The sequence below is a fragment of the Clostridium sp. AM43-3BH genome, from assembly GCF_003479985.1.
In the GTDB taxonomy this organism is placed as follows: domain Bacteria; phylum Bacillota; class Clostridia; order Lachnospirales; family Lachnospiraceae; genus Otoolea; species Otoolea fessa.
Window position 1 is genome coordinate 1 of the sequence record NZ_QUIH01000001.1, and the last position, 115,343, is coordinate 115,343.

At 45.9% G+C, this 115,343-nt stretch carries 91 protein-coding genes, 4 tRNA genes, 1 other RNA gene and 1 pseudogene (1 of these 97 running past the window's edge); 83 read left to right on the plus strand and 14 right to left on the minus strand.

What is annotated here, in order from left to right; translation table 11 throughout:
• Positions 1–172: 172 nt before the first annotated feature.
• From bla to DW931_RS00015, 3 genes and pseudogenes are all read right to left on the minus strand, one after another.
• Positions 173–1,066, minus strand: coding sequence for a class A beta-lactamase (gene bla / locus DW931_RS00005; protein WP_002575559.1), 894 nt, complete (start codon positions 1,064–1,066; stop codon positions 173–175).
• A gap of 1,357 nt (positions 1,067–2,423) precedes the next feature.
• Positions 2,424–4,220 (minus strand): BlaR1 family beta-lactam sensor/signal transducer, encoded by a 1,797-nt coding sequence (locus DW931_RS00010; protein ID WP_002575561.1) that lies wholly within the window; start codon positions 4,218–4,220, stop codon positions 2,424–2,426.
• 1 nt (position 4,221) lies between these two features.
• Positions 4,222–4,395 (minus strand): annotated as a pseudogene (locus DW931_RS00015) (BlaI/MecI/CopY family transcriptional regulator); the annotation flags it as partial.
• Positions 4,396–4,475: 80 nt separating this feature from the next.
• Between DW931_RS00015 and DW931_RS00020 the strand changes: the two are divergent.
• The gene (locus DW931_RS00020) at positions 4,476–5,717 is read left to right on the plus strand and encodes an IS256 family transposase (RefSeq protein ID WP_066548922.1); all 1,242 of its coding nucleotides are present in this window, start codon (positions 4,476–4,478) and stop codon (positions 5,715–5,717) included.
• A gap of 693 nt (positions 5,718–6,410) precedes the next feature.
• Here the strand turns inward: DW931_RS00020 and DW931_RS00025 are convergent.
• Positions 6,411–8,207, minus strand: a complete 1,797-nt coding sequence (locus DW931_RS00025) for a BlaR1 family beta-lactam sensor/signal transducer (protein WP_002593576.1) — start codon at positions 8,205–8,207, stop codon at positions 6,411–6,413.
• A gap of 1 nt (position 8,208) precedes the next feature.
• Positions 8,209–8,595 (minus strand): BlaI/MecI/CopY family transcriptional regulator, encoded by a 387-nt coding sequence (locus tag DW931_RS00030; protein WP_002593577.1) that lies wholly within the window; start codon positions 8,593–8,595, stop codon positions 8,209–8,211.
• Positions 8,596–8,745: 150 nt separating this feature from the next.
• Here DW931_RS00030 and DW931_RS00035 point away from each other — a divergent pair, with 150 nt between their 5' ends.
• Complete coding sequence (locus DW931_RS00035; protein WP_002593578.1) at positions 8,746–9,177, plus strand: winged helix-turn-helix domain-containing protein; 432 nt, start codon at positions 8,746–8,748, stop codon at positions 9,175–9,177.
• Between the two features lie 20 nt (positions 9,178–9,197).
• Here the strand turns inward: DW931_RS00035 and DW931_RS00040 are convergent, their stop codons facing one another.
• Entirely contained in the window at positions 9,198–9,455 is a 258-nt protein-coding gene (locus DW931_RS00040; protein WP_038292320.1) for a helix-turn-helix transcriptional regulator, read from the minus strand.
• 170 nt (positions 9,456–9,625) lie between these two features.
• Here DW931_RS00040 and DW931_RS00045 point away from each other — a divergent pair, with 170 nt between their 5' ends.
• On the plus strand, positions 9,626–9,961 hold the full coding sequence (locus DW931_RS00045; RefSeq protein ID WP_002593579.1) for a hypothetical protein: 336 nt from the start codon (positions 9,626–9,628) through the stop codon (positions 9,959–9,961).
• A 94-nt stretch (positions 9,962–10,055) separates the two neighbouring features.
• Here DW931_RS00045 and DW931_RS00050 read toward each other — a convergent pair whose 3' ends face one another.
• On the minus strand, positions 10,056–10,406 hold the full coding sequence (locus tag DW931_RS00050; RefSeq protein ID WP_002593580.1) for a helix-turn-helix transcriptional regulator: 351 nt from the start codon (positions 10,404–10,406) through the stop codon (positions 10,056–10,058).
• Positions 10,407–10,931: 525 nt separating this feature from the next.
• Here DW931_RS00050 and DW931_RS00055 point away from each other — a divergent pair.
• From DW931_RS00055 to DW931_RS00095, 10 genes are all read left to right on the plus strand, one after another.
• Entirely contained in the window at positions 10,932–11,372 is a 441-nt protein-coding gene (locus tag DW931_RS00055) for a sigma-70 family RNA polymerase sigma factor (RefSeq protein ID WP_002593581.1), read from the plus strand.
• Entirely contained in the window at positions 11,356–11,604 is a 249-nt protein-coding gene (locus tag DW931_RS00060; RefSeq protein ID WP_002593582.1) for a helix-turn-helix domain-containing protein, read from the plus strand. Before DW931_RS00055 ends, DW931_RS00060 begins: the two co-directional genes overlap by 17 nt.
• Before the next feature lie 436 nt (positions 11,605–12,040).
• Positions 12,041–12,214 (plus strand): hypothetical protein, encoded by a 174-nt coding sequence (locus DW931_RS16015; RefSeq protein WP_207664436.1) that lies wholly within the window; start codon positions 12,041–12,043, stop codon positions 12,212–12,214.
• A 47-nt stretch (positions 12,215–12,261) separates the two neighbouring features.
• Complete coding sequence (locus tag DW931_RS00065) at positions 12,262–13,923, plus strand: recombinase family protein (RefSeq protein ID WP_118482199.1); 1,662 nt, start codon at positions 12,262–12,264, stop codon at positions 13,921–13,923.
• Between the two features lie 401 nt (positions 13,924–14,324).
• Positions 14,325–15,140 (plus strand): ABC transporter substrate-binding protein, encoded by an 816-nt coding sequence (locus DW931_RS00070; protein WP_107001673.1) that lies wholly within the window; start codon positions 14,325–14,327, stop codon positions 15,138–15,140.
• Complete coding sequence (locus DW931_RS00075) at positions 15,124–17,331, plus strand: ATP-binding protein (protein WP_118482200.1); 2,208 nt, start codon at positions 15,124–15,126, stop codon at positions 17,329–17,331. Before DW931_RS00070 ends, DW931_RS00075 begins: the two co-directional genes overlap by 17 nt.
• Positions 17,309–19,159 carry an ABC transporter substrate-binding protein gene (locus DW931_RS00080; RefSeq protein ID WP_107001582.1) on the plus strand — a complete coding sequence of 617 codons (1,851 nt, stop codon included), beginning with the start codon at positions 17,309–17,311 and terminating at the stop codon, positions 19,157–19,159. Before DW931_RS00075 ends, DW931_RS00080 begins: the two co-directional genes overlap by 23 nt.
• 5 nt (positions 19,160–19,164) lie before the next feature.
• Positions 19,165–22,113, plus strand: a complete 2,949-nt coding sequence (locus DW931_RS00085) for a PAS domain-containing hybrid sensor histidine kinase/response regulator (RefSeq protein WP_107001581.1) — start codon at positions 19,165–19,167, stop codon at positions 22,111–22,113.
• A 173-nt stretch (positions 22,114–22,286) separates the two neighbouring features.
• A complete protein-coding gene (locus DW931_RS00090; protein ID WP_107001580.1) occupies positions 22,287–23,111 on the plus strand; it encodes a Cof-type HAD-IIB family hydrolase in 825 nt (274 codons plus the stop codon).
• A 168-nt stretch (positions 23,112–23,279) separates the two neighbouring features.
• Positions 23,280–23,594, plus strand: coding sequence for a YerC/YecD family TrpR-related protein (locus DW931_RS00095; RefSeq protein WP_022359748.1), 315 nt, complete (start codon positions 23,280–23,282; stop codon positions 23,592–23,594).
• 280 nt (positions 23,595–23,874) lie between these two features.
• Here the strand turns inward: DW931_RS00095 and DW931_RS00100 are convergent, their stop codons facing one another.
• The gene (locus DW931_RS00100) at positions 23,875–24,489 is read right to left on the minus strand and encodes a DUF1836 domain-containing protein (RefSeq protein ID WP_022359749.1); all 615 of its coding nucleotides are present in this window, start codon (positions 24,487–24,489) and stop codon (positions 23,875–23,877) included.
• A 245-nt stretch (positions 24,490–24,734) separates the two neighbouring features.
• On the opposite strand from DW931_RS00100, the gene DW931_RS00105 reads away from it, so the two are divergent.
• The 4 genes from DW931_RS00105 to DW931_RS00120 all read left to right on the plus strand — a co-directional run bounded on the left by DW931_RS00105 (position 24,735) and on the right by DW931_RS00120 (position 29,671).
• Positions 24,735–27,173 (plus strand): UvrD-helicase domain-containing protein, encoded by a 2,439-nt coding sequence (locus DW931_RS00105; protein ID WP_118626828.1) that lies wholly within the window; start codon positions 24,735–24,737, stop codon positions 27,171–27,173.
• 161 nt (positions 27,174–27,334) lie between these two features.
• On the plus strand, positions 27,335–27,628 hold the full coding sequence (locus DW931_RS00110; protein WP_022359751.1) for a hypothetical protein: 294 nt from the start codon (positions 27,335–27,337) through the stop codon (positions 27,626–27,628).
• A gap of 261 nt (positions 27,629–27,889) precedes the next feature.
• The gene (rlmD, locus tag DW931_RS00115) at positions 27,890–29,269 is read left to right on the plus strand and encodes a 23S rRNA (uracil(1939)-C(5))-methyltransferase RlmD (protein ID WP_107001578.1); all 1,380 of its coding nucleotides are present in this window, start codon (positions 27,890–27,892) and stop codon (positions 29,267–29,269) included.
• Between the two features lie 24 nt (positions 29,270–29,293).
• Positions 29,294–29,671 (plus strand): hypothetical protein, encoded by a 378-nt coding sequence (locus DW931_RS00120; RefSeq protein WP_107001672.1) that lies wholly within the window; start codon positions 29,294–29,296, stop codon positions 29,669–29,671.
• Here the strand turns inward: DW931_RS00120 and DW931_RS00125 are convergent.
• The gene (locus DW931_RS00125; protein ID WP_118482223.1) at positions 29,649–30,458 is read right to left on the minus strand and encodes a YihY/virulence factor BrkB family protein; all 810 of its coding nucleotides are present in this window, start codon (positions 30,456–30,458) and stop codon (positions 29,649–29,651) included. The genes DW931_RS00120 and DW931_RS00125 overlap by 23 nt on opposite strands.
• A gap of 290 nt (positions 30,459–30,748) precedes the next feature.
• On the opposite strand from DW931_RS00125, the gene DW931_RS00130 reads away from it, so the two are divergent.
• The 26 genes from DW931_RS00130 (at position 30,749) to DW931_RS00255 (ending at position 62,209) form a co-directional block, all read left to right on the plus strand.
• Positions 30,749–31,690, plus strand: a complete 942-nt coding sequence (locus DW931_RS00130) for a metallophosphoesterase (RefSeq protein ID WP_107001671.1) — start codon at positions 30,749–30,751, stop codon at positions 31,688–31,690.
• Positions 31,691–31,850: 160 nt separating this feature from the next.
• A complete protein-coding gene (locus DW931_RS00135) occupies positions 31,851–32,669 on the plus strand; it encodes a segregation/condensation protein A (protein WP_107001576.1) in 819 nt (272 codons plus the stop codon).
• Complete coding sequence (gene scpB, locus DW931_RS00140) at positions 32,653–33,261, plus strand: SMC-Scp complex subunit ScpB (RefSeq protein ID WP_118467432.1); 609 nt, start codon at positions 32,653–32,655, stop codon at positions 33,259–33,261. Before DW931_RS00135 ends, scpB begins: the two co-directional genes overlap by 17 nt.
• A 181-nt stretch (positions 33,262–33,442) precedes the next feature.
• Complete coding sequence (gene gltS / locus DW931_RS00145) at positions 33,443–34,624, plus strand: sodium/glutamate symporter (protein ID WP_107001574.1); 1,182 nt, start codon at positions 33,443–33,445, stop codon at positions 34,622–34,624.
• A 301-nt stretch (positions 34,625–34,925) separates the two neighbouring features.
• Positions 34,926–35,357 carry a dUTP diphosphatase gene (locus DW931_RS00150; protein WP_107001670.1) on the plus strand — a complete coding sequence of 144 codons (432 nt, stop codon included), beginning with the start codon at positions 34,926–34,928 and terminating at the stop codon, positions 35,355–35,357.
• An 18-nt stretch (positions 35,358–35,375) separates the two neighbouring features.
• Positions 35,376–36,185: a tetratricopeptide repeat protein gene (locus DW931_RS00155; RefSeq protein ID WP_107001573.1), complete on the plus strand. Its 810-nt coding sequence runs from the start codon at positions 35,376–35,378 to the stop codon at positions 36,183–36,185.
• Positions 36,186–36,199: 14 nt separating this feature from the next.
• Entirely contained in the window at positions 36,200–37,450 is a 1,251-nt protein-coding gene (hflX, locus tag DW931_RS00160) for a GTPase HflX (RefSeq protein WP_107001572.1), read from the plus strand.
• A gap of 394 nt (positions 37,451–37,844) precedes the next feature.
• Entirely contained in the window at positions 37,845–42,542 is a 4,698-nt protein-coding gene (locus tag DW931_RS00165; protein ID WP_107001571.1) for an acyl-CoA dehydratase activase, read from the plus strand.
• A gap of 58 nt (positions 42,543–42,600) precedes the next feature.
• On the plus strand, positions 42,601–43,893 hold the full coding sequence (gene eno, locus DW931_RS00170) for a phosphopyruvate hydratase (RefSeq protein WP_118293432.1): 1,293 nt from the start codon (positions 42,601–42,603) through the stop codon (positions 43,891–43,893).
• 441 nt (positions 43,894–44,334) lie between these two features.
• Positions 44,335–45,441 (plus strand): BMP family ABC transporter substrate-binding protein, encoded by a 1,107-nt coding sequence (locus tag DW931_RS00175; protein WP_107001569.1) that lies wholly within the window; start codon positions 44,335–44,337, stop codon positions 45,439–45,441.
• A gap of 139 nt (positions 45,442–45,580) precedes the next feature.
• A complete protein-coding gene (locus tag DW931_RS00180; RefSeq protein ID WP_107001568.1) occupies positions 45,581–47,119 on the plus strand; it encodes an ABC transporter ATP-binding protein in 1,539 nt (512 codons plus the stop codon).
• Positions 47,116–48,162: an ABC transporter permease gene (locus DW931_RS00185; protein WP_107001567.1), complete on the plus strand. Its 1,047-nt coding sequence runs from the start codon at positions 47,116–47,118 to the stop codon at positions 48,160–48,162. Before DW931_RS00180 ends, DW931_RS00185 begins: the two co-directional genes overlap by 4 nt.
• Positions 48,159–49,109, plus strand: a complete 951-nt coding sequence (locus DW931_RS00190) for an ABC transporter permease (protein WP_233430272.1) — start codon at positions 48,159–48,161, stop codon at positions 49,107–49,109. The genes DW931_RS00185 and DW931_RS00190 overlap by 4 nt, the downstream gene beginning before the upstream one ends.
• 41 nt (positions 49,110–49,150) lie before the next feature.
• Positions 49,151–50,089, plus strand: coding sequence for a nucleoside hydrolase (locus DW931_RS00195; protein ID WP_107001566.1), 939 nt, complete (start codon positions 49,151–49,153; stop codon positions 50,087–50,089).
• Positions 50,090–50,121: 32 nt separating this feature from the next.
• Positions 50,122–51,396, plus strand: coding sequence for an ArgE/DapE family deacylase (locus tag DW931_RS00200; RefSeq protein WP_117795130.1), 1,275 nt, complete (start codon positions 50,122–50,124; stop codon positions 51,394–51,396).
• 17 nt (positions 51,397–51,413) lie between these two features.
• Positions 51,414–52,160, plus strand: coding sequence for a glutamine amidotransferase (locus tag DW931_RS00205; protein WP_107001564.1), 747 nt, complete (start codon positions 51,414–51,416; stop codon positions 52,158–52,160).
• A gap of 25 nt (positions 52,161–52,185) precedes the next feature.
• A complete protein-coding gene (locus DW931_RS00210; protein ID WP_107001563.1) occupies positions 52,186–53,331 on the plus strand; it encodes a M20 family metallopeptidase in 1,146 nt (381 codons plus the stop codon).
• A complete protein-coding gene (locus DW931_RS00215) occupies positions 53,328–54,353 on the plus strand; it encodes a LacI family DNA-binding transcriptional regulator (RefSeq protein WP_117795132.1) in 1,026 nt (341 codons plus the stop codon). Before DW931_RS00210 ends, DW931_RS00215 begins: the two co-directional genes overlap by 4 nt.
• 60 nt (positions 54,354–54,413) lie before the next feature.
• On the plus strand, positions 54,414–55,310 hold the full coding sequence (locus DW931_RS00220) for a ribokinase (protein WP_107001561.1): 897 nt from the start codon (positions 54,414–54,416) through the stop codon (positions 55,308–55,310).
• Positions 55,311–55,479: 169 nt separating this feature from the next.
• Positions 55,480–56,850 carry a sodium-dependent transporter gene (locus tag DW931_RS00225; protein ID WP_107001560.1) on the plus strand — a complete coding sequence of 457 codons (1,371 nt, stop codon included), beginning with the start codon at positions 55,480–55,482 and terminating at the stop codon, positions 56,848–56,850.
• Positions 56,851–57,225: 375 nt separating this feature from the next.
• Positions 57,226–58,551 (plus strand): electron transport complex subunit RsxC, encoded by a 1,326-nt coding sequence (rsxC, locus tag DW931_RS00230; protein WP_107001559.1) that lies wholly within the window; start codon positions 57,226–57,228, stop codon positions 58,549–58,551.
• A 13-nt stretch (positions 58,552–58,564) separates the two neighbouring features.
• Complete coding sequence (locus tag DW931_RS00235) at positions 58,565–59,506, plus strand: RnfABCDGE type electron transport complex subunit D (protein WP_107001558.1); 942 nt, start codon at positions 58,565–58,567, stop codon at positions 59,504–59,506.
• The gene (locus DW931_RS00240) at positions 59,506–60,114 is read left to right on the plus strand and encodes an RnfABCDGE type electron transport complex subunit G (RefSeq protein WP_118482201.1); all 609 of its coding nucleotides are present in this window, start codon (positions 59,506–59,508) and stop codon (positions 60,112–60,114) included. Before DW931_RS00235 ends, DW931_RS00240 begins: the two co-directional genes overlap by 1 nt.
• Before the next feature lie 14 nt (positions 60,115–60,128).
• Positions 60,129–60,827 carry an electron transport complex subunit E gene (locus DW931_RS00245; RefSeq protein ID WP_118482202.1) on the plus strand — a complete coding sequence of 233 codons (699 nt, stop codon included), beginning with the start codon at positions 60,129–60,131 and terminating at the stop codon, positions 60,825–60,827.
• The gene (locus DW931_RS00250) at positions 60,827–61,402 is read left to right on the plus strand and encodes an RnfABCDGE type electron transport complex subunit A (protein ID WP_118482203.1); all 576 of its coding nucleotides are present in this window, start codon (positions 60,827–60,829) and stop codon (positions 61,400–61,402) included. The genes DW931_RS00245 and DW931_RS00250 overlap by 1 nt, the downstream gene beginning before the upstream one ends.
• Positions 61,403–61,417: 15 nt before the next feature.
• On the plus strand, positions 61,418–62,209 hold the full coding sequence (locus tag DW931_RS00255; protein WP_118482204.1) for an RnfABCDGE type electron transport complex subunit B: 792 nt from the start codon (positions 61,418–61,420) through the stop codon (positions 62,207–62,209).
• A gap of 150 nt (positions 62,210–62,359) precedes the next feature.
• On the opposite strand, the gene DW931_RS00260 is transcribed toward DW931_RS00255, so the two are convergent.
• On the minus strand, positions 62,360–62,803 hold the full coding sequence (locus DW931_RS00260) for a hypothetical protein (protein ID WP_117795137.1): 444 nt from the start codon (positions 62,801–62,803) through the stop codon (positions 62,360–62,362).
• A gap of 293 nt (positions 62,804–63,096) precedes the next feature.
• Between DW931_RS00260 and DW931_RS00265 the strand changes: the two genes are divergently transcribed.
• Together DW931_RS00265 and DW931_RS00270 are read left to right on the plus strand one after the other, a co-directional pair.
• The gene (locus DW931_RS00265) at positions 63,097–63,318 is read left to right on the plus strand and encodes a peptidase M50 (RefSeq protein ID WP_107001555.1); all 222 of its coding nucleotides are present in this window, start codon (positions 63,097–63,099) and stop codon (positions 63,316–63,318) included.
• Between the two features lie 56 nt (positions 63,319–63,374).
• Positions 63,375–63,986, plus strand: a complete 612-nt coding sequence (locus DW931_RS00270; RefSeq protein ID WP_118482205.1) for a class I SAM-dependent methyltransferase — start codon at positions 63,375–63,377, stop codon at positions 63,984–63,986.
• Between the two features lie 373 nt (positions 63,987–64,359).
• On the opposite strand, the gene ychF is transcribed toward DW931_RS00270, so the two are convergent.
• Positions 64,360–65,457 carry a redox-regulated ATPase YchF gene (gene ychF, locus DW931_RS00275; RefSeq protein WP_117795141.1) on the minus strand — a complete coding sequence of 366 codons (1,098 nt, stop codon included), beginning with the start codon at positions 65,455–65,457 and terminating at the stop codon, positions 64,360–64,362.
• Positions 65,458–65,944: 487 nt separating this feature from the next.
• On the opposite strand from ychF, the gene DW931_RS00280 reads away from it, so the two are divergent.
• The 14 genes from DW931_RS00280 to DW931_RS00345 all read left to right on the plus strand — a co-directional run bounded on the left by DW931_RS00280 (position 65,945) and on the right by DW931_RS00345 (position 79,912).
• Positions 65,945–66,028: transfer RNA gene (locus tag DW931_RS00280), tRNA-Leu, on the plus strand.
• Between the two features lie 4 nt (positions 66,029–66,032).
• Positions 66,033–66,116: transfer RNA gene (locus DW931_RS00285), tRNA-Leu, on the plus strand.
• A gap of 166 nt (positions 66,117–66,282) precedes the next feature.
• A tRNA-Leu gene (locus DW931_RS00290) sits at positions 66,283–66,366 on the plus strand.
• A 4-nt stretch (positions 66,367–66,370) separates the two neighbouring features.
• Positions 66,371–66,454: transfer RNA gene (locus DW931_RS00295), tRNA-Leu, on the plus strand.
• Positions 66,455–66,553: 99 nt separating this feature from the next.
• Positions 66,554–68,311, plus strand: a complete 1,758-nt coding sequence (locus tag DW931_RS00300; RefSeq protein WP_118482206.1) for a S8 family peptidase — start codon at positions 66,554–66,556, stop codon at positions 68,309–68,311.
• Positions 68,312–68,573: 262 nt separating this feature from the next.
• The gene (locus tag DW931_RS00305) at positions 68,574–70,256 is read left to right on the plus strand and encodes a carbon starvation protein A (RefSeq protein ID WP_022359691.1); all 1,683 of its coding nucleotides are present in this window, start codon (positions 68,574–68,576) and stop codon (positions 70,254–70,256) included.
• A 324-nt stretch (positions 70,257–70,580) separates the two neighbouring features.
• Positions 70,581–71,588 (plus strand): deoxyguanosinetriphosphate triphosphohydrolase, encoded by a 1,008-nt coding sequence (locus tag DW931_RS00310; protein ID WP_118482207.1) that lies wholly within the window; start codon positions 70,581–70,583, stop codon positions 71,586–71,588.
• 10 nt (positions 71,589–71,598) lie between these two features.
• Positions 71,599–73,512, plus strand: coding sequence for a DNA primase (gene dnaG, locus DW931_RS00315; RefSeq protein WP_118482208.1), 1,914 nt, complete (start codon positions 71,599–71,601; stop codon positions 73,510–73,512).
• 101 nt (positions 73,513–73,613) lie between these two features.
• Positions 73,614–74,729 carry an RNA polymerase sigma factor RpoD gene (gene rpoD / locus DW931_RS00320; RefSeq protein ID WP_118626829.1) on the plus strand — a complete coding sequence of 372 codons (1,116 nt, stop codon included), beginning with the start codon at positions 73,614–73,616 and terminating at the stop codon, positions 74,727–74,729.
• A 43-nt stretch (positions 74,730–74,772) separates the two neighbouring features.
• Entirely contained in the window at positions 74,773–75,540 is a 768-nt protein-coding gene (locus DW931_RS00325) for a class I SAM-dependent methyltransferase (RefSeq protein ID WP_117795149.1), read from the plus strand.
• Positions 75,527–76,327 (plus strand): Nif3-like dinuclear metal center hexameric protein, encoded by an 801-nt coding sequence (locus DW931_RS00330; RefSeq protein ID WP_118482209.1) that lies wholly within the window; start codon positions 75,527–75,529, stop codon positions 76,325–76,327. The genes DW931_RS00325 and DW931_RS00330 overlap by 14 nt, the downstream gene beginning before the upstream one ends.
• 12 nt (positions 76,328–76,339) lie before the next feature.
• A complete protein-coding gene (locus DW931_RS00335) occupies positions 76,340–77,992 on the plus strand; it encodes a nucleoside kinase (RefSeq protein ID WP_118482210.1) in 1,653 nt (550 codons plus the stop codon).
• Positions 77,993–78,036: 44 nt separating this feature from the next.
• Positions 78,037–78,384: RNase P RNA component class A (rnpB, locus tag DW931_RS00340), an RNA gene on the plus strand.
• Positions 78,385–78,484: 100 nt separating this feature from the next.
• Positions 78,485–79,912: an alanine/glycine:cation symporter family protein gene (locus DW931_RS00345; RefSeq protein ID WP_118482211.1), complete on the plus strand. Its 1,428-nt coding sequence runs from the start codon at positions 78,485–78,487 to the stop codon at positions 79,910–79,912.
• A gap of 136 nt (positions 79,913–80,048) precedes the next feature.
• Here DW931_RS00345 and DW931_RS00350 read toward each other — a convergent pair whose 3' ends face one another.
• A complete protein-coding gene (locus tag DW931_RS00350; protein ID WP_022359701.1) occupies positions 80,049–80,474 on the minus strand; it encodes an aspartate carbamoyltransferase regulatory subunit in 426 nt (141 codons plus the stop codon).
• Positions 80,468–81,391 carry an aspartate carbamoyltransferase gene (pyrB, locus tag DW931_RS00355; protein ID WP_107001544.1) on the minus strand — a complete coding sequence of 308 codons (924 nt, stop codon included), beginning with the start codon at positions 81,389–81,391 and terminating at the stop codon, positions 80,468–80,470. Before pyrB ends, DW931_RS00350 begins: the two co-directional genes overlap by 7 nt.
• Positions 81,392–81,810: 419 nt before the next feature.
• Here pyrB and DW931_RS00360 point away from each other — a divergent pair, with 419 nt between their 5' ends.
• From DW931_RS00360 to DW931_RS00465, 22 genes are all read left to right on the plus strand, one after another.
• Positions 81,811–82,575, plus strand: a complete 765-nt coding sequence (locus tag DW931_RS00360; RefSeq protein WP_118482212.1) for an ABC transporter ATP-binding protein — start codon at positions 81,811–81,813, stop codon at positions 82,573–82,575.
• A gap of 77 nt (positions 82,576–82,652) precedes the next feature.
• Positions 82,653–84,641 (plus strand): CARDB domain-containing protein, encoded by a 1,989-nt coding sequence (locus DW931_RS00365; RefSeq protein WP_243015313.1) that lies wholly within the window; start codon positions 82,653–82,655, stop codon positions 84,639–84,641.
• A 15-nt stretch (positions 84,642–84,656) separates the two neighbouring features.
• Entirely contained in the window at positions 84,657–86,018 is a 1,362-nt protein-coding gene (locus DW931_RS00370) for an ABC transporter permease (RefSeq protein ID WP_118482213.1), read from the plus strand.
• 464 nt (positions 86,019–86,482) lie between these two features.
• Positions 86,483–87,022 carry a transcription termination/antitermination NusG family protein gene (locus tag DW931_RS00375; protein ID WP_118492142.1) on the plus strand — a complete coding sequence of 180 codons (540 nt, stop codon included), beginning with the start codon at positions 86,483–86,485 and terminating at the stop codon, positions 87,020–87,022.
• The gene (locus DW931_RS00380; RefSeq protein ID WP_118482215.1) at positions 87,019–88,362 is read left to right on the plus strand and encodes a sugar transferase; all 1,344 of its coding nucleotides are present in this window, start codon (positions 87,019–87,021) and stop codon (positions 88,360–88,362) included. The genes DW931_RS00375 and DW931_RS00380 overlap by 4 nt, the downstream gene beginning before the upstream one ends.
• Positions 88,352–89,161, plus strand: coding sequence for a glycosyltransferase family 2 protein (locus DW931_RS00385; RefSeq protein WP_118482216.1), 810 nt, complete (start codon positions 88,352–88,354; stop codon positions 89,159–89,161). Before DW931_RS00380 ends, DW931_RS00385 begins: the two co-directional genes overlap by 11 nt.
• Positions 89,158–89,955: a glycosyltransferase family A protein gene (locus DW931_RS00390; RefSeq protein WP_118482217.1), complete on the plus strand. Its 798-nt coding sequence runs from the start codon at positions 89,158–89,160 to the stop codon at positions 89,953–89,955. Before DW931_RS00385 ends, DW931_RS00390 begins: the two co-directional genes overlap by 4 nt.
• The gene (locus tag DW931_RS00395) at positions 89,942–91,123 is read left to right on the plus strand and encodes a CDP-glycerol glycerophosphotransferase family protein (RefSeq protein ID WP_118523580.1); all 1,182 of its coding nucleotides are present in this window, start codon (positions 89,942–89,944) and stop codon (positions 91,121–91,123) included. Before DW931_RS00390 ends, DW931_RS00395 begins: the two co-directional genes overlap by 14 nt.
• Positions 91,107–91,916, plus strand: coding sequence for an ABC transporter permease (locus DW931_RS00400; protein ID WP_347559409.1), 810 nt, complete (start codon positions 91,107–91,109; stop codon positions 91,914–91,916). The genes DW931_RS00395 and DW931_RS00400 overlap by 17 nt, the downstream gene beginning before the upstream one ends.
• 81 nt (positions 91,917–91,997) lie before the next feature.
• The gene (locus tag DW931_RS00405; protein WP_347559410.1) at positions 91,998–92,645 is read left to right on the plus strand and encodes an ABC transporter ATP-binding protein; all 648 of its coding nucleotides are present in this window, start codon (positions 91,998–92,000) and stop codon (positions 92,643–92,645) included.
• 22 nt (positions 92,646–92,667) lie between these two features.
• The gene (locus DW931_RS00410; protein WP_118482220.1) at positions 92,668–93,372 is read left to right on the plus strand and encodes an IspD/TarI family cytidylyltransferase; all 705 of its coding nucleotides are present in this window, start codon (positions 92,668–92,670) and stop codon (positions 93,370–93,372) included.
• 18 nt (positions 93,373–93,390) lie between these two features.
• Positions 93,391–96,450 carry a CDP-glycerol glycerophosphotransferase family protein gene (locus DW931_RS00415; protein ID WP_118482221.1) on the plus strand — a complete coding sequence of 1,020 codons (3,060 nt, stop codon included), beginning with the start codon at positions 93,391–93,393 and terminating at the stop codon, positions 96,448–96,450.
• Between the two features lie 3 nt (positions 96,451–96,453).
• The gene (locus DW931_RS00420; RefSeq protein ID WP_118482222.1) at positions 96,454–97,509 is read left to right on the plus strand and encodes an NAD-dependent epimerase/dehydratase family protein; all 1,056 of its coding nucleotides are present in this window, start codon (positions 96,454–96,456) and stop codon (positions 97,507–97,509) included.
• 25 nt (positions 97,510–97,534) lie between these two features.
• Positions 97,535–99,544, plus strand: coding sequence for a DUF6020 family protein (locus tag DW931_RS00425; protein ID WP_118626830.1), 2,010 nt, complete (start codon positions 97,535–97,537; stop codon positions 99,542–99,544).
• A 16-nt stretch (positions 99,545–99,560) separates the two neighbouring features.
• Positions 99,561–100,496: a glycosyltransferase family 2 protein gene (locus DW931_RS00430; protein WP_118481718.1), complete on the plus strand. Its 936-nt coding sequence runs from the start codon at positions 99,561–99,563 to the stop codon at positions 100,494–100,496.
• Between the two features lie 109 nt (positions 100,497–100,605).
• Positions 100,606–102,306: an AAA family ATPase gene (locus DW931_RS00435; RefSeq protein WP_118481719.1), complete on the plus strand. Its 1,701-nt coding sequence runs from the start codon at positions 100,606–100,608 to the stop codon at positions 102,304–102,306.
• 244 nt (positions 102,307–102,550) lie between these two features.
• A complete protein-coding gene (locus DW931_RS00440; RefSeq protein WP_118481720.1) occupies positions 102,551–103,060 on the plus strand; it encodes an SEC-C metal-binding domain-containing protein in 510 nt (169 codons plus the stop codon).
• Between the two features lie 143 nt (positions 103,061–103,203).
• Positions 103,204–106,281, plus strand: a complete 3,078-nt coding sequence (locus tag DW931_RS00445) for an insulinase family protein (protein WP_182430014.1) — start codon at positions 103,204–103,206, stop codon at positions 106,279–106,281.
• Between the two features lie 31 nt (positions 106,282–106,312).
• Entirely contained in the window at positions 106,313–107,998 is a 1,686-nt protein-coding gene (locus DW931_RS00450) for a GspE/PulE family protein (RefSeq protein ID WP_118481723.1), read from the plus strand.
• Positions 107,999–108,030: 32 nt separating this feature from the next.
• Positions 108,031–109,092, plus strand: a complete 1,062-nt coding sequence (locus DW931_RS00455; protein WP_118467476.1) for a type IV pilus twitching motility protein PilT — start codon at positions 108,031–108,033, stop codon at positions 109,090–109,092.
• 148 nt (positions 109,093–109,240) lie between these two features.
• Entirely contained in the window at positions 109,241–110,347 is a 1,107-nt protein-coding gene (locus DW931_RS00460) for a stage V sporulation protein AD (protein WP_118626832.1), read from the plus strand.
• Between the two features lie 38 nt (positions 110,348–110,385).
• The gene (locus tag DW931_RS00465; RefSeq protein WP_022359528.1) at positions 110,386–110,742 is read left to right on the plus strand and encodes a SpoVA/SpoVAEb family sporulation membrane protein; all 357 of its coding nucleotides are present in this window, start codon (positions 110,386–110,388) and stop codon (positions 110,740–110,742) included.
• 136 nt (positions 110,743–110,878) lie between these two features.
• On the opposite strand, the gene DW931_RS00470 is transcribed toward DW931_RS00465, so the two are convergent.
• The gene (locus tag DW931_RS00470; protein WP_107001537.1) at positions 110,879–113,590 is read right to left on the minus strand and encodes a transglycosylase domain-containing protein; all 2,712 of its coding nucleotides are present in this window, start codon (positions 113,588–113,590) and stop codon (positions 110,879–110,881) included.
• Between the two features lie 287 nt (positions 113,591–113,877).
• On the opposite strand from DW931_RS00470, the gene DW931_RS00475 reads away from it, so the two are divergent.
• Together DW931_RS00475 and typA are read left to right on the plus strand one after the other, a co-directional pair.
• Positions 113,878–114,528 (plus strand): YigZ family protein, encoded by a 651-nt coding sequence (locus DW931_RS00475; protein WP_107001536.1) that lies wholly within the window; start codon positions 113,878–113,880, stop codon positions 114,526–114,528.
• 165 nt (positions 114,529–114,693) lie between these two features.
• Positions 114,694–115,343 carry the beginning of a translational GTPase TypA gene (gene typA / locus DW931_RS00480; RefSeq protein ID WP_107001535.1) on the plus strand. The gene runs 1,189 nt beyond the window's last position, so only the first 650 of its 1,839 coding nucleotides appear in the window; the start codon lies at positions 114,694–114,696; the stop codon falls past the right edge of the window.

The following is a 115,343-nucleotide window of genomic DNA, read 5'->3' on the forward strand; positions in this document are numbered from 1 at the left end:
GAAAAGCGGTTCCAACAATAGCAAAACCCTGCAAAAGCAGGGCTTTGTCTACAGTCTGTTCACCTATATCGTCATAGAAGAATCTTATCTATGGTTCTTTTTGAGAGTTTCTAAGATAAAACTTTTGTAATTGTATTTTGGTATATTAATTTATTTTTGAGTGAATCAATTTTTATGATATTAAATCAAAGATGATTTTTGTGGCATCTGCTATCAGTTTATTGTCATATTCTGCATCTTGTTCTGCTTTTTTTGAAAGTACAGCTACAAATATAGGTTTTTTATTTGGGGGTGTTACAATAGCGATATCATTTCGTGTTCCGTAAGAACCAGCACCACTTTTATCTGCCACAATCCAATCACTTGGTACACCAGCGCGAATTAATTCATCACCAGTTGCATTATTTGACATCCAATCTATAAAAATCTCTTTTTTATCATCTGACAATATATCTCCAGTTGCATATTCTTTTAAATTTAAAGCCAATTGTTTAGGAGTACTAGTATCTCTTATATCGCCAGGTACAGCATCATTCAATTCAGTTTCTATTCTAGAAGGCTCACTTACAGTATCACCAATTTTACTTAATGATTGTTTAAAACCATTAGGTCCATCAAGAAGAGTAAATTGTAGATTTCCAGCAGTATTATCGCTTTGTCTAACTGCAGCATCACATATTTCTCTAATAGTCATTCCAGTATCTACTTTATCTTTTGCAACTGGTGCATAAGATAAAACATCTTCTTCTTCAAAATATATTACATTATCAAGTTCTTCAATAGAGTATTTTTCTAAAATGGCACCGGCAGCTAAAGCTTTATATGTTGAACAGTATGCAAATCTTTCATCTGCATTATAAGAAATTTCTTTATTAGTTTCTGTATCAAGTGCATAAATTCCTAATGTAGCATCATATTTTTCTTCCAGTTCTTGAAATAGAAAATCATAATCTGCATTAACATTTTCATTGCCATCAGAAATGTTTTCTTGATTATTACTACATCCAACAGATAATAATATGACAAAGATCATTAAAATACTTATGGTAATTTTGTTGTGTTTCATAACTTTATCCTCCTAAAATATAGATTATACATAGAATTTTGAATTTTTGAAGCATTTATATCATTTCATATAGTTAACTTATGCATTTGTAATATATTATCTCCACCTTTCAAGTTTTTCATTGCAAATCCATAATAAAATAGTAGTATTTACATTTTAAAGGATATGAGAGTTGTATTTGTCACAATATATAATTCTTTATTTAGGTTAAATTTAGTAAACCATTCATTTTAGTTGTGCTTACGAACTATAATCCAACATAGTTTATCTTTTCTCAACATATTTGTATTAAGATTTTGAAAATGTTTTGTCACCTCTCTTTATAAATAAAATGAATTCTATATGTATTTGTCAATATAAAATTTTAGTTGAGAAAATATAGCAATAAGTCTATTGTGTGAAGCACGCTTTAAATATTACAATAGTAATATTTAAAAGTCAAGCAAAATTTAAAATAATTTTTCCTATTGTATCTGAGCATAAAAAGTGAACTGAACCAATAAAAACGGACAATGACAAAAAGCCCCCTTATTTAAAATAATAGAATCACATAAGGAGCCTGTGGTTTCAACAAAAAACACTTGATTATATGAGCAGGTTTTGTTATAGCAAAAAGTAAATACACGCATATCAAATAATTGAACCAAAGCTGATTGCTATGTGTAAAGTAGGAAAAACCAATCCGTAAGCTTGTAAAATACTTTTAATTAGAGATTCGACAAATTGAAAACTGAATCAATTACTATAATCGGGAATAGACTCGTCTTATTGCTGGGCTTCTGCTAAAATACAGAGGACGTCCTAAAAAACAGACAGAACCAGCTAGTATCAGAGAATATCAGTAAGAAATTGAGTGCCTGAAGATGAAAAATGAACTTTTACGGAATTTTCTGCGATTAGAAGAACGGATGTGAGAGTACAGGTGCAATATGAGGTTATATACAGACACAGAGTATGCGATACATTATCAATGATGTATCATTTCTTTTAGGTATCTTGCTGTGGATATTATGATTTTCGAAAACAATCATGCAATTTATGAAGAAATATGGATAGAAAGTTGCTGACACAGAAAATGGGTAATAGATATTTCTTATATGTATATATAACAGGATATTTTATATCTGTTAGTCATTTTTTATAACCATAAGTATGTCCAGTTAAAAACAGGAGTGGCATTGCCACTCCTGTTTTTAACTCAAATATTATTATCTTAACAAGAATGTTTTTTATATGCTGTCCACACAATATGGGTAGTTTATCTTTTTGTGTACCATCCTTTTATCAATTTAAAGAATTGTGTTGAACTAAACTGATTGAGTTATGTTGTTTTTTCCTATCTATATGATTGTTACTTTTATAATTTATAAATATTCATATCAGATAATATAGAAAGTGTAATTTCAGATGCAATACTGCCAGTTGCATTATCTATAGCTTGAATATTTGTTGCAAAAAAATATGTATGATTTTTAGATTCCACGAAACCTATAAACCAACCGTTTACATTTTTTTCTTCAATACATCCAGTACCAGTTTTACCATAAATTGTGCAATTAACATCTGAAAATAGCTGGATACTTTCTTTTGTAGTTTGAATGTTTTCTGGCGTAAATCCAAAATCATTAAAGTATAATGACGTTAAAAGTTCTACCTGTTCTATAGGAGAGATTTTTAAGGAGGATTCCATCCAATATGAAGAAAGTTCTCCATTTATGTTTTGATTTCCATATCCAATTTGTTCAATATAAGATTGCAAATTAGATTTACCTAACTTTGCATCCAAAGCTTGAAAATACCAAGTAACAGAAGAATTCATTGCAGAAAACAGAGTTTGGTCTTCATTCCATGATTCAAATGGATAATTCTGTTGAGGACAGGAAATAAAAGAATTTTCTGAAGTAATAATATTTTCTTCTAAAGCAAATAGAGCATCATATATTTTATAAGTAGAGTTGGGAGATATTCGTATAGTTGCCTGTTCTATATCGTATATATTCCAATTATCTTTCTGTAAATCGTAAAGCACAAAACTTCCTTTGTACCCATCAAAATATGATGAGAGATCTACAAGCGTAATCTTTTTTGAGGAAGTATCCCAAGTATAGCATTCCTCCGATGCATATGTGGACAACATAGGAGAGCAACCAAAAAGTAAAATAGCTGTCATTAAAAAAGCAATCAATCCTTTTATTCGTTTCCAATAGGTAGGATTTTCATAAGAAGCAATGTTAAGAATACGGCGTTTAATTTGCTTCATATTTCCGCCAAGTCCAGCTACAAATGGAAATGGAGTGGTAGAAATTTTTTCAGCAAAATTAATCAATGTATTTCCATAGTTAATATAGTCCTTATATTCAAGCATTTTTAATACAGAACTATCACAAGCAATTTCCCTATCATGACACATTTCTTTTAGCGCAACCAATACAATAGGATTAAACCAATAAATAATTCTAATAAGAATCATAAAATAGTTAGTAATATTATCCCTATATTTGTAATGTTGTAACTCGTGTAGCAACATATATCGTAAATCAGAAGTATTATAATCAGAAATCAAATGTATCGGCAAATAAATGCATGGTTTCCAAATACCAACGATGATGGGAGATTTTAAAAAAGCAGTACTGTAAATGGGGATATCCTTTTTTAAATTCATCTCATCTAAACAACTATAATAAATTTTTCGTACTTCAACATTTTGCAAAGATAGAGCGGATTTTTTTAACATATGTAAGCGTAAAACTGATTTTGTAACCAAAATAATCATTGTTAGTACACCTATAATCCAAACAGCTCCTAAAATCAATCCAAATATTGATGATGTATCTTGAGTGATAGAAAGTGTAAAGTCATTCATCCAATTCATATTATTTTCAAAAATTGTTTCATTGGTTGTATGTGATACAATATCATTATTTGGTAATTCTGATTGTGGAATGTTACTAAATAACGCAAATATGGAAAAAAATTTTGTTGGCTTTGATGGTACAAAAGGGATTAACAACAATATAAATAATAAGAACCATAAATTATATTGCATACGGCTAGTTAAAATTTTTTTGAATAATTTTTTAACTACTAAAAGGATTCCAATGATACAGCTAATCCATAAATTACAAATGAGAAAGCGTATCATAAAATCACTCATATTACTTTCCTCCTTTTTGTGACATTTTTGTGAGAATGGAACGGAGTTCCTCTATTTCTGTTGTAGGTAATGCATCATCTTCGAGATAAGAGGATATCATAGCTGTTATTTTACCATTATAATAACGATTTAAAAAAGAATGACGTTTTTGTTGAATATATTCTGATTCGTTGAGCCTGTGAAACTTTTTCTGTAAAATAACCTAAGTAAGGTCCTTCTATGATACAATAAATATCATTAGGAGGGCCTTTTACTATGGCAAAACAAAAGAAACCAGTTCACAGAGTTGAAATGACTGAAGGAAAAAGGAACATCATCCGCCAGCTTCTCGAAGAATACGATATCGAGACCGCAGAAGATATCCAGGATGCACTCAAAGATCTTCTGGGCGGCACCATTAAAGAAATGATGGAGGCTGAAATGGATGACCATCTTGGATATGAGAAATCCCAGCGTTCTGACAATGACGATTATCGTAACGGTTATAAACGCAAGCAGGTAAACAGTCGATATGGCTCTATGGAAATCGAGGTCCCACAGGATCGGAAATCGACCTTTGAACCACAGGTGGTGAAAAAGCGTCAGAAAGATATTTCTGATATTGATCAGAAGATCATCTCTATGTATGCCAAAGGAATGACCACTCGCCAGATCTCGGAAACGATTGAAGATATCTATGGTTTTGAAACATCAGAAAGTTTCATATCCGATGTGACGGATAAGATACTTCCTCAGATTGAAGATTGGCAGAACCGCCCATTGGATGAGGTATATCCAATCCTTTACATCGATGCGATCCACTATTCTGTGCGGGATAATGGAGTCATTCGTAAGCTTGCAGCCTATGTTATTCTTGGCATTAATGCGGAGGGGAAAAAGGAAGTCCTGACGATTACGATTGGTGACAATGAAAGTGCGAAATACTGGCTGTCAGTCCTGAACGAACTGAAAAATCGCGGAGTAAAAGATATCCTGATCATCTGTGCCGATGGCCTTACAGGCATTAAAGAAGCGATTTCAGCTGCGTTTCCCAAAACAGAATACCAGAGGTGTATTGTCCATCAGGTAAGAAACACCCTGAAATACGTTCCGGACAAGGACAGAAAAGCCTTTGCTGCAGATTTAAAAACCATCTATCAGGCCGCTGATGAGCAGAAGGCTCTGGCTACCTTGGAACGTGTAACTGAAAAATGGACTCCGAAATACCCGAATTCCATGAAACGCTGGAAAGACAACTGGGATGCTGTTTCTCCAATTTTTAAATTTTCAACCACTGTCCGGAAGGTCATTTATACAACCAATGCGATCGAATCACTGAACTCCACATACCGGAAGCTGAACCGTCAGAGAAGCGTATTTCCAAGCGATACCGCCCTGTTAAAGGCCTTGTATCTGGCTACTTTTGAGGCTACGAAAAAATGGACTACCACCATCCGTGATTGGGCTCAGGTTTATGGAGAACTGAGCATTATGTACGAGGGACGCTTACCCGAGTAAGCAAAAGAAGGGTTAAGAAGACAGGCGGGAAACCGCCTGCTCTTGACATGCCCGTAAGCAACTGTTATATATAAAACAAGAACGACAAGCCTGATTCACAAGCTTATCGCTCTTAATTATCATAGAAGAATCTTATTTACAGAGATTTTCTCATACTCTCGAAAGTTTGTTAGAACGTATTCTCCATTTTTAGTATATTTTGTATGTGTGGCTTTAGCTTATTTTCTTTGTTTTTATTTATTTCCCAAATATAATGCTGCCTTAGCCTATTTGGGCTTTTTAATTATATATACATATATTGATATTGGGGTTTTTATTTTAGGTTTTTTTATGGGAAAAATCATTGTCAAACGCAGCATTGACATTAGCTTTTTGCTGTGTCTAATATATGCATTAATTTCTTTCGGGTTGATGCTCTTGATAGGTTCTCTGAAATACGTTTTTTATGATTATATGTATAGTAACTTTACGTTTACATTTTCAATCTTCATTGAATCATTAGGTGATAGAGATAGTTTGTTTGTTTCAATTGGGACATTGATATCTTTTTTTATTGGAGAAATTGTAGAATACATCAATAATAAATCTAATTCTTGACGTATAGAACTGGATAGTTGAAACGCTTTTATGCATAAAGTGAAAATAAAAAAAACGGGCAAAGGATTATACGACTATGACCTTTACCCGATTTTTTTATTTCCATATATTCATGTCAGACAAAATAGACATGGTTATTTCAGTAGCGTTGCTTCCGGTAGCATTGCTGTCAGCACCAATGTTGGTAGCAAAAAAGTATGTATTATCTGCAGTTTCGATATAGCCTATAAACCAACCATTCACATCTTGTCCGTTTACTCGTCCGGTTCCAGTTTTTCCGTAGAATGATCCGGCATCGGAAGAAGAAATGCATATGGAATCTTTTACTGCATTGATGTTTTCAGGGGCAAAGCTTAAACTGTTATTTTGCAGCTTAGTTAAAAGTTCGACCTGTTCTACCGGGGAAATTTCCAAGGAAGATTCCATCCAATAGGTGGAGAAATCGCCGCTCATGTTCTTATTTCCATATCCGATTTTCTTGATATAATCGTAAACGGAAGTAGTACCAAGTTGTTCGTCCACTGATTGGAAGTACCAGTTCACAGATGAAGCCATAGCAGACTGCAAGGTCTGATCAGCGTTCCATGCTTCAAACGGATAGCTTTCTCCATTCCATGCAATAAAGGAATCTTCTGGTGTAATGACACCTTCTTCCAATCCAAATAAAGCATCATATATCTTGTAAGTGGAATCCGGCGCAACTCGTAGCGTAGCATGTTCTATATCATGTATGCTCCAGGCATCATTTCCCAGATCGTATAAAACAAAGCTTCCTTCGTATTTTCCAAAGTATTTAGAAAAATCTACATATGAAATATTTTCTGAGGAAGATTTCCATTGGTAGTGACTTTCGTCCGCTGCATATGTAGAAATAAAAGGTGTAAGTCCCATTATTAGAACTGTGGTCAGTATAAAAGCAGTCATGCCTTTTAACTTCTTGTAAAACGTTGGTTTCTCATAAGAAGCGATGTTGATAATGCGACGCTTTATTTGTTTCATGTTTCCGCTAAGGCTGGCAGCAAACGGAAAAGGAGAAATGGAGACCTTTTCTATAAAGTTAATCAGCGTATTTCCATAATTCTCATAATCGTCTTCTTCCAGCATTTTCAGAACAGAAGTGTCACAGGCAACTTCTCTGTCATTACGCATTTCTCTTAGCGCAAACCAGACAAAGGGGTTAAACCAATAAAGCACTCCGGCAAAGTTCATAAGATAATTGGCAATGGCATCCTTATGTCTGTAGTGTTGCAGTTCATGCAATAGCATATATCTCATATCAGATTCATGATAATCTGAGATTAAATGAATTGGCAGATAAATACATGGCTTCAAAAATCCTACGATAATAGGTGATTTCAAAAAAGCGGTACTGTACACAGGAATATTCCTTGTTATTTTCATCTCATTCAAGCATTTGTTATACAGTCTGCGAACCTCTGGGTTCTGAAGGGGGAGCGCAGATCTCTTTATTATGCGTAAACGAAGAGAAGATTTGATTACCAATATCATCATCGCAAGCATTCCCACAATCCATATACCTAATAAAATATATCCGGTAACGGATGGCGTGTCTTTATTTACAGAAAGGGCAAAGTCATTCATCCAATTTGTAGTACCAGATAAAACGGTATCCATAACATTATTTGCACCAACATCGGCATGAGAAGCGGAAGAGTTTCTTACGCTACTGAGCCATGAGAAAATTTGCGGAAAACTAATTAGACGGAAGGGGATAAAAGGCACTGCTAAAAGTCCGAGTAACAGCAACCATAGATTATACTGCATCCGGCTGGACAAGTTGTTTCTGAATACCCATTTGGCTATCAAAAGAATTCCAACGATACCGCTGATAAATACATTGCATAATAAAAAGCGTATCATGAAATTAGCCATGTTAATCGCCTCCTTTTTTGGAACTCTTGGAAAGAAGGGAGCGAAGTGTTTCAATTTCTGTTTCAGACAGTTTATCGTTTTCTATGTATGCAGATAGCATAGAGGTAATGTCACCATTATAGTAGCGATTCAAGAAAGAATTACTTTCTTGACTAATATATTCACACTCTTTTACTAACGGTGTGTAAACAAAAACACGACTTTGTTTTTCATAAGTGAGAACACCCTTGGTCACAAGACGCTTAATGAGCGTTTGGATAGTTTTGGGACTCCAGTTTGTTGTTTGTAGTAATTTTTCTGTTATTTCATTGGTGTTAATGGGGGCATATTTCCATACAATTTTCATAACTTCAAATTCTGCTTCCGAAATTTGTGGTAAATTCTTCATGTAAATCACTCCTTAAATCTTACGCCTGTAATAAAAATAGTATATTCTGTATTTGTTGAAATGTCAATTTTGGAAAAATAGTTGACTGTAAATCTTACTTGTGTAATAATTGAACTATTACATAAGTAAGATTTGAGGAGGTGGAAAGTTATGGGGAAAATGTTGCTGTTGTCATTTGAAAATAGTGAAGATGATGTTATTAGCGAGATATTAAGCATATTAGAAAATAAGCAAATGAAAATATGTGAAAATAAGAACATAAAAAAATGCTTAGAATTTCAGGGATTAACAATAAATGCTGAAAGACGGTTGGCGGTAAAAGGAAACAAAGAAATAGAATTTACTTTTACGGAATTTGAAATTCTTTTACTGTTAGCGCAAAATGCTGGAATGGTATTTAGCAAGGAGAAAATATATAATATTGTTTGGAAAGAGCCATATTTTGGTGATTATAATATTGTCATGAGCCATATCCGCAACCTGCGTGGAAAAATAGAAGATAATCCAAGTAAACCGATTTACATACAGACTGTATGGGGAGTAGGGTATCGCTTCAATAAAAATTTAAGCAGTGGTCTGTAAGTTATAGTCCAGATCACTGCTTATTTTTCTTTTTTAACACCCAAGAGATATTCACAAGATACATGAAAAAATTCTGCCAGAGCCACTACTTCATAATCCGGTACAAAGCGTGTCCCTTGTTCAATGCGTAATACAGTCAAATCACTAAATTCATATCCGGCAAGCTGGAGTTGTTCAGCTAATGCTTTTTGTGATATGTGCTTTTCGGTTCGTAATTCTTTTACACGTTGTCCAATAAGGTTTTTGGAATTTTTTTCTTTATTCCAGTAAATCTTCATTCAAATACCAACTTTCTAAAGATGAAGTGCTACATGATTGATTTTACGGAATAATGTTGATAATATACTTCTAAAGATGAAGTATAAGAAAATAAATTTATTTGATGTAATCTTGGGATTGATAATACTGACTGCAAAATGCAATACTTATATGGAAAGGTGGATACAAAATGAACGAAGTATTTGAAACAGTAGCAGAGGTATTGGAGGAACTTAGAAGCGAAGCAGAAGAACGAGAGTATTCTGTTCACACAAACGAATCGGAAAATGCAGATAAAGCATTGAAAAAGGCGAATCGGGAATATGAAACGGTGTTGGCTGAGCTTTCTGCAGAGCACAGAGAATTTTTCGAAAATTATATGGATATAGTGGATCACGCTCATTTTCAAGAAGAACAAAGAGCCTACTATCAGGGGATGGTAGATGTAATGCAGATATTTGACGGACTGGGGATTTTAAAGGAAAGAAACAAAGTGAAAGAAGTGCTTATGCATATCAAAGAATAGTTCAAACAGGGTGGATGGCTTACCAGGAAGCTGACCACCCTGTTTTTCTTCAGAATAATTCAGAAATAATCCAGAAAAAATCGAAATCTTTCTGCTATTCTGTTTCATGGGTCTTATATGTACGAAGATAGGCTTCTACCAGTGCAAGAATGGTGGTTATCTGATCGTTTGTACATTCTGAAAGATAAACCAACAGTCTTTGGTAATCCAGATTATCAGTTGGAGCTGCCGGATAAAAGAACGGATCAGCAGAGATGTGTAAAGCTCGAATGAGCTGACCGAGTTTTTCAAGGCTTGGAACATTACCATGATTTTCGATCTCTTTGATATATCTTGATGAAACACCGGATTTTTCGGATAATTCATCATAAGTCAGCTTTTGGTCTAATCTGGCTTTCTTCAGGCGAAAACCCATGTCTTTATCAATTTTCTTAGATTTAGCCATGTCATGCACCTCCGTATATAGTGTATAGTTCACCATTTAAAAAGAAAATGAACTAATAACGCACTATATCAGAGGGATATAATGCACTTGAATAAAATAAGTAACTTTGGATATTGCATATAAAAAAACGCAGTATTCAAAGGTTTTTTCTCATGTTTTTATCCTTTGAATGTGTTTGGGAGAGTTATGGATTCTGAACCGTTGAAAGGATATTTTTGTATTTGGAAAATATTATCCTGCCTATTGCGTGGAAGGATAGGTAAATAGGTCACATTTTAAGTAATGTGGCAAATTCTACAATTGAAAGTGCATTATATACACTCGTAAAATGTGGAGAAAATTTAATATCAGATATAAATAGCGTCCTGTGGGTATGTGCCCATAAGGGCGTTTTTTATATACAGAAAAATTTTTCTAAAATTTTTTCAATCCACCCGAACATCTCCCCGGTTTCATTTGGGAGATACTCCGGAAGGGAAAAAAGGCAAAAGCCTTGGCATTCGGAACGGGAGGAGGTGAACTCGTATGGGGCAACCTTCTTCTAAAGATGAAATGACTATCCGGCACCAATTTGATCGGTTATGCCAGATGGCATTAAAAGGCGAAGCTGTAAATTATTACAAACACATGGACTATCGCAGGAAACACGAAGTTGCATTCTCTGAACTGTCGGAAAAGGAGTTGAGCAAATTATTTACTATGGATGAGTATGGAACAGAATATCATCATTTTGAAGTGCATGGCTATGACATTGAAGTAAAAAATACCCTGATTGCTGAAGCTTTGAAGGAACTTACAGAAAGAAAAAGGAATGTCATTTTACTTTCGTATTTTATGGAAATGAGCGATGCGGATATTGCAAGAGAAATGAATCTGGTTCGCAGTACCATTCATGAACACAGGACACGCTCACTTGAAATTTTGAAGAAGATTATGGAAGGAATAGCAGATGAAAAAGATGTATAAAAGCAGAAATGAGGAAAATTTGTTGCCTTTCCATATTATAAAGGCAGCATCAGAGGGTGATGTAAGCGCTATCAATGCAGTGTTAAAGCACTATGAGGGATACATAATCAAATTGTCTACCAGAAAGTTGTATGACGAAAGTGGACAGGTGCATTACTGCATTGATGAAACGCTGCGTCGCAGACTGGAAACCAAGCTGATTACAAAAATATTGGCTTTTGAAGTTGCATAGCATCCGATCAGAAAGTTCCCTTTCTATTCATTGATTGGAAATGATGCAGCGTTGTACCTTGACAACTGAATATTTTTGCATACAGGACGTGAGGATATGCCGAGCCACTAGGTAGGTTCGCAAAGATGTACCTGCTCTTTTAAGGGTGAACGCGAAGAAGTGTTGAAACATGACATTGAAGCAAAGGTATGGAGCGAGAAAAATCTGACAAAATGTGTGGCAGTAACACAGGGCGATGAAGCATATCTGTAATAATGATACTTCCGGATTGTAAAGAGATTTGCAGTCCGGTCAATTTGAATGACGGTGCAAGACCGATGTGGGCAGAGTAATGACCTGCCACCTGTATTGCATTTTTATCTGCCGATGAGAGCCTGCAATGGGGTGTGGGTTGTCATTGGCAGATAAGGTGCATAATAAGTGAAAGGAGTTTATGGTGAACAAAGAAAAAAGAAATATAAAGCAAAAGAATGATATGGAGCGAATTATTGCGTTAGCACTTGTTAAAAGCCTATATAATCAGGGAAAAATATCTGAGTTTGTTTTTAGAAATATCAGAAGTGACACAGAGAAGAAAGTTTCGCTTGAAAATAGGGACTATCTATGTTAATATAAAAACGTAGAAACAATGTAGGAAAAATAAAAGAGGAGAATACGATGAAGGAGAGATTAGTTGCAATATATGCACGAGTGTCTACTGAGCATGAAGCACAAATATCAGCTTTGGAAAACCAAGTGCAGTATTACGATAATTTATTCCAATATCATCCTGAATGGAAATTATACAAGAGATACATTGATGAAGGTATTACTGGAACATCCGTTAATAAAAGACAGAGTTTCCTCGAAATGATGGAAGATGCTAAAAATGGAGCATTTGATCTCATTGTTACCAGAGAGGTTTCTCGTTTTGCCAGAAATACTGTTGATACGTTACAACAGACAAGAACGTTGAAAAAATATGGTGTAGAAGTATATTTTACTGAAGACAATATTTGGACAATGAATGATGAGGATGGCGAGCTTCGATTGACTATTATGGCAACACTTGCTCAGAACGAGAGTAAAAAAACATCAGTTCGAGTAAAGGCGGGGCAGAAGATTTCCTTCCAAAATGGTGTTATATATGGAAATGGAAATATTTTGGGGTATGATAAAGTAGGAAAAGATTTTATCATTAACGAAGAGCAAGCCAAAACTGTTCGCATGATTTATGATATGTATTTAGATGGTATGGGAATGCGAAAAATTCAATTCGCACTCGAAGCGGCAGGGAGAAAGACTTCAACTGGATTGACACATTGGTATTCATCTTATATAAGTAGGATATTGAATAATCCATTTTATTGTGGAATTATATTATATAGGAAAGAATACGTTCCGGATTATCTGGAGCAAAAGAAGGTTAAGAATTGGGGAGAAGTAGAGCAAATTGCAGTAGAAGGTTCACATGAGCCTATTGTTACTAAAGAAGAATTTGAAAAAGTAAGAAAAATGCTTGATTCTAAATCATTTTCTGTTAATAATAGAGGACGCAGGGGAAAGCATAAAGCCAATGATGTTTGGTGCAGAAAGTTGAAATGCTATTGTGGAGCATCTATGAATAGGCGGGTTTGGCGCAGAGTAAATGGCATTCCACAGTATTGTTATCAATGCTATTCACAGGTGAGAACTGGAAGTATTGCCACTCGAAAAAAGAAAGGACTTGATTTAGAAGGTATCTGTGATACACCGATGGTTCCGGGATGGAAATTGGGGGCAATGGCAGATATAATCTTTCAGAAGTTTTGGCAAGACAGAAATGGAATTATAGAAATCGCAAATGAAATGCTGGAAGAACACTTTAAAGATGATAGGGATATTGATTTTCAAAGTGAGATAGAAGAAACGCAGCGAAAGATTGCGATTATAGATAAGAAATTCGATAATCTGGTTGATATGAGAATGGCAGGGGAAATCGACAAAGCAAAATTCGACGAGAAGAAAAAGAGCTTGTTTGAGGAAAAAGAAAAGTGGCAGAAAATGCTACAGTCATATCAGATAGACGAAGAAGTTTCGGATGAAGAATATGATCAACGCTTACAGGTATTAAAGTATGGGTTGGAACAGAATTTTAATTTCTCAACACATAGCATACCTGAAGAAGTGATAGATGCTTTTGTAAAGGAAATAATCGTATATCCAGACTGTTTTGTATGGAAATTGAATATAGTCGATGATGACTTGAAATTACAGGTCGAGGGTCGAAAAAATGATCCAACAGTTAGCCTGATCGAGAGTCCTACAACTGGCAATGGCAGCACAGGCTGCAATCGCTGAGAAATAATCATTTAAGGAAAACCTTGAATAAAATAAATGAGTAGATAAGGACTCCCTTACGAAAGTAAGGGGGTTCTTTTGTATAAATAACCTGCGGCTGTTTATGAAAAAATGGAGTTACCGTTCACGCATGTGTGGACAGTAACAAAATGGATGATGGAAACTTTTTGTGGACATGGTATATTTTGAATGCTATAATAAAAAGTGTAAGAATATAAGGTAAGAGTTAAGTGGGTATTATGGATAAAGTTCCTGTAAATTTTTTACATGGAGCTTTTTTTGATCATATAGGAAATTAAGTCTTATATGCGGGGGCACCTAAGCGCGGACCACTGAATCGTAATAAATGGCCGGAAATCAGATGTGAAGAAATAGAAAAGAATAACAGGGATGGAATGAAAATGAAAGGAAAAAGAGTGATCGCAGGTATTCTGCTTGTTGGAATCTTAGCAGTTACCCTGGCAGGGTGCAAAAACACAGGTGAGAATAAAAAAGAAACGGAAAAACCCGTCATCACCCTGGGAAGCGACAGCTATCCACCATACACTTATCTGAATGAGGATGGTGTGCCGACAGGAATTGATGTAGAACTGGCTACAGAAGCGTTCAGAAGAATGGGCTATCAGGTGGAGCCTGTCCAGATCAACTGGGAGAAGAAAAAAGAACTGTTGGAGAGCGGGGAGATCGATTGCATCATGGGCTGTTTTTCCATGGAAGGGCGCCTTGACGAGTACCGCTGGGCCGGACCGTATATAGCAAGCCGTCAGGTGGTTGCTGTAAATGAGAGCAGTGATATCTATAAACTGAGTGACCTGGAGGGAAAGAATCTGGCTGTTCAGTCCACAACCAAACCGGAAGGTATTTTTCTGAACCGGACGGATGAGAGAATCCCAAAGCTGGGCAATCTGATCAGTTTGGGACACAGGGAGCTGATCTATACATTTCTGGGAAAAGGATACGTAGATGCAGTTGCCGCACATGAGGAATCGATTGTCCAGTATATGAAGGATTATGACACAAGCTTTCGTATTCTGGAAGAGCCGCTGATGATCACCGGTATAGGGGTTGCCTTTGCAAAAGAGGATGACCGGGGAATCTGTGAGCAGATGGATCAGACCCTGGAGGAAATGCGTCGGGATGGAACATCCCTGAAAATCATTGAAAAATATCTGGATGATCCGGGAAGGTATCTGGAGGTGGATGAACTTGGATATTAAGGGAAGGACAAAGAAAAAGCAGATAGAAATAGTTGGTATTTTGTTTGGAATCTGTGTGGCGGTAGTTTCCCTGACTTATTTCTTTCATGCGGAAAAAGCGGAAGCAGAAGAAAGAATGGTAGAGATTGTAAACTATGTGAAAGTGCAGTGTTCCACCTATACTCATTATAATGAATCTTCGGAATCCAAAAGCCTTCTCCGTGCCATTGAAAGTGCCAGACAGATGAGTACCAATATTAACATGGAAAGAGAAAACGGTGGTCAGTTAAGCCGGGAGTTTCTAAAAGATAATCTGCAGACTCTCTGGGTGGATGGCATCCTTGTACTGGATGCAGAGGGAAAGACGGTCTGTGAGTATAGCACAAAAGAGTCTCTGACGGATGAGATTACGGAGTATCTGCAAAAAGAAATTATCATGGATTTTACAGGATATGAAGAAAGAAGCTATTCGGAACGGCTTGCCAGGGAAGACGGGTCCCGGATCGACATTGCAGCCTGCGCCAGAAAAGACGCACCGGGTATTGTGGCAATTTACTATTACACATCTCCTGAATTTACCAGAAACTATACTTTGACGATACAAGGGCTTTTAAATGGATATAGTGTCCAGAAAGATGGAACAATTATTGTTGCAGACGATGGGCTCGTTGTTGCCAGTAACGATGAGAGCCTGTTGGGGCAGAATACGGCCGACAATGAGGTTATTCAGGCAATGAAAAAGCACACAGACAGCCAGCATATTTTTCATTTGAAGAATGAAGGAACCGGATGCTACGGAATCATGCTGAAGCAGCGGGATTATTATATTTATGCATATCTTCCGGATGAGGAAGTGTTTCATAACCTTCCATTAAGTGTGGCTGGTGTCATTTTTCTATATTCTTTGATAGTTGGTATATTTTGGTCCTGTATCTTCAGAACCAATCTGGAACATGAGAAACAAGAGCGGGAAAAGGATGAAAAATATAAATCAGAACTTCTGATAGCTGCCAAAAAGGCGGAAGCCGCCAATAGGGCGAAGACGGAATTTCTCCAAAGGATGAGCCATGATATCCGGACTCCGATTAATGGAATCTGCGGTTTACTCAATATGGCAGATCATTGTGCAGATGATATGGAGAAACAGACAGAATACAGAACAAAGGTGAAAGAGGCATCCAATCTGTTGCTGGAGCTGGTAAACGATGTCCTGGATATGAGTAAGCTGGAGGCGGGTGAAGTGATTCTGGAAGAAATTCCATTTGATCTAAGCCGTATTTCCCAGGAAGTACTTGTTGTGATCGAGCAGATGGCTGCAGACCAGAATATCCGGATTGTGTGGGAGAAGAAAGAAATCACACATCGAAAGCTTATTGGAAGTCCAGGACATGTGAAACGTGTGATGATGAATATTCTGTCGAATGCGGTGAAATATAACAGAAAAAACGGATATATCTATATTAGCTGCCGGGAGATTCCATCCGAACAGCCAGAGATGACGACGATAGAATTTGTCTGCCGGGATACCGGAATCGGAATGGCAGAAGAGTTTCAGAAACATATTTTTGAACCGTTTGTACAGGAACACGCAGGAAGCCGCACAAAATTTGCGGGAACGGGTCTGGGAATGTCGATTGCAAAGAAGCTGGTTGAGAAAATGGGTGGAACCATTACCTTTGAAAGTGAAGATGGTGTAGGGACTACCTTTGTGATCCAGGTTCCATTTAAAATAGATCTGAATTCGGATAAATGGGAAGAACAGAAAGATGTATCAGATGGAAAATCTATAAAGGGACTGCATATTCTTATGGCAGAAGATAATGAGCTGAACATAGAAATTGCTGAATTTATGCTTCAGAATGAAGGTGCTGTCGTGACCAAGGCATGGAATGGGCAGGAAGCTGTGGATCAATTCAAAAAAAGTGAGTTAGGTGAATTTGATGCGATCCTCATGGATATCATGATGCCGGTCATGAATGGTTATGAAGCAACGAAGAGGATCCGGTCTCTGGAGAGAGAGGATGCTAAGACGATACCGATCATTGCAATGACAGCAAATGCGTTCACGGAGGACAGAATAAGAGCAAAAGAAGCGGGAATGGATGAACATATTTCTAAGCCTGTTGATGCAAAATTACTGGTAAAGGTAATTTATGAACTAGCGGAACACAGTTTTAGGGGGATTCGTAATGAAAAAGGAAAAAAGAAATAAGTTACTTGCTGTATTCCTGGTGATGGTAATGGCCATATTACTTTTATCAGGCTGCGGCGGGAAAAGAGCGGAAAAAGAAGATGCAGAAACCATCACGGTGTATTTATGGAGCACAAACCTGTATGAAAAATATGCACCCTATATTCAGGAACAGCTTCCGGATATTAACATTGAATTTGTAGTAGGAAATAATGATCTGGATTTTTATAAGTTTCTTGATGAAAATGGAGGATTGCCGGATATTATAACCTGTTGTCGTTTTTCACTGCATGATGCAAGTTCGCTGAAAGACAGCCTGATGGATCTTTCCACAACCAATGCGGCAGGTGCTGTCTATGATACATATCTAAACAATTTTAGGAACGAGGATGGCAGCATAAACTGGCTTCCGGTGTGTGCGGATGCCCATGGCTTTGTAGTGAACAAAGATCTTTTTGAAAAATATGATATCCCGTTGCCAACAGACTATGAAAGCTTTGTCTCTGCCTGCGAGGCATTTGATAAGGTGGGAATCCGAGGGTTTACCGCAGACTATTATTATGACTATACCTGTATGGAGACACTGCAGGGCCTGTCGGCGTCAGAACTTTCTTCTGCCGACGGACGCAGATGGCGCACCACCTACAGTGACCCGGATCATACAGTGAAAGAAGGTCTGGACAATACCGTCTGGCCGGCGGCTTTTGAACGGATGGAGCGGTTTATCCGGGATACAGGATTGAACCGGGATGATTTGGATTTGAACTATGATAATGTGGTTGAGTTGTTCAAAAGTGGTAAGCTTGCCATGTACTTTGGAAGCTCTTCCGGTGTAAAAATGTTTCAGGATCAGGGCATTCACACAACATTTCTGCCATTCTTTCAAGAGAATGGAGAAAAATGGCTGATGACGACACCCTATTTTCAAGTGGCTTTAAACCGTGATCTGGCACAGGATGAAACACGACGGAAGAAAGCCATGAAGGTATTGGATACAATGCTTTCAGAGGATGCTCAGAACCAGATCCTTTATGATGGTCAGGATCTCTTAAGCTACAGCCAGGATGTGGATATCCATCTTACAGAATATCTGAAAGATGTGAAACCTGTGATCGAAGAAAATCACATGTATATCCGTATTGCGTCAAATGACTTCTTCTCTATTTCCAAGGATGTAGTATCTAAGATGATCGCAGGAGAATACGATGCAGGGCAGGCTTATCAGTCCTTTAACACCCAGCTTCTGAATCAGCAGACTATCTCCGAGGATATCCTGCTGGATTCACAGAAATTCTATTCCAATCGTTTCCATGCCAGTGGAGGTAATGCAGCCTATTCGGTTATGGCAAATACGCTGCGCGGTGTCTACGGGACGGATGTGCTGATCGCCACCGGAAACAGCTTTACCGGAAACGTGCTGAAAGCCGGGTATACGAAAAAAATGGCGGGCAGCATGATCATGCCAAATGGTCTTTTGGCTTACAGCAGTAAGATGAGTGGGGCAGAGCTGAAAGAGACTGTCAGAAATTTTGTGGAAGGCTATGAGGGAGGCTTTATTCCCTTTAACAGCGGTTCTCTACCTGTAGTCAGCGGTATTTCTGTGGAGATCAGGGAAACGGATGATGGTTATACATTGAGCAAAGTTATGAAGGATGGAAAGAAAGTTCAAGACAATGATATGTTCACGGTAACCTGCCTGACGATACCTAAACACATGGAGAATTATCCGGTAGAGGATAATATTGTGTTTGATAGGGGAGATACTTCTGTGAAGGATACCTGGATAGGATATATTTCAGATGGTGATGCCGTTCTTGCAGAGCCTGAAGACTATGTGGCTCTGAGGTGAGAAAAATGGATATTAAGAATCATAATACAGACAAAAAGAAACTTGTCAATAGAAAACAATTCAAGGCAGCTGTCGTTATAGCTGTTTTTCTTGGAATCGTATTGACGGTTTCCCGATATTTTAAATTTGTGTCGAAAACGGTATATGAGGAAAGTGTGTCTCATCTGACAGAGATTTTTCATCAGTCTGATAATATGCTGCGGGAACTGACAGACAAGAATCTGACCTATCTTCATATGTGGGGAGAGAATCTGCAGAACACCTCCAATGAAGACGAAATTCGTGATTATATAGAGAAAGCACAGGAAGATGCCGGCTTTTTAGAATTCTTTTTTCTGTCAGCTGACGGAAACTATAAGAAGGTAACAGGTGAAACAGGGTATCTTGGATTACAGGGAAATATGGAAGAGGAGCTCCGACAGGGAAGTGATGTGATAACAAATGCAGCAGTTCCTGGAAAAGCCCAGCTGCTTGTTTTTGCAACTCCCAAGGCCTATGGAAGTTATCAGGGATTTGAATATGATGCGATTGCCATTGCCTATGAGAATTCTGATATCGTAAATGTACTGGATATCTCTGCTTTCGACGGAAATGCCCAGAACTATGTGATTCATCCGGATGGTCGTGTTGTGGTGGAGCATTCTTCTGGGTCATGGGGGAGAGTGTATAATTTCTTCGGTGTTCTGAGAGAGCATTCTGATATGTCTGAAAGAGAGATCAATGAGCTTTCGGAGAAGTTTAAAGAAGGACGTACCGATGCGAAGCTGGTAAAGCTTGATGGAAGGAGCTATTATCTGGTCTATGAAAAATCAGATATCAAGGATTGGATGTTTCTGGGACTTGTCCCGGCGGATATCGTGAATGCCAGTATGAATAGCCTGCAGTTTAATACAATGCTTCTCGTGGGAGGAGTCGTGCTCTGTATTGCCGCTTTACTTATCAGTTTTATTGTTCAAAAAGGCAGAACAAACCTCAGGAAAAAGGATACGGAGATCCTGTATAGAGACGAATTGTTTCAGAAGCTGTCAATGAATGTAGATGATGTTTTTCTGATGCTGGATGCTAGAACATATCAGGCAGATTACGTCAGCCCGAATGCGGAAAAATTGTTGGGGATTACGGTAGAAGAGATCCGTAAGGATATTCATGTTTTGGGAAAATTGCATTCCGAAAATCCGAAAGAACCGGATAAAAATTATCTGGAGAGAATCCGGGTTCATGAACAGAAAGAATGGGAGTTTGAATACGTTCATTATAAATCAGGAGAGCAGCGCTGGTTTCATAATGTTGCAATGTGCAGCGAGGTAAACGGAAAAAGAAAATATATCTTGGTTATGTCGGATCGTACCTCTGACAGGAAAATGAATCAGGCACTTTCTGAGGCAGTCCGTGCTGCGGAGACAGCAAACCGGGCCAAGAGTACGTTTCTTTCCAATATGTCTCACGATATCCGGACACCCATGAATGCGATCATCGGTTTTACCACACTGGCTGTAAGTAATATTGATGATAAGGAAAGAGTCCGGGATTATCTGGGTAAGATTCTTTCATCCAGCAACCACCTGCTCTCACTGATCAACGATATACTGGATATGAGCCGGATTGAGAGTGGAAAAATCCATCTGGAAGAAACAGAGGTCAGCCTGTCGGATGTGCTTCATGACCTGAAGACGATCATTGGTGGGCAGATCCATGCGAAGCAGCTGGAGCTTTATATGGATGCAATGGATGTGACTAATGAGGATATCTATTGTGATAAGACGCGTCTGAACCAGGTACTGTTGAATCTTTTGTCCAATGCGGTTAAGTTTACACCTGCTGGTGGAACCGTTTCAGTCCGGCTCAAACAGTGTCCGGGGACGCAAAGCGGCAGTGCGCTGTACGAGATCCGGGTAAAGGATAACGGAATCGGTATGAGCCAGGAATTTGTACAGAAGCTCTTTTCTCCTTTTGAGAGGGAGCGGACTTCCACGGTCACCAGGACTCAGGGTACCGGACTTGGCATGGCTATTACCAAGAACATTGTGAATATGATGGGCGGAACTATCGAGGTTCAGACAGAATATGGCAAGGGAACTGAATTTATTGTCCGCCTGCCATTCCGGATTCAGCCTGAGCATCACCATGTAGAGAAGATCGCAGAGCTGGAAGGTCTTAAGGCACTGGTTGTAGATGACGATTTTAATACCTGTGACAGTGTGACAAAGATGCTTGTCAAGGTTGGAATGCGTTCAGAATGGACTCTTTCCGGTAAGGAGGCTGTTCTCCGGGCGCGGCAGTCTATGGAACTGGGGGATGCATTCCATGCGTATATCATTGACTGGTGTCTGCCGGATATGAATGGCATTGAAGTTACCCGTCAGATCCGCAGTCTGGGTGACCATACGCCAATCATTATCCTGACGGCTTATGACTGGTCAGATATCGAAGTGGAGGCCAGAGCGGCAGGGGTTACAGCATTCTGTTCGAAACCTATGTTTATGTCAGATATCAGAGAGACCTTGATGACAGCTATCGGTCAGAGGCAGGCTGAGCAAGAGGATAATATTCTCCCGGCAGCAGGTTCAGATTTCAAGGGCAGATGTATATTGCTTGTGGAAGACAATGAACTGAACCGTGAAATTGCGGTGGAGATCCTGAATGAATATGGCTTTCTGGTTGACACTGCCGAAAATGGAGCAGAGGCAGTGGAGAAGGTAGAAAAATCGAAACCGGGCGGTTATGATCTTGTGTTGATGGATGTGCAGATGCCTGTCATGAACGGGTATGAGGCCACAAAGCGGATTCGTGCCCTGGATGATCCGGCACAGGCGGGAATCACTATTCTTGCCATGACTGCCAATGCTTTTGATGAAGACAGGAAGGAAGCGCTGGAATACGGTATGAATGGATTTCTATCCAAGCCAATTGTTGTAGAGGAATTAATTGATGCATTGCAAAAAAATCTTTCATAGAGGGGATACAGGAAGCAATGGCAAAAGTAACGGAAGTATATGAGTTAACCATTTGAGAAGTTAAGAAGGGATTGCATTAAGTAATGTGGCATGTTGCTAATTGACAAATTCATCTTTTCTAAGTATCGTATATACGTGTACAATAGTACGTATGATTTGAATGTGGAGTAAATATGACCGAAAAACATAGTTATGAGATTATCGTCCTGGATCTGGACGGAACCTTAACAAACAGAGATAAGGTGATTACGCCAAAGACGAAGCAGCGTCTGATGGAGCTTCAGGAGCGCGGAAAGAAGATTGTACTGGCGTCCGGGCGTCCGACGCCGGGAGTGCTGCCGCTTGCGAGAGAGCTGGAGCTGGCAAAATACGGCAGTTATATTCTGTCGTTTAATGGAGGCAGGATCACGAACTGCAAAACCGGCGAGATCATATTCAGCCGTTCCCTGCCGCAGGAGGCGAATCAGAAGATTATACGCCTGGCCGAGGAGGAACAGGTGGGGCTTTTGAGTTACGATGAGGCGGGGGCAAAGCTTCTGACGAACCAGAGTGACAGTCCCTATGCAAAGTTGGAAGCGCGGATCAACGGCATGGAGTTAGTACAGGTGGATGACATGGAAGCTGCGATCACGTATCCGGTACCGAAATACCTGATGATGGAGGATGGAGACTACCTGGCGATGGTCGAGCCGCGCGTCAAGGCGGCGATGGGGAAGAATTTCAGCGTTTACCGTTCGGAGCCGTTTTTCCTGGAGGTGCTTCCGAGGGGCATCGATAAAGCACAGTCGTTAGAGCGTCTTCTTTCTCACATCGGGCTTTCGCGTGAGCAGATGATTGCCTGTGGGGACGGCTACAACGACCTCACGATGATTCAGTATGCCGGATTAGGTGTAGCGATGGAGAATGCGGTGCTTCCGGTGCGGAAAGCTGCAGACTTTATTACCTATTCCAACAACGACGACGGTGTGGCTCATGTGGTGGAGAAGTTTATGCTGTAGAAGATTTGGCAGATTCGCATAAATGTATATTGCGTGAACAGATGAAAAATAAAATATTCATAAAAATAGGCAAGATACTAGACTTTAAAACTTTAATATGTTAATATAAGAAAAACGGAAAAATGAATATATTTTCGGAGTACATATTAAAAAGGGGTGCCTTGCATTATGAATAAAAAACTGAAAACCGAAGCTGTGGATCATCTGTTCCAGGCGATTCTGACACTGAAAAATACCGACGAATGCTATAGCTTTTTCGAGGATGTATGCACAGTTAATGAACTTTTATCATTTTCCCAGAGATATGAAGTAGCGAAGATGCTGCGTGAGAAGAAGACATATCTGGAGATCGCGGACAAGACCGGCGCATCGACAGCGACGATCAGCCGTGTCAACCGTTCTTTAAATTACGGAAGCGACGGATATGATATGGTATTTGCGCGTGTGAAAGAGCAGGAAGAGGCGGAGAAAACGGAAGCGTAAGACGAAGTAGGAATATACGCACGATAGATAAAGCGCGTACTTTCATAGGTGTAGCAAACCAACCTGCCAAAGATGGACAAATTTGGCTTGGGGTGGAATTGTCCCAGGAGCTGGCAGCTGGTTGAATGAAAGATAAAAAGAAATGAAAGAAAAAAGACATTGAAAGAATTTCCACAAGGGGAAGTGATTCCAGTGTCTTTTTTATCGTGTATGGTGCAATGGGTTGAAATTTTTGTTGTTTAGCCTATTTTTGAGTGTGGCGGTACAGCGGAAGTGCTGCCTATTTCTTCTTCTTCGGATTCACTGGCGTCTCCTGCCGGAGCTGTTCCGCCAGGATTTCAATCATCTGTTTTTTCAGATAGACATCAAACGCCAGCTCACTGATAAAGGCGAACAGCTGTAAATACTCGCGGTCTTCACAGTCATAGTCCTTGAATGTCTGGCTGGCGGCGTCAAATTTTGCCATGACGTCTTCCTGCAAGCGCTTGCGCTGCCCTTTTTCCAGCGAAAAGATTTCGTTGTAAAGCTCTTCTAATTCCGGGCTGGAACCATGGGAAAAGTGGTGCTCGCTGATGGGCGAGAAGAGCTGCTCAATATCCCGAAAGGATATCACATTTTTAAAATAATAAATCAGAATCAGCATCAGCAGATGATTCTTGGAGTAGCGTTTTTTGACGGGCGGCGGCAGCAGGTTATTTTTGGCATAGTTATTGATCATGGTTTTGGTCAGGATCTTATCCTCGCCCAGCCATTTGGAAGTGTTCAGGTGGCTGTCCATGAAGGTCGTGACCTGATCCATATATAAATCAATACCGGGAATCTCCGACGGATGCACCCGGGTCAGACTATCAACATAAGCCAGCAGATCCTGCAGGCGTTCTTCGTTCGATTTCATGTATGTACCTCGCTGCGTTGAAATTCGAAAGCTGCGAAACAGGGAGGCGATTTTGGCGCTTCCGCTGTCATGAACTCTCTATGTGATATTATATAGTTTTGAAAACCAGATAGCAAGGAGAAATTTAAAATCAATGAAAATTCCGTGACATCCAAGAGAAAATAGATTATACTAGAGCGTATTCGAACATACTTTTTGTCATTAAAAACAGATTATATAAGAGGATAGAAGGGAACGAAACATATATGAGCAAATACGACACACTTAACCCGATGCAGCGGGAGGCGGTTTTTCACACGGAGGGACCACTCCTGGTTCTGGCAGGCGCCGGTTCAGGAAAGACGCGCGTCCTGACACACCGGATTGCGTATTTAATCGAGGAAAAACGGGTGGCGCCGTGGAATATCATGGCGATCACATTTACCAATAAAGCGGCGGCGGAGATGCGCGAGCGTGTGGATAAGATTGTGGGGGAAGGCGCGGAGGCGATCTGGGTCAGCACGTTCCATTCAAGCTGCGTTCGGATTCTGCGCCGGTTTATCGACCGTCTGGGATATGACACGAATTTTACTATCTATGACGGCGACGACCAGAAAACGCTGATGAAGCAGGTGCTCAAGAAAATGCAGGCGGATCCGAAGCAGTTTAAGGAGCGGGCGGTGCTGTCACGGATTTCTGCGGCGAAAAATGACCGGATCACGGCGGATGAGTTTGAGCAGCAGGCGGGAGCGGACTTCCGGGAGAAAAAGATTGCTCAGATTTACCGGGAATACCAGAAAGAACTCAAGAAGAATAATGCCCTGGATTTCGACGATCTGCTGGTGAAAACGGTAGAACTTTTCGAGGCAAACGCGGATGTGCTGGAATATTATCAGGATAAATTCCGGTATATCATGGTGGACGAGTACCAGGACACGAACCTTGTACAGTTTAAGCTGGTCGATCTGCTGGCAAAGAAGTACAGAAATATCTGTGTGGTCGGTGATGATGACCAGTCGATCTACAAATTCCGCGGGGCAAATATCGAAAATATTTTAAGTTTTGAGAAAGCATTTCCGGGCGCACGCGTTATCAAGCTGGAGCAGAACTACCGTTCCACCCAGAGCATCCTGAACGCGGCAAATGAGGTGATCCGCCACAACCGCGGCAGAAAGGACAAGACGCTGTGGACGGCGAATGACGAGGGACCGAAGGTGCGCTTCCGTCAGTATGACACGGCATACGAGGAGGCAGACGCCATTATCTGTGATATTGAGCGTGAGAAAGAAGAGAAAAATGCGGAATATTCGGATTTTGCCGTGCTGTACCGTACCAATGCACAGTCGCGTCTTCTGGAGGAAAAATGTATTTATTACAGCATTCCGTACCGGCTGGTCGGTGGCGTCAATTTCTATCAGCGCAAGGAAATCAAGGATATTCTCTGCTATTTAAAGACGATTGCGAATGGGCGCGATGATCTGGCGGTTCAGCGTGTTATCAATGTGCCGAAGCGCGGCATCGGTGCGACCTCGATCGGAAAAGTGACGATCTATGCGTCTGCCAATGGCATGAGCTTTTATGATGCGCTGCTGCGCGTGCGCGGCGTGCCGACGATCGGCAAGGCGGCGGATAAGATCGAGAAGTTTACGGAGCAGATCGAAAACTTCCGGTCGCGGCTTTCGGCCCTTTCGATCCCGGAACTTATCGAGGCGATTCTGGAAGAGACGGGATATAAGAAGGATCTGGAGGCGGAAGGCGAGATCGAGGGAGAAACACGTCTGCAGAACGTGGAAGAGCTGGTTAATAAGGCGACCGGCTATATGAGCACAGCGGAGGAACCGACGCTGGACGGATTTTTGGAGGAGGTTGCGCTGGTAGCGGATGTAGATAGCCTGGACGAATCCGAAAACAGGATTGTCCTGATGACTTTGCACGGCGCAAAAGGTCTGGAATTTCCGTATGTCTATTTAAGCGGCATGGAGGACGGGCTGTTTCCGAGCAGCATGTCCATCTTTTCGGATGATAAGGACGCCATCGAAGAAGAACGGCGTCTCTGCTATGTCGGAATCACCCGTGCGGAGAAAGAACTGACGCTGACGGCGGCGAGACAGCGCATGGTCAATGGAGAAACGCGGTTTGCGAAGGTCAGCCGCTTCATCGAGGAGATTCCGCCGCAGCTTCTGGACGAGGAAGAGCAGCCGACCGTCTTTGAACGGGCTGCTGGTATGAGCCGGGGCAGACGCGGATTTGAAGATTCGGGGACTTCTGGCTGGACAACGGGCAGCTTTGGTGTATCTGGCGCGGGAGACGGCGATCGGGTGCGGATTGGCGGAATGTCTGGAAAACACCCTCTTTCAGAGAACGATGCCGCCTGGGAGCGCGGCGCAGCCCGGATGAGCGGCTGGGGCGGTGTGAATGGTTCCGGAAGTGCTGGTTCTGGCCGCACGCTGGATCCATATAAGAGCGCTTATAGTTCCAGCAGCCGTCCAGCCAGCCCGGCACCGTCATTTGGCAAGGCATTTACGGTCCAGAAGGCCGACCATCTTTCCTACGGTGAGGGCGACCGAGTCCGCCACCTCAAATTTGGCGAGGGAACGGTGCAGAAGATCGCGGACGGCGGCAAGGATTTTGAGGTGACGGTTAATTTTGACCGCGTGGGCGTGAAAAAAATGTTCGCTTCATTTGCAAAACTGGTGAAATGTTAGACCGTGTTTGCCGTATTGTTACGGTACACGTATGCGAAAACAGTAATGCCGTATTAAAACATTTTCGCCAGATCCAATAAAAAATATAGTAAAATCGGCTGAGAGATGGTATAATAAAATCAAGAATTGCGGATCAAAACGCGGGAAAGGATGTGGAGTGTATGAATAAATTTGATATGATGAGCAAAGATGCGCTCTCCAGAGTAGAAGAGATCATGAATGCAACCAAACTGAATGAATTCCTTCACAGAAAAGAAGAAGAGGAGAAACAGAAAAACTGTATTCTCTGGATTTTAGCCATTATCGGTATTGTAGCAGCAGTTGCAGCGATTGCATACGGCGTATATCGTTTCTTTACTCCAGATTATCTGGAAGATTTCGAGGACGACTTCGATGATGATTTCGACGATGATTTCTTCGAGGATGAGAGCGACGAGAAAGAGAAGAAAGACTGATTGTGATAATTTAGTCAATGAATCATAAAAAATACTGCGCGGAACCGGAAAATCGGTTTCACGCAGTATTTTTTATGCCATAGGAAAGTTTGTAGATAAGTTTGTATTTTTTATATCTTGGAAAAAGAAAAAAATTCCTGTATACTATAAAGATATGAATTAGAACCGCAGATGAAAATTAGCTGTGAGTTGAAAAATCATTTGCAGTTGGTGATTATAGTGCGGTAAAAGCCACTGAGAGAAGGAGCTATATAGTTATCAATGAAAAAAGGTGAGATTTACGAAGGAACTGTAGAACGGATTGAGTTTCCAAATAAGGGCGTAGTTGTGATAGATGGAGAGAAAGCGATCGTCAAAAATGCGCTTCCGGGACAGAAGATCCGGTTCCGTATCAATAAAAAGCGCGGCGGCCGATGCGAGGGTATGCTTTTGGAGGTTGTCGAGCACTCAAAGTTAGAGACGGCAGAGGATATATGCCCGCATTTTGGTATCTGCGGCGGATGTCTTTATCAGCCGATTCCGTATGAGAAACAGCTTGCGATCAAGGAAAAACAGGTTCGTTCCCTTCTGGATGCGGTATGTCCGGAATATGAGTTTGAGGGCATCTTAGGCAGCCCGCTGGTGCAGGGCTACCGGAATAAGATGGAGTTTTCTTTCGGTGATGAGGTCAAGGATGGTCCTATGTCGCTGGGAATGCACAAGCGCGGCAGTTTTTATGATGTGGTTACAACCGACGAATGCCATATCGTGCATCCGGATTTTTGCAAGATTCTTGTCTGTACAAAAGAATATTTTGAGGAAAAGAAAGTTGGATTTTATAAAAAAATGCAGCATACTGGCTATTTGCGCCATCTTCTGGTGCGCCGTGCGATCAAGACAGGGGAGATTCTGGTCGATCTGATCACGACGACACAGACGGATACCTTTGAGGGAACCGAGGAAGCACTTTTACGGGGATGGACGGAGCGCCTTCAGGCACTTCCTATGGAGGGAAGCTTTGCGGGCATTCTGCATACCAAAAATGATACATTGGCGGATGCCGTAAAAGATGAGGGGACGGACATTCTGTTCGGACGCGAGCATTTTTACGAAGAGCTTTTAGGGCTGCGGTTCCAGATCTCGCCGTTTTCTTTTTTCCAGACGAACTCATTGGGCGCGGAGGTGCTGTACGAGAAAACGCGTGAGTATGTGGGTGAGACGAAGGGAAAAGTCGTATTTGACCTTTACAGCGGCACCGGCACGATCGCGCAGATCCTCGCACCGGTGGCGGAGAAAGTAGTCGGCGTGGAGATTGTCGGGGAAGCAGTCGAGGCAGCCCGTGAGAATGCGGCGCGCAACGGACTTGGCAACTGCGAATTTCTGGCGGGGGATGTCCTCAAGGTGGTGGACGAGTTGGAAGAAAAGCCGGATCTGATCGTTCTGGATCCGCCGCGCGACGGAATCCATCCGAAGGCGATCGGAAAGATTTTGAATTTTGGCGTCAGCCACATGGTTTATGTGTCCTGCAAACCAACCAGCCTTGCGAGGGATCTGGAACCGATCCAGGCGGCAGGATATCAGGTGGATAAGGTGTGCTGCGTGGATATGTTCCCGCATACTGCCAATTGTGAGACGGTGGTTTCATTGACGCGGAAGAAATAAGATCCCAAAATGGATGTGGGAAAAATGGATGAAACAAAAGAGAATGAAATAAAACCAGATACAGCAGATTGTCAGGTACAGGAGACAGCTGTGCAGCGCCGGAAGAGGGAGACTTTACTGCGCGAGCAGACGCCGGATGCCCTGTGGGAAGCGATTCTTGCATTTGAAGGGGCAATATTTTACACGGCGAAAGGGCTGGAATATTCGTACACGATCCGGGGCAACGAGATGTTTGTCAGCCGGAAAGAAAAGTCGGTCACGCGTGCAAGCATCCTGGTGGCGTATAAAAAAGCGCAGGAGCTTGGCTGCGTGACCGGACCAAAGCAGCTGGGAGTGTTTGGGGCAAGCTATCTGTATCCGGTGTTCCTGAGGCTGGGGATTATCTGCGCCAGTGCTGGTTGATTTCCGCACCGAAAAACAGGATGCAGATGCAGGCGTACAGCCACAGCATCAGGATCACGACGGCGGTCAAGCTGCCGTACATATAAGAATAATTACTGAAATGGTTGAAGTAGATGGAAAATCCGTAGGAACATCCGATCCATCCGACGGTGGAAATCAGCGCACCGGGAAGCTGGAGACGGATATCCTGCCGTTCATAGGGCAGCCAGGTGTACAGCGCGACGAAAAAGAGCGTCAGCAGCGCCAGCGCAAGAAACGTCCGGAGACTAATCAGGCAGGAAACGAATCTGTCCAGCATCGGAAAGTAACAGAATAGCAGGCGCTGCAGGGAGGAACCGAACACCATCAGAACCAGGGAGAAAATGCACATCAGGAGAAAAACGATGGTATAGCCAGAGTTGATGATACGTCCTAAAAGGTAATTTCTGCGCTTGCGGCAGCCGATGATCCGGTTTAAGCCGCGCTCGATCCCAAGCATGCCGCGGGCAGCCGACCAGATGGTTGCCACGGTGGTAACCGAGAGCAGGGCGGCCGGGGATACAGTCTGGATGTCCTGGATTACCGATTCAATCAGCGGGTGGATGCTGGAGGGAAGAAGCTGTGTCATCACGTGCATCAGATCCTCCGGGCTGACGGCGGGGATGAGCTGGATCAGCGTCAGCAGAATCATGATAAAAGGTGCGGCAGAGAGAACGATAAAAAAAGAAGCCTGGGCGGCGTACACCGTGACTTCGTCTTTAATGAAATCGTTGTAAATCCGTTTACAGTTCAGGAGAAAAGAAAGCATGAAAAACCTCGCTTGATTTATGTTATTAAGAAAATATCCGTAACTGGCTCATTTCCCTTTGAAAAATGGCTGACGATAGGTGAATGCCATTTCAGTGTTGTTAAAAGTATATTATCATGAGGTCGAAAAAATAGCAACGGATTTGCCTGTCTTGACGAAAACACCGGTTTCCCGTATGATAACAGGATAGAAATGATTCGGGTCTGCAGGGCATAAGGATGGCAGTGATGCGGACAGCAGCAAAAATCAGCCGGCAGCCAATTGGAAAATGGGACATGGGAGGAAACAAAATGATCGCAATCACAGCATGTGCGGCGGCACTGGCAGCCGTGACAGTGGGGCTTTTGCTCCGCTCGGAATATGAAAAAAAACATTTTGTGACCGACCAGTATGAGATAGAGAGTCCGAAGCTGCCGGATGGCGCTGCGTTCCGCTGCGTATTTTTGTCGGATCTGCATGATAATGTGTATGGAACGGACAATGAGCCGCTGGTGGCGGCGATCCGCACATTCAAGCCGGATGCGGTGCTGATCGGCGGCGATATGATGGTCTGTAAGGGAAAAGGTGATTTAACCGTCACGGTATCGCTTCTGGAAAAATTGACCTCCTTTGTGCCGGTTTACTATGCGAACGGAAATCATGAGGAGCGGATGAATCGGGAGCGGGATGTGTACGGAGATTTGTATGATCGGTTCCAGATGGAATTAAAACGTCTGGGGGTTCATTATTTGTCGGATCGGAGCGAGGAGATCAATCCGTGGATCCGGGTGACTGGGTGCAATTTGCGGGAGATATATTATAAGCATCATTTCACGGTGCCGGAACTGCCGATGGAAGAGCTTTCAGAGCGGGTTGGAACTGCGGCAGAGAAGACGTGTTTTCAACAGATGAAAGAATCGTTTTTTCCTGACTTGGCGGAAAAGGAGCGGGAAGCCGGACATGAAATGTATGAGATATTATTATTTCATTCTCCCCTCTTTTTTGAGACCTGCCGGAAATGGGGCGCGGATCTGACGCTTTGCGGACATTTCCACGGCGGAACCATCCGGATCCCGGGGCTGGGAGGCGTGATGACGCCGCAGTACCAGTTTTTCCTGCCATGGTGCGCCGGACGGTTTGATGCGGACGGAAAGACGATGATCGTCAGCCGGGGGCTTGGGACGCATTCGATCAATGTGCGGCTGAATGACCGGCCAGAGCTGGTTTGTGTGACGTTGCGGGGAAAACAATAGAGAGATTCTGGTTATTGTACACGGGTAGGCACTTTTGGAACCGAAAGTGCCGTAAGAAAACGTGGTGGCAGCAGGAATAACTCTTCGGCACAGGTGGATGTATACGGAATTTGGTATATGATTGTAGAAAAAGCTGGCTAAAAGAAGGAGTTCGGAAAGAATGGAAATTTCCTATAAATTAGATAATTTTGAAGGACCGTTGGACCTGTTGCTTCATCTGATTGAAAAGAATAAAGTAAGTATCTACGATATTCCGATCGTCCTGATTACGGAGCAGTATCTGGAATATGTTAATCAGATGGATCATGAGGATCTGGATGTGGTCAGCGATTTTCTGGTGATGGCGGCGACGCTTCTGGACATCAAATCGCGGATGCTCCTTCCGAAGGTGGAAAAAGAAGAGGAAGAAGACGAGGAAGATCCGCGCGCCGAGCTGGTGCGCCGGCTGTTGGAATATAAGATGTATAAATATATGGCGCAGGAGCTGGAAGAGCGGGAGCAGGAGGCAGAGCTTCTCTTTTTTAAGGAACCGACGATTCCCCGGGAGGTGGCGAAATATGAAGAACCGCTGGATCTGGACAAGCTTCTGGATGGTCTGACGCTGGCAAAGCTGCAGAAAGTGTTTGACGCGGTCATGAAGCGGAATGCCAATAAGCTTGACCCGGTGCGAAGCCGGTTCAGTACGATCCGCAGGGAACCGATCAGCCTGGAGCAGAAGGTAAGGTCGGTGCTTTCTTATGCGCGGGAACACCGTCATTTTAAATTCAGCGATGTGCTGGAGAGGGAATCCGATCGCCTGGAGATAGTCGTGGCGTTTCTGGCAGTGCTGGAGCTGATGAAGATGGGACGGATTCATCTGGTGCAGGAAAAATTGTTTGATGAGATGCAGCTCGATACGGTGGATGTGGATGAAACGGAAGGCGAGGCAGAGCTGGAACTTTCGACGGAGGAAGGAGAAGAGTATGCCAGAATTAGATGAAAAACGCGAGGAAGCCATCGTGGAATCGGTTCTCTTTACAATGGGAAAATCGGTTGAGCTGCGCCAGCTTGCGGCGGCGCTCGGGACGGATACAGAGCGCGCGGAAGCGGCGGTCAGACGATTACAGAGCCGTTATGAGGCAGAAAAGCGGGGCATGCAGATCACGCAGCTGGAGGACAGTTGGCAGATGGCGACCCGCGCGGAATATTATGAGAATCTGATCCGGGTGGCAGCGACGCCGAAGAAGCAGATTTTAACGGATGTTGTGCTTGAGACACTCTCGATCATTGCTTATAAACAGCCGATCACGAAGCTTGAGATTGAAAAGATCCGCGGGGTTAAATCGGATCACGCGGTCAATAAACTGATTGAGTACAATCTCGTTTACGAGGTAGGGCGTTTGGATGTGCCGGGACGTCCGGCATTGTTTGCGACGACGGAGGAATTTTTGCGCCGGTTTGGAGTCGGATCGACGAAAGAACTGCCGGAACCGGCACCGGGACGAATCGACGAGTTCCGCATGGAGGCGGAGGAAGAGCTGAAGTTTGAGGGGAAACTGCCGGAAGAGGCAGAGAAGGAAATGAAATATTAACGTTTTCTTAACAATATTCATTCAATTCTGACATTAACAGATTCTTAACATCATATTTCTGTATTTTCTTGTAACTTTTTGTAGCCAACGTGGAAAATGAGGTCAACACAAACAAACAAGCAGCTCTTTCAAATCGCTACATAAATGAAAGAAGCCAGCAAAACAAAAGGGGGAATTGTTTATGTTGACACTTGAGCTTGATATGTATCAGGCGTGTGCTCTTGGCGCACTGGTCTACTGTCTGGGAAGATTGCTTGTACAAAAGCTGCCCTTCCTGAGCAAGTATTGTATACCGGCTCCGGTTGCGGGCGGTGTCGTATTTGCATTCGCTCATCTGGCGTTGTATGCAACAGGAGTTCTGGAGCTTTCCTTTGATACAACCTTACAGAGCGTATTTATGACGATCTTCTTCTGCAGCGTCGGTTTTACCGCCTGCTTCCGTCTGTTAAAGAAGGGCGGCGTTCAGGTATTTATGTTCCTGGCGCTGGCAGTTGGTATCTGTATCGTGCAGGATGCAGTCGGCAGCGGTCTGGCAGCAGCGTTTGGTCTGAATCCGCTTCTCGGCTTATGTATGGGTTCTATGCCGTTAGTTGGAGGTCACGGAACGAGTGGTTCCTTCGGACCGCTTCTGGAGCAGGAATACGCAGTTGTAGGCGCAACTACAGTTGCCTTGGCATCCGCTACATATGGTCTGGTATCCGGCAGTATGATGGGTGGTCCTATCGCCCGTGCCCGTGTTGAGAAACACCATCTGAAATCAACCGCAGCCGAGGAAGGCAATGCAGTTGACGAAGTAGCATCGCCGATCGACGGTCAGAAATTCACCACCGCGGCTGTATTCCTTGCAGTTGCAATCGGTGTTGGTACCTTCATTTTCGCGTTCTTTAAGAGCATTGGTCTTACATTCCCGACTTACATCGGTGCGATGCTGGCAGCAGCCGCTATCCGTAACATCTGGGATGTACAGCACAAAGATCTTCCGATGGAAGAAGTTGACGCACTGGGCGGTCTGTCCTTGAACCTGTTCTTAGCGATGGCAATGATGAGCCTGAAGCTGTGGCAGTTAGCAGCTCTGGCGCTTCCGATGATTGTTATCCTGTTAGTTCAGACGGTTGTTATGTTCCTGTATGCAAACTTCCTTGTATTCAACATCATGGGCCGTGATTACGAGGCAGCTGCAATGACCACCGCATTCTGTGGTTTCGGTATGGGCGCAACCCCGAACGCAATGGCAAACATGAGAGCACTGGTAGAGCGCTATGGTCCGGCTCCGCGTGCATTCTTCATCGTACCGTTAGTAGGAAGCTTATTCGTAGACTTCTTTAACTCCATGGTACTGACTACTTTCATGAACCTCTTATAATTTGACGGCTGGTTCAGCAAAGTATCCATTTAAAATATTCTGATATTGAAGTAGCTCCAACCTATTTCCTTCCCGGCGGTTCTGGATTTCCAGGCCGCCGGGATTTTTCGCGTGCAACGAGCGAAAGTCCGTGCCTGCACGAATTAATACTTTCGGAAAACGCGCGCGTGTGGTATTATAGAGAAACTGGAAAGTTGAAAAATATTTTTCGGGGAGGTGCTTTGTGAAAAACAAACTTGCAAGGCAGCCATTACCGGATAAAATGTGACATAAGAAAGGATTTCATACAGATATGAACAGCATGAACATAAAGATCAAATATTTCACAGACGCCATTGACCGCCTCGCCTACATTGACGGCAAATCTGACTGGATCGACCTGCGTGCGGCGCGTGAGGTGGTGCTGAAAAAGGGTGATTTTGCCCTGATTCCGCTTGGCGTGGCGATGGAGCTGCCGAAGGGCTATGAGGCGCATGTAGTTCCGCGTAGCAGTACCTTTAAAAATTTCGGCATCATCCAGACCAATCATATGGGTGTGATCGATGAGAGTTACTGTGGAGACAACGATCAGTGGCATTTTCCGGCATATGCGCTGCGTGATACAGTGATCCATGTCAATGACCGCATCTGTCAGTTCCGCATCATGGAGCATCAGCCGAAGATCATATTTGAGGAGACGGAGAAGCTTGACAATGAAGATCGCGGCGGCATCGGAAGTACGGGAAAGAATTAATAAAAAGGTTTGGTAAAAATGAAGCAGATAAAGAGGTTAAAACGAAAAAAAACAAGTCTTTTTCTGACAGCAGCGGTGCTTTCACTGGGCATCCTTTCCGGCTGCGGCGCTGAATCGAAGGAAGCGAAAGAGGCGCGTATGACCGGAATCGAGCAGTTAAATGCAGGTAATTATCAGGATGCGATTGATTCGTTTGGAAAAGCGCTGGATGAGAGCGATGGGATCGTCAATTCTTTTGAGCTGGATGTTTTAAAATACCGCGGCGAGGCAGAATACAAACTGGCGGATTATAAGGCGGCAACGCAGACCTATGGAATTCTGGCGGAGGTAGACGGCGGAAAAGCGGAATACCTCTATTATAAAGCGGCATCGGAGGCAGCAGCCGGACAGGCGGAGGATGCCGAAAAGGATTTTGCGGCAGCGGAGGAAAAGGCGAAGAACAGCAAAAAGAGCAGCGCCGCGGCTCCGGGTGTGAGTCTGGCGTTTACGGCGCTTGCGTCGGCGGCGCGGGATGCCGGGGATAGTGAGCTCGCAGCCCAGTACTGCAATCAGGCGATCGAGCGCGGCGTGTCGGGGCCGGAGATTTATAATCAGCTTGCGATCAGTGAAATGGAGGCTGGCGATTATGAGAGCGCGATGTCCCATTATGAGGAGGCGCTTTCGCTGGCGGACAGTGAGACGGCGCTGGTAATCCGGCAGAATATTGCGGTTCTCTATGAGAAAGAGGGCGATTTTGCGAAGGCGCTGGAACAGTTTAAGGAGTGCCAGGCAGCCGGTGCGGACACACCGGAGGTGCAGAGGGAAATCCGTTTTCTGGAAAGCCGGTAAATATTGGAGGTAATATGGCAGAATTGTTCGATATGAAAGAACTGGAGGAGCGCGTCATTCTGGTGGCGGTCAGCACCTCTGATGAAGATGATACGGAGGCGTCCTTGGATGAGCTGGAGGAGCTGGCGGATACCGCCGGAGCGACGGCGATCGGGCGTCTGGTGCAGAACCGGGAGAAGATTCATCCAGGCACCTATCTGGGCAGTGGAAAGATCGGGGAACTGCGGGAGATGGTCTGGGAAATGGGCGCAACCGGCGTGATCTGCGACGATGAACTGTCCCCGGCACAGCTTCGCAATCTGGAATCGGCGCTGGATACGAAGGTAATGGACCGGACGATGGTCATTCTCGATATTTTCGCGGCGCATGCGACGACGAGCGAGGGAAAAATCCAGGTTGAGCTGGCACAGCTGCGTTACCGCGCAGCGCGCCTGGTCGGTCTGCGCAGTTCCCTGTCCCGTTTGGGCGGCGGTATCGGTACGAGAGGACCGGGTGAAAAGAAGCTGGAGATGGACCGCCGTCTGATTCATGAGCGGATCGGGCAGCTAAAGTCGGAACTGGAAGATGTCAAACGCCACCGCGAGGTGACGAGAAAACAGCGCGACCGGAAATATACGCTGTCGGCGGCGATCGTCGGCTACACGAATGCCGGTAAGTCAACGCTTTTAAACACCCTGACGGGTGCAGGAATCCTGGCACAGGATAAACTGTTTGCGACGCTGGATCCGACGACGCGTGGATTAAAGCTGGCGAGCGGACAGGAGATCCTGCTGACAGATACGGTCGGATTCATCCGCAAACTGCCGCACCATCTGATCGAGGCGTTCAAGAGTACGCTGGAGGAGGCACGTTATAGCGATATTGTCCTCCATGTGGTCGATGCGTCGAATCCGCAGATGGACACGCAGATGTATGTCGTATATGATACGTTGCGTCAGCTGGAGATCGGCGATAAGACGGTGGTAACAGTCTTTAACAAGATGGATCAGGTGGAGCATCCGGAGACGCTGAAAGATCTGCATTCTGATTATCAGGTGCAGATTTCTGCGAAGACGGGCGCGGGGCTGGATGAGCTGAAGGATATTCTGGAAATGATTCTGCGAAACCGCAAGATTTATCTGGAAAAGGTATTTTCCTACCAGGAAGCCGGACGCATCCAGACGATCCGCAAATACGGTCAGCTTTTAAAAGAAGAGTACCGGGAGGATGGCATTTACGTGGAGGCGTATGTGCCGACGGAGCTCTACGCAGGGCTGATGCGCTAACAGGCAGATGATAGGTTACCGTGTTACGGTTCACGTATACGTGCCCAGTAACGGAATTTGCCGTGGCTTCGCATTTAAATACGGCAAATTCCTGCTGCCACCACGTTTTCTTACGGCACCTTTGAAATTCCCGGGAATTGACTTTTTATTTTAAATTTGTTAGAATGTAGCATATTTATGGCTGTACAGAATGCTGGAAGGCAGATGCGTACAGATCCATACGGTAAAGAGGTGTGCGGGGAAAAACCGTATGCCTCTTCTTCATGTTTTGGCGGATGCTAAGAAGTTGTTAAGATGAAGAGAAAAGAGATGACAGGGCGCAGGCTGCTTGTGTCGGATAGAATGACCGCACAAGTTTGCAGACATCTGGGATAAAGGAGTTAGAATATACAGAATGGAACAGAAGGGACAAAACAGACAGGAACAGATTCTCGTCGGAATTGACGTTGGCTCAACGACGACGAAGGTGGCAGTGATGGAGGTGGCAACGGGGAAAGTCCTGTTTTCGGACTATACACGCCATCACTCGGATCAGCTTCAGAGTGTGTCGAGAGCTGTAAAATTGGTGAAAGAGACGCTTGCGGGGCGGTCATTTCTGACGGCGATGACCGGTTCGGGCGCAAAGCACCTCTCGGAAGAGCTGGGGATCCCTTATGTACAGGAGGTAGTGGCGAACTCGATCGCCTTGAAAGCCATGTACGAGGAAATCGGAACGGCGATCGAGCTGGGTGGACAGGATGCGAAGATTATCTTTTTCCAGAGGGATAAACGGACGGGCGAGCTGCAGGTCGCAGATATGCGGATGAACGGAAGCTGTGCTGGCGGTACAGGTGCGTTTGTGGATGAGATTGCTTCTCTTCTTAAGACACCGGTTGAGGAATTTGACGCGCTGGCGGCACAGGGAACAACCGTATATGATATATCCGGACGGTGCGGCGTGTACGCCAAGACCGACATCCAGCCTCTTTTAAATCAGGGGGTTAAAAAATCAGATTTGGCGCTTTCCTCCTTCCATGCGATTGCCAAACAGACGATCGGCGGTCTGGCACAGGGACTTTCGATCGAGAAGCCGGTCGTCTTTGAGGGCGGTCCGCTGACCTTTAACCGGACGCTGGTGCGCGTGTTTGCTGAACGTCTGGACCTTCGGCCGGAGGAAATTTTAAGTCCGGACCGGCCGGAACTTCTGATTGCCTGCGGTGCGGCGCGTGCGGCAGTGAAGCTTTTTTCGAAGGAAGAGGCGCTCGCCACGGCAGACGGACTGTTAGATCGGATCGAGAAGGTGCGTGCGGCGCGCGAGGAAGCAAAGAAACAAAGTGAAGCCGGAAATGGCGATGAGATGGCGGAGGGCACGTTCCGTTCCCGTCCATTTTTTGCCGACCAGGCGGCGCAGACGGAATTTCAGGAGAGACACAGACGCCCGGAACGAAAAACAGTATATCCGCAGCCAGGCAGTACGCTGCGGGCATATCTGGGTATTGATTCGGGCAGTACGACGACAAAATTTGTCCTGTTAGATGAGAATGAGGAACTTCTGGATTCCTTTTATGCGCCGAATCAAGGCGATCCGCTGACGGTGGCAAAAAAAGCACTGATTGCGATGCGGGAAAAGTATGCGTCCCACGGCGTGCGGCTGGAGATTTTGGCAGCCGGGACGACCGGTTATGGAGAAATGCTGTTTTCACGCGCATTTTCGGCCGAGACACACGCGGTTGAGACGGTGGCACATGCGCGTGCGGCGGCAAAATACACGCCGGATGCGACGTTTCTTCTGGACATCGGCGGTCAAGATATGAAGGCAATCTGGCTGGATAATGGCGTTATCACAAATATTGTCGTGAATGAAGCCTGCTCATCCGGCTGTGGGTCTTTTTTGGAAAATTTTGCATCCTCCCTGCATATTCCGGCGCGGGAGATTGCTGAAAAGGCATTTTCTTCGCAGCATCCGGCTGCGCTCGGAAGCCGCTGTACCGTCTTTATGACGAGCAGTATCGTGACGGAGCAGAGAAATGGAAAGCTGCCGGAGGACATCATGGCGGGGCTGTGCCGTTCGATCATTGAAAATGTATTTACAAAGGTTATCCGTGTGTCGAATCTGGATTCCCTGGGAAAGAGGATTGTGGTACAGGGCGGAACGTTTGAAAATGATGCGGTTCTCTGTGCGCTGGAACAGTATGTCGGCCGCCCGGTGATCCGGGCGCCGTATCCGGGCATTATGGGGGCGATCGGTGCGGCGCTTTTAGCGAAGGAAGAGGCAAGGAGCCGGAAACAGCCGCATTTTACCAGTTTGGATCAAATGGAGTCCCTGACCTGGCAGCAGGAGGCGAACGTGCCGTGTCCGTTCTGTATGAACCATTGTCAGCGTGCGGTGGTGCGGTTTTCGAATGGAACCTCATGGATCACGAACAACCGTTGTGAGCGGGGCGAGATTCTTGGCGATCCGAAGGATGTGAAAGTGCGCGAGCGACTGAAAATAGCGTCCGAAAACCGGAATAAAGTGCCAAATCTCTATAAATTGCGGGAAGAACTCCTGTTTGCAGATTATCTGGATCAAGCGGAAGAGGGGGATGCATCGTCTGCAAAAAGTCATTCAGAGCGGGCATCCGCTAAGACTGGTTTTGTGCCGAATGCTGTGTCTGATACTGTGCGGCGAAATATAACCATCGGTCTGCCGTGCGTCCTTGCTTTCTGGGATACGATGCCGTTCTGGACGACGTTCTGGCGTTCGCTGGGCTTTGAGATTCAGATTTCATCCCCGAGCACGCACAAGATGTTTGAGGAAGGCTTAAGCGCGGTAACTTCAGATACCGTCTGCTTTCCGGCAAAACTGGTGCACGGGCATATCCGCGATCTGGTAAAGAAGAAAGTGGATCGTATTTTTATGCCGTCGATTGCGGCGATCGGATCGGAAAATACGGAATCAACGAGCGAGTCCATGTGTGCAGTCGTGAAGGGATATCCGCTTGTGATCCGCAACTCGGATTCTCCGGAGAAACAGTGGGGCATTCCGTTTGATGCACCGTTATTTTACTGGTACAGGGAGGAAGATAAAGAACGTCAGCTTATTACATATATGGAACAGACATTTTCCATCCAGCCGTCGGAAACGAAAAAGGCGGTTCTTGCAGGAAATGATGCGATGCGGCAGTTTGGGAGCCGCCTGAAAGAGGCGGGAGCGAAGGTTCTGGAAGAGGTGGAAAAAGAGGGGCGCTATGCGGTGGTGCTGGCGTCAAGACCGTATCAGAATGATGCGCTTGTCAACCACAGCCTGCCGGAGCTTTTGACCGAGTTTGGCGTTCCGGTTCTGACGGCAGATTCTGTTCCGGGCATTGAAAATGTGGATTTAAGCCACAGCCGTCTGGATGTCGTAAACAATTACCACGCGCGGATACTGGCGTCCGCGGTTCTGGCGGCACAGAGCCAGAATCTGGAATATGTCCAGTTTGTAAGCTTTGGATGCGGGCATGATGCATATTTGTCGGATGAGATCCAGCGTATGATGCGGGGAATCTCCGGAAAATCACCGCTGATCCTGAAACTTGACGAGAGCGAGGTACAGGGACCGCTGCGGATCAGGGTGCGTTCCTTCCTGGAGACGATCAACATGCGGCGGAAGAAGCGGGAGATGGCGGAGAGGCTGCAAAACCAGCCTGGAACAAGCCGACAGGAGAATGCGGGCGGCGGAAATGAATGCGGGACGGCTGCGCTGGGACCAGACATTCAAAAATCCTGGCAGGTTCACGAACTTTCGGATCCATATCCGGTTAAATTTGAGGTGGAAGACCGCAAGAAGCGCACGGTTCTGGTCCCGAACACCTCCCACGCGTTCTGCCGGATTATGTCGGCGGCGTTGAAGACACAGGGAATCCGGGCAGTTCCGCTGGCGGTCGGCAGGGAAGAGGCGATCCGCCTCGGAAAGCAGTATGTCCACAACGATATCTGTTTCCCGGCGCAGATTGTCATCGGCGAGGCGCTGGCAGCACTTCGGAGTGGTCAGTATGTGCCATCTGAGACGGCGATCGGTATGGGAAAATACATCGGTGACTGCCGCCTGACCCATTACAGTGCGCTGCTTCGCAAGGCGCTTGACGACGCCGGCTACCCGGAGGTGGCGATTCTGACGAACGATGACGTCGATTATCATGATCTGCATCCGGGCTTCCGGATGAACCTTGTGTCGGCGATCCGTCTGGCGGGAGCGCTTCCGATGATCGATATTCTGGAAGAGCTGCTTCGCAAGATCCGCCCGTATGAGAAAGTTTCCGGAAGCAGTGATCAGGCATTTGGCGAGGCGATGGATTTCGTCGTGGATGGTCTGGAGCAGCATGGGCTTTCAGGCGCTCTGCGAGGCTTTAAAAAGGCGATCCAGCGGATGAATGCGATCGAATATGACCGGAGCCAGCCGCGCCCGCGCGTCCTGATCATCGGCGAGTATCTCCTCAATTTCCATCCGGGCGCGAATCATGAGATTGAGCGCTACCTGGAGAAAAATGGATTTGAGATTATTGAGGCGCGGATGACGGATGTTATCCGGAAAACGTATTTCTGCCAGGATGAGCAGATTCGGACGTATCATCTGAAAAAGCCGTTTGTCAAGAAAAACTGGTACCATGTGGCGAACCGGGTATTTGACGCTGCGCACGCGGCAGCGGATCGGATAGCGAAACAGCATCCGCTCTATACGCCTGTCTGCCGCCTGCCGGAACTGGTAAAGGAAAGTGACCCGATCATCCCGCACACCTTTGATGCGGGCGAGGGCGTGCTGATTCCGGGTGAGATCCTGCACCATGCGGCGCACGGCTGCCGGGCATTTGTGATTTTACAGCCATTTGGCTGTCTGCCAAACCATGTGGTAGGACGCGGCATCGTAAAAAAAATGCGGGAAATGTACCCGGACGCCCAGATCCTGCCGCTTGACTACGATCCGGATGTGAGCTTTGCCAATCTGGAAAACCGCCTGCAGATGCTGATTATGAATGTGAAAGAAAGAAGCGTGGACACGGTTGCCCTGCCGGACGTGGGGCAGAGAAGCCCCGTGGAGACTATGAATAGAAAACAGAAAAACGCCGATAATAAAAAGCAGAAAGTTTCCTGATTTCGGGTTAGACAAAAATAGAAATCACATAAGCCCACGCGGCGGAAAGGGACAAGCTATGAAACATCTGGAAATTGAAAAGGTGATTGGACGGGAGATTGTTGATTCGAGAGGAAATCCAACCGTGGAGGCGGAGGTTTATCTATCAGACGGAAGCATAGGACGCGGCGCGGCACCGAGCGGTGCATCGACAGGTGAATTTGAGGCTCTGGAGCTGCGAGACGGCGACAAGTCGCGTTTCGGCGGAAAGGGCGTACAGAAAGCAGTCCAGAATGTGAATACCGTGATTGCAGAGGTGTTAAGGGGCATGGATCCGGCGGACGTCTATGCGGTTGATAAAGCGATGATCGAGGCGGACGGAACCAAGGATAAATCCAAGCTGGGCGCGAATGCGATCCTGGCGGTTTCGATCGCGAACGCACGGGCAGCAGCCAATGCGTATGGTCTCCCGCTGTACCGTTTCCTCGGCGGTGTGTCTGGAAACCGTCTTCCGGTTCCGATGATGAACATTTTAAACGGCGGCGCGCATGCGGCAAACACCATCGATGTACAGGAGTTCATGATTATGCCGGTTGGAGCAGAGAGCTTTTGTGAGGGACTCCGCTGGTGTACCGAGGTGTTCCATGCACTGGCAGCATTGCTTAAAGAGCGCGGACTGGCAACCTCTGTCGGTGATGAGGGCGGTTTTGCACCGGATCTGGGAAGTGACGAAGAAGCAATCCAGTGCATCTTAGAGGCAGTGGAGAGAGCCGGATATAAGCCGGGCGAGAGTTTTGTCCTGGCGATGGATGCGGCATCCAGTGAGTGGAAGAGCGGCAGGAAGGGCGAATATCTGCTTCCGAAGAGTGGCAAACACTTCACCTCCGAGGAGCTGATCGCACACTGGAAACAGCTCTGCGGGAAATACCCGATCGCCTCGATCGAGGATGGTCTGGACGAGGAGGATTGGGAAGGCTGGCAGAAGATGACCGCAGAACTCGGCGGACAGGTGCAGCTGGTCGGCGACGATCTGTTTGTAACAAATACCGAACGCCTGGAAAAAGGTATCCGTCTCGGCTGCGGCAATTCGATCCTGATTAAGCTGAACCAGATTGGATCCGTCTCCGAGACACTGGAGGCAATCAAGATGGCACATAAGGCAGGTTACACGGCGATTGTATCCCACCGTTCCGGCGAAACCGAGGATACGACGATCGCAGATCTGGCGGTCGCATTGAATACCTGCCAGATCAAGACGGGCGCACCGAGCCGGAGTGAGCGCGTGGCAAAATACAACCAGCTTCTGCGGATTGAGGAAGAGCTGGGAACCGGCGCACAGTATCCGGGGAAGGCGGCATTTAATAAAAATTAAGTTGTCTTTTTTGCGAGATATCGTGCAGACAAGCAATCTGTTACATTGCATGAAATGTGTGAATTGTTCCGAAAACGAATGCATTTCCTCAGAAACAGACAAAAATCATCTGGGGAAATGCCGGATGGCGTCGAAACAAAGGAAAATAGAATACAACTTTGAAAAGGAATGCGTTTTACCGTACAACCAGGACGGAGAGAAACGTATTCCTTTTTGTTTTGCATAAGACCGAAAAAAGGAATATTGCTAAAAGTTTGACAATATTTTAAAAAATAATCGTTTTTATACGAAATTTATTGACAAAACAGTGGGAATGATTGTAAAATAACTGTAAAGCAAATATGAAAAAAGGATTTATTTTTTTTGAACGAATGGAAAAACGTTTTACTAAAGGAATGGTCCGGCGGATAACGTATTTCACATAAAAAGGAGGATGAAAGAATGAGAAAGAGAACATTAAGCATTGTACTTGCAGCAGCAATGTGTGCCAGCTTAACAGCCTGCGGCGGTGGCGGAAGTACCGCTGAGACAACGGCAGCTGACAGCAGCAATACCGAGACAAAGGCAGCCGACGCTTCAGAGAAATCTGACAAACCGCTTCGTGTGTGTGTTGTCTACACCGGCAACTTAGGTGATAAGAGCTACAATGACTCCTGCAACATGGGTGCACAGAAAGCAGTTGAGGATTTCGGCATCGAGCTTAAGAGCCTTGAGGGTACCACTGCTGAAGAGTGGAAAGCAAACCTACTTCAGGCTTGTGATGACGGCTACGATTTAATCATCGGTGCTTCTTCCAACATCGCAGATTATATCACTGAGAATGCATCCAGTTATCCGGATACCAAGTTTGCAGTTATCGATACAACCGTTGATCTGCCGAACGTTGAGTCCATCAGCTTTGCTCAGAATGAGGGCTCCTTCCTGGCAGGTGCGGCAGCAGCTATGTTCACCACCAAGACCGATATCCCGAATGTCAATGAAGATCATATCATCGGCTGGGTAGGCGGTATGGATATTCCGGTACTTCATGACTTCTATACAGGTTATGAGCAGGGCGCGAAGTATATCGATCCGGATATCAAGATTCTTCAGGCTTTTGCAGGAAGCTGGACGGATCCGTTAAAGGGTAAAGAGCTGACGTTAGCACAGTATGAGCAGGGTGCTGATATTGTCATGAACGTAGCATCCGGTACCGGTGTTGGTATTCTGGAAGGTGCAAAAGAAGCTGACAAATACGCAATCGGCGTTGACTTAAACCAGGATTCCGATCAGCCTGGACATGTTCTTACTTCCATGGTTAAGAGAGTTGATAATGCTTGCTATCTGGTTATCCAGTCTGCAGTAGAGGGAACTTTTGAGGGCGGCACAACCAAATATCTGGCATTGAAGGACGGCGGTGTCAGCCTGACCGATTTCTCTGTTATCAAAGAATCTCTGGGCGACAAATTCCCGCAGGATATCGTTGATAAGTGTGATGAGCTTGCCGAGAAGATCAAATCCGGCGAGATCGTAGTTGAAAACTATGAAGGATTTGGCCCACAGGCATAATTGATAAAGACAAGGCCGGGAGCGAGTGAAACCTGGCGGCGAAGGGGGATCTGAATTCTTTCAGGTTCCCCTTCATTTTCAACAAAATGTTTTTTCTTGGAAAGAGCCGTCAGGCATTTCCGGACGAGAGGGTGATCGAATGAACGAATACGTAGTGGAGATGAAAGGAATTGTCAAAAATTTCGGGCAGGTTCAGGCGGTAAAGCATGGTGAATTTACTCTGAAAAAGGGCGAGATCCATTCACTGATTGGTGAAAATGGAGCTGGTAAATCCACCATGATGAAGCTTCTGTACGGCATGTATCCCATTGACGAGGGCGAGATTATCGTCAAAGGTGAACCGATGGGAACCATCACACCGAAGCTTGCAATTGAGCACGGTGTCGGCATGGTCCATCAGGAATTTATGCTGGTGAATGAGCTGACGGTTCTGGAGAATATTATTCTGGGATTTGAACCGAAAAAGGGATTGACAATTGACTTTGACAAGGCAAGAAAAGAAGTTAAAAAGTATATTGAACAGTATCATATGGACGTGCAGCTGGATAAGAAGGTAAGCCAGATTTCAGTAGGCGAGGCGCAGCGTGTGGAGATTATCAAGACATTGATGCGAGGTGCTGATATCATCATTCTGGATGAGCCTACAGCGGTTCTGACCCCTCAGGAGGCGGAACGTCTGTTTGAAATCCTGAATAATCTGAAACAGGATGGAAAATCCCTTGTCTTTATTTCTCATAAGCTGAATGAGGTTATGGCAATATCAGACCGCATCTCTGTGATGCGTCAGGGACAATATATGGGCACTGTTAATAAAGAGGAAACCTCTCCGCTGGATCTGACCAAACGAATGATCGGACGTGAAGTATTCTTAAACATTGATAAGGCTTATTCTGAGGCGGGAGATACGATTCTGGAGGTTCAGGACGTGTGGATTCCCAGTCAGAAGGAGACATCGAAGATCCGGGGTATGTCCCTGCATGTCAAGACCGGCGAGATTGTCGGCGTGGCAGGTATCGATGGAAATGGACAGAGTGAGCTGGTTGAGGCGATCACCGGACTTCGCAAGGTAGAGAAAGGCAAGATCCTTCTTTGCGGCAAGGATATTACGAATCAGAGTCCGAGAAAAGTGAGAGAGAGCGGTCTTTCCCATATTCCGGAGGATCGAAATACAAGAGGTCTGAACCGTGCCATGACCATCGAGGAAAATCTGATCGCAGTCCGCCTGGATCAGCCTCCATTTACCAGGGGCATCATGATGAATAAATCAGGACAGGATACCTATGCAAAAGAAATGGTAGAACAGTTTGATATCCGCCCGGCGGATTATAATCTTCCTACATCTTCCTTATCCGGCGGCAATGCACAGAAGGTCGTAGTAGCCCGGGAGGTATCTCTTGGCAATAAGCTTCTGGTAGCATCCCAGCCTACCAGAGGTGTAGATATCGGTGCCATCGAGCTGATTCGAAATACCCTGGAAAAGGCGAAAAAGGCAGGCGCCGGTGTCCTGCTGGTATCGGCAGAGCTGGAGGAGATTATCTCCCTTTCGGATCGTATCGTTGTTATCCATGAGGGCAAGATCACCGGCGAGATGCGTGCGGATGAGGCGAATGAGAACAATCTGGGTCTGCTTATGATGGGCGGTACAGACACAGGGAAGGACGGTGAAGCAGCAGTATGAATCAGACATTAAATGGTATTCGAAGGATTCTTATTACGATACTCGTTGCGATGGGTGTCGGTGCGCTGTTTATCGTAGCGATCGGGGAGAATCCGATTGATGCATATGCGGCGCTGTTCCGAGGTGCTTTTGACGGAGAGCTTCGTCTTGGTACAACCTTGGCAGGATTTACTCCGCTGCTGCTGACATCCATTGCCTTTGCAGTTGCAGCAAAAGCAGGTGCTTTTAACGTAGGTGTTGAGGGCGAGGTTTTCTTGGGCGGTATCACAGCTGCTTATATTGGCATTAACTGGACCTTCCTTCCGAAGCCGGCTCTGTATGTGGCCTGTTTCGTAGGTGCTATGGTGGTAGCAGCTGCCTGGGCCTTTATTCCGGCGGTTCTGCGTGCCTATTATAATGTAAATGAAGTATGTACCACCATTTTGATGAACACGGTAGCACTTTATATTACATCCTATCTGGTCAGCGGACCAATGAGCGCAGGTACTGCCAATGCTCAGTCCCTGCCGGTTACGGTAAGGCTGTATCAGTTTATGAAACCCAGCAGTGTCAATGTAGGTATTTTCATCGCGGCCATCACCGTGATTGTGATTATTTTTATGCTTCAGAAGAGCAGCTGGGGCTATAAGATTCGTACCGTTGGCCTGAATCCGACCCATGCGGATTATGTGGGAATTGATTCTAAGAAGGTGTTTATCGGTGCCATGATGCTTTCTGGTATGTTGGGCGGCATGGCAGGATGCATCGAGGTTCTGGGTGTTCATGGATATTTCCTGAACAACTTTGCAACCGGACTTGGAAGCAATGGTATGCTGGCAGCTCTGATTGTAAAGAACAACATGGTTTCGACTCCATTTATGGCATTTTTCCTGGCAGTTTTAAAATCGGGCGCTATGGGAATGCAGCAGTCAACCGGTGTGCCGAAATCACTGGTTGATACCATTACAGCTGTGTTCATTATCATAGCGACCATGGAGACTGCGTTCCAGTTTGCAAAGAAACGTAAAAAGAAAACGGAGGAGAAGAAGGAGGATAAGGCATGAATGCGATAATGCAGAATTTTGATAAAATCTTTAATGCGTCGCTGATTTATGCAACGTTTCGTTCAGCGACTCCGATCATCTTTGCCGCTCTTTGTGCGGCTATCACTCAGCAGGCCAATATCTTAAATATCGGTACAGAGGGTATCATGCTGGTAGGTGCTTTTACTGCAGTTGCAGTCAGCTTCTTTACCGGAAGCTGGTTATTAGGCATTCTGGCAGCGATGATCGCCGGTGCTGTCATTGCTATGATCATGGCAGTGGGACATATCCGGTACAATTCGGAGATCTGCGCCATCGGTATGGGTATTAATATGCTGGCACTGGCTATTACTAAATTCATGGTAAATGCGATTTTCCACAGTACCGGAAGTTTTTCAAGCCCGGATATCAAGGCGATTCCCCGTGTGAACGTTGCATTTTTAGACAATCTTCCGGTAGTGGGGGCTCTGTTTAACAACTGGTGCGTGACCGAGTGGTTTGCCATCGTTCTGATTATCCTGCTTCAGTTTTTCTTCTATAAAACTGTATGGGGACTGCGTCTGCGTGCAGTAGGTCAGTTTCCGGAAGCGGCGAAGACGGCAGGTATCAAAGTAAATGCTGTGAAATATCAGGCAATGCTGCTTTCCGGTCTCATCGGAGGTCTGGCAGGTGCTCATCTTTCCCTGGGTTACAGTACCCAGTTTATCGAGAACATGACCAACAACCGTGGTTTTATGGGCGTTGCAGCCATGTATTTCGGCGGTGCCAACCCGGTTCTGACCACACTGGGCTGTCTGCTGTTTGGATTTTCAGATTCCGTCGGTGCCCGTCTCCAGGCATATGGCATTCCATCCCAGTTCGTTCTGATGATGCCGTATATCGTGACCATCGCGGTACTGGCAATTTCCATGATTGCGAAGATTTCAGCCAACAAGAAGAGAGAATCATCCCTGCATGTGGGAAGCTGATGATGAAGAAAGATAAAACACTATAAGGAGGACATAATCAGATGGAAAAGACAAAAATTATTCTTGACTGCGATCCGGGACATGATGACGCGGTCGCGATCACGCTGGCGGCGAACAGTGACAAGATCGATCTGTTAGGTATTACAGTCGTAGCAGGCAACCAGACGCTGGAGAAAACGCAGATTAATGCGAGAAATGTGTGCCAGTGGCTCGGTGTGGATGTGCCAGTGTATGCGGGCTGCGGACAGCCGATGGTGCGTGAAAAAATGATAGCGGGCGATATCCACGGTGAAACAGGGCTGGATGGTCCGGTTTTCCCGCCGCTGACAAAAGAATTAGAGAAAGAGCATGCAGTCGATTTCATCGTTAAAACCCTGATGGAGTCCGATGGCGATATCACGATGGTGACAACCGGTCCGATGACCAATCTGGCGATGGCGATGCGGATGGAACCGGCGATTATTCCGAAGATCAAACAGATCGTCCTGATGGGAGGCGCGTATACCAATGGTAACGTAACTCCGGCGGCAGAGTTCAATATCATCGCCGATGCGGATGCAGCGTATGTATGCTTTACCAGCGGACGCCCAATCACGATGATGGGTCTGGATGTTACCCGCAAGGTACTGTGCTATCCGGAGATCGTTGACCGGATGGAGAAGATAGGCAATAAGGCATCCAAGCTCTTTGCGGATCTGATGCGCTTCTTCTGCAAGACCCAGAAAGAGGTATTTGGCTGGGAAGGCGGACCTCTGCACGATCCGGTTACGATCGCATGGCTGATTGATCCGAGCGTTGTGACCCTGAAACCGATGCATGTGGACATTGACATCCGCAGCGTCCAGTCCTACGGACGTACTAACTGCGATTTCTTCGGTTACGGCGGACAGGAGCCGACTGCAAACGTAGCGATCGATATCGATGCGGCGAAGTTCTGGGATATCGTTGAGGCAGGGCTGAGAAGATACAGCGAGGCATAGTTCATAATACTTGTGTTCGGAGGCAGATATAGATGAGAGACCTGAAAGAAGTTTTAGAGCAGAACAAAGAGAAATATATCGAAGAACTCAAGAATCTGGTGGGAATTGATACTCATGACTTAGGGCACGGAATCGACGGTGGTCTGGAGAAACAGGGACAGGAGTATATGGTAAACCTGTTTGAATCGATGGGAGCCGACGAGATCACGGTGGATCCGATGGATGAGGCTGTGATTCAGGAAAGCTACAAAAAGCATCAGGAAGGAAACCTGGGGCACAACCAGACCGACCGTGCCAATGTCTATGCGACATTTAAAGGAAAACAGGGCGGAAAAAGCCTGTTATTTAACGGTCATATTGACGTTATGCCGGCGGAGATGGAAGACGGCTGGACGAACCCGCCGTTTGAGCCGGTAATTCGGGATGGCAAGATGTACGGACGCGGCTGCACGGATATGAAGGGCGGTCTGATGGCATCGGTGATGGCGGTAAAGCTTTTGCAGGATGCCGGGTATGAGCTGCCGGGCGATGTGACAATTACCTCCGTGTGTGACGAGGAAGGCGGAGGCAATGGCTCGATCCAGGCGGTAATGCGCGGTCTGAAAGCCGACGGCGTTGTCAACTGCGAGCCGACCGACGATACCCTGATTCTGGCGCATATGGGCTGGGTATTCTTTAAGGTTGATTTTGAAGGAAAAGCGTGCCATTCCGGTGCAAAAGCCGAGGGCGTCAGCGCGATCGAGAAGGCGATCAAAGTAATTCAGGGGTTAAATGAGATGGAGCACCGCTGGCTTCTGACGATCCGCCACCGCCTGCTTCCGCCGCCGAGCTTAAATATCGGCGTGATCGAGGGTGGAACCGCCGGTTCTACCGTGCCGGGCGAGTGCAGTTTTTCTACCTGCGTCCACTATGTTCCTACCCTGATGAATCAGGATATGGTTGTAAAGGAATTTACAGAGGTCGTTGAGCGGATCAGCCGTTCCGACGCGTGGATGGAGGCACATCCGCCGAAGATTTCCATTTACCAGACCGGACACGGGTTTGAGATGGAGGAGGATCATCCGCTGGTAGACACCTTTAAGGAGGCGTACAGTGAGGCACTTTCGCGCAACGTGAAGGTGGAAGGATCCCATTTTGGCTGTGATTCCCGCCTGTGGCGCAACATTGCCGGATGCCCGACGATCCAGTACGGACCGGGTGAGGGCGCACAGTGCCATACCGTGGATGAGTGGCTGAAGCTCGATTCCTATCTGGAAGCGATTCTGGTGTATGCGAAACTGATTTTGGCGTGGGGAAAAAATAAATGAGAAAAGGAGATATGATCATGAGCAAGAAAGTATTACTGGCAGGCGAGTCCTGGATGAGCTATACCACCCATGTAAAGGGCTTTGACGCGTTTTATACCTCTACCTATGAGACAGGAGAGAAATGGCTGAAAGCTGCATTGGAGGCAGGCGGCTACGAAGTAACCTTCCTTCCAAACCATCTGGCAAATGAAGAATTTCCATTTACAATGGAAGAACTGAAACAGTATGATCTGGTAATTCTGTCCGATATTGGAGCGAACACCCTGCTTCTGCCGGGTGCTACGTTTAACCGCAGTGAGAAAATGCCGAACCGCTGCAATCTGATCCGCGACTATGTCAACGATGGCGGCGCTCTTCTGATGGTCGGCGGCTATCTGACCTTCTCCGGCGTGGATGCAAAGGGCAAATGGCATGACACAGCCGTACAGGAGGTTCTTCCAGTTGAGGTTCTGACGGTCGATGATCGTATGGAACACTGCGAGGGTGTAAAACCGGTAACCGTGGGCGAGCATGAAGCTTTAAAGGGCATTCCGACCGACTGGCCGGAGGTTCTCGGTTACAATAAGGTAATCGCAAAACCGGAGGCAGAGGTTCCGGTTACTGTAGAGGGCGATCCGTTTATCGCATTTGCTTCTTATGGAAAAGGGCGCAGTGGTGTTGTCACAACCGACTGTGCACCGCACTGGGCACCGCCGGAATTCTGCGAGTGGGAATACTACAATAAATTGTGGCAGAATATCGCAGACTGGCTGATTCAGAAATAAGATAGCAGGAAAAAGGAGAGCGCGTATGGACGGAGCGGTGAAACTTTTAAAAGAGCTTCTGACCATTCGGAGTGTCAATGGACGGGATGACGAGGGAGCAGTGGCAGAATATTTGTGCAAGTATTTCGAACAATCGGGAATTTCTGCACATATACAGCGGATTGACGCGACACATGCCAATGTGCTGGCGGAGCTTGAGGGGGAGTCGGATGACGCTCCGATCTTCTGGAACGGGCATCTGGACACGGTTCCTTACGGAGATACCGGAGAATGGAAGACTGACCCGGCGGTTCCGGTGGAACGGGACGGTTTTCTCTATGGCCGCGGTGCCAGCGATATGAAGAGTGGGCTTGCCGCGATGGTGTACGCGCTCTGTGAATATAAAAAATCCGGTCGTCCGGTGCCGCGTACGATCCATTTCCTCGGAACCTGTGATGAGGAAAAGGGCGGCATCGGCGCCAGGGAGATCTTAAAGGAAGTCCCGGAGACGTCGATTGGAACGCTTCTGATAGGAGAACCGACGGGATGCAGGCTGGGCGTGGCGCAGAAAGGCTGCCTGTGGCTGGAGATAGAAGCACACGGAAAGACGAGCCACGGGGCATACCCGCATGAGGGCTGCAATGCCGTGGAACAGGCGATGGCGCTGACAGGTGAGATTGAAACATATGTGAAAAGCTTCACACACCCGGTTCTCGGCGCATCGACCGCGCAGGTAACGCAGATTTCCGGCGGCGTGGCGCCAAATATGACGCCGGACACCTGCCGGATTCTCATGGATATCCGTATGACACCAGGACTGACAAGCCAGATGGTAGTCGGTCAGGCGGAGGCGTTTGCGGCGGCGCGTTCCGTTACATCGGAAGAAAAATTCCGCGTCAGCTGCCGGATTGTCAATGACCGGCGGGCGATCGAGATTGGAGAATCCCATCCGCTTGTGAAACAGCTCTCGAAGGAACTGGAGAAAAAAGGGCTTCCGGTGGAGACGACTGGGATTAATTTCTTTACAGATGCTTCGATCCTGGTGGAACACAAGCTGGATGCAGCCGTTCTCTTATTTGGTCCGGGCGAGGCAGGTATGGCGCATAAGCCAAATGAGCGGGTCGAGATAGAAAAATATCAGAAATCCATTCAGGTTCTCATGGATCTGATCGCATCGGAGGTGGATGAGTGAGGGCAACCATCAAGGATATTGCCGCTGAGACTGGTTTTTCCGTGACGACAATCTCACTGGTTCTCAATGGAAAAGGATATAAGATCTCGGATGAGACAAAGAATCAGATCCTAGCGAAGGCGCGGGAACTGAATTATCGTCCGAACCAGCTCGCGGTCAGTCTGGTAAAGCGGCAGAGCAAGACCATAGGATTTATCGTCCCGGATATTTCCAATGTATATTTTGCCAATATGGCGCGCGCGATCGATGAGGCGTGCCGCGAAAATGGCTGGAGTGTGATTCTCTGCAACACGAATGATAATTATGACCGGGATCGCGAGTATATCGATCTTCTGGCGGATAAAGGCGCGGACGGCATTGTGTTTATCATGGCTAAAGATAATACGCGGGAGATGGCGGCGGAGGAGATTGATTATCTGGAATCGATCCACATACCCTATGTGGTAGTTGACCGGATCCCGGAGCTTCGGAATTGTCCGGCGGTCGGTACCGACCATGAGATCGGCGGTTATCTGGCGGCGCGCCATCTGTTAAGTCTTGGACACCGGCGGATTGCCTGCGTCGTGGGACCGCATGCGACCCAGATGGATTCGGAGGCGCGTTACCATGGCTACTGCCGGGCGATGGAGGAGGCGGGAATTCCGGTGGATGAACGTCTCGTCTGTGTCGGCGAGTATACGCAGGAGGGCGGCGCGGCGGCAGTCGAACAGCTCATTTCACAGGATTTTACGGCGATTTTCGCCTGCAACGATGCTTCAGCGTATGGCGTATGCAGAAAACTCAAGGAATATAGAAAGAAAGTGCCGGAAGATGTTTCGGTCGTCGGATACGATGACGTTTTCTATGCCCGGATGCTGGAGGTGCCGCTGACAACGATACGGCAGCAGGTACGGGAGATGGGAAGAGAGGCGGTAAGGCTGCTTCTGAAACAGATACGGGAACATAAAAGACCGGAGAGCAAGGTGATCTTTGCGCCGGAACTGGTGGTGCGGGAGAGTACGGCGCGAATACAGCCGTCTTAAGCGATACATCAAAGATGCCGGCGGCAGATTTTGAAGGAATTGGTCAAGGAGGGGAGCAGAGTGAAGGTATTGAATTTTGGTTCACTGAATATTGATTATACGTATCAGGTGGATCATTTTGTAAGAGCGGGAGAGACGATGTCCTCCGAGTCGCTGCAGGTATTCAGCGGCGGCAAAGGGCTGAATCAGTCGATCGCGCTGAGCAAGGCGGGCGCAGACGTATGGCACGCCGGAGCTGTCGGAGCCGGGGATGGAGATTTCCTTATCGAGCAGATGAAGAAGGCGGGCGTCCACACGGAGTTGATCGAGCATCTCGACGGGCAGACAGGACACGCGATCATCCAGAAAGATCCGGCAGGGCAGAACTGCATTCTGCTGTATGGCGGTGCCAACCAGCGGATCACGAGGGAAATGGTGGATCGCGTCCTGACACAGTTTGAGGCGGACGATTTCCTGATTTTACAGAATGAGATCAGCGAGATCGGCTATATCATGGAGAAAGCCCATGAAAAAGGCATGAAGATCGTTCTGAATCCGTCCCCGATGAATGCGAAGATCCTGTCCTATCCGCTGGAATATGTGGATTACTTCTTATTAAATGAGGTGGAGGCGTCGGATATCTGCGGCATTGAGGCAACCAAAGATCCGCAGGCGCTGATGAACGGACTGGTAAAACAGTTCCCGGAGGCGAAGATTGTCCTGACACTCGGCGGCGATGGTTCCGTGTACCGCGATGGTGACACAGTCCTTCGTCAGGGAATCTATAAAGTGCCGGTTGTGGACACGACGGCGGCAGGCGATACATTTACCGGTTATTTTATCGGCGGTTTACAGCTCGGTGAAGACCCGAAGACGGCGCTGGAACATGCGGCAAAAGCGGCAGCGATCGCCGTTTCCCGCCCAGGAGCAGCTCCGTCGGTGCCGAACCGGGAGGAAGTCGAGACGTTTGAAGGATAAAAAGCACCTGAAAACTTGTCTTTTAAAACAGAATATAGTAAAATACCATTTGGTGGCGTTTCCGAAATTCGGGCTGGTACCGGGATTTGCGGAGGCGCCTCTTTTTTGCGCCCGTCTGACTCTTGTCAGTGTGGGCCTGTAGAAATAAAAAAGGAGAAGGTAAGTAGAAATGGGAAGAGAACGTTTTTCCTCTCGGCTGGGATTTATCCTGATTTCCGCGGGCTGTGCGATCGGTCTGGGAAATGTGTGGAGATTCCCGTACATCGTCGGTCAGTATGGCGGCGCGGCGTTTGTACTGATTTATGCGGCATTTCTGGTGCTTTTAGGTCTTCCGATCATCGTTATGGAATACTCGGTCGGCAGAGCGAGCCAGAAGAGTGCGGCGCTTTCATTTGATGTGCTGGAGCCAAAGGGTACTAAGTGGCATTTTGAAAAATGGTTCGCGATGGCGGGCAACTATGTCCTGATGATGTTTTATACGACGGTAGCCGGATGGCTTCTGCTGTATGTGTTCAAGATGGCGAAAGGCGATTTCGTGGGTCTGGATGCGGACGGTGTAGCCGGGGAATTTGGCTCTGTACTGGCAAATCCGGGACTGATGACGGTATTTATGCTGCTCTGTGTCGTATTCTGTTTTTCCATCTGTGCGATGGGACTCCAGAACGGCGTTGAGAAGATCACAAAGATGATGATGGTCTGCCTGTTATTCCTGATGGTTGTGCTGGCAATCAATTCGGTGCGGATGGAAGGCGGACGTCCGGGACTTGAATTTTACTTAAAGCCGGATTTTGGCAAGATTCAGGAGGTTGGTGTCGGCAAGGTCGTATTTGCGGCGCTGGGACAGTCGTTCTTCACGTTGAGTATCGGTATCGGTGCGATGGCGATTTTTGGAAGTTATATCGATAAAGAGCGCAGCCTGACCGGCGAGGCGATCAATGTACTGGTCCTTGACACGCTGGTAGCGTTTATGGCGGGACTTATCATTTTCCCGGCGTGTGCGGCTTACGGTATCGAGGCAGGACAGGGACCAAGCCTGATCTTCATCACGCTGCCGAATGTATTTAACCACATGGCAGGCGGACGTTTCTGGGGCACGCTGTTCTTTGTCTTTATGACCTTTGCGGCGGCATCAACGGTCACAGCGGTATTCCAGAATATCGTATCCTTTGCAACGGATCTGACTGGCTGTTCGATCAAAAAGGCAGTCTGCGTCAATCTGGTGGTGATTGCGGTCCTGTCGCTTCCGTGCGTGCTGGGTTTCAATCTCTGGAGTGGTTTCATGCCGTTCGGAGAGGGCAGCAACGTGTTGGATCTCGAGGATTTCATCGTCAGCAACAACCTGCTTCCACTCGGAAGTCTCGTTTACCTGATGTTCTGTACCAGCCGGTATGGATGGGGATTTGAGAATTTTCTCAAGGAGGCAAATGAGGGAAAAGGCGTGAAGTTCCCGCGCCAGGTGCGAGCGTATGTGACATATGTCATTCCACTGATTGTGCTGTTTATTTTTGTGCAGGGGTACTGGAGTAAGTTTTTCCAGTAGACTGTGCAGCTCTTTAGGTAACGAGAAAAAAGGAAAGTCCGGCAGAGGCAAACTCCGCCGGACTTTCCTTTTTTCGCCAAGGCTATTGACATAGTATTTAAGGGAAAGTTTTACGGGATTTTTACACAGTTTTGTTGATTCTGTATAAACAAAAGCTATATTATAACCATTTGTATTAATTTTTATACAGAGTGAAGGGGGCAGAAGATTCATTTTTCAATTGTGAATTTTTTTTACCTGTGTTATACTATACGCGGTAGATTCTAGCTCCTACGCCCGATAATATTTTCACAATTTCGGCAGAAAAGGCATCTGACGGGAGGTGAATGGGTGGAGGATGAAGGAAAATTTAGTAAGAGAAAGAGGGTTTAATTGATGGGTTTGGCTACATTTATAGGCGGCATTCATCCATATGAGGGTAAAGAACTGTCTGAGGATAAGCCGATCAAGGTTCTCGAACCGTTACAGGGCGAGATCATGGTTTATCCGCTGTCCCAGCACATTGGCGCACCTGCGAAACCACTGGTAGCGAAGGGCGATCACGTGCTGAAAGGCCAGATCATTGCAGAGGCAGGCGGATTTATTTCCGCAAACGTACTCAGTTCTGTTTCCGGTACGGTAAAGGGAATCGAGTCCAAGCTGGTTGCTAATGGTGCAATGGTTCAGTCAATCCTGGTGGAGAATGACGGTGAAGAAGAGGCGATTGAGGGCTTCGGAACAGACAGAGATGCAACAAAGCTGTCGAAAGAAGAGATCCGTAAGATCGTTAAGGATGCTGGTATCGTCGGCCTGGGCGGCGCTGGTTTCCCGACACATGTAAAGCTTACTCCGAAGGATGAGAACGCAATTGATTACGTTATCGTCAACGGTGCAGAGTGCGAGCCGTACTTAACCAGTGACTATCGTACCATGATGGAGCGTCCGGAGCAGATTATCGGCGGCCTGAAGGTTATGCTTCAGCTGTTTGACAATGCGAAGGGTGTTATCGGTATCGAGAACAACAAGCCGGAGGCTATCAAGAAGCTGACGGAGATGGTAAAGGACGAGCCGAGGATCGAAGTATGTCCGCTGCTTACCAAGTACCCGCAGGGTGGTGAGCGTACACTTATCTATGCAGTGACAGGACGTGAGATCAATTCTTCCATGCTGCCGGCAGATGCAGGCTGTATCGTAGACAATATTGATACCGTTGCTTCTATTTATAATGCAGTATGCAAGACAACTCCGCTGATCCGCAAGATCATTACGGTAACCGGTGATGCCATTGCAGAGCCGCAGAACTTTGAGGTACGTCTTGGTACCAACTATCAGAGACTGGTAGAGGCAGCAGGCGGCTTTAAACAGGAACCGGAGAAGATGATTTCTGGTGGTCCTATGATGGGACAGGCTCTTTTCAGCCTTGACTTCCCGGTAGCGAAGACTTCATCTGCTCTGACCACCTTTACCAAGGACCAGGTAGCAGCGATGGAGCCGTCAGCATGTATCCGTTGCGGACGCTGTGTAGGCGTTTGTCCGGAGCACCTTGTACCTCCGCTGATGATGAAAGCATCTACGGCTCACGATCTTGAGAAATTCCAGAGCTTAAACGGCATGGAATGCGTTGAGTGCGGATGCTGTGCATATGCTTGTCCGGCAAGACGGCCGCTGACCCAGGCATTCAAAGAGATGCGTAAGGCAGTAGCAGCCAGCCGCAGAAAGTAGGAGGTGGGAAGAAATGGAAAAATTATTAAAAGTATCGTCATCACCTCACGTTCGTGACGGAGTTACGACACAGCGCCTGATGTTTGACGTTGTGATCGCCATGATTCCTGCCAGTGTTTATGGTGTATGGCAGTTCGGCATGAATGCACTTCTGGTTCTGATCGCTACCGTGATCGCCAGTGTGGCAGCCGAGTATCTTTATGAGAAATTAATGCACAAGCCGATTACGATTTCGGACGGCAGTGCAGTTGTTACCGGCATGATTCTTGCACTGAATATGCCGCCGGAAATCCCGGTTTGGATCCCGGTTCTTGGTGCATTCTTTGCAATCATCGTTGTAAAACAGCTTTACGGTGGTCTGGGACAGAACTTCATGAACCCGGCACTGGCAGCCAGATGTTTCCTTCTGACTTCCTTCGCTCTGTTTATGAATAACTTCTCATCCGCAAAGCTTGGATTTGACAGTCTGACAGGTGCAACTCCGCTGGCACAGTTAAGAGCCGGTGAGACAGTGGATCTGGCATCCCTGGTAATCGGACGTATCCCGGGAACTATCGGTGAGGTATCTGTAATTGCCCTGCTGATTGGTGCGATTTACATGGTAGTCCGCAAAGTTATCAGCCCGGTTATTCCGCTGATTTACATTGGAACCGTATTTGTATTTACATTCCTGTTTGGCGGATTCAACCTGACCTATTCTCTCAGTGAGATCTGTGCAGGTGGTCTTATCTTCGGTGCATTCTTTATGGCAACCGATTATGTAACGAGTCCTCTGACTCCGAAGGGACAGATCGTATACGGACTGATCCTCGGAATCGTAACCGGAATCTTCCGTCTCTGGGGTGCTTCTCCGGAGGGCGTTTCCTATGCGATCATCTTCAGCAACCTGCTGGTACCGCTGATTGAGCGCTATACGCTTCCGACAGCATTTGGAAAAGGAGGTCAGAAGAAATAATGAACCAGATTATCAAAAATACAATCATCCTTTTCGTTATTACACTGGTAGCAGGCTTCTGCCTGGGTGCTGTTCATGATGTGACCTTAGAGCCTATCGCTCAGGCACAGGAGGCAGCAGCTACCAAAACATTTCAGGAAGTATATCCGGAGGCAGCAAGCTTTGACGCACCTCAGGAACTGACTGATGCAGTTGCAGCGGCAGCTGAGAGCATCTCTGAGTGGGGTTACGGCAAGGTAACCATCAACGATGCCAAAGAAGCACTGGATGCCAGCGGCAATAAAATCGGATACCTTATCACCTCTACTTCCGCAGAGAGTTATGGCGGCAATGTTCAGATTGCAGTCGGTATCTCTAATGAAGGCGAACTGACCGGAATCGGTTTCTTAAGCATCAGCGATACACCAGGTCTTGGTATGAGAGCAAAAGAGCCGGATTTCAAGGATCAGTTTATCGGCAAGAAAGCAGAAAAGCTGGAAGTTACTAAGACAGGCGCGTCTGCAGACAATCAGATCCAGGCCATCAGTGGTGCGACTATCACTTCCAAAGCAGTTACCAACGCAACAGATGCAGCTATCTATTTCGTGGCTAACTGCCTGGCACAGTAGGAGGTGGAACGATTATGAATAAATATGTAGAGCGCTTATATAATGGTATCTGGAAAGAAAACCCGATTTTCGTTCAGATGCTGGGTCTGTGTCCGACTCTGGCGGTAACTACTTCCGCTATCAACGGTGTCGGCATGGGTCTTTCGACAACCGCCGTATTAGTTGCGGCAAATATCCTGATTGCGATGCTTCGTAAGATTATTCCGGATGGCGTGCGTCTTCCGGCTGAGATCGTAGTAGTAGCATCCTTCGTAACCATCGTAGATATGTTGATGGAAGGTTTTGTTCCGGACTTATATGCTTCCCTGGGACTTTACATTCCGCTGATCGTAGTAAACTGTATCATCCTTGGCCGTGCCGAGGCATATGCCATGAAGAACGGTCCGGTTCTGTCCGCATTTGACGGTATCGGTATGGGGCTTGGATTTACCGTCGCTCTGGCACTCATCGGTTCCTTCCGTGAGCTTCTGGGCGCAGGTACTATCTTTGGCGTACAGGTTATGCCGGCTGCTTTCCAGCCAATCTCTATCTTCATTCTGGCACCGGGTGCGTTCTTCGTACTGGCTGCTCTGACTGCTCTTCAGAACCGTCTGAAGATGCCGTGCGCAACCAACGGTTCTGTAAAACAGAAGAAGAAAGGCGGATGTAACGGCGATTGCTTAAGCTGTGCAGGTCATACTGCAGAATGTGATAAGGAACAGGAGGAGAAGTGATGAAAGAATTACTTATTATTGCCATAAGCTCGGCGCTGGTCAGCAACGTCGTACTGAGCCAGTTCCTCGGTATCTGCTCCTTCGTCGGTGTATCTAAAAAAGTTGAAACAGCAGCAGGTATGGGCGGTGCGGTTATCTTTGTTATCACCATCGCTTCCATCGTTGCCAGCTTAATTTACCAGTTTGTTCTTCAGCCACTTGGTATCGATTATCTGAAAACCATCGTTTTCATTCTCGTTATCGCAGCGCTGGTTCAGATCGTTGAGATGTTCTTAAAGAAATGCATGGTTTCCCTGTACAATGCGCTGGGTGTATTCCTTCCGCTGATCACAACAAACTGTGCGGTTCTTGGTGTGGCTATCACAAACGTTCAGAATGGTTACGGATTTGTACAGAGCGTGGTAAATGGTGTTGGTACAGCCGTTGGTTATACTATCTCCATCGTGCTTTTAGCAGGTATCCGTGAGCACATTGAGGGAAATGATATCCCTTATAACTTCCAGGGATCTCCTATCGTACTGGTAACAGCAGGCCTGATGGCAATTGCATTTCTCGGATTTTCCGGATTACTGTAGAAGGAGGAGACGAAGATGGATATGAATTCAATTTTGATTGCTGCCGGTGTTATTGCGGCAGTAGGTATTATCGTTGGTATAGGCCTTGGTCTGTTCGGCGCGAAGTTTAAAGTAGAAGTAGATGAAAAAGAGGCAGCTGTCCGTGAAGAACTTCCGGGCAACAACTGTGGTGGTTGTGGTTACCCGGGCTGTGATGGTCTTGCAAAGGCCATCGCAGAGGGCAAAGCTCCGGTAAATGCCTGCCCGGTTGGCGGCGCTCCGGTTGGCGAGAAGATCGCTGCTATCATGGGCGTAGAGGCTGGTTCTTCCGAGAAGAAGGTAGCTTTCGTTAAATGTAAAGGTACCTGCGATAAGACAAAAGTGCAGTACGAGTACCATGGTATCGAGGACTGTGCGAAGGCATCCGTTGTACCGGGCGGCGGTGCAAAGGCATGTTCTTACGGCTGTACCGGTTTCGGTACCTGCGTGAAGGCATGTAAATTCGATGCCATCCATGTAGTAGACGGTGTGGCGGTTGTCGATAAAGAGAAGTGTGTAGCGTGTGGTGCCTGCGTGGCAGCCTGCCCGAAACACCTGATCGACCTGGTACCGTACAAGGCAAAGCATCTGGTACAGTGCAGCTCCCACGATCGCGGACCGGCTGTCAAGGCAGCCTGCCAGGTTGGCTGTATCGGCTGTACGCTGTGTACCAAGCAGTGTAAGTTTGACGCAATCCATATGGATAACAACGTAGCTGTTATCGATTATGAGAAGTGTGTAAACTGCGGAGCTTGTGCAGCGAAGTGCCCGGTTAAGGTTATTCAGTAAATAACGTAAAAGAATACGGAAATAAAAAGTCCGGTTGAACCGTTTGAAAAGATGGTTCAGCCGGATTTTTTTGGTTAAAAGATAAGGTGCTTTTCTAAAGCATCCGATGAAGGTGTTCTTTGAAATTTTTGATGTTATGCTATACGAAATTTAAAGGATTGCTTTTGCTAATGCGGTATGTATCACATTTAATAATGCCTGTGAGGTATACTGGCTGCCGCTTTCAAAGGAGAGATTTTCAAGCGACTGCGTGCTCACGATCTGCTCCGAGAGATGCGAAGCGGAAGGGGAGAGCAGCGGGTACATAGTTTCGATGGAATCACTTAAAGGACGGCAGGTAACAGAGGTGATTTGGGTGGAATCAACCGTGACTTCGACATTGACTGCCTGGCTGCCAAGTGTCAGGGTAGAACTGTACATGCCTGGCAGATAGTGGATACCAGCCGCAGCAGGGGCAGAAGCACTCTGTGTCTTCCTTCCAGGACGGAACATGATGAGGAGAAGCGCGATGAGAAGAAGCCCCAGCCCGATAAAGATAGCAGTATAAATAATCTCTTTCATGCGGAGTACGACAATTTTTGTTTTTGAACTCATAAGAAAGCTCCGGAATTCGTTTAGTACAGTGTATGAGACGGTTTGAGGGAAAATGAAAGAATATGATTTGTTATAAAAATAAAAGTCCCTATTTACATTTGTGTGTCTGATGTATCAACAGTATAATGATACATTTCACAAATTGCGTATGCGATTAGAAAATCAAGTAGTCCAAATTCCATAAAATGAAATTTTAGGGCAAATTACAGACATTAGCTTGGCTGTAGTATTTTTAAACAACATGTGTTAGACTACTGTTATACTAATCGGTATTTAACGAGGAGGTAATGATTATGAGTAGAAATATAAAAGGTGGTTTTTTAACATTAAGTGGTGTTGTTGGTATTGTGGGAATGATAATAGTGGCAATGCAAAATCCAGCAACTGAATGGGTAACGCCACCTGGAAGAATGATTGTAAGTATTTTAGAAAATGGATTATTGATTCCTACGGTTTTATTCCTTGTTCTTTTTATTTATGGATTGTATATTCTCCTAACGGAGAAAAACGATTGAGCAATACCGGTTTGTCGAATTAAGAAAACCGGTATTTGTGGAGGAGGAATTCTGTAATGAAATTTTTTGAAAATACCCGTAAGCCACAAGGCTTCGGCGGAAAATTGATGACGAAGATGATGAACAGCGGTCACGCCAAATTATCGCAATGGGGATTCTCAAATATCTCCGCGAAGTCTGATGCTGAAGTTCTGGACGTCGGCTGTGGCGGCGGAGCAAATATTGCGGTCTGGCTTGATAGATGTGGAAATGGCCACGTGACAGGAATGGATTATTCTGAGGTTAGTGTGGCAGAATCTCAAAAATTGAACGCCCTCGCCATTAAACAAGGGAAATGTAATGTAGTTCAAGGAGATGTATCTGCTATACCCTTTTCTGGCGCGACTTTTGATTATGTTTCTGCCTTCGAAACAGTTTACTTTTGGCCAGGATTAGTAAAATGCTTTTCCGAGATCAACCGTGTGCTAAAAAGCGAAGGCATATTCCTGATTTGTAACGAGAGTGACGGAACGAATGCCGCAGATGAAAAATGGACAAAGATGATCAATGGTATGAAGATTTACACATCTAAACAACTTGTTGCCGCTTTGAAAGAAGCGGGTTTTACAGAGATCAAAACGTATTCAAATGCAAAAAATCATTGGATAAGTATTGTTGCAACGAAATAGCCAAATTCCAGTTTGTCAATTACAGGTGACATTGAAAGAGTCAGCCCATTCAAGGTGCTGGCTCTTTCAAAAATTCAAATCTAATAAATTGCACGACAACTTAGAGTAAAAATGAATACCCATTAGCCAGAAATGAATAGAAAATGAATAAAAGAGTGGTGTTTCGTATAATTATGAGTTAGTATGCATCAGACACACTTTTGTAAAAAGGGAGAAATAAAAAGAGCTGCCATCCGTTGATATGCTTTGATAGGATCCCCCATGTTTTCGTACGGTCAGCGCAGTAAATGCGCAGACCCAAACAGTTACCCCAAATCTACGAAAAGGGAATCTGATCAACGGATGGCAGCTTCTGAGATTTTATGACACGATATTAAACATTGAAGCGGAAGAGTACGACATCGCCGTCCTTTACCACGTAGTCCTTGCCCTCCATGCGTACCAACCCTTTTTCTCTGGCTGCATTATAGGAACCGCAGTCTAAGAGATCCTGATAGTTGACTACCTCAGCTTTGATGAAGCCACGCTCAAAATCGGAGTGGATTTTTCCAGCTGCTTGCGGTGCTTTGGTGCCGACTTTGATGGTCCATGCACGGGTCTCAGTTTCACCGGCAGTCAGGTAGCTGATAAGGCCAAGAATGCGGTAGCTGGCTGCAATCAGTTTTTCAAGACCGGATTCAGTCAGACCGAGATCTTCGAGGAACATTTTCTTCTCATCTTCATCTAACTCAGCGATCTCCTGCTCAATCTGGGCGCAGATAACAAATACCTCGCTGTCGTTCTCAGCTGCAAATTCGCGAACCTGTTTTACATATTCATTGGAAGCACCGTCATCTGCCAGATCATCCTCGGATACGTTGGCAGCGAAGATAACCGGTTTCCAGGTTAAGAGATCCAGCGTATTGATGAACGCGAGTTCATCCTCATCCTCCGGCTCAAAGCTTTTTGCCAGTTTGCCATCTTCTAGGTGAGCATACAGTTTCTTTAAAGTTTCCAGTTCTTTGGCCAGAGCCTTATTTCCCATGGCACTCTTGGTCGTCTTGGCGATACGGCGTTCCAGAACCTCCATATCGGAGAAGATAAGCTCCAGGTTGATGGTTTCGATATCGCGGAGCGGATTGACGCTGCCGTCTACATGGATAACATTTGGATCCTCAAAGCAACGGACAACGTGTACGATCGCGTCTACCTCACGGATATTGGCAAGGAACTGGTTACCAAGACCTTCGCCCTTGGAAGCGCCCTTTACCAGACCAGCGATATCAACGAACTCAATTACAGCCGGAGTGATTTTGGCAGAATTATAAAGAGCTGCTAACTGACCCAGACGCGGATCTGGAACCGGTACGACACCGACGTTCGGATCGATGGTACAGAACGGGTAATTGGCAGACTCAGCGCCAGCCTTGGTCAGAGAATTAAACAGTGTACTTTTGCCTACGTTTGGCAGACCTACGATACCTAATTTCATTTTATGATTTACCTATCCGAAAATCCTTTGCTTATCAGGATTTCCGCCTTTCTTTCGGTTTCTTATTGCGCCTTTTTACGCCCTTTTTGTAATGTTTCTTAATTTTAATGAAAGAAATCAATGCAACTATGTATTATAGCAGAAAGACAGCGCTTTTTCAATCTCAAAGGAGACATTTTGTGGCTATAGGAATGCAGAAATGGTTACTGGACACGTATGCGTGAACAGTAACCAGAAATGTGTAATGGTTGTCTATTTTCCTGTTTAAGAAGTAAGAAAGGATTTTTTAAGGGAGCTGCGGAGTGGTAGGATAGGGCTGAAATACATGATTTTGCAGTAGAAAGAAACTATAAAAATATAGGAATAATTAGAACAAATAAAAAAAAATAAAAAAAACAAAAAAATGCTTGCATTCGCGGAGCGCCTGTGCTATACTAAGCTTCGTCAGTGAGTGACTCACTCGACAGGCAAAAATAGAAAGCAGTAAGCGGGAGTGCTGGAATTGGCAGACAGGCAAGACTAAGGATCTTGTGGGTGTATGCTCGTGTGGGTTCAAGTCCCATCTCCCGCAGTAAGCAGAAGTGGCGGAATTGGCAGACGCGCACGGTTCAGGTCCGTGTGATGGCAACATCATGAGGGTTCAAGTCCCTTCTTCTGCATGACTGATAGCCCGGTACAGAGATGTGCCGGGTTTTTGCTATACTCTGATTCAATAAATTCAGATATAAATTTGCGGAAAACAGGCTTGCAATTTAAATGAAATTGTGCTATACTACTCTTTGTCGGTGAGAAAATCATCGAATAGAGAAAATTGAAAAACAGTAAGCGGGAGTGCTGGAATTGGCAGACAGGCAAGACTAAGGATCTTGTGGGTGTATGCTCGTGTGGGTTCAAGTCCCATCTCCCGCAGTAAGCAGAAGTGGCGGAATTGGCAGACGCGCACGGTTCAGGTCCGTGTGATGGCAACATCATGAGGGTTCAAGTCCCTTCTTCTGCATGATCGATAGCCCGGTACAGAGATGTACCGGGTTTTGTTTTGTTAAAAAAATAGATAGAATATGATGCTGGGATTTGCCATATAAGCATAAACTGTAAAATGAGTGAATTAGTGAATGGCAAGAGCCAGAAAAAAGAAAACCTTTTAAACTTATCTTTGGATGCGACAGAAGCGGAACGGGAAAAGTCCCCGGCACTTCAGATGGGATACGACCAGAATACGAAACGCTGGGAACTAATCATTCAATATAATGGAACTGTGGAAAAGTTGCAGGAACAGCTTCCGCAGGCGGAAATTTATCCACTTTCCGGCGGCTACGCGATTGTGCGGCTCCCTGAATCGCAGGTGGATGATCTGGCAGGATTATCACAGGTTGAGTATATAGAAAAGCCGAAGCGTCTTTATTTTGAGGTGAACCGGGCGATTCGGGATACCTGTATTGCGCCGGTGCAGAGCGGAAATCAAGTCTCTCAAAACGTGTATGGCAGAGATGCTGATTTAAGTGGTCGAGGCACATTGACTGCCATCATCGACTCCGGAATCGATTATTTCCATCCGGACTTTCGAAACGCAGATGGAACGACGCGCATCGCCGCACTTTGGGATCAGGAGCAGAACCGGATTTATACGCGGGAGGAGCTCAACCGGGCATTGGAGGCGGGCAGCCGGGAAAGCGCTTACGAGATCGTTCAGTCGCGGGATGTGAGCGGGCACGGGACGGCAGTTGCGGCGATTGCAGCCGGAAATGGCTGGGAGGGCGGCGGACACTACCGGGGAGTAGCCTGGGAGAGTGAACTTCTGGTCGTGAAGCTTGGAACGCCGCTTGCGGATTCATTTCCCAGGACAACAGAGCTGATGCGGGCGTTGGACTATGTGGTGGGAATCGCACAGGAATGGCGGATGCCGGTGGCGGTGAATCTGAGCTTTGGAAATACTTACGGTTCGCATGACGGAACCAGCCTGCTGGAGACGTATCTAAATTCGATGGCAGAGCGGGGGCGGACTTCCATCATCGTGGGAACCGGAAATGAAGGATACGGCATGGGACACCGGGCGGGATTTCTGCAGATGGGACGTCCGGTGGAGATAGAGCTTGCAGTGGGGGAATATCAGACGGGCTTCGGTGTGCAGCTATGGAAATTGTATCAGGACCGGTTTTCAGTGGAAATTTTCAGCCCGGGCGGCAGCAGCACCGGGGTGATCCGGGAATCATTGGGAGCACAGCGCCTTTCCTATGAGACGGAAGAGATTCTTCTATATTATGGGATGCCGAGTCCATACAGTCAGGCGCAGGAGATTTATCTGGATTTGATTCCAAAAGGAAGCTACATTCAGGACGGGCTCTGGAAAATCCGTCTGATTCCAGAAGAAATACGGGATGGTCAGTATGATCTGTGGCTGCCAGCGGGCATGGCACTGAACAGGGAAACACGTTTTTTGGCGGCATCGCCGGACACGACGCTGACAATCCCATCGACCGCCAGCCGGGCGATCTCGGTGGGGGCGTACGATGACGCCACGCAGGCGTATGCAGATTTTTCCGGTCGTGGATTTGCAAGATTGGGGCATCCGATCAAACCAGAGCTGGCGGCACCTGGTGTAAATATCATAACCGCCCGCGCAGGCGGCGGATATGAGGCAGTGACAGGAACTTCCTTTGCCGCTCCATTTGTGACCGGATCGGCGGCTCTGATGATGCAATGGGGGATTGTAAATGGGAACGATCCCTATCTGTATGGGGAGAAGCTGAAAGCATATCTCATCCGCGGGGCGCGGAGTCTGCCGGGGGAGACGGTATATCCGAATGAGCGGTTGGGGTATGGGGCATTGTGTCTGGAGCGAAGTTTCCCGTTGTAAAAACAATAGGAAGTGCAAGGTGCACAAAAAACAATAAATGAAATTGTAAATTATATTTAAAGTGTTAATTGAATTTTCCGCTCAAAAGAGTATAATTTACATGATATAAAATGCAATGAGCATGGAAAGACATAAAAGAACGGAAATACAGAGAGTCACTGGATGGATCGGGAAAGCTGTTGGGATAGAAAATTCGCCTTTGTTATCCGACTGGATAGCAGAGGCGTTTTTTTATAAATAAACAAAGGAAAGAGGTTTAACTATGAGTGGAGTAATGATGATGATAATCGCCATCGTTGTTCTGGGAGGAGCATACCTCCTGTACGGGCGTTATCTCCAGAATAAGTGGGGCATCGATCCAAACGCCAAAACTCCGGCATATGAGATGGAGGACGGTGTTGATTATGTACCGGCTGATACAAACGTCGTGTTTGGACATCAGTTCGCATCGATCGCCGGTGCGGGTCCGATCAACGGTCCGATCCAGGCAGCAATTTTTGGCTGGCTTCCGGTCCTGCTTTGGATTTTAATCGGCGGCGTATTTTTCGGCGCCGTTCAGGATTTTGCATCCATGTATGCGTCTGTCAAAAATAAGGGACGTACAATCGGATACATCATCGAAGAGTACATTGGAAAATTAGGAAAGAAATTATTCCTTTTATTCTGCTGGCTGTTCTGTATTCTGGTTGTCGCAGCGTTTGCAGACGTTGTAGCGGGAACATTTAAGGGATTTACGGTTGATGAGGCAGGTGCTGTCACAAAGATAGCGGCAAATGGAGCCGTTGCAACTACTTCTATGTTATTTATCATCGAGGCAGTTGCACTTGGATATTTCCTCAAATATACCAAATTCAACAAATGGATCAACACAGCCGTCGCTATCTTATTACTGGTGGCAGCGATCGCGCTGGGACTGAATTTCCCGGTCTATGTCGATCTTGGAACCTGGCATATTATTATCTTTGTGTACATTCTGATTGCCAGTGTCGCTCCGGTATGGGCGCTGCTTCAGCCGCGTGATTATCTGAACAGCTATCTGCTGATCTTTATGATCGTCGGTGCAGTTATCGGTGTATTTGTGGCCAATCCGGCATGTAATTTGAAACCGTTTACAAGTTTTAATGTAAATGGACAGTATATGTTCCCGATTTTATTTGTAACGATTGCCTGTGGCGCAGTTTCCGGTTTCCATTCTCTGGTATCTTCCGGTACTGCATCTAAACAGATCAAAAATGAAAAGAACATGCTTCCAGTTTCGTTTGGCGCAATGCTGATGGAGAGTATGCTTGCTATTATCGCACTGATTGCAGTTGCTTCCTTTGCAGATGGCGAGGCAGCAGCACAGGGACTTACCACCCAGCCGCAGATTTTTGCAGGCGCGATCGCAAATTTTCTTTCCGTAGTTGGTCTGCCGCATTCGCTTGTATTTACATTAATCAACTTGGCGGTATCTGCATTTGCACTGACTTCCCTGGATTCGGTTGCCCGGGTAGGACGTCTGTCGTTCCAGGAATTTTTCATGGATTCGGACACAGACGAGGAAAATATGAGCCCGTTTGTAAAAGTAGTAACCAATAAATATTTTGCAACCATCATCACACTGGTACTCGCGTACCTGCTTACCAAGGTCGGCTATGCAGAGATCTGGCCGTTATTCGGTTCTGCAAACCAGCTGTTATCGGTACTTGCTCTTGTAGCTTGTGCAGTATTCTTAAAGAAAACCAAGCGTCAGGGCTGGATGCTCTGGGTGCCGATGCTGTTCATGATGGCAGTTACCTTTACTGCACTGAGCATGACCATCATAAAGCTCACAAACGCATTTATGACGACCGGTCTGGATCTGGGAAATACACTGCAGCTTGTATTTGCAGTGCTGCTGTTAATCCTGGGTGTATTAGTAGCAATTCAGGGTATCAAGAAACTGCTTGAAAAAGCGGATAAGTAAAAATAATAAGTGAAAATAAAATGTAGATGAGGTCCATCAGGGACAGCCGTTACGTTTTGTATGTATGATAGTAAAGAGAGGATGTCTGTATTCAAAAGAACAGATGTCTTCTCTTTTTCATTCTAAGCCCCTTTGTTCAATAGATGGAAATAAGTAGTCATAATTCCCCTTCTTTCCACATAAAATAAAAAAAGAAAATAGAAAAAGATCAAAAATTCATGGAAAACCTCTGTCCCAAATTACAAAAATATGATATTATTATAAGATAATGGGCGAACTTTCGAATTTATTCCGTAAATTATTCTGAATAAAGGTGGGATCTGGATGAATATCAGAGAAACGATCGAAAAATGGGAACAGGAAACCCTGAGTCCGTATGCGTCGCTGAGTGCGAATACACGGGGACGGGAGCGGAAAGAACCGCTCTGCGACATCCGGCCAGAGTATCAGCGCGATCGCGACCGTATTCTGCACAGCAAATCGTTCCGGCGTCTGAAACAGAAAACGCAGGTTTTTCTGGCGCCGGAGGGCGACCATTACCGGACGCGCCTGACGCACACGCTGGAAGTATCGCAGATAGCGCGCACGATCGCGAAAGCGCTGCGGCTGAATGAGTCTCTGGCGGAGGCGATCGCGCTGGGGCACGATCTGGGACATACGCCGTTTGGTCATTCGGGGGAGGCGGTGCTCAACCGGCTCTGCAGCGAGGGGTTCGCGCATTATCAGCAGAGTGTCCGCATTGTGGAGGTGCTGGAGCAGAAGGGGCAGGGGCTGAACCTGACCTGGGAGGTTCGCAACGGGATCCTGAACCACCGGACGAGCGGTCATCCGGCGACGCTGGAAGGGAATGTTGTGCGGCTTTCAGATAAAATTGCCTACATAAACCATGATATAGATGATGCAATCCGGGGAAAGATCATGAAGGAAGAGGATTTGCCGCGGGAGTACACGGACATTCTGGGAAACAGTGTGCATGAGCGGCTGAATATCATGATCCACGACATCATCGAGCACAGCCAGGACAAGCCGGAGGTGGCGATGTCACCGGAACGCGAGGAGGCGATGCACGGGTTGCGCCGCTGGATGTTTGACCATGTCTACCATGACGGGATTGCGAAAGCGGAGGAAGGGCGCGCACAGCAGATGATCGAGATGCTGTATGGATATTATATGGCGCATCCGGAGGAACTTCCGGAAGAATCCCACCGGATTATGGAGGTAAGAAATGAGACGAAAGAGCGCGCGGTATGCGATTATATCGCGGGTATGACAGATATTTACGCGATTGACCGGTTTAAGGAATTGTTTATTCCGAAAGCCTGGAGCGTATAAGGAGGAAGAAATGTATTATCCGGAAGAGGTAATCGAGGAAGTCAGAATGCGTAGCGACATTGTGGATGTGATTTCCGGATACGTGAAGCTGCAGAAGAAGGGAAGCAACCTGTTTGGACTCTGCCCGTTTCATCATGAGAAATCGCCATCCTTTTCGGTGTCGCCGTCCAAGCAGATGTACCACTGCTTTGGCTGCGGTGTCAGCGGCAATGTGATTACGTTTGTGATGGAATATGAAAATTATTCATTCCGCGAGGCGGTTGAGATGCTGGCGGACCGTTCAGGCGTGAAACTGCCGAAGATGGAATATTCTAAAGAGGCAAAGGCGAAGGCGGACCGCAAGGCGGCGCTTCTGGAGATCAATAAGCTGGCAGCCAATTATTTTTATTACCAGCTCAAGCAGCCGCAGGGAAAGATAGGATATGATTATCTGGTAAAGCGGAAGCTGACGGATGAGACGATCCGGCGGTTCGGACTGGGATTTTCCAATAAAATCAGAGACGATCTGTACCGGTATCTGAAAAGCAAGGGCTATGAGGACGAGCTTTTAAAGGATACGGGGCTGGTGACGATCGAGGAGCGCGGCGCCAGGGACAAGTTCTGGAACCGTGTCATGTTTCCGATCATGGATGTCAACAGCCGGGTGATCGGGTTTGGCGGACGTGTCCTCGGGGACGGGGAACCGAAATACTTAAACTCACCGGAGACGATGCTGTTTGACAAAAGCCGGAATCTATACGGACTTAATTACGCGCGTACTTCGAGAAAGAAATATATGATGCTCTGCGAGGGCTACATGGATGTGATTTCCATGCACCAGGCGGGTTATACGAACGCGGTCGCATCGCTGGGAACGGCGCTGACCGAGCAGCATGCGGCGCTTTTGAAGCGGTATACGGATCAGGTCATTCTGACCTACGACAGCGATGGCGCGGGCATCAAAGCGGCGCTGCGGGCGATTCCGATCCTCAAGCGGGCAGGAATTTCAACCAAGGTATTGAATATGCGTCCGTATAAGGATCCAGATGAATTTATGAAAAACCTGGGAGCAGAGGAGTTTGAAAAGCGGATCGAGACGGCTAGAAACAGCTTTCTCTATGAGATCGATGTGCTGAAAGCCGGCTTTGATATGGAAGATCCGGAGCAGAAGACGGCATTTTACAATCAGACGGCGCGCAAGCTGCTTGAATTTGGCGAGGCGCTGGAGCGGGATAATTATATACAGGCGGTTTCGCGGGAATACTTTATCAATTATGAAGATCTGCGGCGGCTGGTCAACCAGCTCGGAAGCCGGTATGGCGTCGGGGAGACGGCAGCAGGCGGATATGCGGGTCGCTATGGTGATTCATATAGAACCGGAAATACGACTGGTGCGGTACAAAACAGGGAGGTAGGCGGAAGCGTCGGCAGTGCCGGGGCAGTGGCGGAAAACCGCGGTGCTGGAAATGCAGAGTTTCCGGGAAATGCGGGACCGGCGGTGAGACCGGTGGGCAGGAAGAAGGAGAAGGACGAGGGCATCCGCCGTTCAGAACGCCTGCTTCTTACATGGCTGATTGAAGAACCATCGCTGTATGCCCGGATCAAGGACATCATCGGACCGGAGGATTTTGTAAAACCGCTTTATAAAGAAGCGGCAAAAGCTGTATTTGAGGGTCTGGAAGCTGGAAATGTCAATCCGGCGGCGATTTTGAACCGCTTTATCGACGACGAGGGCAATTATAAAGAAGTCGCGGCGCTTTTCAATGCAAGTCTGGAAGAATCCTTAAACAATGAGGAGCAGAAAAAGGCATTTGCGGAGACGGTGCGCCGGATCAAGAAGAACAGCCTCGACGATCAGATCCGGCGGGCGTCGGATTTGAATGAGCTGCAGCGGCTCATACGGGAACAGGCGGGATTGTCTTCGCTCGTAATCACGTTGGAGTGATTGCGGATTGGGAAAAATTGGGTTACTGGACACGTATGCGTGTTCAGTAACAAAATTGGAAATGGTCGGGCAGGTTCTGAGGATGGAAGGAAGGACGAACTATGGAAGAAAAAAAAGATACATTTGAAGAAAAACTCACACAGCTTCTGGAATTGGCAAAAACAAAGAAAAATGTACTGGACAATAAAGAAATATTGAATTATTTCCATGGTGAGATACTGAGTCCGGAACAGCTCGATCAGATCTATGATTTTCTGGAAAATCATCATGTAGACGTTCTCCGGATGGATGACGATGAGGACATGGAGCCAGAACTTTTTGAAGACGGCGAGGAGGAGGAGCCGATCGACGTGGACAACCTGGATCTCAGCATCCCGGATGGCGTCAGCCTCGATGATCCAGTCCGGATGTATCTGAAAGAGATCGGAAAAGTGCCGCTGCTTTCTCCGGAAGAGGAGATTGAGCTGGCGAAGCGGATGGAGCTGGGAGATGAAAATGCCAGAAAACGTCTGGCGGAGGCGAATCTGCGCCTGGTTGTCAGCATTGCGAAGCGCTATGTCGGCAGAGGCATGCAGTTCCTTGACCTGATTCAGGAAGGAAATCTGGGGCTTATCAAGGCGGTTGAAAAATATGATTATTCAAAAGGATTCAAGTTCAGCACCTATGCAACCTGGTGGATCCGTCAAGCGATCACGCGCGCGATCGCGGATCAGGCGCGGACAATCCGGATTCCGGTTCACATGGTGGAGACGATCAACCGTCTGATCCGGACTTCCAGACAGCTTTTACAGGAACTTGGACGGGAACCTACCCCGGAGGAGATCGCGGAAAAGATGGAGATGCCGGTTGAGCGTGTGCGGGAGATCATGAAGATTTCACAGGATCCGGTTTCCTTGGAGACACCGATCGGCGAGGAGGAAGACAGTCATCTGGGCGATTTCATTCAGGACGATCATGTGCAGGTTCCGGTCGATGCGGCAACCTATACATTGCTGCATGAACAGCTCATGGAAGTGCTCGATACGCTGACCGAGCGGGAGCAGAAGGTGCTGCGTCTGCGTTTTGGCCTGGACGACGGCAGACCGCGCACGCTCGAAGAGGTAGGACGGCAGTTCAATGTCACCCGCGAGCGGATCCGCCAGATCGAGGCGAAAGCGCTGCGGAAGCTGCGCCATCCGAGCCGGAGCAAAAAATTGAAGGATTATCTGGATGAATGATCTGGAAAGAAGAAATAAAAAGTAGAACACAGGAGAATAAATCATGCGGACAGAAGTAAAACTCTCGAAGCGTCTGGAACGGATCGCTTCTTTTGTACAGCCGGGCAGCCGGGTAGCAGATATCGGCACCGATCACGGTTATGTGCCGATCTGGCTGGTGCAGAAGGGCGTGTGCCCGTCGGCATTGGCGATGGATGTGCGGAAAGGTCCGCTGGAGCGGGCGGAAGAACACGTGGAAGAGGTGGGGCTTTCCGGGAAAATTGAACTGCGCCTGTCAGACGGACTGGCAAAATTGAAGGCAGGCGAGGCAGACACAGTTGTGATCGCCGGAATGGGCGGAAAACTGACCTGCCGGATTCTGGAACAGGGACGCCATGTGTGGGAGAATTGGAGCGAGGGAAAAGAACGCCTGATTCTGTCGCCGCAGTCGGAGCAGGACGAAGTGCGTCATTTTCTGGAAGAACAGGGATTTTCGATTCTCCGGGAAGCGATGCTGACGGACGAGGGAAAATATTACATAGTGATAGAAGCGGCGCGAGGCACGATGCGGCCGGGGAGAGAGCAGGATTACCGTTTTGGAGCCGATTTGATCCGGAAGAAAGATCCGGTGTTGCTTGCGTATCTGGAGAAAGAAGAGAAGATGACGCGGCAGGTGCTGGCAGGGCTGACAGAAAATGATGCCCAGAACAAGAAGGAAACTTTAGAAGCCAGTGAAGCGGGAGAGACGGCGATCAGCCGCCGAGCAGCGCGCATCAACGAACTGACCGCCTATCTGGCGCTGATAGAGGAGACGAGACATGAAATGCAGTGAGATTATCAAGATCCTGGAAACACTTTCGCCGCGCAGCATGGCATGTGACTGGGACAATCCGGGGCTTTTAGCGGGGCGCAGCGGGAAGGAAGTGAAGACGATCTTTCTGGCGGTGGACGCCACCGATTCTGTGATTGAGCAGGCAGAGCAGGCGGGGGCGGATATGATTTTGACGCACCATCCGCTTATTTTCAAAGGAATCAAGCAGGTGTCCGATCAGAATTTCATCGGCAGAAGAGTCCTGCGGATGATTCAGGATGATATTTCCTACTATGCGATGCACACGAATTTCGATGCAGCGCCGGGCTGCATGGCAGATCTGGCGGCAAAGAAGCTGGGACTGACGGATTGTGAAGTTTTAGAGAAAATGGGAGAGACCGGAGACGGCACTTCCTACGGAATCGGATGCACTGGACGCTTCGAACAGCCGATGACGCTGCGGGCAGCTGCCGAGCAGGTCAAGGAGGCATTTGGTCTGCCGTATGCGGCGGTCTTCGGTGAGCTGGACGGTGAGGCAGTGATTCAGAAAGCGGCGGTCTGCCCGGGCGCGGGAGGAAGCACGATGGGAGAGGTACTGGCAGCCGGGGCGCAGGTTTATATCACAGGAGATATCAGCCACCATGAAGGAATCGACGCGGTTGCACAGGGCATGGCGGTCATTGACGCCGGACATTATGGAATTGAACACATTTTTACAGAATTTATGGAGAAATATCTGATGAGGAAGCTGGGTGATGCCGTGAAGGTTGTGCGGGAGAAACCGGCGTTTCCAATCCAGATTGTTTAGGGAGGGGATTACATGCCGGAGGTACGGATTGGGAGTGAGATAAAAACATATCCGCAGGGAACCGCCTACGCGGAGATTGCGGAGGAATATCAGAAGAATTACGAGAATGATATTCTTCTGGTCTCGGTAAATGGACGGCTGCGGGAGCTGCATAAAACACTGCAGAAGGACTGCCAGATGGAATTTATCACAGCGGCAGATACGGCTGGCTATCTGGCATATCAGAGAAGTGCCGTCTTTCTGATGATGAAAGCCTTTCAGGATGTGGCAGGCAGGGAAAATGTGAAAAATATCACGGTCTGCTTTTCTGTTGAAAATGGTCTGTATGTGGAGGTGGAAGGCGGGGTAACACTCGGCCAGGAGCTGTTAGACCGTGTGAAAGAGGAGATGAAGCGCCTGTCTGAGCAGGATCTGCCGCTGCAGAAACGGAGTGAAAATACGGATGAGGCGATGGATCATTTCCAGGAGCAGGGCATGTATGACAAGGCGCGTTTGTTCAATTACCGGCGGGCGTCGCGGGTCAATGTTTACCGGCTTGGCGATTATGACGACTATTTCTACGGATATATGGTCATGAGCACCCGGTATCTCAAATATTTTGATTTACAGATGTACGAGGAAGGATTTATTCTGCGTCTGCCGAACAAGAAGCAGCCGAAGGCGATTCAGCCGTTCCATCCGCAGAAAAAACTGTTTGAAGTCCAGCAGGAGGCGGAAAAGCTCGGTCACAAGCTCGGTGTGTTTGACGTGGGAACACTCAACGATACGATCGCGCGGGGGCGCATGAACGACCTGATCCTGATGCAGGAGGCGCTGCAGGAAAAGAAGATCGGAGATATTGCGGAGCAGATTTATGAGAGCGGACGCAAACTGATCATGATTGCAGGACCGTCCTCTTCGGGAAAAACGACCTTTTCACACCGTTTGTCGATTCAGCTCGGCGCGCTGGGAATGAAACCGCATCCGATCGCGGTGGACAATTATTTTGTCAACCGTGTGGACAGCCCGCGGGATGAAAATGGAAATTACGATTATGAGGCATTAAACTGCATCGATGTGAAACAGTTTAATGAAGATATGGAAGAACTTCTGGCGGGAAAACGCGTGGAACTGCCGGTTTACAACTTTGTCAAGGGCGAGCGCGAATATAAGGGCGATTTTTTGCAGCTTGGGGCGGAGGATATTCTGGTCATCGAGGGAATCCACTGCCTGAATGATGATTTGTCGTATTCACTGCCGCGTGATAAGAAATTTAAGATCTATATCAGTGCGCTGACCCAGTTAAATATCGACGATCACAACCGAGTTCCGACGACGGACGGACGTCTGATCCGGCGGATGGTCCGCGATGCGAGAACGCGCGGTGCGTCGGCACAGGACACGATCCGGATGTGGGATTCCGTACGCCGGGGCGAGGAGCGGAATATTTTCCCGTATCAGGAAGAGGCGGATGCGATGTTCAACTCTGCGTTTTTATATGAGCTTTCGGTGCTCAAACAGTATGCGGAGCCGATCTTATATAGTGTTCCGCGTGATTCGGCGGAGTACAACGAGGCGAAGCGGCTGCTCAAATTTCTCGATTATTTTCTGGGTGTCAGCAGCGAACAGGTGCCGCACAATTCGATTGTGCGCGAATTTATCGGCGGAAGCTGTTTTAAAGTATGATTGACTGGACAAATGCCTGAAAATATGGTAGAGTTAGGATGTTTTGAGTAAGACAGATGGTCGCGGCTGCAGAACCGAAAGGCTGCAGGTGAGGAAAGTCCGGGCTTCACAGGGCAGGATGCCAGATAACGTCTGGTGGAGGCGACTCCAAGGACAGTGCAACAGAAATGTACCGCCCGGTTTACCGGGTAAGGGTGGAAGGGCAGTGTAAGAGACTACCGCCCGGCTGGTAACAGCCGGGGCACATGTAAACCCCATCCGAAGCAAGACCGAACAGAGAGCGCAAGGCGGCCCGTCTGCTCTCGGGTAGGTCGCTTGAGCCTGCTGGCGACAGCAGGACTAGATAGATGACCATTCAACGACATAACCCGGCTTACCGTTTTGCTCAAATCATTTAAGAGGGCTGTTGCCGAATGCAGATACCAAAGAGCATCTTTATTTGGCAGCGGCTCTTTTTTCTATATTGCATACAAAAGAAAAGGGGGAAATTTTATGTTAGAAGGATTTGCATCACTCGTTGGTGTGATCAGCAATGTTATGTACAGCTATCTGCTGATTATCATGCTGCTGGCGGTCGGACTGTATTTCACACTCCGAAGCCGTTTCGTACAGCTCCGTCTGCTTCCGGAATCAATCCGGGTAGTCGGAGAAAAGACAGACAGCAACTCCGTATCCGCATTTCAGGCGCTGATGGTATCGACGGCGAGCCGCGTCGGCACAGGCAATATCGTAGGTGTAGCCAATGCGATCGCGATCGGCGGTTACGGCGCGGTGTTCTGGATGTGGCTGATCGCGATTGTGGGCGGCGCATCGGCTTTTGTTGAGAGCACGCTGGCACAGATTTATAAGAAGCGCGACGCATCCGGCGGAAGCTACGGAGGTCCGTCTTATTATATCGAGGCGGCGCTGAAGAGCCGTGCGCTGGGCGTTGTCTTCGCGATTGCCCTGATTGCTACTTATGCTGGCGGTTTTAATATGCTGGCGTCCTTTAACCTGATTGACAGCATGTCGAATTACGGCTTTTACCATCAATTTATGATGGGGGACAGGAGCCTGGTTCCGATGATCGGCGGCGCCATTCTGGCGATTCTGGTCGGCATCTGTATCATAGGCGGCGGAAAACAGATTGTCCGCATTACCGGCGTGCTGGTTCCGTTTATGGGCGTTTTCTACATCCTGATGGCGATTGCGGTCATGATCTTAAACATCGGAAGACTCCCGGAGGTATTTGTCAATATCTTCTCCAATGCCTTTGATTTCAAGGCGATCTTCGGCGGATTTGCAGGTTCTGCCATGATGCAGGGAATTAAGAGAGGTCTGTATTCCAACGAGGCGGGTGTCGGTTCTGCACCGAACGCGGCGGCAGCAGCCGATGTCAGCCATCCGGTTAAGCAGGGACTGGTACAGATGCTTTCCGTCTTTATCGATACAATCCTCATCTGTACGGCAACCGCGATGATGTGCCTCTGCACCGGTATCGTTCCGTCCGAAGAACTGAAAGGCGCTCCGTTCGTACAGGAATCTTTGGGAACGGTATTCGGCGTGATTGGACCGTATTTCATTACATTTGCACTTCTTTTGTTTGCATTTACGACACTGCTCGGCAACTTGTTCTACTGTGAGGGATGTCTCAACTACATCGCAGGTCGTACACTGAAAAACAAAGAAATGAACGTGTTCCGCCTGTTTGCGGTGGTAGTTGTCTTCATAGGCGCACAGCTCCAGTTCGGTCTGGTATGGGATCTCGCGGATGTCCTCATGGGTATCATGGCGATCATCAACCTGCCGGTTATCGTGATTCTGGGAAATACAGCGCTCAAATGTCTGGATGATTACCTGGTGCAGAAAAAGGAAGGCAAGAATCCGTGCTTCAAGGCTGAGAGTATCGGGCTGGAAGGTAAGACAGAGTTCTGGAATTAAGATGTTCAAGGGTAGGCACTTTTGGAATCTATAATCTGGAAAATAATAAAAAGCCATGAAATCGCTTATGATCTGTAAATCTACAGAAAAGTCGTTCATGGCTTTTTTGATATTCATTTGATATATTCAGGAGAATTTACAGCGAATACTTCTCATCACAGTACTGGCAGCGGTATACCTCTTTTTCCTCATCCGCGAGATAGAAGATATGCGGAAGCTCCTGCTCGATCGAGGTAATGCAGCGCGGGTTCTTGCAGTGGATGACATTTGTGATTTTTTTCGGCATCTTGACATCTTTTTTCTCTACGATTTTTCCATCCTTGATGATGTTGATCGTGATACGGTGATCGATGTAGCCGAGCACATCAACATTTACCAGATCAAGGCTGCCGTCGATCTTGATGATGTCCTTGCGTCCCATCTTGCTGCTGCGCGCATTTTTGATGATAGCCACCTGGCAGTCCAGCTTGTCCAGCCCCAGTTTAAAGTAAATATCCATACTGCGTCCTGCCTGAATGTGGTCCAGAACAAAACCTTCTTTTAATCCGCTGATATTTAACATGGTTTTTCCACCTCCAGTAAAGTCATGATCAGAGCCATACGGACGTATACGCCGTACTGAACCTGTTTGAAGTAAGCGGCACGCGGGTCGTTGTCCACCTCAACGGAAATCTCATTGACACGCGGAAGCGGATGGAGCACAAACATATCATCACGGGCAAGCTCCATCTTCTTTTTGTCGAGAATGTAGCAGTCCTTCATACGGATGTAATCTTCCTCGTTGAAGAAACGCTCTCTCTGGACACGTGTCATGTAGAGAATATCAAGCTCCGGCATCGCCTCATCCAGGTTTTCGACCTCTTTGTACTCGATTCCCTTTGCATTCAGTGTATCCTCAATGATATAATCCGGGACGCGCAGTTCCGGCGGGGAAATGAGGACGAAACGGATGCCTGTGTAGCGGGACAGCGCATTGATTAAGGAGTGAACCGTGCGTCCGAATTTCAAATCGCCGCACAGACCGACTGTTAAATTGTTCAGGCGTCCTTTTAAAGAACGGATCGTCATCAGATCGGTCAAGGTCTGCGTCGGATGCTGGTGACCGCCGTCGCCGGCATTGATAACCGGGATGGAAGAGTGCAGGGAAGCAACCATCGGCGCACCTTCCTTCGGGTGGCGCATCGCGCAGATATCTGCGAAGCAGGAGATAACGCGGATGGTATCTGCCACACTCTCGCCCTTGGAAGCAGAGCTTGAATCGGCAGAAGCAAAGCCAAGAACCCGTCCACCTAAGTTCAGCATAGCAGCCTCAAAACTTAAGCGTGTACGGGTGCTTGGCTCATAAAACAGAGTCGCGATTTTCTTTCCGTCGCAGACGTGTGCATATTTGGCTGGATTGGCTTCGATATCGGAAGCGAGATCCAGAAGCTGGTCGATCTCCTCAACGGAAAAATCCAGTGGATTCAGCAAATGTCTCATTTGATTCTCCTTCTCTATTCGTATTGGCATATTTTTCCCAACTATTATAAAACATTTCCAGATGGATTGCTATAGCTTTTAATGATCTGTGATATAAAAAATATGAATAGGGGGGATAGAAAATATGGACAATGTGATGACGGCTGGAAGATTACCTGCGATGAAATAGGAAATAAAAATGACTTTCCAGGGCAAAATGGATTAGCGTAAGGAACGGTCAGACAGGGAGAAAAATCTGGTAAGAAAAGCGTAAGGAACATTAAGAAAAATAAGGTAGGAGAATTGAAACAAATCCGGTATAATGTAGAAAGAAGAACTGGAATTGCAATGGTTGAAACTTGTATAAATCCAGGCTGTCAGGAATGGATTTCGATGGAATATTCAGGAGCATGAAATAAGTTAGAAAATGGAGAAGGTTGATGGAAGAGCGGAAAGTGCCGGGGAAGAATGAACTCCGGAAACGGGAACCTGTCATACAGGTAAAAAATCTATATAAAGTCTACCGCGTCGGCGAGACGAAGGTATACGCGCTGAACGGCGTTGATTTTACGATGTACCGTGGCGAATTCTGTGCGATTGTAGGTACCTCCGGTTCGGGTAAATCTACCTTATTGAATATGCTGGCGGGGCTGGAGAAGCCGACGAAGGGTGAGATTGTCATAGCCGGACAGCACATAGAAAAATTAAACGAGAACCAGCTGGTGGCATTCCGCCGGGAGCGGGTCGGATTTATCTTCCAGTCATATAACCTGCTCGGTACGATGAATGCGGTTGAAAATGTAGCGCTTCCGCTGTCCTTCCGCGGTGTGCCGCGCGGCAAGCGCCGGGAGATGGCGGAAAAATATCTGAAAATGGTCGGACTGGAAAAAGTCGGCGATCATATGCCGAACCAGATGTCCGGCGGGCAGCAGCAGCGTGTCGGCATCGCACGGGCGCTGGTGGTACATCCAGAGATCATTTTTGCAGACGAGCCGACTGGAAATCTGGATTCGCACACGACGATGGATGTGCTGAAACTGATGCAGCGGATCGTCCGGGAACAGAACCAGACGCTGGTTATGGTCACGCATGATAACCATCTGGCGGCGTATGCGGACCGGATCTTCCATATTATCGATGGTAAGATTGTGAAGATAGAGGAGAATCGGCAAATGGGTAAGGAAGATGGGAAAATAGAAGGCTAAAACACAGGAATGCTGACGATAGAATGAGAAATTGATAAAAGCAGCATTTAATGTGAGAGGATATGGAGGTATGAAAAATGAGAGGTATGAGAAAGTGGAAGAGATGGGCGGTGTTTTTGCTGCTTTTTGTGGTGCTGGCGGTGGGAGGAAGCCGGACGGCGCAGGCGGAAATGCTGGATATGACAAAATATAACGATGATTTAATTACCGTCAGCAAGGTGCCGCACGGAAAGGCCGGAAATAAAATTTCGATTAAGATGACGGTTCATAATATACATGAGAAAAGGGATCAGGAATTAAAGGAAATTTGGCTGGCAAATGCGGAAGAATTTGATGATTTAATGACAGAAAATTTTGGAGAATCCGATGATGCGGATGAGAGTGATGATAGCGATGCGATCAGATGGTATTCAAAATCATTTCCGTTTGAAACGGATTCAAATTCATTTAAGCCAAAAGCTATAAATGTAAAAGCAGGTACTTCAAAAACTGTTAGTTTAAGTTATAAACTACGCAGAGATTTACCGGCCGGCTATTATCAGGCATTCTTTTTTATTGGACAAAAGGGAAAGGATAAGACCGCGGTTGGTGTCAACATCTGGGTATCCGCCTACGATGGTTCCTCCACCGAGGAAGACGACAACACGAAGCTGGACTACGATTTTTCCATCGGCGATAACCAGCAGACGCCGTATGCGGGGTACAATCAGGTCATGGATTTTGGCGTGAACCTGACCAATACGGGACTTAAAAAGGTTTACGATGTCCGCGTGGATATGCAGCTTGACGCAGATATTACGAAATTCCCGTTTGATATCAATGAGGGCAACTATAACCGTAAAATGGGGGATATGGAATCAGGGCAGATGGTGACGGTTCCGTACAGCATGATGGTGCGTGAGGACGTAAAATCGGGCTTTTTCCCGATTCACTATCTGGTTACATACCGCGAAGAAGAGGGCGGCGAGTTTTCGGAGCCGGTGGACAAGGTGTTTTACGTGCGCGTCAAGGGAAAAGATGACGATGAGCTGTCGGCGGATGCGGGCGAGCAGGATCGAACCAAGGCGCGTATCATCGTGGACAGCTTCGAGACGATCCCGGCAGAGATCTATGCCGGACAGCCGTTTGAACTGCGTGTGCGGATGAAGAATGCGTCTTCGGATGTGGCAGCTTCCAATATTATGTTTACATTTGCTTCGGAAGAAGTTGAAAATACGCCGATCTTTACATCCGAGAGCGGTTCCACCTCCGTAGTTGTCAATAACATGGCGCCGGGGGCGACGGCGGATCTCTCGATGGTGTTCAAGGCGGCGCCGACGGCGGAGCAGAAATCATACCGCATGACGATTCAGGAGCAGTACGACAGCCCGGAATTTAAAAATGCCAAGGAAGAAGTCAAGATTGCCCTCCCGGTCAAACAGGAGCCGCGGCTGAACACCAGCACGATCGATGTGATGCCGGATGCGATCGAGGTTGGTTCTGAGACGAATGTCATGTTTGGCATCAACAACACCGGAAAAGTAATTCTTTACAATGTTATGGCGCGTTTTGAGGCAGATTCTATCCAACCATCTGACGCTTACGTGGGAAATATCAAGCCGGGCGAAACCGGCAATGTCGATACGATGCTGACCGCGATTGCGCCGACAACCGATGATGGAAAAGTGAAGATTATCATTTCCTATGAGGATGAAAATGGAGTCGTTTCAGAGACCGAAAAAGAAATGCTTCTGAACGTGAGTGAGGCGTTTTCCGATGACGGGATGGACGGCATGGATGGAATGGACAACGGCATGGATGCAGATGCCGATGCGGCGCAAGCGGGCGGCGCTGGGCGGATCGCTCCGATGCTTGTGATCGCTGCGCTGGTGGGCGCAGGTGTCGGTGTAGTTGTCTGGAAGAGGAAAAAGAAAATAGCAGGAGAAAAGGCGCTTGAAGACGAATTAGAAGAGGAACTGGACAATGAGCTGGGCGAGCCGGAAATGACGACAGCAGATGTATCGGAAGACGAAACAAAGGACGTTGAAAAAGAACAAAACGATCATCTGAAAAGAAAGAAAAAATAGAAAGGACCGGTGAAAATGAGATTCAGTGATCTGCTGACGATGAGCGTCAACAACCTGTTTCGCAGAAAGCTCCGTACCTTTCTGACGGTTCTGGGAGTCGTGATTGGTACGGCATCGATCGTTGTCATGGTTTCCATCGGAATAGGACTGAAAGAATTTACCATCAAACAGTATTCTTCCTATGGAAGCCTGACCGCGATTCAGGTGTATAATTATGACAATGGAAATTCCAGCGATAAGAAAAATCCAGAGGACAGCTTTATGACGGATGAGACGATGAAGACATTTGAGAAGATTCCGCATGTGACAAGTGCTTATCCGGATCTGAACCTGAATGTGATTATGCGTCAGGGTGTCTACGAGGGAAATGTGCAGCTGCATGGGATCCCCTTGGGAGCAATGAAGAATATCAAGCTGGGGGAAGGAAGTCTGCCGACTGCCGAAACGAAGGATATGGAGATGGTGGTCGGAAACATGGTCGCGCAGAATTTCAGCAATGCTAAGACGGGAAAAGGCTATTGGGACACCGGAGAGATGCCGGATATCGATTTTATCAATAAGCCGATGTTCACGATCTTTGACACGGATGCCTACTATCAGTCTAAAGGCAATTCCGGCGGTGATGACGGCAGCCAGAAGGTGGCGGCTCCGAAGAAATATATGCTGAAAACCGCCGGTCTGGTCGCAGGCGGACCGGATGAGTGGAGTAATTATGGCTACGGCGTCTACGTTGATCTGGATAAGCTCAAGACACAGCTAAAACAGGTGTTCAAGAAAAAGCCGATTCCGGGCCAGCCGACCAATAAAAAAGGAAAACCGTACAATTATTTTGTATATGAGGAAGCGACGGTCAATGTGGACGATATGGATCATGTAATAGAGGTTCAGAAAGCCATCAGCAACATGGGCTATGAGGCAAACAGCCAGATGGAATGGCTGGAACAGTCCAAACAGCAGTCCAACATGATCCAGGCAGCCCTCGGCGGCATCGGCGCCGTTTCCCTGCTGGTAGCTGCGATCGGCATTGCCAACACGATGATGATGTCCATCTATGAGCGGACGAAAGAGATTGGCGTGCTGAAAGTGCTGGGATGTTCCCTTGCAACCATCCGAAATATGTTTCTGATTGAGGCAGGTTTTATCGGTTTCATGGGAGGACTCATCGGACTGGCGCTGAGTTTTATGGTTTCCGTGCTGATTAACCAGTTTCTGGCAGCGACTTTTTTATATGGAATGGATGGAAAACTGTCCGTAATCCCGATCTGGCTGGCAGTTCCATCGGTAGGATTTGCCATCATCATCGGCATGGTAGCCGGATTCTTCCCGGCGATGCGCGCAATGAAGCTGAGTCCGTTGGCGGCGATACGGAATGAGTAGGGGGAAATCAGATACAACAGTAAGTGTAAAAAAGATTCTGAAAGTACATATTAATAATTGGGAGGAAGTTAGCTCCGGAAATGACAGAAAAAGTTGTTTCCGGAGCTTTTTTAAGTCTGTAGAGAGATAAGCGTTATGTATAAAAATGCATAAAATAATCAATATATAAAGTTCTGGAAAGCTGTTTAAAAAGAAAAATTTCGCAGAATACCCTGTTCTGCGAAATCTCTGTACATTATACTATGCTTTTTTTGCGAATTCAATAGAAGTTTCTGCCAAGAATCTATTAGGAAATTATTAAGATAGAAGTTTCTGATTAAAAATTCATCAAATTCTAAATCAATATCAAATAAAAAACCTTTATTTTCAGAAAGAATAACAATTTATTTTCTCAAACTGCGCTGATATTTTCGCAGAACAGGGTATTCTGCGAAAATGGAAGAACTGAGAGGAAGAGACCCGGTATGTGGTACGTAGTGCAGACAACTGTGGGAAGCGAAAAACAGATAGCGGAGAAATTAAACCGGGTTTATTCGGAACATGCGGACCCTCCCTGCTTTGTGTTGCTCAAAGAGCGAACTTGGAGGCGGGAAGGTATTTATCAGATTGGCGTGGAACCGATGTTTCCGGGATATATTTTTGTGGACACAGAAGACCCACAGCGTTTGGAAGAGAATGTTCATAGGTTGGCAGGAAAAGCCCAATTGCTGATGGGCGGGCAAGCGCTTGCAATAGAATCATCGGAGGAAATACTTTTTAAGGAATTGCTTCGAGGAGATTCGCAGCATACAGTGAGACGATTTCTGGTACAGGCAAACGAGGCTGGAGAGATTGTGTCGGCGGAAGGAATTTTAGGAGAGCTGCTGGGGCAGATTGTGCGAAAGCGATTCCGCAAGCGTGTTGTGACACTGGAAATCCCATTTTTGGGAAAAACGCATCAGGTAGAATTATCGATTCGGGTCAAGGACGATCGGGAAAAAACAATGAAAGAGGAAACAATTTGAGACAATACGAACCATTCAAGAGACTGTTCCGAATAGGAAGTGCGGCTATCCTGATGGGAGTGATCACGGGCGTATATGGATGCGTCTGGAACGGTTATTTCAATAAATTGATCGAATTTCCTTTCTGGAGAAGAGGAAACTGGTTGATGATTGCCCTGTATGCAGGACTGCTATTTTTCTTCTTGATGACATACGGAGGATTTCGAATCGGATATCTGAAAAAAGGAAATCTGCTCTGTTCTCAGATTCTTTCGATCGGTCTTTTGAATGTGATTACTTACATACAAATATCGCTGTTGGATAAAAAATTTCATGATCCGAAGATTTTGATTGCCATGACACTGGTGCAGCTTTTGATAGCGATCATATGGACATTCTTATTTCAGAAGCTATACCGCTGTTTATTTCCGCCCAGAACGATGCTGCTGGTTTGCGGCGATCGTCCGGCGTTTCATCTGATGGAGAAGATCCACTCGCGGGAGGACAAATACTATCTGGCGAAGGCGATTCATATCCAGGCGGGAATGAAAGCGATCATTCGGGAAGCACAGAATTTTGACGCTTTGATTATCGGAGATATTCCGGCAAAAGAACGCAATGCACTGCTGAAAAAATGTTTTGAACGCGATATACGAACCTATACCGTTCCAAAACTTTCAGATATCCTGATTCGGACATCCGAAGAATTGGATATTTTTGATAGTCCGCTGCTTTTATCCAGAAATGAGGATATGTCCGGTATACAGCGCTTTTTGAAGCGGATGCTGGATGTGATTTGTTCCGGAGTGGGACTGGTTGTATTATCACCATTTTTCCTGTTGGTGGCATTGTCAATTTATCTGACGGATCGCGGACCTGTTTTTTATAAACAGACGCGGCTGACAAAGGGAGGAAAAGCGTTTCAGATTTGCAAATTTCGAACCATGATTCAGAACGCGGAAGAAAAGAGCGGAGCAAGACTGGCATCGGAACATGACGACCGCATCCTCCCAGTAGGACATTTCCTGCGCAGAACCCGTTTGGATGAACTGCCGCAGCTTTTAAACATCTGGAAAGGCGAGATGAGTCTGGTCGGTCCGCGCCCGGAACGTCCGGAACTGGCAGCAGAGATTGAAAAGGAAATACCGGAATTTTGCTATCGGCTGAAGATGAAGGCGGGGTTGACGGGGTATGCACAGATATATGGAAAGTACAATACGACGCCATATGATAAGCTCAAACTTGACTTGACATACATACGAAATTATTCGTTTCTGCTGGATTTAAAACTAATTCTAATGACTCCTAAAATTATGATGTTAAAGGAAAGTACAGAAGGAATTCAGGAAAATGGGAAATGAAAAGATATGTGAAAATGAATCAGAAGAAATCACAGTATCGGTTGTTATGCCTGTTTATAACGGAGAAAAATATCTGAATCAGGCAATAGAATCGGTTCTGTTGCAAAGAAAAGAAATAAGCAGCATAGAGCTTTTGATTGTAGATGATGCTTCAACAGATTCTACACCTGAAATCATAAAAAAATACCAAAAAGAAAATCCAGAGATTCGCTATCTAAGAAATAAAACCAATATGGGAGCGGCAAGGAGCAGAAACTATGGAGTAGAAGAAGCAAAAGGAAGATGGATTGCTTTTTTGGATGCAGATGATTGGTGGGAAGAAGGAAAATTAATAAAACAGCTGGAAATGCTGAAAAAAAAGAAAGCTTCTCTCTGCACAACGGCTAGAGAACTGGTAAATGAGGAAGGAGATTCTTTAAGGTGCATTATACCGGTAAAAGAAGAGATAAGCTATAAAATGATGCTTCGGCAAAACTGGATTAATTGTTCGTCTGTTCTTGTGTTGAGACATATTATGCGAGAGTTTCCAATGCTGCATGAAGATGCACATGAAGATTATATTACCTGGATGAAAATCATACAAACATATGGAAGTGCCTGCGGAGTAAATGAGGTACTTTTAAAATATCGTTTGACAGGAAAAGGAAAATCTGGAAGTAAATGGAAGTCTGCTCAGATGACATGGAGCTCATACCGGTATCTTGGATTTGGAATAATAAAAAGTTTGTATTGTTTTTCTAGCTATATGCTGCACGGAATCTGGAAATATAGAGCGATTGAACTCAATAGAAGGGTGTGAAAAAGATAGAAGAAAAATTACAAATATTAGTATCAACAATGAATCAGGATGATAAATCTTTAATAAAACGTATGAACATACATAGTGATGCAATCATCATCAATCAGACAGATTCATTTTCAAAAGAGACATGGAATGAAAATGGAAATAACTTTGAATGGTATAACCTGGAAGAGAGAGGGGTGGGATTAAGCAGAAATAATGCATTATTAAGGGCTACGGGAAATATCCTTCTATTTGCAGATGATGATGTGAGATATATAGATAATTATGAAAAAATAATTCAAACTGAATTTGAAAAAAGAAAAGATGCGGAACTGATTTTGTTTAATGTGGAGAGTACAAACAAAAACAGACCAGAGTATATAGATCAAAAATTTCATAAAGTACATTTTTACAATTATCTTCGGTATGGAACGTTTCGAATTGCAGTCAAAAAAAATAGTATCAGAAAGCATAATATTTCATTTTCTCTTTTGTTTGGAGGCGGAAGTAAGTATAGTTCAGGCGAAGATTCGTTATTTTTAACAGAGTGCTTAAAGAAAAACATGAAAATATATGCATCGGAACAACAAATAGGATATGTCGATCATCGGGAATCTACATGGTTTAAAAATTATGACGAAAAGTATTTTTATGATAAAGGAGCGTTGTTTTCAGCAATTTCAAGGAGATTTTCAATGGCTTTGTGTCTGCAATATTGTATACGTCATAAAGAAGTTTGCAAAGAATTAGGGTTAAAGCAGGCATATAAAAGTATGTTAAAGGGGCTGCGTGAATATGAAAGGTGGTAAAGAAAAAGAGATAAAAGATTGTCATAAAACGGTGAAATTGAAAGAAATAAGAAATTATATATTATTAAAATGCTGGTATCCAGCAATATACAGATTCGGAAAGAAAAGAGTATTTGATAAAAAAAGAATTATTATTATTGAAAATTTTGGAAAAAAGCTTAGTGTGAATTTCCAGCCTTTATTTGAGAAATTGAAAAAAAGACCGGATCTAAAAGTAAAAATCATATATTTGGAAAAAGAAAGAGGAACAAAAATAGGGTATTTATGGAGATGCACGAAGCTTGTATGGGATTCGGCATCCGCAGGGTATATTTTTTTGGCGGATGCGTTAAATGTTTTTTCGTGTGTGTCGATACGTTCAGATAGTGTTTATACACAGTTGTGGCATGGATGCGGAGCATTTAAAAAATTTGGAAATGCATTATCAAAAGGAAAAAAGGAAACATATTCAAATTATAATTACAATACATGGATGACTGTAAGTAGTCCGGAAGTGAGATGGGCTTATAAAGAAGCATGCGGGCTTCCAGAGGAAGCAATTATTGCCACTGGCATTAGTAGAACCGATCGTTTTTTTGACAGGGAATTTCATAAAAGAGCAAAGAAAAAAATCAGGAAATATATTTTGTTTAATACCAATCGAAAGATTATTTTATATGCTCCTACATTCCGAGGCGATGCATTAGATGCACAAATGCCACGGATTTTGTCATTAATTCGTTTGAAAGCTGCATTGGAAAAACAGTATGTTATTGTCTTTAAGCAGCATCCGCATATAAAAGAGCATATAAAGATACCGAAGGAATGCGCTGATTTTGTGTTTGATGTAAGTGAAAAGATGGAAATAGATGAACTTATGTGCGTTGCCGATTTATGTATTACGGATTATTCCTCATTGATTTTTGAATATTCGATTTTTGAACGCCCGATTCTTTTTTATGCCTATGACCTAAAGGAATACTGTAAAGAACAAGGCTTTTTTTATGAGTTTGAATCATTTGTTCCTGGATATATATGTAAAACGGAAGAAGATATAATTTATCAAATTGAACATACAACAGATTATGATTTGAAAAAAATGAGAGAATTTCGAAAGAAATTTATGTCATCTTGTGACGGACATGCGACAGAAAGAATTTTGAAATTAGTTTTTGGAGAAAGCTGGTGATCAGATGTTAATGAAAAGATTTATAAGAGATATAAAAAAATATTTTGGCTTTTCAGTGGTTTCAGCGAAAGCACAGTTAAAGTCAGAAGTGGCAAATTCATACTTAAATTGGCTTTGGTGGATATTAGATCCCATTTGTTTTATGCTCATATATACATTTATTTTTGGTTATGTTTTTAAGGCAAAAGAGCCATATTTCCCGATTTTTATTTTTATTGGATTATCCATGTGGGATTTTTTTAATCGAATGATTAATCAAAGTGTACGGATTGTAAAAACAAATAAGCCAATTGTTTCTAAAGTGTATCTTCCGAAATATATATTGGTATTGACAAAGGTATGGGTAAATTCTTTTAAAATGATGATTTCCTTTGCGATCGTTATCTTAATGATGATTTTTTGGAGGGTACCCTTTACCTATAAGATTATTTATACGATTCCAACGCTGCTTTTATTATTGCTTTTTACGTTTGCGTGCTCACTATGGCTGCTTCATTACGGAGTCTTTGTTGAAGACCTTTCGAATGTAATAACGATCGTATTGAGAATGTTATTTTATTTGACAGGTATTTTCTATAATGTCGCTACAAGAATTCCGGCACCCTATGGAGAGCTTTTGACTCGCTATAATCCTATGGCGTTTTTTCTGGAGTGCATGAGAAATTCACTGCTTTATGGAAAAATTCCGCATCGAAAATTAATGCTGGCATGGTTTGTAGTTAGCATTATTTTGGCAGGAACCGGAATTCGAAAGATTTATAAAAATGAAAATAGTTATGTAAAGGTGATTTAAATGAAAGAAAATGCAATTGAAATAAAAAATTTATGCATCAGTTATCGCGGACTGAAATCCTATTCAATAAAAAAAAGCTTATTGCATTTTCATAGAAATAAAGTAGATGAATTTCAGGCAATCCGCAATGTGTCGTTTAATGTTCCCAAGGGAAATATTTTAGGAATTGTAGGAAAAAACGGCAGCGGAAAGTCAACGATGTTAAATGCAATTGCAGGTATATTTGCTCCAGACAGCGGAACAATTGATTTGAAAGGAAACAGCGTTTCGCTGCTGTCGATTGGGGTGGGATTTCAGAGAGAATTGACGGGACGTGAAAATATTATTTTGTCGGGAATGCTTTTGGGATTTTCTGAAAAAGCAGTCCGGGAGCGAATGGAAGAAATTATAGAATTTTCGGAACTTGGAAAATTTATTGATGCGCCTGTCAGAACGTATTCCAGCGGTATGTATTCAAAGCTGGCATTTTCTATTACGGCGATTTTAGAGACGGACATTATGTTGATTGATGAAGTGCTCAGTGTAGGAGATGCCCGATTTAAGAAAAAAAGTTATAACAAAATGAAGCAGCTGATCTCGGATGAAAATAGGACGGTTGTTATGGTGTCGCATGATACAAAGACGCTGGATGGATTGTGTGATGAGATACTGTGGCTCCATGACGGCGAAATAAAGATGTACGGGAATACAAAAGAAGTTCTGGAGAAATACGAAGAATTTATGAGTTAAAGATGGAGAGGGTATATAGAAAATGAATACAGCAATTATTTTAGCAGGCGGTACAGGACAAAGAATGCATCAGGAGATACCGAAGCAATTTATCAATGTCAACGATAAACCGTTGATTATCTATACGCTAGAGGCATTTCAAAAGCATCCACAGATTGACAGCATTCTGGTTGTATGTATCGATGGATGGCATGATATTTTGAAAGCGTATGCCAGACAGAATCATATAACAAAATTAAAGTGGGTGATAAGCGGAGGAAGTACCGGGCAGGAATCGATCCGAAACGGTGTGTTTGCGCTTGAAAATGAATGCAAAGAGGATGATATCGTGGTAATTCACGATGGGATCCGGCCATTAGTTGATGAAAATGTTTTGTCCGATGTGATTGTAAAATGTGGGATTTATGGAAATGCAGTAACTTCCCTTCCGTATAATGAACAGATCTTTGTAAAAAAAGATGAAGAAACAACGGAACAGTATATTCCGAGGGAAACATTGAGACGAGTTTCGACACCGCAGGCATACAAATATGGAACATTGCTTTGGGCGTATAAAAAAGCATTTAAAGAGAAAATAGGTATCTATGGTTCTTCTTATACGAATACAATGATGACAGATTTGGGAGAAACACTTCATTTTGCTGCGGGTTCTGATAAAAATATCAAGATTACGACACAGGATGATTTGGAGTTATTTAAGGCATTACTAATGTTAAAAGAACATTAATGTAAAGGGAGTTTTCAGATGAGAGATAAGAAAATTTGGATTTTCAATGCGGGGAATGCGTTTGATGGGAATCCCAAATGGCTTTTCATGTATATTGTGAATTATAGGAAAGATATTACTCCATACTGGTTTTGCTATACGGAAGAAACGAGAAATTATATTCGTAAACTGGGATATCAGGCTTTTCTGTTTAAATCCAAAATGGCTGAAAAAATTGGTTCACAGGCAGGAGTTTATGTTGTGAACCAAAAGAAGGAAGTTTTTCAGGATTATCTTAAAGGAATCACAGTATTAAATTTATGGCATGGAGTAGGATGCAAAACAGTTGAAAAGGGTGTTACATATGGATTTTTGAATGAACGTATAATCAAAAAACATATTATCAATATGGATTGTTATCAAAATTATCAATTGTTTTTAGTGACTTCTCCACTTATGGAAAAACATTTTATTAAGCAGTGTGATCTAGCTGAAGACAAGATTATTCGAGCCGGATATCCGTGTTGTTTTTATCCGGGAAAAATTAAGACATATGATCATGATATCTTGAAACAAAAAAAGCTGCCAGAGGATACGAAGATAGCTGTTTACGCACCGACTTACAGAGATGCTTCTGCTACTAATTTTTTCTCACAGGCGATTCCGGATATGGAAAAGTTAGTGGACGTATTGGAGAAAAATAATTTCCTGCTGATCTTTAAAATGCATCCATTGATGGCGAATGATTTCCAATACCAAAATATAAAAAAAATATATACAAATTGTCCGAGAGTGCTGTTTTGGGACAATGCAAATGATTTTTATGAAATATTTGATCGGATTGACCTTGCAATTGTCGATTATTCTTCTATTTTCTATGATATGCTGGCAAGCGGAGTCAAACATTTTGCCCGATATATATTTGACTATGGTCAGGAAAATACGTTAAGAGATTTTGCATTGGATTACATGGAAAATACGTGCGGAAAGATCTGTACTAATTTTCAGGAATTTTTAGAAGTGTTTTCAAAAGCAGATGAGGATGAATCGGAAGAAATTGCACGTATCTATAAAAAATTCTGGGAATATGCAGATGAGCATTCTCTGGAGAAAATAGTAGATGCAGCACTTTTGTTTGAACCGGATGAAAGTAAGAAATTGCCTACTTTATATAGTTTTGATATTTTTGATACATTGATTGGCAGAAGTACGCTGCTTCCAATCGGTGTTTTTTATCATGTTCAAGATAAGATGAGAGAATCAAAATTAGAATATCCTAAATATATCAAGGAAAATTTCTATAAAATTCGTCCATGGGCGGAATCAAATGTGCGTGAATACTATAGAAAAAGCATAGTTCTGCGGAAGGATAGAAGAACTGAAATTACATTTGATTTGATTTATGAGAGAATCAAAGAACTATATAGCTTAACAGATGAGCAGACAGAGCAGTTAAAGAAATGGGAATTGGAATGCGAGTATGAGACATCTATACCATATCCGGAGAAAATTCAGCAGGTTAAAGACTTGATCGAACAAGGGGAAACGGTTGTTTTAATCAGCGATATGTATTTACCAAAAGAATTTATAAAAAAGCTGTTATGCAAGGCGGAGCCAATTTTGGGGGAACTCCCACTGTTCCTTTCAAGTGATTATGGAACACAGAAGACAACAAAAGAATTGTTTTTTGATGTATATCATGCCGTAGAGTATCGGTTTGGTAAATGGATTCATTATGGAGATAATAAAAATGCAGATGGGAAAGTGCCAGCCTCAATTGGAATTGAATCTGTAAACCATGAAATCCCGGCGTTTGATTTTTATGAAAAAAATTTGACTCAATTTATAGCAACGTATGATTCTTATCAGATAGCGGCTTTGTTTGCAAGGTTTCGCCAGGAAGAACATCGTATGGAAGAGGTATATGCATATTCGTATGTGTCCTTATATTGGGTTCCGTATGTGAATTGGGCGATTAGGCATGCGCTTGAGAAGAAAATAGATTGTCTGTATTTTATTTCTCGCGATGGATATCATTTAAAACGAATTGCCGATGCGATTATAAAAGAGAAAAAACTTTCTATTAAAACGAAATATATATATGGTTCAAGAAAAGCTTGGAGAATTCCTTCTCAAATCTATGAAATAGATGAAGAATTTTTCGGTGAATTTGGAAATTTTGTTGATATAGAAGAGTATGATAAATTGTTGGAAGCGGCTAGCATGACTTCAGAAACATTTGAGAGTATGTTTCCTGAATTGGCTTATTTAAAAGAAAAGAAAATAATTACACGTCCAGAACTCAAAAAAATTAGAGAGGCTTTTTCTGTATCCGAAAAATATGAGCAGTATCTTCTTCAGACGGCTGCAGAACAGAGAAAAATTGTTCTGGAATATTTGAATCAGGAAATTGATTTTTCGGAAAAATATGCATTTGTGGAATTCTGGGGACGAGGATATACGCAGAATTGTTTAGCACGTTTACTCTGGAAAGCTGCTGGATATAAACACGATAACATATTTTATTATGCAAGAAGTATCTATCCATCGAATGGACATCTAATCCGTTATAATTTTACGGGGAATACATATTCACAAATATTTATAGAATCAATTTTTGCTAATCTGCCATATCGCAGTGTTAGTTCTTATGAGAGAAAGAATGGAAAAGTGGAACCTGTATTAAATCCTTGCGATAATAATCAAAGTCTTCATAATGCGCTTGAAAGATACCTTCCTGAATTTGCAACTGATTTTTGCAGGATGATATTCGAAAATGAAGAATCAATAGGAAGAAGTCTTTTTGATTTTGGAATATCATTTTTCCATAATAATAAGAGTCAGGATATCTTTCTCCAAATGACAGCTTCTTTATATGACTCAGTGGCTCTTTATGGAAAGACAAGAGAATATGCTCCACCAATCACGATGCTAGCAATTATTAAATGGGCGAGAGGCGGACATTTTGGAACAAAGGATTTCAATCTGTCTCTGGCCAGATCGGCATGGTCCTATCGTTTTGTGTGGCGATGTTATCGAAAATGGATTCACGGCACAAAATATGCTGAAAAAATAAAAAAATTGCGGGAGAGGAGATAAAGTATGTATTATTCACATCCATTGTATGTAGAAGATATAAAGAAAATTTCAGATTATACCTTTCCGTGGGAAAAACTGGAGAATAAGAAAATTTTGATTACCGGTGCTAGCGGAATGATAGGAACGGTGTTAGTAGATGTGTTGATGGAACATAATCGTACATATGATTCTAAGATCCATGTGTTTGCAATGGGACGTTCTGAGCAGAGAGCACGTGAACGTTTTAAAAATTATATGGAGGATCTGAACTTTTCCTTTATTCAGGGTGATATTAATAATTCGCTGCAGCTGGATACAAAAATGGATTATCTGTTTCACTGTGCCAGCAATACGCACCCGAGAAGCTATGCAGAAGATCCGATTGGGACGATTATGACGAATGTGGCGGGAACAGAAAATGTATTAAAAATGGCAGTGTATTCAAAGGCTGAGAGAGTTGTTTTTCTCTCTTCGGTCGAAATTTACGGCGAAAATCGTGGAGATGTAGAACGGTTTTCAGAAGAGTATTGCGGTTATATTGACTGCAATACTCTTCGAGCCGGATATCCGGAGGGAAAAAGAACGGGTGAAGCGCTGTGCCAGGCGTATAGACAGAAATATGGACTGGATGTTGTGATTCCGAGAGTATGTCGAGTCTTTGGTCCGACGATGCTTCAAAGTGACAGCAAAGCATTGGCTCAGTTCATAAAGAAAGCAGTAAACAGAGAAGATATTGTTTTAAAGAGTGAAGGAAATCAATATTTTTCTTATTGCTATGTTACGGATGTAGTGTCTGCATTGCTTTATATTCTGTTTTATGGAAAAGACGGGGAAGCTTATAATATTGCGGATGAGAAATATGATATTCGACTGAAAGAACTGGCAGGTATTTTAGCAGACTATGCTGGCAGAAAAGTTGTGTTTGAACTGCCGGATGAAATAGAGCGGAAAGGGTATTCAAAAGCATCGGATGCGCGGCTTGATGCGAAAAAGTTGAATCAGTTAGGTTGGAAGTCAAAGAATGAAATGAAAGAACAGCTTGAAAAAACAATCGAAATAATAAGGTCGAAGACGGAATGAGAATGAAATATGTGGAGGAGCTAAAGTGATTGCTATAGATAGGTATAAAAAGAGTTTAAGCTGTATCATGGCTGTATTTACAATGATGAGTCTCCGAATGAATCTGTTGAAGATGGATTACAAGGGAAATCCATTGAAACGGTATTTGGATGCACTATCAGGTTTTTCACTAGATCAGCTTATTCTCTTTGCGGGAATGATATGTTTATTTTATTATATGTTAAAAGAAATTCAGAGGTATAGACCTGAAAATAAGGCAGAGTTCAGAAAAGATTGCTGCTGTGCAGGTTTATTGGGATTTTTTTTTGCAATATGCATGATTGTAGGTAATGCGATTGAGGTAAACGGAGAATTAAGTGCCCTGTACATGGGAAAACTTCAGATCTTTAAAAGTATAACGGTTCTTATCGGTTATACATGCCTTTTTTCAAGCGTGATAATCTATTTATTTTATAAATGGGACCATCTTACATTATGTCAAAATTCGAATGATGAAAAGATAGTCTCAAAAACTTTCGGGGGGAGGTATCTCTCGTTCCTTGAGAATCATACATTTCTGTGTTCGTTTTTGACGATAGTAGTTTTATATATTCCTTATATTGTGTGTTCATATCCGGCAATTTTGCAGGGAGATGCACAAGATTTTATTTTGCAGGGATATAATTTGCCTAGTCTTCAGTCAGAACGATTGGTATTGTTAAATAAAAATGTATACTTAAATGCGCATCATCCCGTGGCATATACAATGCTTGTGCATATCTGTATGATAATTGGAAAGTTTTTGTTTAAGTCGTGGAATGCGGGATTGTTTTTGGTTTCGTTAATTCAATTTGTATTTGCTGCAAGTGTTATTTCGTATTTTGTGAAATTTCTTAGAGAACTTCGTGTTAATATAAAAATATGTTTCGTGAGTCTAATTTACTATTGTATTTCTCCGAGAATGGTATCATATATGTTTTTATTTTCAAAAGATGTTTTTTACGCATATATGATGCTGTTCCTCATTGTTTTGTTAGCTAAAATAATGATTTGGAAAAGTCTTTTTACTAGTAATAGAGAAAAGTGTAATAAAAATATATTTTTGATTTATTTGGCATTGATATTTCTTTGCGGTGGCTTCATTGTTTTCTTTCGAAATGAAGCAAAATATATTGTTGGAATCTGGTTTGTTTTTCTTATTGCTCATTTTAAAGAATATAGAAAAGAACTGGGGATTGGGTTGGCGTTAATCTTATTCTTGCTTTTTTCTATAAATCATATTATTTTTCCGTATTTAAAAATTACACCAGGAAGTACAAAAGAGATGCTTTCGGTTCCGTTTCAGCAAACAGCACGTTACATAAAAGAATATTCGGATGAGGTGACGGAGAAAGAAAAAGAGGTAATTGATCGCGTCTTAAATTATGATACATTATCGGAACGTTATGAGGCCGACCGTTCTGATAAAGTCAAAGATGGCTGGAATAAATATACATCTAAAGTAGAATTAAAAGAATATTTTTCTGTATGGTATCAGATGCTGAAGAAACATCCTTTAGTTTATGCAGAAGCCACTCTAAACAATTACTATTATTATCTATATCCTGGTAAAAGATTGGCCACAAATTATTCATATAGTTGGTCGGAAAAATGCATGGATAGTGTGAATAAACGTGGAAATCAATTAAATATGGATGTTCATTATCCAGTTAAGCTGAAATGCTTAAGAAATTGTTATGAAGCGTTGCGAGAAGGAATATTTAATCTTCCAGTGCTAGGAGTATTTAAGTGTGTTGCCTTATATATCTGGCTGCTATTAATATTTGCATTTTATTTATTCAGAAGACAAAAGATAGATATTTTATGTTGGGGGATTATCCCATTATTGGCTTCGGTAGGTATTGCATTTTTGGGACCGTGCAATGGATATTACTTTAGATATGTTTATATGATTACGGTTGCATTGCCGGCGGTATTGTTGCTTGGATTGATTGATAAGAAATATCGTTGGATAAAAATGAATAATGCAGGAACACAGATTTTGAATGATAAGTGAAAGGAATATACATAAAATGGATAAGATAGCAGTACTGATTCCATGCTACAACGAGGAAAAAACAATTGAAAAAGTCGTGAAAGATTGGAAAACTGAACTTCCAGAAGCGGTTATTTATGTGTACGACAACAATTCAAATGATAAGACAGCCGAACTGGCTCAAAATGCGGGCGCAATCGTCCGTCATGAATACGCACAGGGGAAAGGAAATGTAATCCGGCGTATGTTTCGGGAGATTGATGCGGAGTGCTATATCATGGTAGATGGAGACGACACGTATCCTGCTGAATACGGAAGAAAGATGGCGAATCTGGTTCTTGAAAAAAATGCTGATATGGTAGTGGGGGACAGGCTTTCATCTACTTATTTTAATGAGAACAAAAGACCGTTCCATAATTTTGGAAATACGCTGGTGAGAGCTAGCGTAAATCGCTTGTTTCATACTGATATCCGGGATATTATGACGGGTTATCGGGCTTTTAGTTTTCTTTTTGTTAAAAGCTTTCCTGTGCTATCGAAGGGATTTGAGATAGAAACGGAGATGACCATTCATGCAGTTGAAAAAAATATGCGGATTGAGAATGTAGTTATCGAATATCGAGACAGACCGTCTGGCAGTGAATCAAAATTAAATACATATTCAGATGGATTTAAGGTCTTGAAGACGATAGGACGTCTCTATAAGAATTATCGTCCGTTTGGATTTTTTGGTCGGATATCGACTGTTTTGATGCTGGTTTCAATGGGACTGCTTATTCCGGAGATCCTACATGATATACAGGTGGGAAAGGTTAAACATCCGTTTATATTTGTTTCATCGGGAATTTTGATTTTTACTTCGATTGTATCATTCTTTTCGGGAGCAGTTTTATCAACTTTGGTTGAGAAAGAACGGCAGGCGTATGAATTTCGGCTGCAGATGATTGAAAAGATGAAAAGTGAATTAGAATGATTTTTTGTGAACGATTAAAGTTGTTTGAGCATCCCTAACCATTCCACCTTTATTTTTACAAAGAAATATGAGATAATAAAAACCAGAAAATAGCACGGGAGGCTCGCTTATGAATGAATTAAAACTTCCGGTAGGGATTGATGGTTTTGAAAAGATCCGTCGAAATGGCTTTTATTATATCGATAAAACAGAATTGATTGAACAATTGTTTTTAAATTGGGGAGAAGTGAATCTGTTTACACGTCCGCGTCGCTTTGGTAAGACCCTTAATATGAGTATGCTGAAGTGCTTTTTTGAGATTGGAACGGATTCATCGCTCTTCGATGGACTCTATATTTCGGAGAAGCAGACATTATGTGAGCAGCATCTGGGAAAATATCCGGTTATCTTTCTCTCCTTAAAGGGAGTAGAGGGCTTGAACTTTTCAGAGGCAAAGCGAAGATGCATTCAGCTGATAAGAAGAGAAGCGGAACGGTTTTATTATCTAAAGGACAGCGAAAGACTTCTTGATTTGGATAAAAAAAAGTATCATCAGCTTCTTGACATGAAGGATCAGCCTGAAGACGTGGATATTGTCATTTCTTCCATAAAAACATTGTCCGATCTATTATATAAACATTATGGTAAAAAGACGGTCATTCTGATTGATGAGTACGATGTACCACTGGATAAAGCATTTCAGCATGGTTATTACAAGGAAATGATCTATTTTACCCGTGGACTGCTTGGAGAAGCATTAAAGACAAACGATTCGCTTAACTTCGCAGTGTTGACGGGCTGCCTTCGTGTCTCGAAAGAAAGCATCTTCACCGGACTCAACAATTTTAAGATCCTATCGATCACAGATACACGATTTGATGAGCAATTTGGCTTTACTGATACAGAGGTTCGAAAGCTGCTTTCAGACTATCATCTGGAAGATAGGTTTGCGGAAGTAAAAGAATGGTATGATGGATATCGCTTCGGAAAAGCCGACGTATACTGCCCGTGGGATGTTGTAAACTTTGTGGATCGTGTAAAGGATGATCCGGAAGCAAGACCAGAAGCGTATTGGATCAATACGAGCGGAAACGATCTGGTAAAGCGTTTTATTGATAAGGCAAATAAGACAACGAAAAATGAAATAGAACGTTTGATTAACGGCGAAGCGATTGAAAAAGAGCTTCGTCTGGATCTTACCTATGAGGAGATTGATCAGAGCATCGAAAATCTTTGGAGCGTACTTTTTACGACCGGATATCTGACACAGACCGGAAGGACGGAGAAGGGCGCTTACCGCTTGATTATTCCGAATCGGGAGGTGCGCGAGGTCTTTCGGCTTCAGATAAACGAGTGGTTTAAGAAATCGATCTTCACTAACACAGAACGCCTGACTGCATTCTGGAAAGCCTTTGAAGAAGGGGATACTGAAGGAATAGAGCAATATTTAAATCGGGTGCTCAGTAATTCCATCAGCGTTTTTGATACAAAGGCAAGGAAGGAAGAAAAGGAAAGCTCCTATCATAACCTTCTTGTCGGGATTCTTACAGGGAACGCAGACTGGCTTGTAAAATCAAATGTCGAAGCCGGAGATGGCTTTGCGGATATCATTGTAGAGACCGATAATCCGGATGCTGGAATTGTTGCAGAATTAAAATACACAAAAAACTTTGATGAGATGAGGATAGCGTGCAGGAAAGCAATGAATCAGATCCGAGATCGCCGTTATCAGGAATATCTCCTGAATGATGACCGGAGGGACATACGGTTATATGGAATTGCCTTTTGCAAAAAAAGATGCTGTGTGATCAGCGAAAAACTTGAAAAATAGGTTACGTTTACGGGTAGGTACTTTTGAAACCGAAAGTGCCGTAAGAAAACGTGGTGGCAGCAGGAATTTGCCGTATTTAAATGCGAAGCTACGGCAAATTCCGTTACTGGGCACGTATGCGTGAACAGTAATAAAAATAGGCAGATGCCAGTTTTCCTCCTTGCAAATCCCCCCAACTTGTTATATACTTAAATATACTATGTTATTATAGTAATGAAAGAACGAAAAAAGGAAGGAATTACCGATGACACTGTTAGAAAATTGGCGCAATCTGGCATATGGTGACGGGCTGGATGATAAAAAGAAAGAGGAACTCTGGTCTGGATATTTTACGATTGAGAAAGGCATTTACGAGCAGATTCTTGCAAACCCGACTGAGGTTATAGAAGGTACCGTTAAGGAACTGGCTGAGAAGTATGATACCGAAGTTATGATCATGACCGGTTTCCTGGATGGAATCAATGAGAGCTTAAAGGGCTATGAGAACCCGATCGAGACCATGGATGAGGATACCAAGGTTAAGATCGAGATCGACCCGGAGAAGTTATATTACAACATGGTAGAGGCAAAGGCTACCTGGCTGTATGAGCTTCCGCAGTGGGATGCAATCCTGACTGAGGAGAGAAGAACAGAGCTGTACCGCGAGCAGAAGGCATCTGGCACAGTCCGCAATACACATAAGATTTACCCGAACGATCCGTGTCCATGCGGAAGCGGTAAGAAATACAAGAAGTGCTGCGGAAAGAATAAATAAGAGATTTATGAATCAGAGAAGCACATCCGGAACACAGAGTGAACCGGATGTGCTTTTTTCTATGGAAATATAGGACGTGCTTTTGTATAATAGATATAGAGAAAAGACAGCAGACGAATGATGGCAGGAGGCATGATAAAAGAATGGCAGGTACAAAGCAGTGGAGGGCGGCAGATGGGAGACTGCAGCCGGGATTTCAGACAGCAGGTTTTACATTGAAACAGGTGGGAAAACTGCAGGCGCTGGGAGCGCAGACACTGTATTTTGAACATGAGAAAAGCGGGGCGTCCCTGTTTTATATCAGAAATAAAGATACAAACCGGGGATTCTCGATTTCCTATCGGACACCGCATCTGGATGAGACGGACACGAATCATGTGTTTGAGCATTCGGTACTTGCTTCCTCTGATAAATATCCGAGTAAGGATATTTTTTTTGATCTTTGCAGCAAGACATACCACACATTTGTAAATGCATTTACCTATATACCATTTACGGCATATCCGGTGTGCAGCCAGAGCGAGGAACAGCTGCTTAAGATGGCAGATGTGTATTTAAGCTGCATGAAAGCGCCGGGAATCCGGCGGGAACGCCGCTTTTTTGACCGTGAAGCGGTCCGCTATGAGCTGCGCGACCGCAAAAGCCCGATTACGCTGGCAGGAACGGTGTACAGCGAGGATTTCGGCATGCTGAATGATACAGATAATGAGGCACTGCGGAATGTTTTGCGGGCGCTGTATCCGGGGGAGACGGCGGCAAATGCGAATGGACAGGCGCACCGTTTTTATAAGGATCTGACGTATGAACATACGATGGAGATGTATGATCGATTTTATCGGTTCGATAATGCTCTGATTTTGTTGTATGGGGATCTGGACTGGAAACGGTTTCTGGCATTCCTGGATAAAGAGTATCTGTGTGATGCAAAGAAAAGCTATGGAAAAGAAGACGGATGGAGTTTCCAGTCAGGCAGCGGGCGACAGGAAAAACAGGAAATGCAGAATATAGGGATGAGTGCGTTTTACAGCCCCGAGCCAGATAGTTTGGAAAATGGGGGAGAATCATTCTTCCGTCAGGCAACCGTTCCCAGTCCTGCTTACCGGGGAGACGCATCGGAGAATGCGGCGGTGGTATCGTATGCGATGGATCTGAGCGGCATTTCATGGGAAAAGCTGATCCAGTACAGCATCATTGCGGGAATGATGAATGTGGATGGATCGGTTTTCAGGGAAAAGCTGCGGACGGCGGGCATCCATTGTGATGCGAGCGCATCGGTGATGATGGAGGCAGAAAAGCCATTTTTTGTTTTCGAAATGACAGACAGCAGTCCGAAGGATGCAGAACGGTTCCGGCAGGTGTCGGATGAGACATTGTGCGAGATGCAGGAGCGCGGGATCGACCCGTCAGTGGTGGAGACGGCGCTCAAGGCGCGGGCGATACATGATTATACGGCAGGCGAAGATACGGATGTATTTGCGGATTCGATCGTGCCGGAAGTCAGCCTGAAATGGGCACTGACGGGCGATGCAGATGTGTATGCGGATGAGGCGGCAGCCTATGATTCTCTGGATGCAGGGACGGCACAGGCGGAGATTCGCCGGTTTGCGGCAGAGCTTGGCGCGGCGAAGCGGCGGGTTCTTGTCACGACGGTTCCGACGCCGGGGATGGCAGAGGCGATGGAGCAGGAGCGCGACGCGTATCTGGCGCAGATGAAGGCGGAGATGAGCGAGGCAGAGCTGGATGCGCTGATTGCGAAAACCCTGGATTTTGATGCGTGGAATGCGTCGGAGTGTTCGAATGCGGATTTTATGATCCGGGTCGATGAGCTTCCGCCGCCGGAAGAGACGCCGGAATATCAGATATATGAGATAAATGGGATTTCGGTCTATGAATCGCCGTCGGATCTGGAAGCGATCAGCTATAACCGTTTATACCTGGATTTGAGCGGCGTGCCGGAAGAGGACCGTTTTTACATTCCTTTATATACAATGTTTGTTTCAGAGCTTGAAAATGCCCGGTATGGCAGAATGGAAAAGGAAAATCAGATTGAGCGCTATCTGCATGATTTTTCCATGAATGAGGGACATCCGGAGGTTCGGGCGGGACGAAACAGCCATCCGACGCTGGCGGTCAGCTGGTATGGGATGGCGGAGGATTATGAAGAGAGCCTGTATGTCCTGTTGGAACTCTTATCACATCCACTGTGGAGAGATAAGAATGCGGTTCTTCAGGCACTGGATGAGACGATTCCGTCCTGTGATGAGTCGCGCAGTGATGCGTATTCGCTGGCGGTGCGTCTGGCGGCATCTGGCTATAGCATCAATACGCGGTATCAGGAATATGTCGGCGGACAGGCGTTTTATGAGTTTTTGAAAAAACTGCGCGGGCGACTGGAACAGGAGGATGCAGCGATCTTCCAGCTGGCAGAGAAGATGGAGGAGGTGCGCGACCGCATCCTGCATGGAACAGCGGTGACGATCCTTCATGTTGCACCGAGGGAAAATCTGGAATGGATGCGGAACTGTGCAGGGCGGATTCTGGGAAATCTGCGGGGAGAACAGATGCCAGACCATGAGAATAAAACGGAAAACAGAGGGGAAAATGCTGGGTATACTTTCCCGGTTCCGGCGCGCAGGGAGGCGGTAATTGTGGAGAGCTCCAGCCAGTATACCGTCTTTTCGGCAGAGCTGAGCGCTGTAGATGGATTTTCCGGGCGGATTCTTCCGTATGTAAATGCGCTGGATGACCGGTATTTTGTGCCGCAGCTCCGTTTTCAAGGCGGCGCCTACAGCGCGTCGTTTGCATTTACGCCGACGATGGACCGGATCGTGGCGAGTACATACCGGGATCCGAAGGTCAGTGAGACGATCGAGGCGATCCGGGCGGCAGCGGGTGTATTGGAAAAACTGCAGCTTTCGGAGGCAGATCGGAATGGCTATATTTTAAGCAGTTACGGCAATGCGACGGCGCCGTGCGGATGCCTGGGACGGCGGATGGCAGCGATGCAGTATGCGTACAATGGCCTGGATATTGTACAGATCCGTCGTTGGACAGAGGAGATCCGTAAGACGACCGCAGAGGATCAGAAAGAGGCGGCGCGGATCATCCGGCGGCTTTTGGAAGAAGCGTGGATTGTGACGACTGGAAATCAGACGGCGATCGAGATGGATCGGGACTGCTTTGACCGGATCCGGGATTTCCGCAGTAAAATGGCTGAATAACCAGATCCATATTTATAGGGAGGTAGAGAGAATGCGTACAAAGCGATTGGGAGACATGCTTTTGGAGCTGGGACTGATCACAGAAGGGCAGCTTAAAGAGGCGCTTGACTATCAGGCGAAGGAGAAAGAACGTCTGGGAACAACGCTGATCAAGCATCATTATATCACGGAAGGTCAGCTGATCGATGCGCTTCGCATGCAGCTGGGCATTGACTATATTGATTTGACGCGGGTCGATATCAGCCCGGAACTGTCGCGTTTTGTGCCGAAAAACCTGGCAAAGAAGATGACGATCGTACCGGTGCGTATTTCCAAAGACCAGCTCTATCTGGCAATGGCGGATCCGCTGAACTTCATGGCGATTGAGGAAGCACAGCATACTTCCAAAAAGAAAATTGTGCCGATGATTGCCTCTGAACCGGCGGTGAAGCGTGCGATCAATATTTTGTATGGCAACGAGGGAGCGGCAGAAGCGATGGCGCAGATGCAGGCAGAGACGGCAGCGGCACAAGAGGTGCGTCAGGGGCAGACGGCGGCAAGAGAAGGACAGGAAAATGTGACGCCGATGATCCGCCTGGTCAATTCGATTATTGAGCGCGCCATTTCGGAAAATGCTTCGGATATCCATTTTGAGCCGACGGAGGAGGAGATGGTCGTCAGGATGCGTATCGACGGGCAGCTTCACCGGATCATGACGATCCCGTCGGAACTCAAGGATTCGGTCATTTCGAGGCTTAAAATCATGTCCCAGCTCGATATTGTCGAAAAAAGAATTCCGCAGGATGGTCGTGCGGTGATGCATTTAAGAGGAAAAGATATTGATATGCGTATATCCACCCTTCCGACCCTGTATGGAGAAAAAGTGGTTATCCGTATTTTGAAACGAAATGAGGAGACGCTGAACCGCCGCGGTATCGGTATTCCGGCAGTGGAGGATGCAAAGATTGATACACTTTTAGGGCTTACTTCCGGAGTTATCATGATTGTAGGACCGACTGGTTCAGGTAAATCTTCGACGATGTATACGCTGATCCGCGAACTTCTTTCGGATCGGACCAACCTGATTACATTGGAGGATCCGGTGGAATACCATATCAAAGGCGCGACACAGGTGCAGATCAATGAAAAAGTGGGGCTGACTTTTGCATCGGGTCTGCGCTCAGTTCTGCGTCAGGATCCGGATATCATCTGCGTCGGCGAGATCCGTGACGGTGAGACGGCAGAGATCGCGATGCGTGCGGCAATGACGGGACATCTCGTTATCACCACGATTCATACGGAAGATGCGATCTCGGCGATTGACCGTCTGCGAGATATGGGCGTGGCGCCATACCTGATTGCGGCGGGACTGCGAGGCGTTATTTCCCAGCGGCTGCTGAGGAAAATCTGTCCGAACTGCAAAACCCAGATTCAGCCGCGGAAAAAAGCGCTTGAGATGGCAGGAATCCCGGAGAACCCTGGAAAATTATACTGGCAGGGAGCCGGATGCGATCAGTGCTTCCATTCGGGATACCGGGGCAGAATCGGTGTGTTTGAGGTAATGCTGATTCAGGAGGAGCTGCGCCGGTGCATTCTGGAAGGAGCTGACCGGACACGTTTCTTAGAGGCAGCCAGAAGAGCGAGCCAGTATGTTCCGATGCTGGAACACGCGCAGAAGCTGGTAGAAGAGGGTGTTTCGACGGTGGACGAGGTGATCCGGACGCTGCTGGCGCTGTAAATGGTGCAGAAAGAGAAGAGGAGACAGATGGTATGTATGGAATCGAGGAATTAATCGCGCTGGCAGCTGAAAAAAGGGCATCGGATGTGCATCTGATTGCAGGGCTGCCGCCAAAATGCAGAATTGACGGCAGAATCGAGACGCTGACGGATGGCGGGCTGACGCGTGAGGATTGTGAGGAATATGGACGCCAGCTGGCAGGCAATGCGGCAGATCAGATCGAGGCCATCGGACAGCTGGATTTTAGTGCTTCGTTTGCGGGACGGCGTCTCCGTGTGAATCTGTTCCGGCAGCAGGGCGCGCTCTCTGCGGCGATCCGTCTTCTGGGCAGTACGATTCCGAACCTGTCGGAGCTGGGGCTTCCGGAAGCAGTGAATCAGTTTTCAAGCTGGAATAAAGGCATTATTCTGGTAACCGGCGAGACGGGAAGCGGCAAGTCAACGACGCTGGCGGCAATTTTAAATGAGATCAACCAGAATCGTCCGCTCCATATGATTACGCTGGAAGACCCGATCGAGTATGTCTATGAACCGGCGCAGGCGATCATCAACCAGCGCGAGGTGGGCGTGGACGTAGAGAGCTATGATAAGGGGCTTTATGCGGCGCTCCGTGAGGACCCGGATGTCATTCTGATTGGAGAAATGCGTGATCCGGCGACGATCGAGACGGCGCTGATGGCGGCGGAGACGGGACATCTTGTTTTTTCTACCATTCATACCAATTCGGCAATCGACAGCATTGACCGGATTGTGGGTGTTTTTCCAGAGGATAAACAGCCGCAGATCCGGATGCAGCTCTCGATGACGCTGCGGGCGGTGCTGTCACAGCAGCTGGTGCCGAGGGCGGGCGGCCAGGGCAGGGCGGCAGCTTGTGAACTTATGATGCTCACGCCGGCGATCCGGAATCTGATCCGCGATGGAAAAACACCGCAGATGCAGAGCTATCTGCTTTCTAGTGCAAAAGAGGGCTCTATTACGATGGATAATTTTCTGATCCGTATGGCGAAAGAGGGCGTGATCACACCGCAGACGGCAGTCGATGCGTCCCAGGATCCGCAGGAACTGAGAGAGAAACTGGCGGCGGTGCAGTATTAATAATATGGTAAAAACGGGTGAATGAAGCCTGCGAGGAATACAGATTACTAGAAAACATAAAAATGTATGTTTGTGTAAATACTGAGATTGTAGCGAAAGTTTGAACAGTATATTTTTGACAATGTTTTTATGTTTCAGGAGGAATTTTATGCAGGCAGGTAAATCAAGCATCCAGTTTGAGCATCCGCCCATCATCACATCGGCGGCATCGATCGTGGGGCAGACGGAAGGCGAGGGACCGCTGGCAAGTTTTTTTGACCGGGTGGAGCCGGATCCGACGTTTGGGAAAAAGTCGTGGGAGGAGGCGGAGAGTGAATTGCAGCGCCAGACGGTGCAGAAATGCCTGGATAAGGCGGGCAGACAGGCGGCGGATGTGAATTGCCTGTTTGCGGGAGACCTGTTGGGACAGATTGTGGCGACCTCGTTTGGTGTGGAGTCGTTTGATATCCCGTTTTTCGGGCTTTACGGCGCCTGCTCGACGATGGGAGAGGCGATGATTCTGGGGGCGATGGCAGCAGGGGCTGGCTATGCGGACCGGGTTCTGGCGCTGGCGTCGAGCCATTTTGCCTCGGCAGAACGGCAGTTCCGGTTTCCGCTGGCGTATGGGAATCAGAGACCGCAGTCCACAACCTGGACGGTGACCGGGTGCGGGTGTGTGATGATCGAGGGAAATGAGAAAAATGAAGGGAAAGATGGGCGCAGAGCGAAAGAAAATGCGTCAGAATCACTGAAAAATGCTGGACAGGAAAAATTGCATCCCAAATTTCAACCTTGTATCCCAGCTGCCACCCCCGGAAAGATCGTCGATATGCAGATGCGCGATTCCATGAACATGGGGGCGGCAATGGCGGTGGCGGCGGTAGACACAATCTTGCAGAATTTCCGTGATTTTAACCGGAAACCATCTGACTATGACCGGATCATCACTGGCGATCTGGGAATGGTGGGGAAGGAGATCCTGCTTGATTTTATGCGCGAGGCAGGACAGGATATTTCCAGCATCCATATGGACTGCGGGATCGAAATGTTTGACCCGAAGACGCAGGATACCCATTCGGGCGGGAGCGGCTGCGGTTGCTCGGCGGCGGTGCTGTGCGGCTATATTCTTCCGAAAATACAGGCGGGTGAGTGGAAACGAGTCCTGTTTGTGCCGACCGGGGCGCTGCTGTCCCAGATCAGCTTTAATGAGGGGCAGAATGTGCCGGGGATTGCCCATGGAGTGGTGCTTGAGGGAAAAGAATCGTTTGGTGAATAATAGGTATTTGCAAGAAACTTTAGAGAGGGAGCAGAAAAATGGACTATATCAAAGCATTTGTGACCGGCGGACTTCTCTGTGCCGCCGTGCAGATTCTGATGGATAAAACGAAACTCATGCCGGGGCGGATTATGGTACTTTTGGTGGTATGTGGCTCGATTCTCGGTGCGATAGGCTTGTACGAACCGTATGCCAAATGGGCGGGTTCCGGGGCAACAGTGCCGCTGCTGGGGTTTGGGAATACGCTCTGGAAGGGTGTGCGGGATGGAATAGATAAGGATGGGGTTCTGGGGCTGTTCACCGGCGGATTCACGGCGGGTGCGGCGGGGATTTCCGGGGCGTTGATCTTCGGCTATCTGTCGTCGCTGATTTGCAAACCCAAGATGAAGGATTAGAGAGAAGACGAAAAAAGGAAAAGTAAAAGAAAGCAAAGCAAAAGAAAATCAAGTTGAGGAAATAAAAAGCTGCTGTAAAAGAGGCATATGAATGTCACTTTTTACAGCAGCTTTTTGCAGATATATTATTTTGCTGTTAATGCTCCGGATTCGCTGGGACAATCGGAATATTATTTCCATTCCGTCCACTTCCCGTCATCGGGCGTGGAACCACAGAGTGGATCGGAGCCGATAGATTATCTGAATCGGGGCTGTAGCCCGGAGCTGAGAAATCGGCGCTCTCAGAAGGATGGATGATCGTGGACGAACCATTGTGAATCTTGCACTCGCCCGGCATGGAGAAGCGGGAATCGTCCGTTTCTCCGCCGTCTTCCGGAACGACCATAACTGTCTTGGAAATCTGCTGGTTCGTCGGGCAGAAGGCAGTCGAGATGCCGCCGGAGGCGGAGCAGATCGTCACGCGGGTGTGGTGATCGCAGGTCTCGGCCGGAACCGTGCCCTTCGCGAAATATTCAGTGTAGACGGCCGTTCCGCGCGGGTCACTGCTGCAGACGCCGGAAACCGGAAGCTTGCCGGATTTGCGGCATACGTCAGCAGTTTCAATGCTGTCCGGAACCGTAAATCCGGGGTCGCTTAAGCTCTCATGGACACGTGTCATGATATTTCGCCAGATGCGCTTGTGGTAACTGGTACCGCCGTTTGAAACGGTGCCGCCTTTTAATGGCTGGTTATTGTCGCACCCGCCCCAGATACCGGCAGTGTAGTACGGCGTAAAGCCTACAAACCAGACGTCGACGTTGCTGGTGGTCGTACCGCTCTTTCCGGCGCAGCTCATATTGGGAATCGCCGCTGTCGTACCGGTCGATTTAACCCCGGAACCGGAACGCGTATACATTGTATTGCTCTGCATAACATCCTGCATCGCGCTGGTTAAAAGATAGGCGGTAGAGTCTTTGAGCGCCTGCCGCGTCTCCGGTTCATTGTCGATCAGTATCTTTCCGTTGCGATCCAGGATCTTAGTAAAGAAGACAGGCTTCGTGTAGGTGCCGCCGTTGGCGATCGCCGCAAATGCATTTGTCAGTTCCAGGTTGCTGACGCCCTTTGTCAGACCGCCGAGTGCTGTCGAGAGAGTCTGATCCTGGCTTACGAGGGAAGTGATTCCCAGCCGTTCGGCATATTCGACACCGAGCTGCGGCGTTACCGTGTCCGCCATGCAGCGCAGGGCGACGATGTTCATGGAATAGGTAATGCCGTCGCGGATCGTGTGATAGCCCTTGTAATCGCTGCCCCACCAGTTTCGGAACTCTTTTTCACCGGAAGAGTATGGTCCGTCATAGTAAACGGTTGATAGGGTCGCGCCGCAGGCATCCAATGCCGGGGCAAAGGAGGAAATGACCTTGAAGGTCGATCCTGGCTGCCGCAGGGAGTCGGTCGCACGGTTTAAGGTGCGGTTTGCCGTCTTCTGTCCGCGTCCGCCGTTGATTGCCTTGACATAGCCGGTGGACTGTTCGATCAGGACGAACGAGGTCTGCGGCTCTAAAATCATGGTAACTGATTCACCGAGAACGGTGCTTCCGTCCTGCGTGAGGGCGGTGCGGTACTCATCGATCGCCGTCTGCGCCTCTTCCTCGGAATTAAACAGCCCGTCAAAACCGCTTTGTCCCTTGACCTGCTGGAGCCATGTTTTCAGAGTTTCCTGTGAATAATGCTGCGTTTCCCCGTCTGGATGGGTCAGGGAAAGGCGGTATTCAACCGAATAGCGAGCCGCGTCGTAGTTGGCAGGATTGTTGACTTCCTCATCGACGATCGCCTGAATCTGCGGATCCTGCGGGGTGTAAATCTGCAGTCCGCCGCTGAACAGAAGATTGGACGCCTGCGTGTCAGTATAGCCGAGCTGCTCTTTGAGCGCTTCGGTGACCTGGCTGATCAGCTCGTCCGTGTAATAGGAGTACGGTGTCTCATTTTCCTTGAGCGCCGTGTCGACATTCTGGATACGGGCGTAGACGTCGTCCGCCAGTGCTTCCTCCTGTTCTTCTTTTGTGATATAGCCCTGCTCATACATTGCCTGCAAAATGACCTTGCGCCGGGCGGCATTTGCCTCCGCGCCGCTGATCGGATTCAGCTTTGACGGATTCTGTGTGATACCGGCGATGACCGCGCACTCAGAAAGAGTCAGATCGGAGACGTTCTTATTAAAATAGCGCAGCGCCGCTGCTTTGACGCCCAGCGTATTGCTGCCGAGGTTGATCGTATTTAAATAGTTCGTTAAAATGACCTTCCGATCGACGTTTTTTGTCAGCTGCAGCGCCAGATATTGTTCCTGGATTTTTCGTTCGATTTTGGAACCTTTGCTGGTCTCCATACCGCCGTTGAAGACGGTATTTTTGATGAGCTGCTGGGTCAGGGTGCTGGCGCCGCCTTTATAATTATTTGTCAGGACACCGACCACGGCGCGTGAAATGGAGCGCAGATCGATACCGCTGTGCTGCCAGAAACGCGAGTCCTCAATGGAGACGAACGCGTCAATTAGATCCTGAGGAAAATCCTCGTAGGATGCTTCAATTCGGTTCGAGTTGGAACCGACCAGCGTGTCGGTCACTTCCCCGGCGCTATTATATATAGTAGAAAAATATCCGCTTGGGGTGAAGCTGTCCGGGTTGAAGTCTGGCGAACTGTCCAGAATGCCTTTAAACATGCCGATAAAGGTGCTGGCACCCGTCACGCAGAGAAACAGAACAAGAACAAAGGCAGTCTTGAAGAAGGTCAGAAACAGCCGGTTGGCGTATTTCTTCTTCCGGGAATTGGCTGCCCGGATCCGTTTCTTGGTTGCTTTTACACCGTAATTCATGAGAACCTCCTTTGGGTTCGTAGTGGTTCATTCTATTAATAAATACAGTATTTCCAATTATATCAAAATTCATAGGATAAATAAATACTATTGTCATGAAGTTTTTTTTACGGTATCATAAAAGATAAGGTTTGTTAGTGAGCACGTATGCGTGAACAGTAACTGAGGTTTACAAGCAGTTAAAGAAGTGAAAAAACGTCCGTTTTAAGGATGCGTAGTGTATAGATGGAGGGTAACTGTTCAGCAGGTCTGCGCATTTACTGAACAGTTACGATGGAGGAATAATCATGAAAGAGCGCTATAAAATCGTCTATCAGGGCGGAGAGGGCGAGATTGTGGAGAAGAAGTCCCGCTTTATCGCGGAGATCCGCCCGGTGGAATCGGAAGAAGAGGCGACGGCATTTATTGCGGAAGTCAAGAAGAAATATTGGGATGCGAGACATCATTGTTCGGCATTTACAATCGGAGAAAATAACGAGGTGGCGCGCTGCAGCGACGACGGCGAACCGGCGCAGACGGCGGGACGCCCGATGCTGGATGTGCTGTTGGGACGCGAGCTTCACAACGTCTGTGCGGTTGTGACCCGGTACTTTGGCGGGACACTTTTAGGAACCGGCGGACTGGTGCGGGCATACGGCGGCGCGGTCCAGGAAGGTCTTAAAAACTGTGTGGTTCTGGAAAAATGCCTGGCTCGCAAATGGAAGGTCGGGACAGACTACAGCGGGCTTGGAAAGGTGCAGTACATTTTGGCAGAAGCAGAGCTGCCGATTCTGGACAGCGAGTACGGCGAGGGCGTGGATCTGACGATCCTGGTGCCGTTTGACCAGGCGGGAGCAGCGGAGAAGAAGCTCATAGAGGGCACAAATGGAAGATGCCGGATCGAAAAACTGGATGAAGTTTATTTTGGCATGGATGACGGAAAAATCATTTTATTGTAAAAAAAGATTGAATAATGGATAAAAAAATGCTAAAATAACAAGCTGTATTATTTTGTGGGCGGATCCTTTGCCAAAGACGAAACGGCAGGATGCTTGTCTGTGACAGAAAATAATTATTAATTAGTACATGTAATGAATCATCATAAGAAAAGAGAGTAAGCAGATATGAAAATGAAACGGGAAGATGTCAGAAACGTTGCAATTATCGCTCACGTTGACCACGGTAAAACGACGCTGGTAGACCAGCTGCTTCGCCAGAGCGGTGTATTCCGTGCCAATCAGGAAGTAGTCGATCGTGTCATGGACTCTAACGATATTGAGCGTGAGAGAGGTATCACGATTCTGTCCAAGAATACGGCTGTTAATTACAACGGCACCAAGATCAACATTATCGATACACCAGGACATGCGGACTTCGGCGGCGAGGTAGAGCGTGTTCTTAAGATGGTAAACGGCGTTATCCTTCTGGTAGACGCATACGAGGGCGCGATGCCGCAGACCAAATTCGTTCTGCGTAAAGCACTGGAACTGGATCTGCCGGTTATCGTATGTATCAATAAGATTGACCGTCCGGAAGCACGTCCGGAGGAGGTTGTGGACGAGGTCCTCGAACTTCTGATGGATCTGGATGCATCCGACGAGCAGCTTGACTGTCCGTTCTTGTATGCATCTGCACGTTCTGGATATGCAAAGAAGAACCTGGACGATCCGAATGTGGATATGCAGCCGCTGTTCCAGACCATTCTGGATTACATCCCGGCACCGGAGGGAGACCCGGATGCAGAGACACAGGTTCTGATCAGTACGATTGATTA

Coding starts and splice junctions, on each gene's coding strand:
- bla (WP_002575559.1), bottom strand. CDS start 1,066: ATGAAACACAACAAAATTACCATAAGTATTTTAATGATCTTTGTCATA.
- DW931_RS00010 (WP_002575561.1), bottom strand. CDS start 4,220: ATGAGTGATTTTATGATACGCTTTCTCATTTGTAATTTATGGATTAGC.
- DW931_RS00020 (WP_066548922.1), top strand. CDS start 4,476: ATGGCAAAACAAAAGAAACCAGTTCACAGAGTTGAAATGACTGAAGGA.
- DW931_RS00025 (WP_002593576.1), bottom strand. CDS start 8,207: ATGGCTAATTTCATGATACGCTTTTTATTATGCAATGTATTTATCAGC.
- DW931_RS00030 (WP_002593577.1), bottom strand. CDS start 8,595: ATGAAGAATTTACCACAAATTTCGGAAGCAGAATTTGAAGTTATGAAA.
- DW931_RS00035 (WP_002593578.1), top strand. CDS start 8,746: ATGGGGAAAATGTTGCTGTTGTCATTTGAAAATAGTGAAGATGATGTT.
- DW931_RS00040 (WP_038292320.1), bottom strand. CDS start 9,455: ATGAAGATTTACTGGAATAAAGAAAAAAATTCCAAAAACCTTATTGGA.
- DW931_RS00045 (WP_002593579.1), top strand. CDS start 9,626: ATGAACGAAGTATTTGAAACAGTAGCAGAGGTATTGGAGGAACTTAGA.
- DW931_RS00050 (WP_002593580.1), bottom strand. CDS start 10,406: ATGGCTAAATCTAAGAAAATTGATAAAGACATGGGTTTTCGCCTGAAG.
- DW931_RS00055 (WP_002593581.1), top strand. CDS start 10,932: ATGGGGCAACCTTCTTCTAAAGATGAAATGACTATCCGGCACCAATTT.
- DW931_RS00060 (WP_002593582.1), top strand. CDS start 11,356: ATGAAAAAGATGTATAAAAGCAGAAATGAGGAAAATTTGTTGCCTTTC.
- DW931_RS00065 (WP_118482199.1), top strand. CDS start 12,262: ATGAAGGAGAGATTAGTTGCAATATATGCACGAGTGTCTACTGAGCAT.
- DW931_RS00070 (WP_107001673.1), top strand. CDS start 14,325: ATGAAAGGAAAAAGAGTGATCGCAGGTATTCTGCTTGTTGGAATCTTA.
- DW931_RS00075 (WP_118482200.1), top strand. CDS start 15,124: ATGAACTTGGATATTAAGGGAAGGACAAAGAAAAAGCAGATAGAAATA.
- DW931_RS00080 (WP_107001582.1), top strand. CDS start 17,309: ATGAAAAAGGAAAAAAGAAATAAGTTACTTGCTGTATTCCTGGTGATG.
- DW931_RS00085 (WP_107001581.1), top strand. CDS start 19,165: ATGGATATTAAGAATCATAATACAGACAAAAAGAAACTTGTCAATAGA.
- DW931_RS00090 (WP_107001580.1), top strand. CDS start 22,287: ATGACCGAAAAACATAGTTATGAGATTATCGTCCTGGATCTGGACGGA.
- DW931_RS00095 (WP_022359748.1), top strand. CDS start 23,280: ATGAATAAAAAACTGAAAACCGAAGCTGTGGATCATCTGTTCCAGGCG.
- DW931_RS00100 (WP_022359749.1), bottom strand. CDS start 24,489: ATGAAATCGAACGAAGAACGCCTGCAGGATCTGCTGGCTTATGTTGAT.
- DW931_RS00105 (WP_118626828.1), top strand. CDS start 24,735: ATGAGCAAATACGACACACTTAACCCGATGCAGCGGGAGGCGGTTTTT.
- DW931_RS00110 (WP_022359751.1), top strand. CDS start 27,335: ATGAATAAATTTGATATGATGAGCAAAGATGCGCTCTCCAGAGTAGAA.
- rlmD (WP_107001578.1), top strand. CDS start 27,890: ATGAAAAAAGGTGAGATTTACGAAGGAACTGTAGAACGGATTGAGTTT.
- DW931_RS00120 (WP_107001672.1), top strand. CDS start 29,294: ATGGATGAAACAAAAGAGAATGAAATAAAACCAGATACAGCAGATTGT.
- DW931_RS00125 (WP_118482223.1), bottom strand. CDS start 30,458: ATGCTTTCTTTTCTCCTGAACTGTAAACGGATTTACAACGATTTCATT.
- DW931_RS00130 (WP_107001671.1), top strand. CDS start 30,749: ATGATCGCAATCACAGCATGTGCGGCGGCACTGGCAGCCGTGACAGTG.
- DW931_RS00135 (WP_107001576.1), top strand. CDS start 31,851: ATGGAAATTTCCTATAAATTAGATAATTTTGAAGGACCGTTGGACCTG.
- scpB (WP_118467432.1), top strand. CDS start 32,653: ATGCCAGAATTAGATGAAAAACGCGAGGAAGCCATCGTGGAATCGGTT.
- gltS (WP_107001574.1), top strand. CDS start 33,443: ATGTTGACACTTGAGCTTGATATGTATCAGGCGTGTGCTCTTGGCGCA.
- DW931_RS00150 (WP_107001670.1), top strand. CDS start 34,926: ATGAACATAAAGATCAAATATTTCACAGACGCCATTGACCGCCTCGCC.
- DW931_RS00155 (WP_107001573.1), top strand. CDS start 35,376: ATGAAGCAGATAAAGAGGTTAAAACGAAAAAAAACAAGTCTTTTTCTG.
- hflX (WP_107001572.1), top strand. CDS start 36,200: ATGGCAGAATTGTTCGATATGAAAGAACTGGAGGAGCGCGTCATTCTG.
- DW931_RS00165 (WP_107001571.1), top strand. CDS start 37,845: ATGGAACAGAAGGGACAAAACAGACAGGAACAGATTCTCGTCGGAATT.
- eno (WP_118293432.1), top strand. CDS start 42,601: ATGAAACATCTGGAAATTGAAAAGGTGATTGGACGGGAGATTGTTGAT.
- DW931_RS00175 (WP_107001569.1), top strand. CDS start 44,335: ATGAGAAAGAGAACATTAAGCATTGTACTTGCAGCAGCAATGTGTGCC.
- DW931_RS00180 (WP_107001568.1), top strand. CDS start 45,581: ATGAACGAATACGTAGTGGAGATGAAAGGAATTGTCAAAAATTTCGGG.
- DW931_RS00185 (WP_107001567.1), top strand. CDS start 47,116: ATGAATCAGACATTAAATGGTATTCGAAGGATTCTTATTACGATACTC.
- DW931_RS00190 (WP_233430272.1), top strand. CDS start 48,159: ATGAATGCGATAATGCAGAATTTTGATAAAATCTTTAATGCGTCGCTG.
- DW931_RS00195 (WP_107001566.1), top strand. CDS start 49,151: ATGGAAAAGACAAAAATTATTCTTGACTGCGATCCGGGACATGATGAC.
- DW931_RS00200 (WP_117795130.1), top strand. CDS start 50,122: ATGAGAGACCTGAAAGAAGTTTTAGAGCAGAACAAAGAGAAATATATC.
- DW931_RS00205 (WP_107001564.1), top strand. CDS start 51,414: ATGAGCAAGAAAGTATTACTGGCAGGCGAGTCCTGGATGAGCTATACC.
- DW931_RS00210 (WP_107001563.1), top strand. CDS start 52,186: ATGGACGGAGCGGTGAAACTTTTAAAAGAGCTTCTGACCATTCGGAGT.
- DW931_RS00225 (WP_107001560.1), top strand. CDS start 55,480: ATGGGAAGAGAACGTTTTTCCTCTCGGCTGGGATTTATCCTGATTTCC.
- rsxC (WP_107001559.1), top strand. CDS start 57,226: ATGGGTTTGGCTACATTTATAGGCGGCATTCATCCATATGAGGGTAAA.
- DW931_RS00235 (WP_107001558.1), top strand. CDS start 58,565: ATGGAAAAATTATTAAAAGTATCGTCATCACCTCACGTTCGTGACGGA.
- DW931_RS00240 (WP_118482201.1), top strand. CDS start 59,506: ATGAACCAGATTATCAAAAATACAATCATCCTTTTCGTTATTACACTG.
- DW931_RS00245 (WP_118482202.1), top strand. CDS start 60,129: ATGAATAAATATGTAGAGCGCTTATATAATGGTATCTGGAAAGAAAAC.
- DW931_RS00250 (WP_118482203.1), top strand. CDS start 60,827: ATGAAAGAATTACTTATTATTGCCATAAGCTCGGCGCTGGTCAGCAAC.
- DW931_RS00255 (WP_118482204.1), top strand. CDS start 61,418: ATGGATATGAATTCAATTTTGATTGCTGCCGGTGTTATTGCGGCAGTA.
- DW931_RS00260 (WP_117795137.1), bottom strand. CDS start 62,803: ATGAGTTCAAAAACAAAAATTGTCGTACTCCGCATGAAAGAGATTATT.
- DW931_RS00265 (WP_107001555.1), top strand. CDS start 63,097: ATGAGTAGAAATATAAAAGGTGGTTTTTTAACATTAAGTGGTGTTGTT.
- DW931_RS00270 (WP_118482205.1), top strand. CDS start 63,375: ATGAAATTTTTTGAAAATACCCGTAAGCCACAAGGCTTCGGCGGAAAA.
- ychF (WP_117795141.1), bottom strand. CDS start 65,457: ATGAAATTAGGTATCGTAGGTCTGCCAAACGTAGGCAAAAGTACACTG.
- DW931_RS00300 (WP_118482206.1), top strand. CDS start 66,554: ATGAGTGAATTAGTGAATGGCAAGAGCCAGAAAAAAGAAAACCTTTTA.
- DW931_RS00305 (WP_022359691.1), top strand. CDS start 68,574: ATGAGTGGAGTAATGATGATGATAATCGCCATCGTTGTTCTGGGAGGA.
- DW931_RS00310 (WP_118482207.1), top strand. CDS start 70,581: ATGAATATCAGAGAAACGATCGAAAAATGGGAACAGGAAACCCTGAGT.
- dnaG (WP_118482208.1), top strand. CDS start 71,599: ATGTATTATCCGGAAGAGGTAATCGAGGAAGTCAGAATGCGTAGCGAC.
- rpoD (WP_118626829.1), top strand. CDS start 73,614: ATGGAAGAAAAAAAAGATACATTTGAAGAAAAACTCACACAGCTTCTG.
- DW931_RS00325 (WP_117795149.1), top strand. CDS start 74,773: ATGCGGACAGAAGTAAAACTCTCGAAGCGTCTGGAACGGATCGCTTCT.
- DW931_RS00330 (WP_118482209.1), top strand. CDS start 75,527: ATGAAATGCAGTGAGATTATCAAGATCCTGGAAACACTTTCGCCGCGC.
- DW931_RS00335 (WP_118482210.1), top strand. CDS start 76,340: ATGCCGGAGGTACGGATTGGGAGTGAGATAAAAACATATCCGCAGGGA.
- DW931_RS00345 (WP_118482211.1), top strand. CDS start 78,485: ATGTTAGAAGGATTTGCATCACTCGTTGGTGTGATCAGCAATGTTATG.
- DW931_RS00350 (WP_022359701.1), bottom strand. CDS start 80,474: ATGTTAAATATCAGCGGATTAAAAGAAGGTTTTGTTCTGGACCACATT.
- pyrB (WP_107001544.1), bottom strand. CDS start 81,391: ATGAGACATTTGCTGAATCCACTGGATTTTTCCGTTGAGGAGATCGAC.
- DW931_RS00360 (WP_118482212.1), top strand. CDS start 81,811: ATGGAAGAGCGGAAAGTGCCGGGGAAGAATGAACTCCGGAAACGGGAA.
- DW931_RS00365 (WP_243015313.1), top strand. CDS start 82,653: ATGAGAGGTATGAGAAAGTGGAAGAGATGGGCGGTGTTTTTGCTGCTT.
- DW931_RS00370 (WP_118482213.1), top strand. CDS start 84,657: ATGAGATTCAGTGATCTGCTGACGATGAGCGTCAACAACCTGTTTCGC.
- DW931_RS00375 (WP_118492142.1), top strand. CDS start 86,483: ATGTGGTACGTAGTGCAGACAACTGTGGGAAGCGAAAAACAGATAGCG.
- DW931_RS00385 (WP_118482216.1), top strand. CDS start 88,352: ATGGGAAATGAAAAGATATGTGAAAATGAATCAGAAGAAATCACAGTA.
- DW931_RS00395 (WP_118523580.1), top strand. CDS start 89,942: ATGAAAGGTGGTAAAGAAAAAGAGATAAAAGATTGTCATAAAACGGTG.
- DW931_RS00410 (WP_118482220.1), top strand. CDS start 92,668: ATGAATACAGCAATTATTTTAGCAGGCGGTACAGGACAAAGAATGCAT.
- DW931_RS00415 (WP_118482221.1), top strand. CDS start 93,391: ATGAGAGATAAGAAAATTTGGATTTTCAATGCGGGGAATGCGTTTGAT.
- DW931_RS00420 (WP_118482222.1), top strand. CDS start 96,454: ATGTATTATTCACATCCATTGTATGTAGAAGATATAAAGAAAATTTCA.
- DW931_RS00430 (WP_118481718.1), top strand. CDS start 99,561: ATGGATAAGATAGCAGTACTGATTCCATGCTACAACGAGGAAAAAACA.
- DW931_RS00435 (WP_118481719.1), top strand. CDS start 100,606: ATGAATGAATTAAAACTTCCGGTAGGGATTGATGGTTTTGAAAAGATC.
- DW931_RS00440 (WP_118481720.1), top strand. CDS start 102,551: ATGACACTGTTAGAAAATTGGCGCAATCTGGCATATGGTGACGGGCTG.
- DW931_RS00445 (WP_182430014.1), top strand. CDS start 103,204: ATGGCAGGTACAAAGCAGTGGAGGGCGGCAGATGGGAGACTGCAGCCG.
- DW931_RS00450 (WP_118481723.1), top strand. CDS start 106,313: ATGCGTACAAAGCGATTGGGAGACATGCTTTTGGAGCTGGGACTGATC.
- DW931_RS00455 (WP_118467476.1), top strand. CDS start 108,031: ATGTATGGAATCGAGGAATTAATCGCGCTGGCAGCTGAAAAAAGGGCA.
- DW931_RS00460 (WP_118626832.1), top strand. CDS start 109,241: ATGCAGGCAGGTAAATCAAGCATCCAGTTTGAGCATCCGCCCATCATC.
- DW931_RS00465 (WP_022359528.1), top strand. CDS start 110,386: ATGGACTATATCAAAGCATTTGTGACCGGCGGACTTCTCTGTGCCGCC.
- DW931_RS00470 (WP_107001537.1), bottom strand. CDS start 113,590: ATGAATTACGGTGTAAAAGCAACCAAGAAACGGATCCGGGCAGCCAAT.
- DW931_RS00475 (WP_107001536.1), top strand. CDS start 113,878: ATGAAAGAGCGCTATAAAATCGTCTATCAGGGCGGAGAGGGCGAGATT.